We start from the raw sequence: 108,509 nt of genomic DNA, 5'->3' as shown, positions 1-108,509 counted from the left end.
ACCGACATGGACATCTACTTCTGCGACCCGCACGCGCCTTGGCAGCGGGCGACGAACGAGAACACCAACGGCTTGCTCCGCCAGTACTTCCCGAAGGGCACGGACCTTTCGGTGCACAGCCAAGAAGACCTGGACTGGGTCGCCGCCGAGCTCAACGACCGGCCACGGAAACGCTTAGGGTTCGCGAAGCCGATCGAGAAGATCGGACCGCTGCTGTTGCGATGACCGCCAGGATCCGCCGATCCTCATCCGGGCACGTCGCCTGGACAACACGGATCGGGGTGTCCACCGATCGTGCGGCGGTTCCCCATCGGCGATGTCGCGACCGGCGCTCAAGCCCTCCGTACATGATCTTCGCTAGGTTCGTCACCATGCGGACAGACGCGACGTTTCGATACGGCGGGGCGCTGCTCATCGCCCTGGTCTTCGGCCTCGTGCTCGGCTTCGCAGCGACCCCGACCGTCGGCGTGATCGTCGGGCTCGCCGCCGGCGTCGCCTGGCTCATCATCGGACTGATCAGTCAGCGAGGCACGAGGCGCACCTGACCACAGCGACCGTCCCTCAGTGGATCGCTGGCCGGACAGCGTCCCGCTGTCGATCGCTGGCCGGACAGCGTCCCGCTGTCGATCCCCTTCCGGGGGTCGTGAGTCGAGGCCCGGGTCGAGCATCGGCTCGTACGGCCGGTGCTCGTCGTCGGGTCAGGCGGTCAAGTGGGGTCCGTACAGCTCGCGGGGGTCGCGGGCGAGGGCGGCCTTGACGTAGCGGGCGGCGTCGTCGACGAGGACCTCGAGGTCGCGCGCCTCAAGCCCGGCGAGGGTGGCGGAGGCGACATCGGCGGGGTCGAGCTTGGGGACGTCGTAGTCGCGCATGAGGTCGGTGTCGGCGGCCCCCAGGTGTACTCCCAGGACGTGCGTGTGCTGGGCAGCGAGCTCCAGGCGCAGCCCATTGGTCAGCGCCCACTGCGCAGCCTTGGCCACGCTGTAGGACGTCACCCCGAGCGTGGAGGTCCACGACAGCACCGACAGGACGTTGACGAGGGCGCCACCACCGTTGCGGGCGAGGGCGGGGGCGGTGGCACGGGTGACCGCGAGAGTGCCCCACAGGTGGGTGTCCAGCTCAGCGCGCAGACCGTCGGGGTCGCCGTCGAGCAGGCCCTGGTAGCGGCTGACGCCGGCGTTGTTGACCACGAGCGTGACGTCGGCGGCGACCGCTGCGGCCGCGGCCACCGAGGCAGGGTCGGTGATGTCCAGGGCCAGGGCCTGGGCTCCCGGGAGGTCGACCTGGCGGGGGTCACGCGCTCCGGCGTAGACCTTGGCCGCGCCCTGCTCGAGCAGGGCGGCAGCGAGCGCGCGGCCGATCCCGCGGTTGGCGCCGGTAACCAGGGCAACGGATCCAGCGATCTTCACGTCATCTCCAGCGTGTCCGAGATGCCGCCGACGCCCGGGAGGGCGCCCCCGAGAGGTGTCGGAAGCGGCTGGCCTAGGTGGCCGCCGGTACGGTAAAAGCTCACGTCGACGTGAGAGGCAAATCGAGGTCGGCGCAGGAAGGTGGCAGCGGTGCGGATCGGTGATCTCTCGGCGCGGACCGGCATGAGCGTGCGCGCACTGCGCTACTACGAGGAGCAGGAGCTGCTGCCCAGCGACCGCAGCGCCTCAGGCCAGCGGCACTACGACGACACGGCCGTGGACCGCGTCCGTCTGCTGCAGATCTTCTACCGCGCCGGTCTGTCGAGCACGAGCATCCGACTGCTGCTGCCCAGCGTCGAAGCAGGGACGGCCGCCCCCGAGGCCATCGAGCACCTCCTCGACCAACGAGAGGCACTGGAGAGCAGGCTTCGGGAGCTCGAGGCCGCCGCCTCCCGCCTGGACGAGGTCATCACGGCCGCCACAGACCCGCTCCAACGATGCCGACACCCGCCCACCGCACCTCTCGAGCAGCACTCGACGGGATCCACGACGACGGCTCGAGATCGCAGGCCGTCGCCATAGGAACCCCGCAGACGGTGTGACCGCCGCGTCCGCACGCCGGCCCCTGGCGGCGCGGCCGGGACGCCACGAACAGGCGTCCACCCACTCTCCGAGGCTGTCCACTCACGATCGCCGGCCGGACAGCGTCCCGCTGTCGATCGTCGACCGGAGCACCGCGCCGAGACCTTCGGCTAGGAGTCGCGTCCTGCTCAAGAGCCCTGGCAGATGACTCCTACGGGTGAGGCCATCGCGTGGATGCACTTCCTGAGGCAGACGGTCGTCAGCATGGACGCATGCAGGTGGACCAGCGGGAGTCGCGGTACGCGGGCCAGCCACCCGCCCGGACACCGCGGTGGTGGTTGCTCCCCGTGGGCGCGTTGGTGACCGTCCTCGCCCTTGCCGTGCCCGCGGTTGCCGCACTGTGGTGGTGGGTCACCACACCTTCCGATGTCCCCGCCGCCGCGGCCGTCGATGAGCAGGCCATGGCCCTTGTCGAAGAGCGCCTCGCGCCGGTCCTTAAAGACTTCGATGCGGTCACGCTTCCGGCCAGTAGTGCCGCCGGCACCGAAGCCGCCACCGTCGAGGGCTGCTTCATCGACAGCGGGCAGACGCACGAGCCTTCCGCAGTACGGGTCTGGGACCTGCCCTCCACCGCCACCGGGGAGCAGGCGCTCGATGCGACCTCCGCGAGCAGGCAGGCGGCGCTGTCGATCGCCGAGCAGCTGCGCGACCTCGGCTGGGCCGGCGGCCAGAGGCTCACCCCTGCCGACTGGACCGAGCTGACGCTGACCCGCGACGGGTACGGCGTCACGGCCACGATCAACGCCTTCGGCGACGCCGTCTACCTCACCGCCGAGACCTCACCGAGCCAGGTCTGCTCGTAGCCGGTCCTCATCGCTGGCCGGACAGCGTCCCGCTGACGATCGACGTCCAGCAGGTGATGAGGCGCCGATTGGTCGAGGTGTCCCGGGCTGCGATGGGAGCGCCTCCGCCATTCGCGGGCGCTCCGGCCGCTAGCTCACGTCTTGGTGCCTCCGGGCGGCGTAGTCACTGCCTCGCCGGACGATCTCGTCCGCAGCCCAGGGGGCCGGCCAAAATTCGAACAGGTGATGTTCGACAAGCGGGTCGTCGTCGCTCACTACATCCGCCGCCGCGCCAGCGTCCATGCCCTTGACGGACATGCGGACTCGGTACTCGCCCCCAGCGCCCTCGAAGCCGTGCCCGGACTCGACAATGCCTTCGACGATGCCCCAGTGCTCACTGGAAGCCGTCAGGGACACCTCGACGACGTCCTCCCAAGAAGGATCGATTGGCGGAGCCGAGTCGCTGAGGGTGACGCGTACACCGACGAAACCTGAGTGGACGCCGCTGCTGACTGTGAGTTGTCCGAGCCTGGCTGCGCCCAGAATGCCGTTGGTCTGGCCCTCGAATGCCTCCTCCCAGACGTACTTGAGTTCGCCGCCAGTCCCCAGGTACATCTGGCGATAAGACACACGCGTCTTATCGTCGAGCAGAACTCGCATGACCACTCCAATCTCCGTGGGTGCCTGTCCCGCGGGGCCTTCACTCATCGTCGCCCACCAAGCCGAGTACGGAAGCAGAAGCGCACTGCTGCACTCGACCGGCCTACGGCACGAGCTGGTGCCCTCCCTGGGGCGTGTGGCCCGCGCAACGCGTCTCACTAGCCGACCCCCAACCGGTGACGCACCAGGTCAGAAGGCGGTCGAGCGTCCGCCTCGCATGCCGCGTCCCGGTTGACCCGTCCGGATGGCCAGTCCCGGACTGGGGCGTCGTACGGAGCACCGCCGCGGTCGACTCAGGGACGTCGCCAGCCCTGGGGTCGCCGTTGGGCGTACTGCTCGCGCAGGTCGGTCAGCGCCTGCTCGTCTCGCCAGGGCCAGTTCGCCTCGAGGTCGCGCCAGCTGAGGGCTCCGACGTCGGCGAGAGCTCGCGCGCTCACGTCGTCGGCGTCGGGCTTGCGGCGCGTGATGTCGGCATCACTGCGGCGCAGCCCGCAGCGCACCAGCACCTCGTGGAGCTCGGCGCGGGTGGTCGTCGCGACGACGCACTCGAGGTCGTGGCCGGTCCAGGGGTCGCGGGTCTCGATGGTCCAGACCTTGACCTCAGCCATGACCGGCCCCTCCCCTGGCACCGGCGCCCAACGCCGAGGCATCCTCGGCCGCGCCCTCGGCCAGGACCGTCCGGTAGAGGGTGGCCCGGCTGACGCCGAGGTCCTTGGCCACCGAGGTGACCGTGGCGCCAGGGCGGGCGAGCAGCGCCCGGGCGGCCTCGACCCGCGCGGGCGTCATCACAGTGGGTCGCCCGCCGACGCTACCGCGGACGCGGGCTGCCTCGAGGCCGGCGAGGGTGCGGTCGCGGATGAGCTGGCGCTCGAAGTCGGCCAGCGCGCCGAAGATCGAGAAGATCAAGCGTCCGCCGGCGGTGGTGGTGTCGATGGACTCGGTCAGGGAACGGAAGCCCACCCCCCTGCCCTCGAGCTCGGTGATCGTGGCGAGCAGGTGCGGCAGGGACCGCCCGAGGCGGTCCAGGCGCCAGACCACGAGGGTGTCCCCCGGCAGCAGGCGCTCGAGGAGCCGGGCGAGCTCGGGCCTGTCGTCACGGCCACCGGAGGCGACGTCGGTCCAGACCTGCGCGCAGCCGGCAGCGGTCAAGGCGTCGGTCTGCAGCGACGGGTCTTGGGCGGTGGTCGAGACGCGGGCGTAGCCGAGGGCGTGTCCCATGGCTCGGGAGCGTACGGAAACGGTCGGACACTGGTTCCGCGACACGGGGGTTTCGGACACGAGTTCCGGACGCCGATCCGCCAGCGTGTCGCCCGGCCGACGCAGCTGTCGCTCAAACGATCGGATTCGGTCGCGGACACCGCCGTTGTCGGGGAGCCACATCGCCGACTGGCGGATCGTGACGTGGTTGACCCTCGAGGGATTGGGCCTGAGGTTGACGTGACGTCGTGGGCTTGACGGGCTCAGCCGGCGGGGGGCTGCGCAGTTCGTAGTGCGTGGTTGAGGCTCTCGCGCGCAGCGCGGACGGCGGGGTGGGCCGCCGCTCCGACGCGGGTGCCGGTGTACAGGCGTCGGGTCGGGTGCCCGGGCAGCGGCAGCAGACGCACGCCGAGGTCTTGGCCGGTCGCGAGCAGGTCGGGCACCAGTGCGGCGGCGTGCCCGCTGCGGACGAGGTTGGCCTGCATCAGGGGGTCTGGCGTCTCGTAGCGCACGTCGGGTTCGAAGCCAGCGCTGCGGCAGAGTCCCCGCTGCCATCGGCCGGAGGCGCTGTCGGCGGGATCCATCGCCCACGGCGTGTCGGTCAAGGCGACCAGCGGGTCATGGCCTGGCGCAGAGCCGGCCGGAGCGGCCAGGCGAAGCTCGTCGTGGCCGAGCTGTTCCTCGTGCACGCCCGGTTGGCGCGCCAGGGGCAGTCCTGGGTACTCCTCGCCCAGGACGAGGTCGACGTCGTGGGCGAGCAGGGCGGCGGAGGACTCCTCGGGCTGCAGGTGCACGAAGGACAGCCGTAGGTGCGGGTGCTGGCTGGTTGAGGACGTCACGGCAGGGGGCACCAGGCGCAGCAGCGCCGAGCTGAAGGCGGCCACTCGCACCGTGCCGCGCACCTCGCTGACCGAGGCGGCCAGGTCTGCCTGCGCGACCTCCAGGCGCTGCAGGACCGCGTCGGCGTGCTCGACGAGCACGTGCCCCTGCGCGGTCAGCCGCACCCCGCGGCCCACCCGCTCCAGCAGCGGCACCCCGGCCTCGACCTCGAGCTGGGACAGCTGCTGGGAGACCGCCGACGGGCTGTAGGAGAGCGCCTTGGCGACCGCGGCCAGCGTGCCGCGCTGGGCCAGCTCGCTCAGCAGTCGCAGCCGGTGCACGTCCAGCACCACGCCACCCCTCTCCGCACCCAATCGTCAGCGAACGTGATGAGTGTTCATCACCAACGGTCGCTAGACCTGCAGTACTTAGCGGCCTCACGCTCGTTGCCATGCCCGCTATCAACCCCGTTGCCGCCTGTCCTGGTCGCCGGACGCCTCCCGGCACGTCCGGCAGTTCGCGCTCTGGAGGGCCGGGCGCGTGAGGACGCCGTTCGGGTCGACCCGTTCCGACGGTGGTCGCACTGCGCCGGTGGCGATGGTGCTGGGCTCGTGCATCTCGCTGCAGCTGGGCGCAGCGTGCGCCGCGCAGCTGTTCCCCCTCATCGGCCCGACGCCCTCCACGCTCCTGCGCATGGCCGTGGCCGCCGTGGTGCTGCTGGCCCTGACCCGTCCCCGCGCGCGTTCTCTGACCCGTCAGCAGTGGCGTGCGGTGGTGCTTCTGGGTCTGGCCCTGGCAGCCATGAACGGGTTCTTCTACGCCTCCATCGCCCGCATCCCCCTCGGCACAGCAGTCACCGTGGAGTTCCTGGGACCACTGGCGCTGGCGGCGCTGACCTCACGACGAGCCCGCGACTTCGCCTGGGTGGCCCTGGCCCTGGGAGGGGTGGTACTGCTCGGGCTCACCGGGCACGGCCCCGGGACCTCGAGCCTGGACCCGGTCGGGGTGATCTTCGCGCTAGTCGCCGGCGGGTTCTGGGCGGCCTACATCCTCGCCAATGCCCGCGTCGGAGCCCAGGCCCCGGGCCTGGGCGGACTGGCCCTGGCCACCGCCGTGGGCGCGTTACTCCTGCTGCCCCTGGGAGGTCTCGGAGCCGCACAAGCACTGGCACAGCCAGGCCTGCTCCTGCTCATCGCGGGCACCGGGGTCCTGGCCTCGGTGATCCCCTACTCCCTGGAGCTGTCCGCCCTGCGGCGCCTGGGCCCCGGCGCCTTCGGCGTCCTGCTCAGCCTGGAACCAGCGGTCGCGGCCCTCGCCGGCTGGCTGCTGCTCTCCCAAGGGATGCACCTGCTGGGAATCGTGGCGATCGCCCTGGTGGTCACCGCCAGCGCCGGGTCCACCCTCACCCGCGCCCCCCTGCGCACAACGGAACCCCCAGCTCTCGTGACGACGCCTCCCAACCACCACAAAGAGTGATCGCGCTGTTCACCGCCCTCGTGATCACAGCCTCCCTCGCCTGGGCCATCACTCTGGGACGCCAGGCTCTGCCCCGGCCACTGCGGACGCCGCTGTGGCGCTCGAGCGCCCAACAGCTGGGCTGGGACGCCACCCGGGGATGCCGCGAGCTCACCCGCCTGCACCACGAGCGCCGGCTCTCCGCTGGACCGACCCCACCAACCGCCCGACCAGCTAGCAACGCCCGCAGGCCAGGTCGCTGAGCGCGACGGCGTGGGTGAACGTTCCGACGCTGGGCCACCCGCGCCCCTGATCCCGAGCCGCGACACGCGGATGCATCGACAAGTGTCCGCAATGGGTGTCCGATGCTCCGGTGCCCGAGGCACCCACCGTTGTGCGACACCCTTCTGGACGCCCCCAAGGGACCCCGGCAGGCAAGTGTCCGGAAACGATCGGTTCGCTGGCGGGCAGTCAGGCTTCCGGTGTTCCATGCCTGGCGCCTGCTCGAGTCGGCTGGTCTCGAGAACCGGGTCTGGTCAAGTGAGAGGGTGCGCGCGTGGAGGCCTTGACGGTCAGGGTCGCCGTCGGGGGCGCTGCGGTCGTCGGCGTCGCCTTCGGGATGGCCCGCTACGTCTACGGCCTGACGCTGCCGGACCTGCGCGCGGAGTTCGGGATGAGCGAGCTGCTGCTCGGTCTGGTCGCCAGCGGCACCTTCGTCGGCTACCTCCTGGGCCTTCTCGGTGCCCCTCGCCTGTCGGCTCGGCGAGGACCGCGGGCACCGACGACCGTGGGAGGCGTGTGCGGGGTCGCAGGGTGCGCTGTGGTCGCGGTCGCTCCTTCACCCTCGGTCCTGGCAGTCGGCGCGGTCCTGGCGGGAAGCGCCGCCGGCTGGGTGTGGGCTCCGTACTCCGACATCGCTGCTGCGGCTGTGCCGCGTCGCGACCGCCCGGCTGTGCTGGCGGTGATCACCACGGGCACCAGTGCCGGTCTGGTCGCGCTGGCCGGGCTGAGCGTGCTCACCGGGGCCGCGTCGTGGCGGTGGACCTGGGCGGGCATCGCCGGCGCGGCCGCGGTCGCCGCTGTCGTGAACCTGCGTGCGGTGCCGCGGCTGCCTGCTCACCGCACCGACGCGGAAGGCCCTCGAGCGTCGCCGCTGCGCCGGGCCATGGCGCGCCCCCTGGTCTACGCCGTCCTCTACTTCGCCGCCACCACCGTCTACTTCACCTACGTCAGCGACGTCGCCCGCACCGGCGGGCGGGGTGCGGGGGTAGCGGCCCTGATCTTCGCCCTCGTCGGTGCCGGCGGACTCGTCGGGCTGCGCACGGGCCGAATCGCCCAGGCCGTCGGCGCACCCGTGGTCGCCGTCGTGAGCGTCGGCGTGGTCGGCGGCGCGCTCGTGCTGCTGGCCCTGGGGCGCGCGTCGCTGCTGCTGGTCCTGCTGTCCGCGGTGCTCTTCGGGGTGGGCTACATGGTCGGCTCGGCGGTCCTGGCCATCTGGACCGCGCAGGTGGTCGCGGACCGGCCCGGTGACGGCTTCACCGTGGCCCTGGTGGTCGGGGCCCTCACCTCGATCGCGGCGCCTGCGGTGATGGGCGCCCTGATCCCCCTCGTCGGGCTCCCGGTGATGCTCGCGGCCGTCGCCGTGGTCACCGTCAGCGGCGCCCTCGTCGTCGCGGCAGCGCCACGGCTGCGCGCGGGACTTGTTCTAGGGCGAGGGCATCGCTGACCCGTGCCCGTGCCCGCGTGGCGACGTCCAGCCGGAGGAAGACACCGGGGCTACCCCCTTGAGCGACTCCCTCGGACGGCAGACACCGCGTGGTCACTCCCGCTGCAGCGGTGAATCCTGCGGCGCGGCGGTGATCTGCTCGGGCGGTCGGGGTGGCAGGTGGCGGTACAGGCTGGTACGGGCGATGCCGGTCTTGGCGACGATGTCGGTGATGGTGTGCCCGCCCTCGCGCAGGAGCACCGCGTAGGCGAGCTCGTCCGGGTCGACGACGGCAGGCCGGCCGATGCGCCGACCCTTGGCCGCCGCCACCGAGCGGGCGTGCGCGGCGCGCTCGACGGTGCAGGTCCGCTCCATCTGCGCGAACAGCGCCAGCAGCACCACCGCCAGCTGGGCCATCGGGGTCCTCCGGGCGGGAGGAGTCGACCCGGATCGGGTCGGCGAGGGTGCGGACCCCGATGCCGGTCTCGGTGAGCTCGTGGATCAGGTTCAGGGTGTCCCGGACGGTGCGCCCGAGCCGGTCCAGGGTGTGCACCACGATCACGTTCCCGGGCCGGGCATGAGCCAGCGCGGCGCGGAGGCCGGGCCGGTCGGTGGTGGCGCCGGACCGTCCCACTTCCAAGCGAGTGGCACGGTCCCTCACGCCCGACGACCGCCGTCCCGAGCGCTGGGCCGTCCGGGTCGCAGCGCGCCCGAGGTGCTGCGCCGGTCGGGTCCCGGCGCCCGGGAGGTGCTACGCCGATCGGGCCGCATGACGCGTCGCCCCGGATGGGGGCGCGGGCGCCGGGGGAGTATCGGGCCGTGCCCACGCCTTCCGTCGCCCAGCTGCTGCCCCTCGGGCGCCAGCGGCCGCGGCCCGTGAGCGCGGACCGGGGTGCTCCGGAGGTGGCCGGCCCCGGCGGGGCGAGCGTCCTGCACCTGGAGCACCACCCGGTGCGCGCGCCGCGCGCCGCGCGTCTGCTCGTCGTCGCCGCCCTCGCGCTGGCTCTCGCCGTGGCGGCGGCGGTTGCGGCCCTCGCCGCGCCCGGCTCGTCGCCCGCCGGGGCGTGGGTCCTCGCCGGGGTCCACCTCGTCTCCCTCGGCGTCCTCGCCCGCCGCACCGCGCGGCCCGGCGAGCGGTGGATCTGGCGGCTGGCCCTCGTCGCCGCGGTGCTGCTCGGGGTCGCCCTCTGCGGCAGCGTCCTGGTGGCCCCCGCGGGGACGGGCGCCGCGACCCCGTGGTTCGCGCCGGTGCCCGTCCTCGCCCTGTCGCTGGGCGTCCTGGTCCTCCTCGTCAGCCAGATGCTCCTGCTGCGGGTCCGTCTGCGCCTCGCCGGGCCCTACGGCTGGTTCGACATCACCGCCGGCTTCCTCGCCAGCGCCGCCGTCGCCTGGGCCGTCTTCGTCGAGCCGCTGCGCGCGGCCACCGGCCTCAGCACGACCCAGGCCTGCCTGGCGCTCGTGCCCGCGACCGGGGCGCTCCTGTCCTTCGGCTTCATGATCACGAGCGCGACTGTCAGCGGCGGGTGGGTCGACGGCCGCGTGCGCGCCGTCGTCGCCGGCTCGGTCGTCCTCCTCGCGGGCACCTGGGGCGCGGTGGTCCTGCTCCTGGTCGACCTCCCGCTGACCGGCCGACCCCCGGGGCAGGACGCCGTGGGGGCGGGCCTCGCGGGCGCCCTGGTGCTCGCCGTCCTGCTGCTGGCCCTCGGCGCCGCGCTGCCGCCGCCGTGCGCGGTGGAGCTGCGCGACGAGGACCAGCGCACGGCCGGCATCGGCCCCGTCGTCCTGACGGTCGAGTCCCTCGTCGTCCTGCTCCTCGGGCAGGTGGTCGAGGTGCCCCTGGCCGCCGCCGTCGCCGCCGCGCTGGGCGTCGTCGCCAGCTCGGCCAAGGTGGTCCTGCTCCTCGGCACGCTGACGGCCTACCACCGCGCGCGGCAGGAGGCCGACACCGACGAGCTGACCGGGCTGGGCAACCGCCGGGTGCTCCGCGAGCACCTGGACCGCTCGGTGGGCGAGCCCACCGCTCTGGCCCTGCTGGACCTCGACGGCTTCAAGGCCGTCAACGACACCCTCGGCCACGCCGCCGGCGACGAGCTGCTGCGCCGGGTCGCCGACCGCCTGCGCGGCGCCGCCGGACCCCGCGTCCACCTCGTGCGCCTCGGCGGCGACGAGTTCGCCCTCGTCCTGCCCGGCGCCGGGGCCGACGCGGCCGCCGCGCGGGCGGCGGCCGCGCTGGCCGCGCTCGAGGCGCCCTTCGCCCTCGAGAGCGGGGACGTGGCGGTCGGCGCCAGCGCCGGCGTCAGCGCCGCGCCCGAGCACGGCCCCGGGGGCGGCGCGCTCCTGCGCCGCGCCGACGCCGCCATGTACCTCGCCAAGGAGGCGCGCGGGGGCGTCGTCGTCCACGCGGCGCACCCCGGCGCCGCCGTGCCGCAGCCCCGGTCCTGAGGGTCGGGAGCCGGGGACCGGGAGCCGGTGCCCCGCCCGGCGACGCGCTCGCGCCGCCGGGCGGGAGGGGTCAGCGCCCGGCCACCGTCGCCGGGAGCGCGGCGGCCACGACGTCGGCCCTGGCGTCCGGCGCGGCCGCGGCGAGCGTCATCGGGATCGGGTCGAAGGGCCGGCGGTCGGGCTGGCAGACCGTCCCCTCGGCGGGGAGCTCGACGTCGACGAGGTAGCGCGCCACGGCGGCGTCCACGCAGGCGCTCTCGCCGATGGCGGTGTGGCCCCAGCCGTCGAGCGTCAGCAGGCGGCTGCCGGGCAGCTGCTCGGAGACCGTGACCGCGTCCCAGTAGGGCGTCGCGGGGTCGTAGCGGGTGCCGACGACCAGCACGGGCGACGACGTGGTCGCGTCCCACGGCCCGGTGTACCGGCTCGTGCCCTCGGGGCGCACCGGCCAGGTGGCGCAGGGCAGCTCGCCCCACACCCACGCCGCGCCGAAGTACGGGCCCTCGCGGTCGGCCTGCGCCGCGGAGTCCCGCCACAGGCGCTGCCGCAGCGGGTTGTCGCTGTCGGTGCACAGGACGCCGTCGGTGCCCTCGCGCAGCTGCACCGGCTCGTCCTCGCGCTCGGGCAGCCTCGCCTCGAGGCGCGCCAGCGCGTCCCGGGCCGCCACGGCCGTGCTTGCGCGGGCCGGGCCCCGGGCGTCGACGGCGTCCAGCAGCGCGTCGACGTAGGAGGCGAGCGCGGGGTAGGCCGAGGGCGAGTACAGCCCGCCCAGCGAGGTGCTCACGAGGTCGGCGTACGTGGTGGTCAGCGTGCCGCCCTCCCCGTCGGGCAGCTGCAGCGGCCGCGCGAGCAGGGCGTCGGCCAGCCGGTCGTACTGCTCCGAGGGGCTCTCGGCCTCCCCGGCCAGGTCGCACCGCTCCGGTCCCGCCGCGGTGCACTCGTCGAAGAGCGCGAGCAGGGTGCCGTAGGCGCCCTCGCCGGTGCGCAGGCGCAGCGACGTCGTCTCGGTGCGCGCCTCGCGCGGGCTCGCCCCGGTCGTCCACGCCACCGGCTCGATGACGGCGTCGATCAGCACGGCGCGCACGCGGCCCGGGAAGAGGTTCGCGTAGACGTCGCCCAGGTGGGTCCCGTACGAGTACCCCGCGTAGGTCAGACCGTCGTCGCCGACGGCCTGCCGGAGCAGGTCCAGGTCGCGGGCGACGTCGGCCGTCGTCATGTGCTCGATGACGGGGTCGCTGCCCACCGAGGCCGCGCACGCGTCGGTGTACTCGCGGTGACCGGCGTCGAACCGCACGACCTCCCGGGTGGTGACGGGGAAGGCGGGCAGGTCGCCGAGGGCGTCCAGGCCCGCCTCCAGCGAGGGGAAGCAGGTCAGCGGCGTGCTGCGCGCGACGCCGCGCGGGTCCATGCCGACGACGTCGAAGCGCTCCAGCACCTCGGCGTCGAAGGCGCCCTGCGCGCTGTCGACGAACGTGACGCCGGAACCGCCGGGGCCACCGGGGTTGAGGAAGAGGGTGCCCAGGCGCCGCTCGGGGTCCCCGGCGGGCAGCTTCTTGAGCGCCAGGTCGATCGTCGGGCCGGTCGGGTCGTCGTGGTCCAGCGGCACGGCGGCCGTGGCGCACGTGAACGCGCCGGCGTCGACGCCGGCGCGGCTCCAGCTCTCCGGGCACGCCCCCCAGCCGAGCGCCGGCACCGCTGCTCCCGCCTCCGGTGCGGGCGGCGCGGCGCTCGCGGACGCCACCGGGAGCAGCAGCGCGGCGCCGACGGCGAGCGCGGTCCCGGCGGCGCGGCCCCGTCCGGCCCCTGCCCGCTGCCCGAGGTCGCTGACTCCTCGCGGACGTCCTGAGCGCCTGCTCGACCTGCTCGACCTGTGCGTCCTGGAGCGCATGCTCACCTCGGCGTGGCGGGCCGCCGCGCCGGGCACGGCGGCAGCGAAGGGGCGCACCGGACGATGCGCCTCAGACCGGGCGGACAGTACGGCCAGATCCGCGGTCGTGGGCGGGTACGGGCGGGAACGCGCGCGGTCGTCCGCGGTCGGGCGCGGGGACCAGCGCGCCTCCTTCCCTCCCGGTCCGATCGGCGCAGCCGGGTCCGGCCGGAGATCAGGTGGGCTCCACCTGGGCGAACCACTCGGCGTACGGCGTCGTGCGGGCCAGGTGCCGGGTGAGGTCGGGCGCGCCGTCGTCCCACCACACGGGGCCCCGCTCGCCCAGGGCGTGCTTGGCGGCGTCCACCCGCGCCCGCGCGGCCTCGCGGCCGGCGTCGTCCCCGGCGCGCATCGCCGCGCCCTTGGCCCGGCGGGCGGACATGAGCTCCGAGGTCAGCGCCGCGCGCTCCTCCGGGTCCAGCCGGGGGTCGGTGCAGCGCCACAGCCGGCCGCGGACCACGAGGTAGCGCCCGTCCGGGGTGATCAGCGGCACGGGCGCGAGGCTACGGCGCAGCCTGCGGCTGCTCCCGCGTGAGCAGCAGCAGCCAGTCGCGCGCCGTGCGCACCAGGGCGTAGCGGCGGGGCCCGCCGCGCCCGTGCAGGGTGAGCACCAGGCGGCGCTCGTCGCGGCTGTGCTCCTCCCACCAGCCCGTGTCCGCCACGGTCTTGGACTCGTCCTCGTAGCCCAGGTGGTCCAGGTCGTGGTCGGGCACCGCGACGGCGAGGCGGCGCTGGCCCCGCTCCTGCGGCAGGCCGCGCGGCAGCGCCCACGAGCGCAGGACGCCGCCCTCCTCCAGGCGCAGGTCCAGGTGCGGCGTCGGGCGCCGGTGGTCGTGCAGCACGAAGGCCGGGCACTCGTCCACGCCGTCGTCGTCCACACCCCATCGTCGTCCCGGTCGGCCCCGCGGCGCCTCCCCGGTCCGTCGCCCGCAGACGGGGAGGACGAAGACCGCGTCACGGAGCGTCGTCGCAGGTCAGGAACCTGCGACGCCACGGCGGCAGGACGTCGTCCTCCTCGTGCGCGGGCTGCGAGGCTCAGGCGGCCGGGGCCCGCCAGGCGCGGGAGGAGAGCAGCCGCAGGCCGTTGAGGGCGACGAGGACGGTGGAGCCCTCGTGGCCCGCGACGCCGAGCGGCAGGGGCAGGTGCCAGAAGAGGTCCCAGGTGACGAGGACGACGATGACGGTCCCGGCGATCACGAGGTTGGCGCGGACCACGCGCCGAGCCCGGGCGGCCAGGTGCAGCACGGCGGGGACGGTGCGCAGGTCGTCGCGGACGACGACGGCGTCGGCGGTCTGCAGCGCCAGGTCCGAGCCCCGGCGCCCCATCGCCAGGCCGGCGTGCGCGCTCGCCATCGCGGGGGCGTCGTTGATGCCGTCGCCGACCAGCGCGAGGCGCCGCCCCTGCGCCTGCAGGGCGTCGACGTGGTCGGCCTTGTCCTGCGGGAGCAGGCCGGTGCGGACGTCCTCGATGCCGGTGGCCCCGGCCACGCGCGCGGCAGCCCGGTGGTGGTCGCCGGTGAGCAGGGCCGGCGGGTGGGCGGTGGCGAGCGCCAGGGCGGCGACGGCGGGGGCCGCCTCGGGGCGGATCTCGTCGGCCAGGGCGAGGACGGCCACGGGCCGGCCCTCGAGCAGGACGACGGCGGTGCTCCAGCCGCGCGCCTCGGCGTCCGCGACGGCCTCGGCGAGGTCCTCGGGCGGCGGCCCGTCGGCGGCGAGGGCGGTGGGCGCGCAGACCTCGACGCGGCGGCCCCCGACGAGGGCCGAGACGCCGCGGCCGGGCGCGGCGTCGAAGTCGGTGACGTCCGCCTCGTCCCGCAGCCCCCGGGACCGGGCGGCGTCGACGACCGCCGCGGCCAGGGGGTGCTCGCTGAGGCGCTCGGCGGCGGCGGCCAGGCCCAGGGCGGCGTCCTCGTCGACCGGCGCGCCGGTCAGCACCTGGACGCGCGCGAGCTGCGGGGCGCCCAGCGTGAGGGTGCCGGTCTTGTCGAGCACCACCTGGTCGACCTCGGCGAGCCGCTCCATCGCCACGGCCGACTTCACCAGCACGCCGTGGCGACCGGCGTTCGCCATCGCGGCCAGCAGCGGGGGCATCGTGGCGAGGACCAGGGCGCACGGCGAGGCGACGATCATGAACGTCATCGCCCGCAGGAGCGCGTCCTCCAGCGGGGCGCCGAGGAGCAGCGGGACCGTGAACAGCGCGAGCGTGGCCACCACGACGCCCACGGAGTAGCGCTGCTCGACCTTCTCGATGAACAGCTGGCGGGTCGCCTTGGTCGAGGAGGCCCGCTCGACCATCGCGCCGATGCGGGCGACGAGGGAGTCCCCGGACGCGGCCTCCACCCGCACCCGCAGGGAGCCGGTGCCGTTGAGGGTGCCGGCGTAGACGGCGGCGCCGACCCCCTTGGCCGCGGGCACCGACTCACCGGTCACCGACGACTCGTCGACCTCGCTCGCCCCGGAGACCACGACGCCGTCGGCGCCGACCTGCTCGCCGGGGCGCACCAGCACCTCGTCCCCGACCCCGAGGTCGGCGACGTCGACGTCCTCCGGCGCGACCGGCACCGACCCGTCGGGGGCGCCCCGGGCGACGAGGTGGGCCCGCTCGGGGGCCAGCTCGAGCAGGGCGCGCACCGAGTCCTCCGTGCGCCGGGTCGTGAAGGCCTCCAGCGCACCGGACGTCGCGAAGATGACGATGAGCAGGGCCCCGTCGAAGACCTGGCCGATCGCCGCGGCGCCGACGGCCGCCACGACCATGAGCAGGTCGACGTCCAGGGCGCCCTCGCGCAGGGTCCGCAGACCCGCGAGCGCCGGCTCCCACCCCCCGGCCGCGTAGCAGGCGAGGTAGAGGGACCAGAAGACGCCCGGGGGCGCACCGGCGAGCTGAGCCAGCGCACCGACGGCGAAGAGCGCCAGCGCGACGGCCGCCCACCGCACCTCGGGCATCGCCACCAGCTCCCGCCCGCCGAGGCGGGGCGGCGCGGCGAGCGCGGCCGGCGCGTCGGGCGGGGCGGAGGTCGTCGCCGTCATGCCGCCGGACCCTACACATGCTCATGCGTTCATGTGACGGAGCCTAGAGTGCCTTCATGGGCCACGCGGGCGAGCAGGCGGTGACGCGCGCGCGCCTGGACCCGGCCACCGCCCAGGAGGTCGCCGAGACGCTGCAGGCGCTGGCCACCCCCAGCCGCCTGCTCATCCTGGGACGGCTGCGCGAGGGCCCCGCGACCGTCGGCGAGATCGTCGAGAGCGTGGCGATGGCCCAGTCGGCCGTCTCCCACCAGCTGCGGCTGCTGCGCCACCTCGGCCTGGTCACCGGCACCCGCGCGGGTCGCTCGGTGACCTACGCGCTGCACGACGACCACGTCGCCGCGCTCCTGGACCAGGCCGTCCACCACGCCGAGCACGTCCGGCTCGGGCTGCGCGAGCGCGCCTGAGCGCTCCCCCGGCGCGCACGGCGGCCGTCGCCCGAGGCCCGTCCTCCGTCGCCCGGGGAACTCGACTCCGCTCCCGCGCCGTTGTCGGGTCATGAGCCGCCGCACCGGCCTCGAGGGGATGGCCCGCCAGCTGGCCCGCCGCGACGGGCACGTCGTGGACCGACCGCTGGGCTCCGGCGCCTCCTTCCCGCTGACCTACGTGCGCGCCACGCCCGCGCAGGACCGACGGGGCCTGCCGGTGCTGCTCGTGCCCGGTGGGCCCGGCCTCGCCTCGGTCCTGCCGTACCGGGGCCTGCGCGCGCGGGCGGCCGCCCTCGGGCTGGACGCGCTGATGGTCGAGCACCGCGGCGTCGGGCTCTCCCGCACCGACGCCCGCGGCGCCGACCTGCCGCGCGAGGCGGTGACCGTCCGGCAGGCCGCCGACGACCTGGCCGCCGTCCTCGACTCCGCCGGGGTCGAGCGGGCCGTCGTCTACGGCTCCTCCTACGGCACCCACCTGGCCCAGGCCCTCGGCGCCCGCCACCCCGAGCGCGTGGCGGCGATGGTCCTGGACTCGCCGATGCTCTCCGTGGAGGACGACCTCGCCGCGAACCGCGCCCACCGCCGTCGCCTCCTCTGGGACGGCGAGGACCCGGAGCTGGCGCCGGTGGCGGCCGCCGTCCGGGCCCTCGCCGCCCGCGGCGGCCCGATGCGCGAGCTGTCGCACGTCGTCCAGGTCGTCTTCGAGTTCGCGGGGCCCGACGTGCTGCACCGGCTGCTGCTCGCCCGCGCGCGAGGACGCCTGCGGGGCACGTGGACCCGGATCGCCGGTCTCGGCGCCGGCGAGCTCGAGGGGGCCGGCCAGCGCTTCCTGATGGAGCCCGACCTCGTCGCGGGCATCGCCTACGGCGAGCTCGGCTTCGGCCTGCCGCCCGACGGCGGCCCGCTGGACCCCCAGCTCGACTTCGCCGAGGCCGCCGCGCGCCAGCCCCGCTTCACCGGCGAGGCCCTCGACCTGCCCGCGGCGCTGCGGCGCGCGCCCTGGCCGGTCGTCGTCGTCTCCGGGGAGCGCGACCTGCGCACCCCCCGACCCGTCGCCCGGCGCGCCGTCGACCTCGCCCCCGACGGCCTGCTCGTCCCGCTGGCGCGCACGGGCCACAGCGCCCTGGACACCCACCAGGAGGCGGCCCTGCACGTCGTCCGGGCCGCGGCCGACGGCGACACCGCCCGCCTGGACGACACCGCCGCGCTCGACGCGCTGCCCCGCCGCGGCGCCTCGCGGCTCGTCGGCACCGCCATCAGCGCCGTCGTCCGCGCCGCCACGCGCCCGGCCTGAGGGACCATCGCCCGGTGGTCAGCCCGGCAGGTCCCCGCGCGGGCCACGACGTCGTCACGCGCTCCGGGACGAGCGTCCACTCCTGGGTCACCGGCCCCGAGCGCGGGCCGCTGGTGGTGCTCAGCCACGGCGCGACGACGGACTCGCGCATGTTCGACGAGCAGGTCCCGGCGCTGACCGCGGCCGGGTACCGGGCGCTGGTCTGGGACTCCCGCGGTCACGGGGCCTCCCGCCCGCTCGGCCGCTCCCCGATCACCGTCGCGGACATGGCGGCCGACCTGCTCGCCGTGCTGGACTCCCTCGGCGAGCGGGGCCCCGTCCACCACGTCGGGCAGTCGCTGGGCACCTACGTGGCCCAGCGGATCGCGCTCGACTCCCCCGAGCGCGTCGCCTCGCTGGTCGTCATCGGCGGCAGCAGCCTCACCCTGCCGCTGCCCGCGTGGCAGCGCTGGGGGCTCGCGGCGTCGCGCACGGCGTTCCGATGGTGGCCCGAGCGGCACCTGCGCCAGCTGTCCGCCCGGTCCACCTCAGTCGTCCCCGCCGTGCAGCGGTACGCCCGGGAGGCCGGCGACCAGATGTCGCGCGCGGACCTCCTGGCGGTCTGGGACGCGGTGACGCGAGCGCTGGACCCGCGGCCCGAGCACCGCCTCGAGCACCCCCTCCTGCTGCTCGTCGGCGAGCACGACCGCACCGGCACCGTCGCGCGCGAGGCCCCGCGCTGGGCCGCCCTCGACCCCCGCTGCCGCTACGAGGTCGTCCCGGGTGCCGGCCACACCGCGAACCAGGACCAGCCCGAGGCCGTGAACCGGCTCCTGCTCGGCTTCCTGGCCGAGCACGAGCCCCGCCCGACGCCCGCGGAGGAGCCGTGAAGGTCGACCACAAGCGCACGATCCCCTCCTACCGCGCCACCCGCGGGAGGTTCGACGTCGTCGAGGTGCCCCCGCTCCAGTACCTGGCGGTGGACGGCTCGGGCGACCCGAACACCGCGGGCGACTACCGGGACGCCGTCACCTCCCTCTACCCGCTGGCCTACGGGCTCAAGTCGCTGAGCAGGGACGAGCTGGGCCGCGACCACGTCGTGATGCCGCTGGAGGCGCTCTGGTGGTCCGACGACATGGCGACCTTCACGACCGCCCGGGAGAAGTCCCGCTGGAGCTGGACCCTGATGATCATGGTCCCGGGCTGGCTCACCGGGGAGCACGTCGAGCGCGCACGGGCCGCCGTCGCGGACCGCGCCGCCCCGCCCGCGCTGGAGCGCGTCCGCCTCACGGGCCTCGCGGAGGGGCGGAGCGTGCAGACCCTGCACGTCGGCCCCTACGACGCCGAGGGTCCCGTCCTGGAGGAGATGCACTCCGTCGTCATCCCGTCCCTGGGTCTGGCGATGACGGGCCGGCACCACGAGATCTACCTCAGCGACCCGCGACGGGTCGGCGCGAGCCGCCTGAGGACCGTGCTGCGGCAGCCCGTCGGCTGACTCGCGCCCGTCGGACCGGCGCGCCGACGCAGGGCGTGGCCCCGCCGTCCTCCCGCGCGGCACCTGTGGTCGGATGGCCGGACCACGAGGGACGGGAGGCCGCCGATGGCCGCCAGCACACCGGCCGAGGGCTCGCGCCGCACGACCGCGCGCAGCGGCCCCGCGGACCTCGACCGCCGGACGGTCCTGGCCGGCGTCCTGTTCGGCGTCGGCGTCGCGGGCTCGATGGTCGACCTCTTCGTCTTCCACCTCGCCCTCCAGTGGCACCACTTCTACGACCGGTCCACGACCGCCGTCGCGATCACCGCGGACGGCTTCTTCCACGCCGTCACCTGGTCGATCACCGTGTGGGGGCTCTTCCTGCTCGCCGACGTGCGGCGCCGCGCGCCGGTGCGCTGGGGCCGGTGGACGGGCGCCGTCCTGGCCGGCGTCGGCGGCTTCCAGCTCTTCGACGGCGTCGTGGACCACAAGCTGCTGCGCATCCACCAGGTCCGCTACGGCGTCGAGCACCTCTGGGTCTACGACGCCGTCTGGATCGGCTCGGCCGTCCTCGTCCTGCTCGCCGGCCTGGTCCTGCTGCGCCGCGCGCGCCCCGACCGGTCCAGCGCTCGCCCGCGGGGCTGACGGCGCGTGGAGCACCAGCACGACGCCGCCGCGCACGGGGCCCTCGGCTGGGCCGTCCTCGAGGTGTCCGTCGTCGCGGGCGTCCTCGTGGTCGCCGGCGCGTACGCCGCGGGGCTGCGCGCGTCCCGGCACCGCAGCCCCTGGCCGGCGCACCGCACCGCGCTCTTCGCCAGCGGGCTGGTGTGCGTCGCCGCCGCGCTCGCAGGCCCTCTCGCCGACGCCGCGCGCACCAGCTTCACCGCCCACATGGCCGGGCACCTGCTGCTGGGGATGCTCGGACCCCTGCTGCTCGTGCTCGGCGCTCCGGTTACCCTCGCCCTGCGCGCGATGCCGGTGCGACGAGCCCGGGCGCTCACCCGGGTGCTGCGCAGCCCGCCCGTGCGCGTGCTCACCCACCCGGCCGTCGCCGCGGTCCTCGCCGGCGGCGGCCTGTGGGTGCTCTACGGCACCGACCTGTACCCGGCGATGCACGCCTCGCCGCTGGTGCACGCCGCGGTTCACGCGCACGTCCTGCTGGCCGGGTACCTCTTCACCGCGTCGGTGGTGGGCGTCGACCCCGACCCGCACCGCGCGTCCGTCGCCGTGCGCTCGGGCGTGCTCGTCGTCTACGTCGCCGCGCACTCGGTCCTCGCGAAGCGCCTCTACGCGCACCCGCCCGCCGGCGTCGACGCCCGCGACGCCGAGGTCGGCGCCCAGCTCATGTCCTACGGCGGCGACGTCGTGGACGTGGCGCTCGTCGTGCTCGTCGCCGCCGGCTGGTACGCCGCGACGCGGCCGCGGGAGGCGGCGGGCACCCGCGGCGAGGTGGTCGACGGCTCCCGACCCCGCGGCGCCCCGCACCCGGAGTAGTCGACAGCTCCCGACCCCACCCGACCGGCGCGTCCACCGCACGCTCGCCCGGGGAGCGGCCGCCAGGTGCTCCGCGCGCCGCGCCGCCCGCGGACGACGTCAGACGGGGTCGGGGCGGACGACCTCGACGGGGCAGGCGCAGGCGTGGACGGCGCCCTGGCTGACCGAGCCCAGGACGGCGCCGAGGACGCGCCCGTGGCCCTGGCTGCCGACGACCACCCGCCCGGCGCCCTGGGACGCCGCGCCCAGCGCCCGGACGGGCTGGTCCTGCACCACGCGCGCGTCGACGACGAGGTCGGGGTGGCGCTGCCGCGCGCGCTCCGTCGCCGCGGCGCTCGCGGCCCCCGCGAGCGCGTGCAGCTCGGGCGCGTAGAGCTCCGAGACCGCCCCGTAGGGACCCACCGGCGGCACGGTCCAGGCCGTGATCGGCTGGAGCACCGCCCCGGTGCGCGCGGCGAGGTCGGCGGCGACGTCCAGGGCGCGCTCGGCGCTGGGCGAGCCGTCGGCGCCGACGACCACGGGGTGGTCGGCGTCCGGGGTGCGGGCCGTCCCGCGGCGCAGCACCAGGACCGGGCTGCTCGCCCGGGCGCTGGTGCCGAAGGCGACCGACCCGAGCAGGGCGGCGCGCAGGGTCCCGCGCCCGCGGTTGCCGACCACCACGAGAGCGGCCCGGCGCGAGGCCTCGACCAGCGCGTCGACGGGGCTGACCAGGCGCGACACCGCCTGCACCGGCGTGGGCGCGCCGTCGCGGGCGATGCGTGCGCCCTCCTCCGCGATGCGCCGCGCCTGAGCGGCCACCTGCGCCTCCAGGTCGTGGATCGACAGGTCGCGGAGCAGCTCGGCGCTCGTGCCGTGGAAGTCCACGGCGTGCAGCACGGTCAGCGGCGCCCCCAGGGCGCGGGCCTCGGCCGCGGCCCACGTCACGGCCTCGACAGCGGCGCTCGAGCCGTCGTAGCCCACGACGACCCCGCCCCGGGGGAGGTCACCGCCGTCGTGGTCGCGGGGGACGCTCTCCTGCTGGACCTCGGCGGTCGCGGTGCTCGTCATCGTCTCGCTCCTCGTCTCGTGAGGGGCGGCCCCGGGTGGACCGCCTGACGACTCGATGCTGCGCCCGACGACGGGTGCGCTCCAGGGACCTTGGTCGCGACGACGCCGGACTCTCGTCGCCCGGTCCGCGGCCCTCGGCGGGGGCAGGACCCGGCGCCGGCGGTCGGGCGGCGGCTCCGCGGGGTCTCCGCCCGAGAGGGAGGCCCGGGTCGGCCCCGAGGCGGACCGCGACGGCGACCTCCGTCTCGAGGCCCCCTCCGGCGACGTCGAGGTCGTCGCCACCGTCGGCGCCCGACGTGGCGAGGACCTCGACGTCAGCCCCGGGACGCGCGCAGCACGTCGACGAGCGAGCGCGCGGGGTGACCGGTGAGCCGCTCGACGTCGTCGCTCACCACGTCCATCTCCCCGCGCGCGATCGAGGTGTAGGTGGTGACCCACCCGTCGACCTCGTACTGCTCCGCGCCGTAGGAGGCCCGGGAGGCGTAGGCCTCGTCGACCGTCTCGGGCTGGTAGCGCACTCGCCGGCCGAGCTCGGCCGACAGCAGCGACGACGCCTCGTCGAGCGACAGCGACGTCGGGCCCGTCAGGTCGTAGGTGCGCCCGGCGTGGGCGGCCGGGTCGAGCAGGACCGCGACCGCCGCCTCCGCGACGTCGTCCTGGGCGACCGGGGCGACCCGCCCGTCCTCCGCCGGGCCCCGGATGACGCCGTCCTCGCCCACGAGGAGGGGCAGGAAGTCGGCGTAGGTGCTGTCGCGCAGGACCGTCAGGCCCACGCCCGTCGACCGCAGGTGCTCCTCGGTGGCCCAGTGGTCGCGGGCGAAGGTGAAGGTCGCGTCCGGGGCCGCGCCGAGGAAGGACAGGTACACGACGTGCTCGACGCCCGCGGCGACGGCGGCGTCCACGAACGCGCGGTGCAGGTCGACCCGCCGGGGGTGCTCGGACGCCGAGACCATGAGGACCACGGGGACGCCGGCGAGCGCCGCGCGGACGGCGTCCGCGTCCTCGAAGGAGGCCTGCGCCACGATCGCGCCGGGCAGCTCCGGGGCGCGGGAGGGGTCCCGGACCACGAGCACCTGGTCGACCCCCGCCGCGGACAGCAGGCGGGCCACGCGGCCGCCGACGTTCCCGGTCGCCCCCGTCGTCGCGATGCGCGCTGCTGCAGCCATGTCCGACCTCCGAGCTCCTGGCGCCCTGCGACGCCGCTGCCGCCGGGCACCTCCCGGCGACGCCCAGCCCAACCAGCGCACCGGGGCGCCTCTTCCACGGCGCGGTCGGTGGGTGCGGTCCCGGGCGGCGGGGCCCCGAGCGCTCCGGCGCCCCTCAGGCCAGCGGGTAGGACTGCTCCCCGGCGTCCCGGCCGATCTCGTCGAGCGTGCGCTCCACCGAGGCGAAGGTGTCGGTGCCGTAGGCCATCACGGCGCCGTGGTCGTCGTAGTCGCGGAACTGCGGGCCGTCGAGCAGGAGCAGGAGGCCCAGCGGTCCGCCGTGCTCCTCCAGCGCCTCGTCGGGGTCGACGTCGGGGTCGACCTCGAGGGAGCGGGCGCGCGCCCGGGCGACGAGCGCGTCGGGGTCGGTGACGACGAAGTCGTAGCGCGCCTGCCAGCTGAAGCGGTCGCCCTCGAGCGGCTCGGTGTCCTCCTCGTCGTCGTCGATGAGGTCCTCGACGCCGTCGACCCCGTCACCGGTGAGCTCGTCGAAGGCGCCCCACTCGTCGAGGCCGGTGCCCCAGCCGCGGTCGTGCAGCGCCTCGCGCAGCGCGTCGGACGCGCGCCGCACCTCCCCCAGCGCCTCGGCGACCGTGGCCAGGTCGAGGCTGTCCAGGTCGCTCCCGCAGCGCGTGAGCACCGCCGCCAGGTCGGTCGCCGCGCTGGAGGGCATCGTCATCGGCTCGTCGTCCACACGGCGACGGTACGGCGGCGACCGGCAGACGTCCGCACGACGACCTCGCCGAGGCCCTGGTGCGCGCGCGCCGGCGCGAGCATGCTCGGCTCCGCAGGCCCGGAGGAGCGGAGGAGACGGCGATGAGCACTGCCCCCAGGACGGCTCCACCGGGGAGGGCGGGCGCCGCCCCGCACGTCGCCGACAGCCACGACCGCATCCGCGTGGTCGGGGCGCGCGAGAACAACCTGCGGGACGTCAGCGTCGACATCCCCAAGCGCCGGCTGACCGTGTTCACCGGCGTCTCCGGCTCGGGCAAGAGCTCCCTGGTCTTCGACACGATCGCCGCGGAGTCCCAGCGGATGATCAACGAGACCTACAGCGCCTTCCTGCAGGGCTTCATGCCGGACGTCGGGCGGCCGGACGTCGACCTGCTGGAGGGCCTGACGACGGCGATCGTCGTCGACCAGGAGCGCATGGGCGCCAACCCGCGGTCCACGGTCGGCACCGCCACCGACGTCAACGCGATGCTGCGCATCGTCTTCAGCCGCCTCGGCGAGCCGCACATCGGGTCCTCGCAGGCGTTCTCGTTCAACGTCGCGTCCGTCAGCGGCGCGGGCGCGGTGACGCTCGAGCGCGGTGGGACGACCGTGGAGGAGCGCCGCGAGTTCACGACCACCGGTGGCATGTGCCCGCGCTGCGAGGGGCTCGGCTCCGTCACGGACTTCGACCTGTCCCAGCTCTACGACGACAGCCTCTCGCTCCACGAGGGCGCGCTCACGATCCCCGGGTACGGCGTGGACGGCTGGTACGGCCGCATCTACAGCGGGTCGGGCTTCTTCGACCCGGACACGCCGATCAAGGACTACACGGAGCGCGAGCTGGCCGACCTGCTCCACAAGGAGCCGACCAAGATCAAGGTCGACGGGATCAACCTGACCTACGAGGGTCTGGTCCCCAAGCTCTCCAAGTCCTTGCTGGCCAAGGACCGCGAGGCGATGCAGCCGCACATCCGGGCCTTCGTGGACCGGGCGATCACCTTCACGACGTGCCCCGACTGCGGTGGCACCCGGCTCAACGAGGGAGCCAGGTCGTCGAAGGTCCGGGGCCTGTCCATCGCCGACGCGTGCGCGATGCAGATCAGCGACCTGGCCGAGTGGGTGCGCGACCTCTCCGAGCCGTCGGTGGCTCCGCTGCTGGCCGCCCTGCGGGAGACGCTCGAGTCCTTCGTCGAGATCGGGCTGGGCTACCTCAGCCTCGACCGCTCCACCGGGACCCTGTCGGGCGGTGAGTCGCAGCGCACCAAGATGATCCGCCACCTCGGCTCCTCGCTCACCGACGTCACCTACGTCTTCGACGAGCCGACCATCGGCCTGCACCCCCACGACGTCCAGCGCATGGACGACCTGCTGCTGCGCCTGCGCGACAAGGGCAGCACCGTGCTGGTCGTGGAGCACGAGCCCGAGGTGATCGCCGTCGCCGACCACGTCGTCGACCTCGGCCCGGGGGCGGGGACGGCCGGCGGCACGGTGTGCTTCGAAGGCACCGTCGAGGGGCTGCGCACCAGCGGGACGCTCACCGGCCGCCACCTCGACGACCGCGCGAGGGTCAAGGAGTCGGTGCGGACGCGCACCGGCGCGCTGGAGGTCCGCGGCGCCAGCCGGCACAACCTGCGGGACGTCGACGTCGACATCCCGCTCGGGGTGCTCTGCGTGCTCACCGGCGTCGCCGGCTCGGGCAAGAGCTCGCTCGTCTCCGGCTCGGTGTCCGGCCGGGACGGCGTGGTGACGATCGACCAGACGGCGATCAAGGGCTCCCGGCGCAGCAACCCGGCGACCTGCACCGGGCTGCTGGAGCCGGTCCGCAAGGCGTTCGCGAAGGCGAACGGCGTGAAGCCGGCGCTCTTCAGCGCCAACTCCGAGGGCGCGTGCCCGACGTGCAAGGGCGCCGGCGTCATCTACACCGACCTGGCGATGATGGCGGGGGTCACGACCCCCTGCGAGGTGTGCGGGGGCAAGCGCTTCCAGGCCGCGGTCCTCGAGCACCGACTCGGCGGCCGCGACATCAGCGAGGTGCTCGCGATGTCCGTCACCGAGGCCGAGGGCTTCTTCCGCACCGGGGAGGCGCGCACGCCCGCGGCGCACCGGGTGCTCGAGCGGCTCGCCGACGTCGGGCTGGGCTACCTCAGCCTCGGCCAGCCGCTCACGACGCTGTCCGGCGGCGAGCGCCAGCGCCTCAAGCTGGCCACCCGCACGGGCGAGGAGGGCGGGCTCCTCGTGCTGGACGAGCCGACCACCGGGCTCCACCTCGCCGACGTCGAGCAGCTCCTCGCCCTGCTCGACCGGCTCGTCGACGCGGGGAGGTCGGTCGTCGTCGTCGAGCACCACCAGGCGGTCATGGCGCACGCGGACTGGATCGTCGACCTCGGTCCGGGCGCCGGGCACGACGGCGGACGAGTCGTCTTCGAGGGCACCCCCGCCGATCTCGTGGCCTCCCGGTCCACGCTCACCGGCGAGCACCTCGCGGCGTACGTCGGCGCCTGAGGGGCCGGGACGCCCGCGCGGCGGGAGCGGCAGCCGCGCCGTCCTGCGACGTGGGCGCAGGGACACCCCGACATCCCCGAGATGCGGGCGGGTCCCGCCTGCGCCATCGTCATCCCGTCGAGGGATGTGCAGCAGAGCGCTCCCGTCCGCTCGGAGGTCCGGGGCACCACGCACCGGACCGGCCGTCCGCGACTGGGCGCGGATCCCTCCGCACGACGACCAGATCGCGGCCCACCGGGGGGACGGCCGCGCAACCCGGCCCCTCGGGGCCGACCACAGGATGGAGAGACCATGAGCCAGAGCACAGGAGGCTCGTCCGCGCACCGCGCCGACGACCCGTTCGACCGCACGAACGCCGAGCCGATCGCGACCACCTCGGCCGAGCAGTCCGGCGGTGGCCGCAAGGACGCCGCGAAGGACGCCGGCAAGCAGGTCGCCGGGAACGCGAAGGAGTCCGGCAAGCAGGTCGCGGGCTCTGCGCAGCACGCCGGCCAGCAGGTCGCCGGCTCGGCCAAGGACGCCGGCCAGCAGGTCGCCGGCTCGGCGAAGGACGCCGGCCAGCAGGTCGCCGGCACCGCCAAGGACAAGGCGACCGACGTCGGCCAGGAGGCCGAGCACCAGGCCAAGGACCTCCTGTCCGAGGGCCGCTCGCAGCTCAGCCAGCACGCCGGTGAGCAGCAGCGCCGCGCCGCCCAGGGCCTGTCGTCACTGACGGACGAGCTCCGCGGCCTGTCCAACGGCGAGCCCGGCTCCGGCCCCGTCACCGACCTGGTGCGCCAGGCCGGCGACCGCGTCGAGGAGGCCCAGCGCTGGCTCGGTGAGCGCGAGCCCGCCGACCTGCTCGACGACGTGCGCCGCTTCGCCGCGCGCCGTCCCGGCACCTTCCTCGCCCTCGCGGCGGGCGCCGGCCTCCTGGCCGGCCGCCTCGGCCGCGGGCTGAAGGACTCCGGCTCCGACTCGGGCGCCGGCTCCTCCTCCTCGGGTCAGGGGTCCACCGCCGGCACGTCGAACGTGACCTACGGCACCGCCTCGACGACCGGGACCTACGGCACCGCGTCGACGACGGGGACCTACGGCACCGCCACCGGCACCCGGCTCCCCGCGGAGGGCACCGGCACGGCCGGCCTCTCCCTCGAGGACCGCGCCGCCCCCGGCGGCCAGCGCGGAACGGCCCTGTGAGCGCCCCCGCAGGGGGCTCGCCCACCGCGGGCTCGTACGCCGAGGGCTCGCACCCCGTGGGCCCGCCCACGCCCGGTCCCGCCGGTGACGACCACCGTTCCCTCGGGGAGCTGCTGAGCGCGGTCACGACGGACATCTCCACGCTCATGCGCCAGGAGGTCGCCCTGGCCAAGGCCGAGGCGAAGGAGTCCGCGGCCCACGCGGGCAAGGGCGCCGGGATGCTCGCCGGTGCGGGTGTGGCGGGGCACTTCGTGCTCCTGTTCCTCTCGATCGCCCTGTGGTGGGGCCTCGGCAACGCCATCGGCTACGCCTGGTCCGGCCTCGTGGTGGCGATCCTCTGGGCCGTCATCGCCGGCGTCCTGGCCGCGGTCGGGCGCAAGGAGCTCAACAAGACCAAGGGCCTGCCCCAGACGCAGCAGTCCCTCCAGAAGATCCCGAACGCCGTCAAGGGGCACGAGGAGGCAAACCGATGAGCCAGAGCCCGGAAGAGATCCGCGCCGAGATCGAGCGCACGCGAGCATCGCTGAGCGCGGACGTGGACGAGCTCAGCTACGAGGCCAACCCCAAGGTCCAGGCGAACCGCCAGGTGGACAAGGTCAAGAGCGACGCCAAGGGCCGCGTCAACGACCTGAAGGAGCGCGTCATGGGCAAGGCCCACGACGTCAGCGACTCCGCCCACTCCGCGGGCGACAGCGCCAGCGGCACGGCGTCCGACCTGCGCGACAGCGCCGGCGACGCGGCCTCCAGCGCTCGCGACGCCGTGACGTCGGCGCCGCACGAGGCCGCCAGCCGCACCCGGGGCAACCCGTTCGCGGCCGGCCTGGTCGCCTTCGGCGCCGGCCTCCTCGCGGCGGGGCTCATCCCCACCAGCCGCAAGGAGCAGGAGCTCGCCGAGACCGCGAAGCAGAAGGCCCAGCCGCTCGTCCAGGACCTGAAGAGCCAGGGCCAGGAGATCGCGCAGGACCTCAAGCAGCCCGCTCAGGAGGCCGCGCAGTCCGTCAAGGACACGGCCCAGAGCGGCGCCCAGGAGGTCAAGGACGAGGCCCAGAGCCGCGCCCAGGACGTCAAGGGCGAGGCCCGGGACCGCGCCCAGGACGTCAAGGGCGAGGCCCAGAGCCGCGCGCAGGACGTCAAGGGCGAGGCCCAGGGCCAGGCCCAGGACGTCAAGGGCCAGGCGCAGGGCAAGGCGCAGGACGTGCGCCAGCAGCGCTGACCTGACGATCCCCGACGAGGGCCCGGTGCGATGCGCACCGGGCCTTCGTCGTGCCCGCTGAGCCGGTGGCGGGGCCCACCGCCGCTGCGATGCGCACCGGGCCTTCGTCGTGCCCGCTGAGCCGGTGGCGGGGCCCACCGCCGCGGGGGCGCCATACTCCCGGCGGTGCACCGGTCGGCGGCGGAGGAGGTCCCATGAGCGTCGAGGACGGACGGACGTCCGCGACGCTCGACGCGGTGGCCCTCGCCGCCGGCGTCTCCCGCGCGACCGCCAGCCGGGTCCTGACCGGCTCTCCCCGCGTCAGCGAGAGCGCCCGTGACCGCGTCCTGCGCGCCGCGGCCTCGCTGTCCTACGTGCCCAACGGCGCGGCCCGCATGCTCGTCACGCGGCGCAGCGACGCCGTCGCCTTCGTCGTCTGCGAGCAGGAGGAGCGGTTCTTCTCCGACCCGTTCTTCGCGACGGTGCTCAAGGGCGTCCACCGGGTCGTCGCGGCCAGCCGCCGCCAGCTGCTGTTCGCGGTCGTCGCCGGCGAGGCGGACCGCGAGCAGCTGGTGCGCTACGCCGCCGGCGGGCACCTGGACGCCGCGATGTTCCTCTCCGCGCACGGGGGCGAGACGGCACCGGCGCGGCTGCGCGAGCGCGGCGTCCCCGTGGTGCTGGCCGGTCGCCCGCCGTCGGGCGTGGGCGAGGACCTCCCCCACGTGGACACCGACAACGTCGACGGCGGGCGGCTCGCGACGCAGCACCTCCTGGACCGCGGCTGCCGCCGGCTCGGGCTCGTCACGGGGCCGCCGGACATGGCCAGCTCGCAGGACCGGCTCGCCGGCTGGCGCCGCGCTCTCGACGACGGCGCCGGTCGTGGCCAGGAGGACGCGCGGGGGACGCCCGCGGAGGTCACCGCGCTCGTCGCCGAGGGCGACTACACGACGGCGGGCGGGCACCGGGCGACGGCCGAGCTGCTGGCGCGGATGCCCGACCTGGACGGCGTCTTCGCCTCGAACGACCTCATGGCGGTCGGCGCCCTGACCCTGCTGCGCGAGCGCGGCCTCCGCGTCCCCGAGGACGTCGCCGTCGTCGGCTACGACGACATCCCGCTCGCCACCGCCGTCCAGCCCGCGCTCACGACGGTCCGCCAGCCCCTCGAGGAGCTGGGACGCGAGATGGCCACCATGGTCGTCACCGCCCTGGACGGCGGGGTCCCGGCCTCCCGGGGCCGCGCGCTGCTCCCCGCCCGGCTCGTCGTCCGCGACTCGGCCTGAGCTGCCCCGCTCGCGCGGACCCCGCACCGACCGCCCGCCCGCCCCCCTGCACCGCCCCCTGCACCGCCCGCAGGGGCCGCGGGACGCCTCTTGACAGCCGTGCAGGACCTGGCACACAGTCTCCCCATCGCGTGGAAGCGCTTCCACGCGATCGACCGCTCTGATCGACGACGATCTCGGCCGGAGGAGGCTCCCGGACGCCGGTCCGACCGCACCAGGCATCGGTGCTGACGACCTCGGGCGCCCCCTCACGGGCGACGGCTGGTGCGGCCAGTCGAGACGTGCTTCTCCCAGCTCCACGCAGGTCCTCGGTCGGTCCGCGGCCGAGGAGACCTGGCGGCCCCGGAGTCCGATCCGGCCCCGGGCGGCCAGGGCCCCACGGCGAGCGCGCTGCGCCGAGGCTCTGCAGTACTCGATCAACGACGATCGACCTCCCGACGGGAGGTCCGTGAGGAGTCCCACGTGTTCTCAGCTCGTTCCCGGAAGGCCGTGCTCGCCGTCGCGGCGGTCAGCGTGGCGTCGCTCGGCCTCGGCGCCTGCGGGGGCTCCGAGGCCAGCTCGGGCCCCGTGGGGACCGCCGACCCCGACGAGGAGGTCACCATCACGGTCGACTCCTTCGGCGGGATCTTCGCCAACTACGACAAGGCCGGGCTGCTCGACCAGTACCGGGAGGAGCACCCGAACGTCACCATCGAGTTCTCCGAGGTGCAGCAGGAGCCCGACTACTGGACGGCGCTCGCCACGAAGATCAACTCCGGCTCCGGGCTCGCCGACATCCAGCCGCTCGAGATCAGCCGCGCCGCCCTCGTGACGAGCCAGCAGCAGGACGTGTGGCTCGACGTCAACGACACCGAGTTCGCCGACCAGCTCAGCGAGGAGACCGAGGCCGCCGTCGGGGCGATCACCACGGAGGACGGCGCCGTCCTCGGCATGCCGACGGACTCCGGACCCATGGCCATCTGCTTCCGCAGCGACAAGCTCGAGGAGGCCGGCCTGCCCTCCACCTCGGAGGAGCTCGCGGCCCAGGTCACCGACTGGGACGCCTACGAGTCGCTGGGCCAGCAGTACCAGGAGGCCACCGGCGGCGACGCCTGGACGGACTCCGCCAGCGGGTACTACCGGCTGCTCACCTCGGTGGAGCCGGTGCGCAACTACGACGAGGAGGGCAACCCGACCTGGGACACCAACGAGACCGTCAAGCCCGCCTTCGACCGGGCGGCGGCCGTCGCCGCGCAGGGCCTGACGGCGGGGCTCGACCAGTTCTCCCCGGAGTGGAACACGGCCATGAGCACCGGGGACTTCGCGACGATCGCCTGCCCGGCCTGGATGCTCGGCTACATCAAGCAGCAGGCCGGTGAGGAGAACGCCGGCAACTGGTCGGCCATCCCCCTGCCCGAGGGCCTGGGCGGCAACTGGGGCGGCTCCTTCCTGGCGATCCCGCGGGACAGCGAGAACGCCGCCGCCGCCGCGGACCTGGCCGCCTTCCTGACCAGCGCCGAGGCTGAGAAGACCGAGTTCGAGGCCGGCCTCGCCTTCCCCTCGAACACCGTCGCGCAGGAGCAGATCCAGGACGTCACGGACGAGTACTTCAGCGGCGCGCCCATCGGCCAGATCTTCTCCGCCTCCGCGCAGGCCGCTCCCGCCCAGCCGCTGGGCGTCGACGACGGGGCGATCGACATCGCGCTGACCGAGGCGCTGGTCACGGTCGAGGCCAACGGCGTCTCGCCCGCCGACGCCTGGGAGAGCGCCTCGAGCACCATCGAGGACCAGGTCGGCTGACGACCGCACCGACGGGTGGCCCCCCGACCCCGGGGGGCCACCCGTCGCGCCGTCCCCACGACCGCGTGAGGGGCACCGCCGCGTCCAACCCCCACCCCGCCCAGGCGACCGAGCGACGAAGAGAGCGAACATGGCGGTCCACGCACCGACGACGACCGAGGTGACCCGCGCCGGGGCGGGAGGCGACAGCCCGCCGTCCTCGGCACGCAGCTCGCGGCGATCCGGCCGGGCCTACCGGAACGCGCCCTACGCCTACATCGCGCCGTTCTTCCTGCTCTTCGGCGCCTTCGGGCTCTTCCCGCTCCTGCACACGGTCTGGATCAGCTTCCACGAGTACCGCCTGGGCGGCTCGTCGCCCACCTTCGCCGGCTGGGACAACTACGCCTGGCTGTTCCAGAGCGAGGCCTTCTACAACTCGCTGTGGAAGACGCTCACCATCGGGATCATCTCGACGGTTCCGCAGCTGCTCTTCGCCCTGGGGCTGGCCCACCTGCTCAACTTCAACATGAAGGTGCGGGCCTTCTTCCGCATCTCGATGATCGTCCCCTACGCCACCTCCCTCGTCGCCGCGACGCTCGTCTTCGGCTCCATCTTCGCCAACACGGCGGGCGGCCTGGTGAACGTGGTCCTGGGCGTCCTCGGCCTGGACCCGATCTCCTGGACGACCGGCAACTGGACCGCCCAGATCGCGATCGCGGTGATCGTCACCTGGCACTGGACCGGGTACAACGCGCTCATCTACCTGGCGGGGATGCAGTCCATCCCCAAGGACCTCTACGAGGCCGCGGCCATCGACGGCGCGAGCCGCTTCCGCCAGTTCCTCCACGTGACCATCCCCGGGCTGCGGCCGACGATCCTGTTCACGATCGTCCTGTCCACCATCGGGGCGACCCAGCTGTTCACCGAGCCCTTCCTCTTCGGCAACGGGGCGGGCGGTGGCGCGCTGGGCCAGTACCAGGTCCTGACGCTGTTCATGTACGAGACCGGCTTCGAGGTGGGACGCCTCGGGCGGGCCGCCGCCATCGCCTGCGTCACGCTGATCATCGTCATCCTCCTGGTCCTGCTCAACGCCGGCCTCGCCCAGCTGCGCACCCGCGACAAGGGGCAGCCGCTCCTGGGCCGGCGCAGCACCGCCTCGACCCGGAAGGCCGCCCGATGAGCACCGGCTCCGTCGACGACGTCCGCACGGCCGCGCCCGCCCTGACGGGCGCCCCCGAGCCGCGCACCCGCAAGCGCCGCTCCGAGGACGCGGCGGGCCCCCTCACCTACGTCGTGCTGGGGCTGACGGCCGCCGTCTTCCTCTTCCCCTTCTACTACTCCCTGGTGGCGGGCTCGCACTCCCCGTCCGACCTCTACGACGGCACGCCGCCCCTGCTGCCCGGGCCGCAGCTCTTCGAGAACATGCGGCTGGCGCTGGAGCAGGCGGACCTGTTCGCCGCCCTGGGACGGTCGCTGGTCGTCTCGCTGGCCGTCACCGCGACCACCATCTTCTTCTGCACGCTCGCGGGCTTCGCCTTCGCCAAGTGCAGCTTCCGCGGGCGGAACGCGCTCTTCGGCATCACGGTGGCGACGCTGACGATCCCGCCGACCCTCAGCATCATCCCGCTGTACGTCGTCATGAGCCGCCTGGGCCTCGTCAACAACCTGCTCTCGGTCATCCTCCCGGGGGCGGTCACCGCCTTCGGGGTCTTCTTCATGCGCCAGTACATCTCCCAGGCGCTGCCGGACGAGCTCATCGAGGCCGCGCGGGTCGACGGCGCGTCGATGAACCGCACGGTCTTCTCCATCGTCTTCCCGCTGGCCCGCCCCGGCATGGCCGTCCTCGGGATCCTCGCCTTCATGGCGTCGTGGAACGACTTCCTGTGGCCCTTCATCGTCGTCCGGCAGAGCCCGACCATCCAGGTCGCCGTCGCCGGCATCGGGGCGGGGTACACGCCGGACATCTCGGTCATCCTCGCCGGTACCGTCATCGCCACGGTCCCGCTGCTCCTCGTCACCGCCGTCTTCGGCAAGCAGATCGTCGGCGGCATCACCGCCGGCGCCGTCAAGGGCTGACGCCTCCCCGCTCCGGCGCCGCGACCCCGCGCCACCAGCCCCGCCCCGCACCCACCCGAGAGGTCTCGATGACGCGCCTCACCCGGCACCCCGCACCCGCCCGCTCCAGCGCCACCCGGTCCACCGCCACCCGGTCCACCGCCGCCCTGGCCGTCGCGGCGCTCGCGGCGACCGGCCTCGCCGTCGGCGCCGCGCCGGCCGGAGCCGCCGACGGCGCCGAGCAGGTGCGCAACGGCTCCTTCGACGACGGCCTGGCGGGCTGGAACGCCTACCCCGCGGCGTCGGTCGTGGACGGCCGCGGCTGCGTCGACGTGCCGGCCGGCAGCGGGCCCTACAGCGCCGCCATCACCCAGCAGGTGCCGCTGGAGGCCGGGGAGACGTACCGGCTCTCGATGGAGGCGCTCACCGAGCCGGCGACGGCGGCGAACGTGCGCGTCGTCGTCCAGGCCGGGGCGGACCTGAACTACCTGCAGTTCCTCCCGGCGCAGAAGCTGGCCCTCACCCCGGAGCCGTCGACCTCCTCGGCCACCTTCACGCCCGAGCAGGACTACGCCACCGCCGAGCTGGCCGTCCAGCAGGACATCACGAACCCGGCCGCCTACCGCCTGTGCGTCGACGACGTCAGCCTCACCGGCGGCGCGGAGCCCGACGTCTACGCGCCCGACACCGGCTCCCGCCTCAAGGTCAACCAGCTCGGGTACCTGCCGCGCGGCCCGAAGGAGGCCACCCTCGTCACCGAGTCGACCGAGCCGGTGCGCTGGGAGCTGCGCCGCGCCGACGGGAGGCGCCTGTCGCGGGGCACCACCACCCCGCGGGGCGTCGACCCGACCGCCGGCGTGAACGTGCACACCCTCGACCTCAGCCGCGTCCCGGTCTCCGGCGAGGGCTTCACGCTCGTCGCCGACGGGGCGACGAGCGAGCCCTTCACCATCGCGGCGGACCTCTACGAGCCGCTGCGCACCGACGCGAAGACGTTCTTCTACACCAACCGCAGCGGCATCGAGATCTCCGACGAGCTGGCCCCCGGCTACGGCCGGGAGGCCGGGCACGTCGGCGTCGCGCCGAACCAGGGCGACGCCGCGGTGCCGTGCCTGCCGCTCGACGACGACGCGCAGCAGCTCTACGTCGCCCAGGGCGGGGAGCCGTGGACGTGCGAGGGCACCCGCGACGTGACGGGCGGCTGGTACGACGCCGGCGACCACGGCAAGTACGTCGTCAACGGCGGCATCGCGGTGGCCCAGCTGATGCAGGAGCAGGAGCGACGCCTCACCGCGCCGTCCGCCGACCGCGGCGCCCTGGCCGACGGCGCGCTGCGCATCCCGGAGGCCGGCAACGGCGTCCCGGACCTGCTCGACGAGGCGCGCTGGCAGCTCGAGTGGATGCTCAAGATGCAGGTCCCCGCGGGCCAGCAGCACGCGGGGCTCGCTTACCACAAGGTCGCGGACGCCGACTGGACCGGTCTGCCGATGCTGCCCGCCGAGGACCCGCAGGCCCGCCGGCTCTACCGCCCGTCCACCGCGGCGGGGCTGAACCTGGCCGCAGCAGCCGCCCAGGGCGCGCGGCTGTGGCGGCCCTACGACGCCGCCTTCGCCGACCGGCTGCTCGAGGCCTCGCGGACCGCGTACGCCGCGGCGCAGGCGGAGCCGGACCTCTACGCCCCGGCCCCGGACGCCTCGGTCGACCCGAACCCGGGCAGCGGCCCCTACGACGACGACGACGTCACCGACGAGCTCTACTGGGCGGCCGCCGAGCTGTTCCTGACGACCGGCGAGGACGCCTACGCCGAGGACGTCCTGGCCTCGCCGCACCACACCGGCGACGTCTTCGGCGCCGACGGCTTCGCGTGGGGCGACGTCGCCGCGCTGGCGCGCCTCGACCTCGCGACGGTGCCGAGCGCGCTCCCGGACCGCGAGCGCGTGCGGGCCAGCGTGGTCGAGGGCGCGGACGGGTACGTCGCCGCCCAGCGGGACGAGCCGTTCGGCCAGCCCTACGCCCCCGAGGGCGACCGCTACGCCTGGGGCTCGAACAGCGCGATCACCAACAACCTCCAGGTGGTCGCGACGGCGTACGACCTCACCGGGGACGCGGTCTACGCCGACGCCGTGCTGCGCGGCATGGACTACCTCTTCGGGCGCAACGCCCTGGCGCAGAGCTACGTCACGGGCTACGGCGAGCGCGACAGCCGCAACCAGCACAGCCGGTGGTACGCCCACCAGCTGGACCCCTCGCTGCCGCACCCGCCCGCAGGGACCCTCTCCGGCGGGCCGAACTCGAGCGCCGCGACCTCCGGCGACCCGGTGGCGGCACCGATCCTCGGCGGGTGCGCGGCGCAGCTCTGCTACGTCGACGACATCGGGTCCTGGTCGACCAACGAGATCACGGTCAACTGGAACGCCCCGATGTCCTGGCTGGCCTCCTTCGCGGCGGACCTCGACCGCGGCGTCCAGGAGCGCGGCGCCCAGGAGCGGGGGCGCCCCGCGCGGTAGCCCGCTCCGGCCGGCGCCCCCCGCGCCCTCCGCGCAGGAGGAGGCGGGAGGCGCCGGCCGGCGTGCGCTACCCCCGGGATGCGCGCCCCAGCAGCGGCGCCCCCGGCTCCCGCTGCTCCGACCGCCGCTGCTCCGGCCGCCACTGCTCCGGCCGCCGGGGCGCCGGCAACCGCCCCGAGCCGTGCAGGCGCACCTGACCGCGGCCCGAGCGCTTCGCCGCGTACATGGCCGCGTCGGCGCGGCGGAGGACGGCGTCGGCGTCGGCGTCCGGGCCCGTCGCCGTGCACGCCCCGACGCTGGCGCTGATGGACTGGGACCCGCCCGCGAGCGCCACCGGCTCCTCCAGGAGCTGGACCACCCGGGAGCCGACGGCCACGAGCGCCCGCGCCGAGCCGACGTCCCGGCACAGCACGGCGAACTCGTCGCCCCCGAAGCGCGCGACGAGGTCGCCCGGGCGCACGGCCGCCGTCAGCCGGGCCGCGACGACGCGCAGCAGCTCGTCGCCCGCGGCGTGCCCCGCCGAGTCGTTGACCGCCTTGAAGCCGTCCAGGTCCACGAACAGCACACCGACCGCCGCGCCCCGGTCCACCGCCTCCCGCAGCCGGGCCGTCAGGACCTCGCGACCCGGCAGCCCCGTGAGCTCGTCGTGCTCGGCCTGGTGGCGCAGCGCCAGCTCCAGGTGCCGCTGGGCGGTGATGTCCTCGACGCTGACGAGCAGGTACGGCCGGCTGTGCCGCGGGGTGATGCGGGTGACGTCGAGCCGCCCCCGGCGGCCCCCCGCCGTGACGTGCTCGCACGTCGAGCGCTCGTCGCCGGCGCCCACGACCTCCAGCGCGCACGGGCCCTCGCCCTGGTGCGCAGCCGGGAGCTCCCGGACGGGGGTGCCCGCGAGCGCGGCGGGAGCGACGTCGAGGAAGGCGCCGAAGGAGGCGTTGACGACGCGGACCCGCGCGCAGCCGCCCGAGGACGGCGGCGCGCCCCCGGCAGCAGCGCCCCCGGGGGGACCTCCCAGGACGCTCGTCGGGCACCGGGCGAGGTCGACGAGGGCCATGCCCGCCGGGGCGTCGTCGAAGCCGCGGCGCAGCAGGTCCGCCCGGTCGTCGGCCGCCGCCTGCGCCCGGGTGAGCCCCGCCAGCAGCTCGTCGCGCTGGCGGCGGTACAGCGCCAGCGCCATCGCGGCGCCGGCCGCCACCGCCACGAAGCCCTGCGCCACCACGACGCGCGCCCCGGGGTCGAGCATCGAGAAGGGCCCGCTCCCCGCGTGCGTCCCGGCCACGACGACGACGCCCGCGACGACGGAGTGGACCGCCGCGTGGGCGGGGGTGGTGCGCAGGGCCAGCAGCAGGGACAGCGGGAGGGTGACGAAGGAGACGGGCACGTCCCTCCAGACCACGTAGACCAGCGCGTAGACCAGCCACGCGCCGAGGTGCAGCCCTCCCAGCCCGAGGTGGCGCCCGCGCGGCAGCCGGCGCAGCGACCGGGCCGCCGGGGGCCGGCCCGCGGACCGGCGGGCGGCGCGGTCGCCCAGCGCGAGGACGGCGCCCGCCAGCACGACCGTGCTCGCGACGTTGCGCAGCGTCCACTCGCCCGCCGTCTGCAGCAGCGGGTCCCCGTCCGCCACGGCCAGGGCGGCCGGGCCGACGAGCGCGCTGGCCAGCGACCCCGCCAGGGCGCTGGCGATGAGGGCGGTGAGGTCGGCCGGCTCGCGGAACCGGGGGCGCGCTGCCGGGCGCAGGGGCCTGCGCCCCCGGCGGGCGAGCCGCACGTGCGCCTCCGCGGCGACGAGGCCGTGCACCGCGTGGGCGGCGCCGAAGGCCGCGGCCACCCCGGGCTCGGCGCCGAGGACGAGGTTGGTCGTCGCCGACACGGCGCCGCCCAGGCCGACGACGGCCAGCACCGCGGGCCAGCCGCGGCGGCGCGCCGCCAGCGACCCGAGGTAGGTCACGGCGGCGACGGGGCCCACGAGGCTCATCTCGGTGCCCTCCGCGCGCGTCGAGCGCCCGAGCGCGACCGCCAGGGCCACGAGGACGCACCAGCCGACGAGGAGCGCGGGGTCGTGGGCGGTGCGCGCTGCCGTGCTGGACGTCCGGCTCGCCCCCGTGCGCGCGGCACGGGGCCCGGCGTCCTCGACGCCCGGCCCGAGGTGCTCCACCGGGGCCCCTCAGGCCCGCGGCGCGAGCGCCGCGCCCGGGGTCGAGGCGCGCTGGGCGGGTGGCGCCGGGGTCGGCGCCCCGCCGGGGACCGCCGCACCGCTCTCCCGCTCCGGCGCCCCGGCCACGGCGACGCCGTCCCGACCGGTGCGCTTGGCCCGGTAGAGCGCTGCGTCCGCCGCACGGTAGAGCCCCGGCAGGTCGGCGGCGTGGGACGGCGCGTGGGCGACCCCGACGCTGACGGTGGTGGGCAGCGGCGCCCCGCCGCGCCCGTCGAGGAGGAGCGGCCGTGCGCGCACCACCTCGACGACCGCCGCGCCGCGCCGCGCGGCGCCGGCGAGGGACTCCCCGGGCAGGAGCACCGCCAGCTCGTCCCCGCCCAGGCGGCTCACCACCGCGGACGGGCCGCTCACCTCGCGCAGCAGCCCGCCGAGGTGGACCAGCAGCGCGTCGCCGACCGGGTGCCCGTGGGTGTCGTTGACCCCCTTGAAGTGGTCGACGTCCACGACGACGAGCGCCGTGCCGTCCGCGGCGTCCGCGGACGTCAGGGCGCAGGCGGCCGCGTCGTCCAGGACCCGCCGCGTGACCAGCCCGGTCAGCGGGTCCACGGCGGCCTGGCGGCGGAGCTCGGCGAGCAGCCGGTCGCGCTGCCCGTTCACGCGGACCAGCAGGAGCGTGGTCGTGACGGCCACGACGCTGACGAACGCCCAGTCCGTGAGGGCCTGCGGGAGCGGCAGCAGCAGGAGGGTCGTGACGGCCTCGCCCGTGACGGAGATCGCCGTCACGAGCCAGGCGCCCGTGGGGCGCAGGTGCGTGGCGGCGAAGAGGACGGGCAGCAGGAAGAAGACCTGGGCGGCGGTGGTGGCGTCGCGCGTCAGCGCGTCGAGGACCGCCACCGCCGCGACGCCGAGCACGGGCAGCAGGCCGAAGGCCCACCCGGGGCAGCGCACGCGCACGAGCAGTCCCGCGACGACGACCATGGACAGCACCACGGCGACCACGACCGCTCCGCCCGCCGCGGGCGGGTGCACGGCCGCGCCGCCCCCGAGCACGGCCGCCGCCAGCAGCAGCACCACCTGGAGGGCGCGGGCGGCCGCCCTGGCGTCGCGGGGCGCGAAGAGGTCCACACCCCGGCCATCGGCGCGGGCGCCGCCCGCGGGAGCCCGCGCGCTGCGGCAGCACCCGTCCAGGTCAGCGGCCGCCCAGCTCGCGGCGCGCGGGCGCTCAAGTCCGCCGGCGCCGGTGCCGATGGGGAGCGCAGGTGGCGCAGCGCGTCCAGCACGAGGCGCGCTCGCCCACCCACCTCGAGGAGACGACCGCGACAGCCCCAGGAGACGACCATGCCCGCTCCGAGCGCCGCCGCGGTCACGCGACGCCACCACGTCACCCAGCTGGGCCGGTCGGGGGCGACCCCGGTCGTCTTCGCGCACGGGTTCGGCTCCGACCAGGACATGTGGCGCGACGTCGCCCTGCGCTTCACCGAGGACCACCGGGTCGTCCTCTACGACCAGGTGGGAGCCGGGCGCTCGGACCGCGAGGCGTACGACCCCCGGCGCTACGCGACGGTCGACGGCTACGCCGAGGACCTGCTGGAGATCTGCGAGGCCCTCGACCTGCGGGAGGCCGTCGTGGTCGGCCACTCCATCAGCGCGATGGTCGCGGTCGCCGCCGCCGCGCGGGACGCGAGCCGGATCGCCCAGCTCGTGCTCGTGGCCCCCTCGCCGCGCTACGTCGACGACCCGGAGACCGGCTACGTCGGCGGCTTCTCGACCGAGGACGTCGAGGAGCTGCTGGAGTCCCTCGACAGCAACTACTTCGCCTGGGCGGAGACGATGGCCCCCGTCGTCATGGGCAACCCGGACGCGCCCCACCTGGGGGAGGCGCTCGAGGCGGGCTTCTGCCGGCTCGACCCCGACGTCGCGCGCGACGTCGCCCGGCTCACCTTCCTGTCCGACAGCCGGGACCTGCTCCCGCGGGTGCCCGTCCACGCCGTCGTCCTGCAGTGCCGGCAGGACGCGCTCGCCCCCCCGGAGGTCGGTGCCCACGTGCACCGCGCCCTGCCGCACAGCACGCTCGTCCACCTGCGCGCGACGGGCCACTGCCCGCACGTCAGCGCGCCCGCGGAGACCGCCGCGGCGATCCGCGCCCACCTGCGCGTGCGGTCGTGACCGAGCCCCGCGACCGCGGCGTCGAGGCGCCGGCTGCCGGCGCCCCGCCGCGCTCGTCCGCCCCGCCCCGGCCGCGGGCGGACCGCGAGGGGGGCGAGCAGCCGGCCGTGCCGCCGCTCGTCCCCGCACGCCCCGACGTCGAGGCCCTGTGGCACGCGGCGCCCTGCGCCCACCTGCTCGTGTCCGCGGAGGGCCTGGTCACCGACGTCAACGAGACGTTCCTGCGATGGACCGGCCACGGGCGCGAGGACGTCGTCGGCTCCGCCTTCACGCGGCTGCTGCCCGTGGGCGACCGCATCCTCTACAGCACGAACGGGCTCCCCCAGCTCACCCTCACCGGTCGCCTGGACGAGGTCGCCCTGCAGATCCGCGGCGCCGACGGGACCCGGCAGGCCGCGCTGCTGAGCGCCGTCCGCCTGGACGGCGACGGGTCGGTGCTCGTGGCCCTCTTCAGCGCCGCCGGGCGGCGGCGCTACGAGCTGGGCCTGCTGACGGCGCGACGTCGGGCGGAGGCGTCCGAGGCCCGCACCGCCGAGGCCGAGGCGCAGGCGCAGCACCTGGTGCGCCACGACCCGCTGACGGGGCTGCTCAACCGCACCGGGCTGCTGGAGGTCCTCGACCGCGCGCTGCGGGCAGCCGACCGCGAGGCGCCGGCGGCGGTCCTCTACATCGACCTCGACGGCTTCAAGACGGTCAACGACAGCCTCGGCCACGCCTCCGGCGACGAGCTCCTCGTCGCGGCCGCGTCCCGGCTGCGCACCGCGCTGCCGGAGGACGCCGTGCTGGCGCGCCTGGCGGGCGACGAGTTCGCCGTCCTGCACGGCGTGCCGGTCGACGACGTGCCGCCCCTCGCGGAGGGGCTCCTCGCCGCCCTCGGGGCGCCCGTCCTGCTGTCCGGCGTCGAGGTCGTCGTGTCGGCGAGCATCGGGGTGGCGGTCGCCGACGACGCCGCGGGCGCGCGCGTCGCCACCCGGGAGGGCGGCCCCGGCGACGGCGCGGACGAGGCCGGCGAGCGCCTGCTGCAGCGCGCCGACGCCGCGATGTACCGCGCCAAGGCCGCGGGCCGCGCCTGCTGGCGGCGGCACGAGACGGGCTGCGCGGACCCGACCGCCGACCGCCTCCTCCTGCTCGAGCAGCTGCGGCACGCCATCACCGACGGCCAGCTGCGCCTGCACTACCAGCCGCGCGTGGAGGTCGGCAGCGGCGCCGTCGTGGGCGTCGAGGCGCTCGTGCGCTGGCAGCACCCCACCCGCGGCCTGCTGCCTCCCTCGGAGTTCGTCGACGTCGCCGAGGAGTCCGGCCTGGTCCGCGAGCTCGGCGCCTGGGTCCTCGAGGAGGCGGTCGCCCAGGCCGTGCGCTGGGAGCGGCACCCCGACGGCGCGGCGGTGCAGATGGCCGTCAACGTGTCGGCGCGCCAGCTGGTCGACCCCGAGCTGGTCCCCGCCATCACCGAGCTGCTCGAGCGGCACGGCCTCCCCGCGCCCCGCCTGGTGCTGGAGATCACCGAGACCGCGCTGATGCGCGAGCCCGAGGTGGCGCTCGCCGCGCTGAGCAGCCTCCGGGCGCTCGGCCTGCACCTGGCGGTCGACGACTTCGGCACCGGCTACTCGAGCTTCACCTACCTCAAGCGGTTCCCCGTGGACGAGCTGAAGATCGACCGCTCCTTCGTCGCGGGGATGACCACCGACCCGCGCGACCACGCCATCGTGGCGAGCTGCGTGGGCCTCGGCCACGCCCTGGGCGTGGTCGTCGTCGGCGAGGGCGTGGAGACGCCCCAGCAGCGCGCGGCGCTCGAGGCCCTCGGCTGCGACCTGGCGCAGGGCTACTCCTTCAGCCGACCGGTCCCCCCGGGGCCGGTGCCGCCGACCGCGTCCTGAGCCCGGTGCTCGGCCCGCCCGCCGGGCGCCCCGCAGGAGCTCCCTCGCCCCCGCGGGACGCGCGTGACCGGCCCCGCCGGTGCGGGGTGCCGGGAGGCCCTCGGAATGCCGCGGCGGCCGCCGCGCTTGCCGCTCGTGGTCGGGCACGCGCGCGGCCGTCCTCGCACGACCCGAGAGTTCGGAGCAGCCCGTGACCGCCACTGCGCCCCGCACCAGCGGCGCCGACGACCCGGTCGGCGGTCGGCCGTCGGGCGGCCGCGCGCGCCGACGGCGCGACGTGCCGCACTGGATGGTCCTGGTCGTCGCGGCGACGGCGCAGTTCATGGTCATCCTCGACGTGAGCATCGTGAACGTCGCGCTGCCGTCGATGCGCACGGACCTGGGCCTGTCGACCGCCGGCCTGCAGTGGGTGGTCAACGCCTACGCCCTGGCCTTCGCGGGGCTGCTGCTGCTCGGCGGGCGCGCGGGCGACCTCTTCGGGCGCAAGCGCGTGTTCCTGTGGGGGGTGGCGCTCTTCTCGCTGGCCAGCCTGGTCGGCGGGTTCGCGCAGACCGAGACCTGGCTCGTGGCGGCGCGCGCGGCGCAGGGCGTCGGCGGTGCCGTCCTCGCGCCGGCCACGCTCAGCCTCCTGACGACGACCTACACCGAGCCGGCCGAGCGCGCCCGGGCCCTCGGCGTGTGGGGCGCGGTCGGCGGCGCCGGCGGCGCGATGGGCGGGCTCGTCGGCGGTGTGCTGACCGAGCTGCTCAGCTGGCGGTGGGTGCTCTTCGTCAACGTGCCGCTCGGCGTCCTGCTCATCGCGGGGGCGGCGTGGGCGCTGGTCGGCTCCGCGCCCGTCGTCCGCCGCCTGCGCGACCTCGACGTGCCCGGCAGCCTGACCGTGACCCTCGGCCTGACGTCCGTCGTCTACGGCGTCGTGAGCGCGGAGACGAGCTCGTGGACGTCCGCGGTCGTGCTCGCCCCGATCGCCGTCGGCCTCGCGCTGCTGGCGCTGTTCGTGCTCATCGAGCGCCACGCGCCCCGCCCGCTCGTCCCGCTGGACATCTTCCGGCGCCGCGCCCTGTCCGCCGCGAACGGCGTCGCCCTCACCGTCGGCATGGGCATGTTCTCGTTCTGGTTCTTCATGTCGCTGCAGCTGCAGCGCGTCTACGGCTTCGACGCCCTCGACGCCGGCCTGGCGTTCCTGCCCGCGAGCCTGGCCCTCGTGGCCGGGACGGTGGTCTCCGGGCGCATCGCCCAGCGCACCGGTCCCCGGCCGCTGCTCGTCGTCGGGCCCCTCGTCTCCGCGGCCGGCCTCCTGTGGCTGTCGGCGTCCTCGCCGAGCGGCAGCTACGTCGGCGAGCTGCTCGGGCCGACGATGCTGGCCGGCCTGGGCATCGGCCTGACCATGGTCCAGCTGGCCGCCGCGGCCACGGCCGGCGTCCCCGGCGAGCAGGCCGGCCTGGCGTCGGGGCTCATCAACACCTCGCGGCAGATGGGCGGCGCCATCGGCCTGGCCGTCCTGTCCACGATCGCCGCCGCCCACACCGCCTCGGTGCTGGGCACCGAGGACGCCGACGCCGCGGCGTCCGCCGGGGCCGCGGGCGTCGAGGCCCTGGCCGCCGGCTACGACCGCGGCCTGCTCGTCGGCGCGGTGATCGTCGCCTCCGGTGCGCTCGTCGGGCTGCTCGTGCCGCGCGAGCCCCGGGCGCGCGACCGCGAGCCCGTCGCGTCGGCCGACTGACCGGCCCGAGGGGCGGGCGGGTCAGACGCCCGACTCGCCCTCGGGTCCCCACAGGCTCTGCCGGACGCCGAGGAGCCGGTTGAGGCCCACGCCGACGACGGTCAGCAGCAGGACCCCTCCGGCCACGGTGGCCACGTCGGACCAGCTCGTCAGGACGCCGAGGCTGAACAGCAGCGCCGTCGCCCCGGCCGGCGGGTGCGGGGCCTCCAGCCGCGACAGGAGGAACGCCGTCACCCCGACCGCCACCGCGGCCACGACGACGCGCAGGAGCGTCAGCCCCTCCTCCGTCACCGGCGGGTGGTCGGCCAGCCCGGACAGGTGGAGGCTGCTGGAGCCCGCCACGAGCGCGATGCCGTGCCCGACGACGACGCTGCGGGGCGCCGACGTCTGCTGGTGCGGGCTCTCGACGAAGAGCATCACCGTGGGCGCGAGGCTGGGGAAGACCAGCGGCTGCCCCACGAGCAGCCCGACGAGCCCGCAGACGGACAGGACGACCAGCGCCACGACCCCCGCGTACAGCGCCGGGCCGGTCTTGGGCGCGCGCTCGCGCGCCGCCGCCTGCAGGTCGATCCGTCGGTCAGCCATGGCGGCATCCTCACAGCCGCCGGACCGACGTCCGGGTCATGATCGCGAGCGGGGACCGGTGGTGCGTAGCATCGCCGCGCGTGGCCAGTCCCTCGACGTCCGACCCCGGGGGCGACCCCTCGGCGCCCTCCGCGGACTACCGGCTGGCCGACGCCGCGCCGCCCTCGGCGACGCCGCGGGTCACGCCGAGCTCCGTGGGGTCCGGGAGCGACCTCCCCGCCGAGCCGGTGGGGAGCGGACCCCTCGACGGCCGCTGGGAGGCGCTGCTCGACGCGGTCGTGGCGATCGGCGGGGACCTGGACCTGCACGCCGTCCTGGAGCGCATCGTCAGTGCCGCGCGCCTGCTGTCCGGGGCCCGCTACGCCGCCCTGGGCGTCATCGGGCCCGACGGGCTCCTGACCGACTTCGTCACCTCCGGCCTGGACGCGGAGACCATCGCCCGCATCGGGGACCTCCCCCGCGGCCGCGGCGTGCTCGGCGAGCTCATCCGCCACCCCGAGCCCCTGCGCCTGGACGACATCGCCCAGCACCCGCGCTCGGTCGGCTTCCCGGCCGACCACCCCCGCATGCGCGGCTTCCTCGGGGTGCCCGTCCGCACCGGTGACCGCGTGTTCGGCAACCTGTACCTGACGGACAAGCAGGGCGGCGGGGACGACGAGGGCGGCGGCTTCACGGCCGACGACGAGGCCGTCGTCAGCGCGCTGGCGTCCGCGGCCGGCGCGGCGGTCGACAACGCGCGCCTCTTCGAGCAGGGGCTGCGCCGCCAGCGCTGGCTGGCCGCAGCCGCCACGGCCGCCCGCTCCCTCGTGGGCAACGGCCGCGCGGCGGGCACCCAGGAGATCACGGGGCAGGCCCGTGCGGCCGCCGGCGCCGGCGGGGCCGCCCTCCTCCTGGCCGCGGGCGGGGGGCCGCTGGTCGTCGAGGCCGTCGACGGCGAGGTCGGCCTCGCCGTCGGCGACCACCTGCCGGAGGACGTCGCCGTGACGGCGGACGCGGCCTGCCGCGACGGCGAAGGGCTGGAGTGCGACGAGCTGCACTGGGCCCCGGGGCCGCTGGCGCGCGCCCTGGACCTGCCGGAGCGGGGCGCTGCGCTCGTGCGGCCCCTGGGACGGCGGCGCGACGACCTGCCCGCCGGCGCCGACGACGTCACGGGGCTGCTCGTGCTCGCCTGGCCGCGGGGAGCCGGCCGCGAGGCGGCCCAGCACGTCCTGGACCAGGACGCCGCCGAGGTCTCGGCCTTCGCCGAGCAGGTCGCGCTCGCCCTCGAGGTGGCCCGGGCGCAGGCCGACCGGGCGCGGCTCGCGGTCTACGGCGACCGGGACCGCATCGCCCGCGACCTCCACGACCTCGTCATCCAGCGGATCTTCGCCGTCGGGCTGTCGCTGCAGGCGGTGGGCCAGGGCGCCGTCCCGGCCCCGCTGGCGCAGCGGCTGGACCGGGCGGTCGACGACCTCGACGAGACGATCAAGGACGTGCGGCGCACGATCTTCGCCCTCCACAGCCGCCCCGGCGAGGGCGACCTGCGCGCCGACGTCGACCACGAGCTCGCCCTCGCCGCCGACCGGCTCGGCTTCGCGCCGTCGCTGGTCGTGGGCGGCCCGCTCGGCTCGGTCCCGGCGCCGCTGCGGGCGGACCTGCTGGCGGTGCTGCGCGAGGCGCTGTCCAACGCCGCCCGGCACGCGGGGGCGAGCGCGGTCGACGTGCGGGTGGAGGTCGGTGAGGAGGCGCTCGTCAGCGTCGTCGACGACGGCCGCGGCGTGCCGTCGGGGCCGGGGCGGCGCAGCGGCCTCGCCAACCTCGAGCAGCGGGCGCGGGCCCGCGGCGGCGTCCTGGAGATCGGCCCCGGCGCGGCGGGCGGGGCGTCGGTGCGCTGGCGCGTGCCCCTGTAGGGACGCACCGCCGCCGGGCGGCGCCGCGGGTCAGCGCTCCTCGTGCAGGCGCGCGACGAACACCGCGGCCTGGGTCCGGCGCTCCATCCCCAGCTTCGCGAGCAGCCCCGTCACGTGGTTCTTCACCGTCTTCTCGGCGAGGAAGAGCTCGGAGCCGATCTGCCGGTTGGTCTTCCCCTCGGCGATGCGGTCGAGCACCGAGCGCTCGGTCGGCGTCAGCGAGGCCAGCCGCGGGTCCTCGGCGGGGCCGCTGCGCAGCCGCTCCAGCACGCGCGCGGTCACCGCCGGGTCGAGCAGCGACTGGCCGGCGCCCACCCGGCGCACGGCGTCGACGAGGTCGGCCGAGCGCACCTGCTTGAGCACGTACCCCGCGGCCCCGGCCATGATCGCGGCGAAGAGCGCGTCGTCGTCGTCGAAGGACGTGAGGACCAGCGCCCGGATGCTCGGGTCGGCGGAGCGGACCTCGCGGCACACGTCGATGCCGGAGCCGTCCGGCAGGCGCGCGTCGAGGACGGCGACGTCCGGGCGCGTCGCCGGGATGCGGCGCAGCGCCTCGGCGGCGGTCGACGCCTCGCCGACCACCTCGAGGTCGCCGGCCTGCTCCAGCAGGTCGCGCAGGCCGCGGCGGACGATCTCGTGGTCGTCGAGGAGGAAGACGCGCAGGGGCACCCGAGCACCGTAGAGGGGGCCTGGGGCCCGTCGCGGGGGACCTTCGTCCCGGGGTGAGCCGCCCCGCGGGTGCCGATCCTGGCTCGGTGAGCCCCCTCCCCCCGACCGCCCCCGTCGGTGCAGCCCCGCGCCGCGGCCCGGGCCCCGACCTGGGCCCCGACCTGGACCCCGGCGACGGCACCGGCGACGGCACCGAGGTCGACCTCGCCACGTGCTGGCGGCTGCTCAGCGGCGTCCGGCGGGTGCGGGTGGCCTACACCAGCGGGGCGCTGCCGGCGCTCGACGCCGTCCCGGTGGTCCTGGACGGCTCGACGCTCGTGCTGCTGGCCCGCGCGGGGTCGACCCTGGCCCGCGCGGCGCACGGCGGCGTCGTCGCCGTGCAGGCCGACGGCGGCCCGGTGCCGGTCCTCGGCGGGCCCTCGACCGCGCCGGCTCCGGCTGAGTGGTCGGTCACCGTCACCGGCCGGGCGGAGGTCGTCGACGTCGACGGCGGCCTGGCCGCCGCGATGGCGCGCACCGGTGTGCCCCGCCGCCCCGGCGAGGTCCTGGTGCGGGTGCACGCCGACATCGTCGAGGGCCGGCGCCGCTGACCCGCGCGCCGTCGACGACGGTGGCCTCGACGGGGCGCGCGGACGCGTCGCCCTGCGCCGCAGTCCGTCCCGCCCACGGCGCGGACCGGTCGGCCCGTGCCCGCCCGCTGGGCGGGCGAGCGGACGGGCGGGCGGGCGGGCGGGCGGGCGGAGAAGTCGGGGCGCGGCGAGGCGCGCTCCCGGAGGTGCCCGGCGGGCGAGGAGCGGCGGGCGACCGGAGGGGGTCGCCCGCGCGGCTCCCGTCGGCGCGGGCGCCCCTGCTGACGAGGCGGCCGAGGGCCGCAGCACCGGTGCTGGTCAGACCTGGGCCTGGGGGCGCGCGGAGTCGTGGTCGTGCGGGTGGTCGTGGCCGTGGGCGTGCTGGTGGTCCTGGTCGTGCGGGTGCGCGTGCTGGGGGGTGCCGGTGACGGCGGGGTCCTCGTGCAGGCGCTCCCACTGGTCGCCGTCGAGGGAGGTGAGCGCCGCCGGGAAGAGGCCGTTCTCCTCCTTCTCGATGTGCTCGCGCAGGGCGAAGAGGAGGGCTTCGAGGCCCGACCAGTCCCCGCCGCGGCACACGGCGAGCCGCTCGTCGAGGTCTCGGTGCTCGCCGCAGAGCCGGTCGACGTGCTCGGTGAAGACCTCGTCCTGGCGCAGCTCGGCGAAGAGGCCGCGCTCCTCGAGGGCGGTGTGGGGGTGCAGGAGGGACTCCAGCTCCTCCAGGAGCCGGACCGCCCGGTGTGTCTCGCCCGCGGCGACCGCCCGCTGGAGCAGGCCGCCGGCGTTGACGACGGCCTCGTGCTCCGCGGTGAGCTGGCCGATCAGGACGACGTCCCGGCACCCGCAGTAGCTGCACATCGAGAGACCTCCTCCGGCGGGACCATCTGCCCCGCAGGCAGTCTCCGCTCCCCTCCGCGGCCGACCGCTCGCCGGAGGTCCCTGGTCGCGGGACGTAGGTCCTAGGGGGCGGACCGCCCAGGTCCCCCAGGGTCGGGGCATGGACAGGACCTCCTTGACCGCCCTCGCCCGAGACGAGCTCGACCGCGCCCGGACGGCGCCGGCGCAGCGGTCGGCGCGGACGGTCTCCGGCGGCTCCGGGCACCTGCTGCGGCAGACGGCGATCGCGCTGCTGTCGGGCGCCTCCCTCTCCGAGCACCGCAACCCGGGCGAGGCCACGGTCCAGGTGCTCCTCGGCCGGGTGCGGATGACCGCCGGCGACGACGCGGGCGAGGCCGCCGAGGGCGAGCTCCTCGCCGTCCCCGACGCCGTCCACGCCCTGGAGGCGCTGGAGGACTCGGTGGTCCTGCTCACCGTCGCCGAGCACGAGCAGGTGCTCGCCGAGGGCTGACCACGTCGCAGCGCGCACCCGGCGGGGCAGGAGGACGCCCCCCGCCGGACCGAGAGCAGCAGCGCCACGGGCGGACGGCCACGGGCACGAGGAGGACACGGTTGTGACCAGCACCAGCGAGGGCAGGACCAGCACGAGCCTGGGGGAGGGCGGCTTCGACGGGCAGGTCTACGAGGCCCTCGTCCGCACGTCGCGCTTCTTCCGCAAGGGCGAGGTGAGCGCCGACCTGCGCTCCCTGCACCAGGCCGGCGGCCGCGACGCCGACAGCTTCTACCGGGACCGCTGGTCCCACGACAAGGTCGTCCGCTCGACGCACGGCGTGAACTGCACGGGCTCGTGCTCGTGGAAGGTGTACGTCAAGGACGGCATCATCACGTGGGAGGCGCAGCAGACGGACTACCCGTCGACCGGGCCGGACCGCCCCGAGTACGAGCCCCGGGGCTGCCCCCGCGGCGCCGCCTTCTCCTGGTACACCTACTCCCCCACCAGGGTCCGCTACCCCTACGTGCGCGGGTCCCTGCTGGAGATGTACCGCGAGGCGAAGCAGCGCCTCGGCGACCCGGTGCTGGCGTGGGAGGACGTCGTCAGCGACCCCGAGCGGGCTCGCCGGTACAAGTCCGAGCGCGGCAAGGGCGGCCTCGTCCGCGCCAGCTGGGACGAGGCGACGGAGATGATCGCCGCCGCCCACGTGCACACCATCGGGACCTACGGCCCGGACCGCGTCGCCGGCTTCTCCCCGATCCCCGCGATGTCGATGGTCTCCCACGCGGCCGGCTCGCGGTTCATGTCGCTCATCGGCGCCCCGATGCTGTCCTTCTACGACTGGTACGCCGACCTGCCGGTCGCCTCCCCGCAGGTCTTCGGCGACCAGACCGACGTGCCGGAGTCCGGCGACTGGTAGGACGCGTCCTACCTCGTGCTGTGGGGCTCCAACGTCCCCGTCACCCGCACGCCCGACGCCCACTGGATGACCGAGGCGCGCTACCGCGGGCAGAAGGTCGTCGTGATGTCGCCCGACTACTCGGACGCGACCAAGTTCGCCGACGACTGGCTGGCCCCGCACCCGGGCACCGACGGCGCGCTGGCGATGGCGATGGGCCACGTCGTCCTCCAGGAGTTCTTCGTCGACCGGCAGGTGCCGCGCTTCGTCGACTACGTCAAGCGCTACACCGACCTGCCGTTCCTGCTCACCCTCGAGCAGCGCGGCGACGCCTACGTCCCGGGCAAGTTCCTCACCGCCGCCGACCTCGGCGCCACGGGCGAGGGCGCGGAGTTCAAGACCGTGCTGATCGACTCCGCCGACGGGCAGGCGCACGCCCCGAACGGCTCGCTCGGCTTCCGCTTCGGCGAGGAGGGCAAGGGCCGCTGGAACCTCGACCTGGGCGAGGTCGACCCCGCGCTGTCCCTGCTCGACCTGCCCGGCTCCGGGAGCGGCGCCGACGGCGCCGTGCAGGACGCGGTCGAGGTGGACCTCGCGCGCTTCGACACCCCCCGCGGCGAGGGCGCCGTCCTGCGCCGCGGCGTCCCGGCGCGCCGCGTCGGCGGCCACCTGGTGACCACGGTCTACGACCTGCTGCTCGCGCAGTACGGCGTCGGCCGCCCCGGGCTGCCCGGGCAGTGGCCGAGCGGGCTCGACGACGCGAGCGAGCCGTGCACGCCCGCCTGGCAGGAGGAGCTGACCGGCGTCCCCGCCGCCGCCGCCGCGAAGATCGGGCGCGAGTTCGCCCAGAACGCGGAGGACTCCGGCGGCCGCTCCATGATCATCATGGGCGCCGGCACCAACCACTGGTACCACTCCGACACCATCTACCGCGCCTTCCTCACCCTGACGACGCTCACGGGCTGCCAGGGCGTCAACGGCGGCGGCTGGGCCCACTACGTCGGGCAGGAGAAGTGCCGACCCGTCACCGGGTGGATGACGCTGGCCGGCGCGCTGGACTGGGCGCGTCCGCCGCGCCAGATGATCCAGACCGCGTACTGGTACCTGCACACCGACCAGTGGCGCTACGACCAGACGACGATGGAGGGCGTCTCCTCCCCGCTCGGCACGGGGCGGTTCGAGGGCAGGGCCCCCGCCGACGTCCTGGCGGAGTCGGCGCGGATGGGCTGGATGCCCTCCTACCCGACCTTCGACCGCAACCCGCTGGACCTGGCGGACGAGGCCGAGGCCGCGGGCAAGGAGCCGGGGCAGCACGTGGTCGACGAGCTCACGGAGGGCCGGCTGCGCTTCGCGGGCGAGGACCCCGACGCACCGGAGAACTTCCCCCGGATCCTGTCCATCTGGCGCGCGAACCTGCTGGGCTCCTCCGCCAAGGGCAACGAGTACTTCCTCAAGCACCTGCTCGGCGCCGACTCCTCCGTCCGCGCGTCCGAGACGCCGCCCGAGGCGCGGCCGAAGGACCTGCGCTGGAGGGAGGAGGCGCCCACCGGCAAGCTCGACCTGCTGCTGACGCTGGACTTCCGGATGACCAGCACCACGGTCTTCTCCGACATCGTGCTGCCGGCGGCCACCTGGTACGAGAAGCACGACCTCAGCACCACGGACATGCACCCCTACGTGCACTCCTTCAACCCGGCGATCTCGCCGCCGTGGGAGACGCGCACGGACTTCGACGCGTGGGGAGCCATCGCCCGCTCCTTCAGCCGCCTCGCCACCGAGCACCTGGGCGTGCGGCGCGACCTGGTGGCCCTGCCGCTGCTGCACGACACCCCGGACGAGATGGCCAACCCCCGCGGGGTCGTGCAGGACTGGGCGAAGGGCGAGTGCGAGCCGGTCCCGGGCCGGACGATGCCCAAGATCCAGGTGATCGAGCGGGACTACGGGGCCGTGGCCAGCAAGTGGGCCTCGCTCGGGCCGCTCGTGGAGGAGAAGGGGCTGCAGGTCAAGGGCGTCCTGACCACGCCGGACCGGGAGGTCGACCACCTGCGCCGCAAGAACGGCGCCTTCCGCGGGAGCGGGGTGGCCGACGGGCGCCCGAACCTGACCCGCGACGTGCACTGGTGCGAGACCATCCTCGCCCTGTCGGGCACGACGAACGGGCGCCTGGCCGTCCAGGGGTTCGAGCACGTCGAGGAGCGCACGGGCCGGCGCCTGGCCGACCTCGCCGCCGAGCGCGAGGGCGACCTGATCACCTTCGTCGACACGCAGCAGCGGCCGACGCCGGTCATCACCTCCCCGGAGTGGTCGGGCAGCGAGACCGGCGGGCGCCGGTACTCGCCCTTCACGGTGAACGTCGAGCGGCTCAAGCCGTGGCACACCCTCACGGGGCGCATGCACTTCTTCCTCGACCACGACTGGATGACCGAGGCGGGCGAGAACCTGCCGGTCTTCCGGCCGCCGCTCGACATGCACGCGCTCTTCGGCGAGCCGCACGTCGGCGAGAAGGGCGAGCTCGGGATCACCGTGCGGTACCTGACGCCGCACAACAAGTGGTCGATCCACTCCGAGTACCAGGACAACCTCTTCATGCTCTCCCTCTCCCGGGGCGGCCCGACGATCTGGATGAGCACGCAGGACGCCGCCGCGATCGGCGTGAAGGACAACGAGTGGATCGAGGCGGTCAACCGCAACGGCGTCGTCGTCGCCCGGGCGATCGTGTCCGAGCGCATGCCCGAGGGCACCGTCTACATGCACCACGCGCAGGACCGGCTCATCGACGTCCCGCTCGCGGAGACGTCCGGCAAGCGCGGCGGCATCCACAACTCCCTCACGCGCCTGTTCCTCAAGCCGACGCACCTGATCGGCGGGTACGCCCAGCTCTCCTTCGCCTTCAACTACCTCGGCCCGACCGGCAACCAGCGCGACGAGGTCACCGTGATCCGCCGCCGCGACCAGGAGGTCCAGTACTGATGCCCAGGAGCGCAGCGACCACGAGCGGAGCGGCTCGATGAGGCTGATGGCCCAGATGGGCATGGTCATGAACCTCGACAAGTGCATCGGATGCCACACCTGCTCGGTCACCTGCAAGCAGGCGTGGACCAACCGCTCGGGCGTCGAGTACGTGTGGTTCAACAACGTCGAGACCCGCCCCGGCCAGGGCTACCCGCGGACCTACGAGGACCAGGAGCGCTGGAAGGGCGGCTGGGTGGTCGGCCGCGGGGGCCGGCTGCAGCTGCGCACCGGCAGCCGGCTCCGGCGGCTGATGACGATCTTCTCCAACCCGGTGCAGCCGTCGATGGGCGACTACTACGAGCCGTGGACGTACGACTACGACACCCTGCTGAACGCCCCGGTGCAGGAGCACACGCCGGTCGCGCGGCCGGAGTCGATGATCACGGGCAAGCCCATGAAGGTGGAGTGGAGCGCCAACTGGGACGACGACCTCGGCGGCGCACCGGAGCTGACGCAGGCCGACCCGGTGCTCCGCAAGATCTCGGCCGAGGTCAAGGAGAAGTTCGAGCAGACCTACATGTTCTACCTGCCGCGGATCTGCGAGCACTGCATCAACCCCTCGTGCGCGGCCTCCTGCCCCTCCGGCGCCATCTACAAGCGCGAGGAGGACGGGATCGTCCTGGTCGACCAGGACCGCTGCCGCGGGTGGCGCATGTGCGTCACCGGGTGCCCCTACAAGAAGATCTACTTCAACCACCGCACCGGCAAGGCCGAGAAGTGCACGTTCTGCTTCCCGCGCGTGGAGGTCGGCATCCCGACGGTCTGCTCCGAGACGTGCGTGGGGCGCCTGCGCTGCATGGGCATCGTCCTCTACGACGCCGACCGCGTCCTCGAGGCCGGCTCGACGCCCGACCCGCAGGACCTCCAGGACGCCCAGCGGTCGCTGATCCTCGACCCCGAGGACCCGGAGGTCATCCGCGCCGCCCGCCGGGCCGGCATCGCCGAGGACTGGATCGACGCGGCCCAGCGCTCCCCGATCTACGCGCTGATCAACCGGTACCAGGTGGCCCTGCCCCTGCACCCGGAGTACCGCACGATGCCGATGGTCTGGTACATCCCGCCGCTGTCGCCCGTCGTCGACGCCCTCACCGAGACGGGCCACGACGGCGAGGAGGCCGGCAACCTCTTCGGCGCCATCGAGTCGCTGCGGATCCCCGTGGAGTACCTGGCCGAGCTCTTCACCGCCGGGGACACCGACCGGGTGACCCGGGTGCTGCGCAAGCTCGGCGCCATGCGCTCGTACATGCGCGACCTGAACCTGGGCCGCCCGGCGCAGGAGTCGATCGCCGAGGCGGTCGGCATGACCGGGCGCGACGTCGAGGACATGCACCGCCTGCTCGCCATCGCCAAGTACGAGGACCGGTACGTCATCCCCACCGCGCACAGCGAGCACGGCCCGGGCGGTGAGGAGTACGCCTCGGGCTGCTCTCTCGACTACGACGGCGGCCCGGGGATGGGCGGGCCGGACGGGGGCTGGGGGCCGTTCGGCGAGACGTCGGGGGGCACCACCCCCATCGCGGTGGAGAACTTCCACATGCTCGCCCAGCGGCAGACCACGGACACGATCGCCGCCCCGCGGGACAAGTCGCAGCGCGTCAACCTCCTGAACTGGGACGGCAAGGGCGCGCCCGAGAGGCTGTTCCCGCGCCGCGACGGCGAGGCGCGGCCGACGGACGAGCCCACCGGCGGGGGCACCCAGCCCGGTGAGCCGGGCAGCCTCGACCACGACCCGACGAGCGGTGACCCGGAGCCGAGGCCGTGAGGCGGGGCACCCGCGGCTCCGCGGGGAGCGCCGGCGACGCCCAGCGGGCCACGGCCCGCCAGGTCGCCTCGCTCCTGCTCGACTACCCCGGCGAGGAGCTGCAGTCCCGGCTGCCGCTGCTGCGCGCCGCCGTAGCGCCGCTGCCGGTCGACCTCGCCGGTCCGCTCGGCCGCGCGCTCGACCACGTGGAGACGACGCCCCTGGCCCAGCAGCAGGCCGACTACGTCGCGACCTTCGACCTGCGCCGGCGGTGCTCGCTGTACCTGACCTACTACACCTACGGCGACACCCGGAAGCGCGGGATGGCGCTGCTGCAGTTCAAGCACCTGTACTCCCGCGCCGGGCTGGCCCTCGGCGACGCCGAGCTCCCCGACCACCTCGCGGTCGTCCTGGAGTTCGCCGCCACGGGCGACGCCCGGCGCGGGGAGCGGCTGCTGACCTCGTACCGCACGGGGGTCGAGCTCATCCGGCTGGCCCTGGAGGAGCGCGGCTCGCCCTACGTCGACGTGCTGCGGGCCGTGTGCGCCACTCTGCCGGCCCTGCCCGCGCAGGACCGCGAGTCCGTGCTGGCGCTGGCCCGCCAGGGCCCGCCGACCGAGGACGTGGGCCTGGACCCGTACGGCACGACGCCGTTCTCCCCGCCCGACGTCATGCCCGGGCCACCTACCGGGACCCCTCCCGGGCGGAGCACGACCGCCCTGCCGACTCCCACCCTCCGGCGCCCCTCGGACCTCGAGAGCGCCTCCTCGACAGGAGCCTCCGCGTGAACCCCCTCGACGTCGTGCTCTGGGTGGTCGTCCCCTACGTGGCCATGGCGGTGTTCGTCGTCGGGCACTACTGGCGCTACCGGTACGACAAGTTCGGGTGGACGACGCGCTCGTCCCAGCTCTACGAGAGCCGGCTGCTGCGCTGGGGCAGCCCGCTGTTCCACTTCGGCATCCTCGCCGCCCTCGGCGGGCACGTCGTCGGCCTCGGGATCCCCACGTCCTGGACGGAGGCGGCGGGCATCCCCGAGCACGCCTACCACGTCGTCGCCGTGGGCCTGGGCGCCGTCGCCGGCATCGGCACGATCGCCGGCCTCGCCATCCTCATCTACCGGCGGCGCACCGTGGGGCCGGTCTTCTCGGCCACCACGCGCAACGACAAGCTCATGTACGTCCTGCTGACGACCACGATCCTGCTCGGGCTCAGCAACACCGTGCTCGGCAACTTCGTCGGCGAGGGCGTGGACTACCGGCACACGGTCTCCCCGTGGTTCCGCGGGCTCTTCTACTTCTCGCCGAAGCCCGAGCTGATGGCCGAGGCCGGCCTGGGCTACCAGCTGCACGCGCTGTCGGCCTGCGCGCTGTTCGCGGCGTGGCCCTTCACGCGGCTCGTCCACGTGTTCAGCGCGCCCCTCGGGTACTTCACGCGCCCGTACATCGTCTACCGCAGCCGGACCCCGCAGCTGGGCAGCCGCGCCACCGCTCGCGGGTGGGACCGCGTCGGGTCCTCCCGCCGCTGAGCCGCCCCGCCGCACCACCTCGGCCGCACCACCTCGGCCGCACCGCCGCCGCCGCACCACTGCAGCCGCACCCCCGGGGGCGCCCCGCCCCTTCCCGCTCATCCCTGCGCACCCCTGAGGAGCAGCGCGATGCCGTCCGCGCGCACCACCCGCCACACCGCTGGCAGCACCCCCGGCACGACTCCCGGCACGACCACCGGCGGGGCCGCCGCGTCCCGTCCCGCGGCGACGCCCGTCCCGCCGGGCGCCTGGGCCATGCTCGCGGTCGCGACCGTCGGCTTCGCCGTGAACTTCTGGGCGTGGGCCCTCATCGCCCCGCTCGGCTCCTTCTTCGCCGACTCCCTGCAGCTGTCCGCGATGCAGAAGTCCCTGCTGGTCGCCGTGCCCGTCGTCGTCGGGTCCCTCGGGCGCATCCCCGTCGGCGCGCTGACCGACCGCTTCGGCGCCCGCGTGATGTTCCCCGTGGTGACGGCGCTGACGATCGTCCCCGTCCTGTTCGTGGGGCTCGTGGCGCCGGACTCGTACACGCTGCTCGTGCTGGGCGGCGTCGTCCTCGGGCTCGGCGGCACGACGTTCGCCATCGGGGTGCCCTTCGTCAACGCCTGGTTCCCGCCGGAGCGGCGCGGGACGGCCATCGGCATCTTCGGCATCGGCATGGGCGGCACGGCCATCGCCTCCTTCACCACCGTGGCGCTGAAGGACGCGCTGGCGCTGAGCTTCCCGTTCGTCCTCGTCGCCGTGGCGCTCGCCGCGTTCGCGGTCGTCTCCGCGATCGTGCTCCGCGACCCGCCCGGTCGCCAGCCCGCCTCGGGCAGCGCGCTGCGCCGCGCCTGGGACACCGCCCGGATGCCGGTGACGCTGCAGCTGTCCTTCCTCTACGCCGTCGGCTTCGGCGGGTTCGTCGCCTTCAGCGTCTACCTGCCCACCTACCTGCGGGACGCCTTCGGCCTCACCCCGGGCGACGCCGCCGTCCGCACCGCCGGCTTCGTCGTCCTCGCCGTCGCGATGCGCCCCATCGGCGGGTGGCTCTCGGACCGGGTGCACCCCGTGCCCGTGCTCGTCACCTGCTTCTCGGTGGTGGCGGTCTTCGCCGCCGTCTCCGCGTTCGAGCGGCCGCTCGCTCCCGTGGGCACCATCGCCTTCCTGGCCATGGCGGCGGCGCTCGGCACCGCCTCCGGCGCCGTGTTCGCGCTCGTCGCCCTCGTCGCACCGGCCGGGACGGTCGGCTCGGTGACCGGCGTCGTCGGCGCGGCCGGCGGGCTCGGCGGCTTCGCCCCGCCCCTGCTGATGGGCGCCATCTACGGCTGGCAGGGCAACTACCGGCCCGGGCTGGCCCTGCTCGCAGCGGTCGCCCTGGTCGCCGCGCTCTACACGTGGTTCGCCATGCGCTCCCTCGCAGGCCGTCCCGCGCAGCCCTGACCCGGAGCCCTGACCCGCAGTCGTGACCCGCAGTCGTGACCCGCTGCGCGGCACCACGTCTCACGACCCGACGACCCGGAAGAGGTCCCATGTCGATCCTGTCCCCCAGCTCCGCCGAGGTCGTGCGCGCGACGCTGCCCGCCGTCCAGGCCCACGGCGTCCAGATCACGACGACCTTCTACGCCGCGATGCTCTCGGCGCACCCCGAGCTGCTGCGCACCTTCAACGCCGCCAACCAGGCCAGCGGCGAGCAGCAGCAGGCTCTGGCGATGTCCGTCGTCGCCTACGCAGAGCACCTGCTCGCCCAGGACGGCGACGACGCCGGCCCGGGCGGTGACGTCGACTTCGACCGCGTGATGGCCCGCATCGCGCACAAGCACGCGGCGCTCGACATCCGCCCCGAGCAGTACCTGGTCGTCGGCCGGCACCTGACGGAGGCGGTCGGCGAGGTCCTCGGCGACGCCGTGACGGCGGAGGTCGCCCGGGCGTGGGACGAGGTGTACTGGCTGTTCGCCGTGCAGCTCGTCGCCGCCGAGGCCCGCCTGTACCAGGGGGCCGGCGTCGACCCCGAGGACCCGTGGCGGGAGTGGGTGGTGCGCGCCAAGGAGGCGAGCACCGAGGAGGTCACGTCCTTCGTCCTCACCCCGGCGGACGGCGACGCCGTGCCCGACTTCTCGCCGGGCCAGTACGTCTCCGTGGTCGTCGACCTGCCGGACGGGCGCCGCCAGCCCCGCCAGTACACGCTCTCCCGCGGCCCCGGCCGGGACTCCCTGCGCATCAGCGTGCGCCGGGTCGCGGCGCACGACGGCGCCCCGGAGGGCGCCGTGTCGACGTACCTGCACGACGACGTCCGCGAGGGCGACGCGCTGCTGCTCAGCGAGCCCTTCGGCGAGGTCGTGCTGGACACCTCGACGGCGCCGCTGGTGCTCGCGAGCGCCGGCGTCGGCATCACGCCGATGGCGGCGATGCTCGACACCGTGGCGCGGCGGACGCCGGACCGGCAGGTCGTGCTGGTGCACGCCGACCGCTCGCGGGACGTCCACCCGCTGCGCGAGGAGGTCGACGCCCTGAGCGCGCAGCTGCCGCGGGCCGAGCAGCACGTCTGGTACGAGCGCCCCGGCGCCGACCCGGTCACCGGCGGCGGCGCGGTGCCGCGGGAGGGCTTCGTCGACATGGCCGACGTCGCCGTCCCCGACGGCGCGGTGGCGTACGTGTGCGGGCCGCTGCCGTTCATGCGCGAGGTGCGCGCCGGGCTGCTGCGCCAGGGCGTGCCGGCCGAGCGCATCCACTACGAGGTCTTCGGCCCCGACCTGTGGGCCGCCACGGGGTCGGCGGGCTGAGCCCCGCGGGGCCCTGCGTCGTCCCCCGGTGCGCCGGTGCGTCGTCCACCGATCCGCCGAAGCGCCGGACACGAGCCGTCGCGGCGAGGACGATCAGGCGTGCGCGGCGACGACCACGTCGTCACGCTCGGTGCGAGGACGTGGGGGCGGCCATGCGACGAGGGACGACGACGACACACCTGGTGAGGACGGCGACGGCAGCTGCGGCAGCAGCTCTGGTCGTCCTCGGCACGGGCGCGGGGGCGGGGGCGACGACCCCGCGGGTCGGGTCGGCGCCACCTGCCCTCACCGCCTCGGCTGCCGGCTCGACCGCAGCGGCGCCGGTCCTGCGCCGCGGCGACCGCAGCGCCGCGGTCCTGGCGGCGCAGAAGCGGCTCAGCGCGCTGGGGTACTGGCTCGGCACGCCGGACGGCGCGTTCGGCCCGCTCACGGAGCAGGCGGTCTTCGCCCTGCAGGGGGCGGCCGGGCTGTCGCGCGACGGCGTCCTGGGGCCGAGGACCCGCCGGGCGCTGGACTCCGGCGTCGTCCCGCGGGCCAGCACGCGCAGCGGGCGCGCCGTGGAGGTCGTGCGCGACGCCGGGCTCGTCCTGTTCGTCGACGGCGGGCGCGTCCGGACGGTCCTGCACACGTCCACCGGGACGTTCGAGTACTACCGGAACAGCAAGGGCGGGCGGAGCCTCGCGGACACCCCCGCGGGGACCTTCCGCGTCAGCTGGGCCCAGGACGGCTGGCGGGACGCGGCGCTCGGCCGGCTGTACCGGCCGCGGTACTTCCACCCGGACGGCATCGCCGTCCACGGCTCCACGAGCATCCCGGCCTACCCGGCGTCCCACGGGTGCGCCCGGGTGAGCACCGCGGCGATGGACATGATCTGGAGCAAGGGCCTGATGCCGATCGGGAGCACCGTGGTCGTGCGCTGAGACGTCGCCCCGACCAGGGGGCGCGGCACGACAGCACGTGGGCGACCAGGCGACGACTCGCCCCACGAGGGCGACCCCCGGGGCGAGCAGGCGACGACTCGCCCCGGGGGGACGTGTGGACGAGCCTGGCTGATCCGGACATCCGGGACGGATGCGCGCACGTGAGGGACCTTGGTCCCGAGGAGGGGCGACTCTCGGCGAGCCTCCCGGGCGGGCGCCGTCCTTAGCGTCGCTCGCGTGGACACCCTGGACCTCGCGCGGTGGCAGTTCGGCATCATCACGATCTACCACTTCATGTTCGTGCCGCTCACGATCGGCCTGGCACCGCTCGTCGCCGTCATGCAGACCGCCTGGCACCGCACGGGCCAGGAGCGCTGGCTGCGGCTGACGAAGTTCTTCGGCGAGCTCCTGCTCATCAACTTCGCCACCGGCGTCGTCACCGGCATCGTGCAGGAGTTCCAGTTCGGGATGAACTGGAGCGAGTACTCGCGCTTCGTCGGGGACGTGTTCGGCGCGCCGCTCGCGATCGAGGGCCTCGCGGCGTTCTTCGTCGAGTCCACGTTCCTCGGCCTGTGGATCTTCGGCTGGGACCGCCTGCCCCGCCTCGTCCACCTGGCCTGCATCTGGCTCGTGGCGCTGTCGGTGAACGCCTCGGCGTACTTCATCCTCGCCGCGAACTCGTGGATGCAGCACCCGGTCGGGACCCACTACAACCCCGAGACCGGCCGCGCCGAGATGGACAGCATCCTCGCCGTCCTCACGAACTCGACGCTGCTGGCGGCGTTCCCGCACACGGTGACGGGTTCCCTCGTCGTCGCCGGGACGTTCGTCGCCGGCATCGCGGGCTGGTGGTGCGTGCGGCACATGAGGGCCGGCCGCACGGACGAGGCCGCGGTCTACCGCCCCGCGCTCATGGTCGGGCTCGTCGCGCTGCTCGTCGGCGGCGTGGGGGTCTTCGTCTCCGGTGACGCGCAGGCCAAGCTCATGTTCGAGCAGCAGCCCATGAAGATGGCCGCCGCCGAAGCGCTGTGCGACACCGAGACCGGCGCGGGCTTCAGCATCTTCGCCGTCGGCGACCTCGAGAACCGCTGCGACGTGCGCCAGCTCACCGTCCCGGGCGTGACGGCCTACCTCGCCACGGGCGACGTCGACGCCACGGTCCCCGGCGTCCGCGAGGTGCAGGCCAGCTACGAGCAGCTCTACGGCCCCGGCAGCTACACGCCGCTGCTGCCCGTCACCTACTGGTCCTTCCGCCTGATGATGGGCTTCGGCGTCTTCTCCGCGGCGCTCGCACTGGCCGGCCTGTGGCTCACGCGCCGCGGCCGCATCCCGTCGCAGCGCTGGTTCGGCCGGCTCGCGCTGGTCGCCCTGCCCATGCCCTTCCTCGCCAACGCGACGGGCTGGATCTTCACGGAGATGGGGCGCCAGCCCTGGGTCGTCGCGCCGAACCCGACGGGCGAGACGGAGGTCCGGCTGCTGACCGCGGTGGGGGTGTCGCCGATCTCGGAGTGGGCCGTGCTCACCTCGCTGGTCGTCTACACGCTCGTGTACGGCGTTCTCGCCGTCGTGTGGTTCGGCCTGCTGCGCCGCTACGTCCAGCACGGCGCGCAGCCGGCCGAGGCGCCCCCGGGCGACGACCAGCGCCAGCCCGACGCCCCTCTGCACTTCGCGTACTGACGCGCCTCCACCTCCCGAGAAGCCCCCTCCCCGAGAAGCGAGACCTCCCCGTGGACCTCCAGCTGGTCTGGTTCCTGCTCATCGCCGTCCTGTGGACCGGCTACCTCGTGCTCGAGGGCTTCGACTTCGGCGTCGGCATGCTGATGCCGTTCGTCACGCGGTCGGACGCCGAGCGCCGCCTCGTCATCAACACCATCGCCCCCGTCTGGGACGGCAACGAGGTCTGGCTGATCGTCGCCGGCGGCGCCACGTTCGCGGCGTTCCCCGAGTGGTACGCCACGCTCTTCAGCGGCTTCTACATGCCGCTGCTGGCCATCCTGTTCGCGCTGATCATCCGCGGCGTCGCCTTCGAGTACCGCGGCAAGCTCGACGAGCAGCGCTGGCGCACCCGGTGGGACGTCGCGATCTTCGTGGGCTCGGTCCTCCCGGCGCTGCTGTGGGGCGTCGCGTTCTCCAACATCGTGCGCGGCGTGCCGATCGACGCGGACTTCACCTCCACCGGCTCGGTGCTCGACCTGCTGGGCCCCTACGCGCTGCTCGGCGGCGTCACCACGCTGATGCTCTTCCTGCTGCACGGCGCGCTGTTCCTGGGCCTGCGCACCCTCGGCGACGTCCGCGAGCGCGCGCACCGCACCGCCGTCCGGCTGTCGGTGCCGACGCTCCTCGTCGCCGGGACCTGGGCGGTCTGGACCCAGCTGGCGCACGGCAAGGGCTGGACCTGGGGCGTGGTGGCCGTCGCCGCCGCGGGCCTGCTGGCCGTCGTCGTCCTGGCGCCGCGGCGCCGCGAGGGGCTGGCGTTCGCCGGGACGTGCCTGGTCGTCGTCGCGGCGGTGGTGCTCATCTTCGGGTCGCTCTTCCCGGCCGTGATGCCCTCGAGCACCGACCCGGCGGGCACCCTCACCATCGCGAACGCCTCGTCCACGCAGTACACGCTCACCGTGATGACGTGGGTAGCCGGCTTCCTCACCCCCCTCGTCCTGCTCTACCAGGGGTGGACGCTGTGGGTGTTCCGCCGCCGGCTGTCGGTGGACCACATCCCCGCGGGCATCGGCCTGGAGGTCGTCCCGCGCCAGCGCGGCGGCGGGGGCAGCAGCCCCGCGACGGTCGTGCGCGAGGCCGACACCGACACCAGCAGCAGCGCTCCCGGTCAGGCCTGAGCCGTGCGCCCGCTCGACCCCCGCCTGCTGCGCACCTCGCGCGCGGCCCGCCGCTACGTCGTGCTGACGGCGCTGCTGGGCGGCGCCACGGCGGTGCTCGTCGTCGTGCAGTCGCTGCTGCTGGCCCGCGCCGTCGCCGGCGTGACGATGCGGGGCGACGCGTGGTCCGACGTCGCGACGAGCGCGGGATGGCTCGCCGTCGTCCTCGCGCTGCGCGTCGGGGTCGTCTGGGTGCAGGAGCGCTTCGCCCACCGCGCGGCGACTCAGACGATCGGGCAGCTGCGGGCGGCCGTCGTCGCGCACGCCGCACGGCTGGGACGGCGGGGCCTCGGGGACCGCTCCGTCGCCGTCACCGAGCTGTCCACCCGCGGGCTGGACGGGCTCGAGGGCTACCTCGTCACCTACCTGCCGCAGCTGCTGCTCGCCGCGCTCCTGCCGCCGGCGCTGCTGCTCGTGATGCTGCGCGCGGACCTGCTGGCGGTGGCCACGATCGCGCTCACGCTCCCGCTGGTCCCGCTGTTCATGGCCCTCGTCGGGTGGGCGACGCGCGACGCCGCCCTGCGCCGCCAGGACAGCCTGCAGGCCCTCGGCGCGCAGGTGCTCGACCTCGTCGCCGGCCTGCCGACGCTGCGGGCGCTCGGCCGCGCGACCGGCCAGGCCTCGCGGGTGCGCGCCGCGGGCGACGCCGCGCGGGCCGCGACGGGCGCGACGCTGCGGATGGCCTTCCTGTCCTCCCTCGTGCTCGAGGTGCTGACGACGCTGTCGGTGGCCCTCGTCGCGGTGGGCGTCGGGCTGCGGCTCGTGTCGGGGTCGCTGGACCTGGAGACGGCGCTCGTCGTCCTGCTGCTCGCGCCCGAGGTGTACCTGCCGCTGCGCGCGGTCGGCGCCTCCTTCCACGCCAGCGCGGACGGCGTCGCCGCGGCCGAGCAGGCCTTCGCGGTGCTCGAGACGCCGCTCCCCGCGGCTCCTGCCCGCGAGCCGGGCCGTGCCGACGGCGCCCCCGTGCGGCTGGTGGACGTCAGCGTCGAGCAGCCCGGGCGCGGCGTGCTCGCGCCGGCGGGGCTGTCGATGTCGCTCGCGCCCGGCCGCATCGTCGCGCTGGCCGGGCCGAACGGGTGCGGGAAGTCGACGGCCGCCGCCGTCCTGCTCGGCCTGGCGGCGCCGACCTCCGGCACCGCGGTGCCCGTGGCGCACCGCCGGGTCGCGTGGGTCCCGCAGCGCCCGCTCGTCGTCCCCGGGACGCTCGCGGACAACGTGCGCCTCGCCACCCCCGACGCCGACGACGCCGCGCTCGAACGCGCCGCCGAGCGCGTCGGGCTCGCGCCCGTCGTCGCCGAGCGCGGGTGGGACGCCCCGCTCGGGCAGGGCGGGGTCGGCGTCTCCGCCGGCCAGCGGCAGCGGGTGGCGCTGGCCCGCGTGCTGCTGCGCGTGGAGGCGGGCGCGGACGTCGTCGTGCTCGACGAGCCGACGGCCCACCTCGACGCGGGCACCGAGGCCGTGGTGCTGGCGACGATCCGCGAGCTCGCCGCGGCCGGGTGCGCGGTGCTCGTCGTCGCGCACCGGCCCGAGCTGCTGGCCGTCGCCGACGAGGTGGTGGCCGTCCGCTCGGCGGCCGTCGACGCGGCCGCTCCCGCCGTCCCGGCGCCGACCCGCCCCGGTGACGACCTCTCCCCCACCACGTCTGACGACACGAAGGACGGCGCGCTGTGCGTCTCGTGAGCCTCCCCCGCCGGGTGCGCTCGGCCGTGCTGGCCGACCCGGCCGTCCGCGCGCTGGCGATGCTCGACCTCCCCCGCTGGCGCCTCGCCGGTGCCGTGGGCGCGGGGTCGCTGGCGCTGGGGTGCGCGGTCGGGCTGGCGGCGACGTCGGCGTGGCTGATCGCGCGGGCGGCCGAGCAGCCGCCGGTGCTGGCGCTGTCGGTCGCGGTGGTGTGCGTGCGGGCGCTGGGCCTCGGGCGCGGGGTCTTCCGGTACGTCGAGCGCCTGGTGTCGCACGACGTCGCGCTGCGCGGCGTCGTCGACCTGCGCGAGGGCGTCTACCGGCGGCTGGCTGCGGCGGACACCTCCGCCGTCGCGCGGCTGCGGCGCGGCGACCTCCTCGCCCGGCTCGGCGCGGACGTCGACGCCCTCGCCGACCTGGTGGTGCGCGTCCTGCTGCCGGCGCTCGTCGCGCTGGTGACCGGCCTCGCGACCGTGGTGCTGGCCACCGCGCTGCTGCCCGCGGCCGGCGCGGTGCTCGCCGCCGCGCTGCTGGTGGCGGGCGTCGGCGCCCCCCTGCTCGCGGGCCGCGCCGCCCGGGCGGCGGAGGTCGAGGCCGCCGACGCCCGCGGCGCCGTGGCCGCGGAGTCCCTGGCCGTCCTCGACGGCGCGGACGAGCTCGCGGTGGCCGGTCAGCTCACCGCGCGGCAGGACGCGCTGGCGAGCGCCCAGGCCCGGCTCGACGAGGCCGCCGAGCGCGCGGCGCGACCGGCGGCCGCGGCGAAGGCGCTGGTGCAGCTGGCCCTCGGCGCGGCGGTCGTCGGCTCGCTGGTCGTGGGCGTGCCCGCGGCGTCCGACGGCGCGCTGTCGGCGGTGCACTTCGTCGTGGTGGCGCTGCTGCCGCTCGCCGCGTTCGAGGGGGTGGCCGCGCTGCCCGCCGCCGCGACGTCGCTCGTGCGCTGCCGCGCCGCGGCGGCGCGGGTGCTGGCGCTCGTGGACGGCGCCCCGACGGCTGCGCCGGTCGTGGAGCAGACCCCGGACGGGACGACGATCCGCGCCCGCGGCCTGTCGGTCGGCTGGCCCGGCGCCGCGCCGGTGCTGACCGGCCTCGACCTGGACCTCGAGCCCGGCGCCACCCTGGCGATCACCGGCCCCAGCGGCTGCGGCAAGACGACGCTGCTCCTGACGCTGGCGGGGCTGATCCCGCCGGTCGCCGGCACCGTCACGGTCGGTGGCGTCCCGGTGCACGAGCTCTCCGACGACCAGCGCCGCGGGCTCGTGGCGCTGGCCGCCGAGGACGGGCACCTGTTCGCCACCACGCTGCGCGAGAACCTCCGCCTCGCCAGCGGTGCCGTGGACGACGCGGTGCTGCTCGCGGCGCTGGGCCAGGTCGGTCTCGCCGCGTGGGCCACGGCCCTGCCCGAGGGCCTCGGCACCGTCCTCGGCTCCGCCGGCACCGACGTCTCCGGCGGTGAGCGCCGCCGGCTGCTCGTGGCCCGCGCCCTGCTCACCGGCGCGCCCGTCGTCCTGCTCGACGAGCCCGCCGAGCACCTGGACGCCGGCGCCGCGACGGCGGTGCTCGACGAGCTGCTGACCGGCGTGGAGGGACGGACGGTCGCCGTGGCGACGCACCGCTCGGACCGAGCGCTCGCCGACGCAGTCGTCGAGATGGCGCCTGCAGGGCGGTGCCGCTGAAGAGCTCGTGCGTCTGACCGAGCAGTTCCGGCGGTCATGCACACGTGGCCCCGGCCGTCTCCGCAGACGCCTCCGGCCGACATCGGCCGGTGCCCCCACCCGCGACAGGTGCCGGGTCGGGCCCTGCGTCACCGGGCCGAGCTCGAGCGCACCAGCACCTGCCTCGCCGAGAACGAGCACTCCTCGGCTGGCCGTTCGCCTCCCCCCGGTCTGCGTGAGGGTCCATCCTCTGGCCCTGAGTGGACGCTGGTCGGTGCGTCACCCGTCCCTGCTGGCCCACGTCGTCGTGGTGGCGGTCCCGACGGTGCTGTCGGTCGCGGCCTGGGTCGCCGGGCACCCCGACGAGGACGCGAACATCGGCGCGGGCTTGGCCGGCTCGCCGTTGATCCCCCTGGGCCTGCCGTGGTCGCTGGCCGCCTTCGTGCCCGCCCTCTCGCCGGGTGCCGACGACGGCGCCTGGCCCCCTCCCGTGCGGGTCTTCGTGATCTTCTACGCGATGCTCTACGTCCCGGCGTGGATCAACGTGGTCCTCCACGCCTGGGTGCTGCAGTGGCGGGACCGACGTCGAGCTGCGTCTGCCCAGCGCACCATCGGGGCCGAGCGGCCGGGTGCCCGCGCGTGACGACCCAGGAGGTGGGTGCGGCGGCGCAGGACGACGCGTGGATCGCGTGGAGCTCAGCGGGGCGCTGACCTGCGTCTGCGGCGTCCCGGCGCTGCTCGCCCTGACCGGGCAGTACTCCCCCGACGAGCCCGCCGGCCCGGCAGGTCTGCTTCTGGTGGCAGGGCTGGCCCTCGCCTGCGGGCTCCTCATCGCCCGGACGTGGGCAGCGGTGGCGGCGGGGGCCGCCGCGGCGGTGACGTCCTACCTGCCGTGGACGTTCGCCGCCGAGGAGGCCAGTGGCCTGGAGCTGCTCGGGTCCGTGTCCGGGACCTTCCCCGTGGTGACCGCTGGGCTCGTCGCCGGTCATGGCATCCACCTGCTCCACCAGGCCCGACGCCGCCGGCGCCGGGCGGGCCGCACGGCGCTCTGGGTCCGGCGCGGAACCGGCCCGGCCCACGCGCGCGTCCCATGGCCATGGCCACGACGACCTCAGCCCGCGGCGCACGGACAGCCCTCGCCCTGCTGACCACCGTCGCCTCCGTGCTGGTGGGCGGATGCTCGTCGGCCCGCGCCGGTGAGGAGTCCTCGACCCCGCCCTGCCCGCCCCCGGCCCGAGGCGATGCGCTGATCGACTGGGTCCCCTTCGTCGTCGTCGACGGGCAGATGTACGCGACCAGCTACGACAGCCTCGAGGAGGTGCTCGAGGAGGACCAGGTCAGCGACGTCATCACCACCGTCACCTGCCGCATCGCCGACGTCGGCGATCCCGACTTCGAGCCCCGCGACGGCGACGCCGCCTACCTCGCCGTGGGCACCCAGGTCCACCAGGTCCGAGGACGCGCCCCGGCGGAAGCGCTCACCGCCTACGAAGAGGGCGCTTGGCGCCTCTTCGAGCCCGTCGACGACTGAGCCGGCGCGACCGAGCACCAGCAGCAGTGGGGACGGAAGTCACGGAGATGTGTCCGCCGCGATCGCGACGAGGACGGACGCGCTGGTCCGCCCACGACGAGCCGCCCTCGACGTGGTGATGCCGGTCGCGGCGCTCTCGACGACTCCCCGGGCGGCGCACCGGTTCCCCCGCGAAGGACCGCCGTCGCCTGCTGGGCCGACGTGGGACGGCGGAGCCCACGTCGACCGGAGCGCGGCCAGCCAGCGAGGCGCGGACCGGGCAGCTCGACTCCTGGGCGCGCAGAGCACTGCCACGATCCAGCACATGCGCTCACCCACGCCACGCCTGACACCTCTCCTCCTTCTCCTCGTCCTCACGGGGTGCGGCAGCGCCGGCGTCCCGACCCTCGCTGCCGGCAACGCCCCTGAGGCGGTCGTCGCCACCTACCTCGCCGCAGCACAGGTCGGCGACGACGACACCGCCGGTTCGCTGTCCACGACGGAGCACGCCGAGGCCGGCACCGGCCTCGCCGCCGGGGCCGCCCCCACCATCACCGAGCTCGCGCTGGAGCCCGCTGAGGAGCGCCCCACCGACGACGACGTCGAGACCGGCGCCAGCCTCGCCGACGGCCACGACGAGGCGACCAGCGTGCGCACCACCTTCGAGCTCAGCGGCGGAGACGACTCGGTGCCCGACGGCCCCACGACCTGGTCCTTCCTGCTCGTCCGCGACGGCGACGGTCCCTGGCTCATCGCCGACGAGGGCAGCGGCTGACCGGCGCGTCGTCGACGAGGGCGAGGCCGTCCCAGCGCCGATCGGCTCCAGGACGGGACGGAGGGACGCACTGGGGCAGCGCGCCAGGTGCGGTCCGCGGTCGAAGCAGGTCTCCGGGAACCACGGCGGTGGTGGACGTCGTGGTGAGACCCTCCGCCATGACCGTGGAAGAGATCGACGCACCGCCTCGCCCGCCTCGGGTCTCCTGGGCTCCCGTCGCCATGGTCGGTGCGCTCTCGACGATCCTCGGCGTGCTGGCCCTGACGACCGCCCCGGGAGCCACCACGGTCGACGGGACGAGCTACGACACGACCTTCGTCACGGAGTGGTTGTGGTGGCTCGCCTACGCGCTGGTGCCCGTGGCTGCCGTCCTCCTCTGGCGAGCTGCGGCGGGCTTCACGACCTACGTCGCCGTCGGCGCTGCACTCGTCGTGCCGCACGTCGTCGTCGCTGCGGTGGTCTTCGCGCGGTACCAGTGGAGCGGGTGGGGCTCCGGCCTCGAGATCTTCGCCTTCCTCCACCCTGCGGGCCTGTTCGCCCTCACCCTGCTGGCGCTCACCGCGGTCGGGGCTGTCGACGCAGCGCGCCGCCGGCGCGCTGCCGCCCGCTGAGGCGCCCCGTGGGCGCCCACCGCCACCCGCTCCTGCGCAGCAGCCCCCGGTCGACGTGGTGCGCCTCGGCCGGCGACGACCGGGCGACCCGAGGTGGGGTGACGCGGTGAGCATGGCCGGGCCAGGAGCCGTCCGCGGCGCAGCGACGGCGGCAGCGCTCGTCCTCGCGGTGGTCACGCTGCCCGTGCTGTTGAGCGGAGGCGCGGACCTCGCGCCCTTGACGCTCCCCTTCGTCGTCCTCGCCGGCCTCCTGGGCGCAGGGTGCGGCACCCTCGCCGGCCGGCTCCTGGACAGCGGGCACACCTGGCGGGTCGCCGCCGCGGTGTCCGCCACGGCCGCGGTCGTGGCCGTCGTCGGCGTCCTCGGGGTCCTCAGCGGAGCCCGGCTCACCGGGATGTCGGTGCTGGGTCCGGTCCTCGGGGGCGGCGCCGCGCTCCTGGCCGTCTGGCAGTCGTGGGCGATGGCCCGCCGGCAGGACGCCGCACACCCCGGCGAAGCACCCACTGCGACCTGACAGCTCCCTGCCGGCCGAGCGAGGAGACGGCTGCTCTGGCTGCTCAGGAGGCGACCCACCACCGGCGCTCCACCCCCTGACGGCCCCGTGGCCGTCCGGGCGGCACCCCGGCAGGCGACCGTCTGCCGCGGCGGTCCAGCTCAGGCACCTGGCGAGGCGTCGCCCACCGCAGACGTCGGCAGTCGGGGACTCAGCCCACCGGGAACGAGTCGGTGCCCAGGACGGCGAGCAGCGCCAGCTTCTCGGCGTCCTCGGTGCCGGGGGTCGCGGTGAAGACCAGCAGGGACTGGCTCTGGTCGGGGTCGAGCAGCGTCTGGCAGTGCAGCTGCAACCGGCCCAGCTGGGGGTGGAGGAAGCGCTTGGCGTCGCTCCATCGCAGCCCGACCTCGTGCCGGTCCCAGTAGCCGGCGAACTCGGGGCTGCGCTGCCGCAGCTCGGCGACCACGTGCGCCGCGCGCGAGCGGGCGCCGACCAGGGCTGCCGCCCGCAGCTGGGACACCTGCACCCGGCCGTTGTGCTCGTGGTCGTCGGGCAGGTAGCGGGCGCGCTCGGCCGGGTCGGTGAACCACCGGTACGGCGCGCTGCGAGCCAGGCCGTCGTACTGCGTCTGCTCGCCGAGCAGGGCGACGGCAGCGGGTGTCTGCAGCAGCGTCTCCCCGGCCGCACCGATCACCTGGGCGGGGGTGTCTCCCAGCCGGTCCAGCACCCGCAGCAAGCCGGGGCCCACGTGCTCGCCGCGCAGCTCCCGTGCCGCCGGCCGGTGCCCGCAGAGCAGGAACAGGTGGTCGCGCTCCTCCAGGGTCAGCCGCAGGCCGCGGGCCAGAGCCGCCGCCATCTGCGGCGAGGGCCGAGGGCCGTCGCCGCGCTCCAGGCGCGCGACGTAGTCCACGGACATGGCGCACAGCTCGGCGACGTCCTCGCGTCGCAGCCCCGGTGTCCGTCGGCGCGGGCGCGCGACGAGCCCGACGTCCTCCGGGCTCAGCGCCTCGCGCCGTGCCCGCAGGAAGTCACCCAGCGCTGATCGATCGACGTGCATCCCCATCGGCTGCTCCTCCCGTCGTCGTCCAGGGTCACTGGTCGCCCGTCCCGCAGCCACTGACCGCCGGTCAGCGGCTGCACGTGTCCTTCCTGCCGACGGCTGCGGCGGCGTGCACTCGACGACGGCGGGCGCACCGGGCGGCCGCCGGAGGAGGCGACGAGATGGCGACCTGGACAGCGGCGGACCTGGCGGACCAGACCGACAGGACGATCGTGGTGACCGGCGGTGCGCGGGGCCTCGGGCTGGTCACCGCGCGAGAGCTGGCCCGGGCCGGTGCCCGGGTCGTGGTGGGGGTGCGGGACCCGGAGCGGGCCCGGCAGGCGGTCGACGGCCTTCCCGGGGAGCTCGAGCTGCGCCGGCTGGACGTCTCGGACCTGAGCTCGGTGCGCGCGTTCGCCGGCTCCTGGGTCGGACCGCTGGACGTGCTGGTCAACAACGCCGGGATCATGGACGTCCCGGCCGCGCGGACGGCGGACGGGATGGACCTGCAGACGGCGACGAACTACACCGGCCCCTTCGTGCTCACGAACCTGCTGCTCCCGCGGATCACCGACCGGGTGGTGAGCGTGACCAGCCAGCTGCACCGGCTGGGGAGGCTGGACGTGCCCGACCTCGACTGGCGGGCCAGGCCCTACCGGCCGCTGCAGGCCTACCGCGACTCCAAGCTCGCCCAGGTGCTGTTCTCCCTCGAGCTGCAGCGCCGGCTCACCGCGTCGGGGAGCGCGGTGCGGTCGGTGCTGGCGCACCCGGGCATCGCCCGCACCGGCCTGGTCGACCACTCGTCGCAGAAGGCGGTCCTGCGCCTGGGTGGGCGGCTGCTCAACGACGCCGAGCACGGCGCGCTGCCGACGCTGTTCGCCGCGACGCGGGACGTGCCCGGCAACGCCTACGTCGGCCCGGACGGACTCGGCAGCGTCAAGGGCCACCCGGTGGTGCGCCGACCCGGCCGTCGGGGGCTGGACGCCGCGAGAGCGGCCGAGCTGTGGCGGGCGACGGTCGAGCTGACCGGCCTCAGCTGACCAGGTGTCGTGGTGTCGCCCAGCGCGTGCGGCGCAGCGCAGGCGGAGGCGAGCGCCGTCGTCCCAGCTGGCCCGTCGGACACGGATCTCCGCGCACGCGCGCTGGACGGGACACCCCGCGGGCGCTCCGGGCCCTCCTCAGGTGGGAGGGCGCGCTCCTCGTCCGCCTGGGCCCGCGCGCCACGGCGGCGGCGAGCTGCTCCGGGGCGAGGTGCACGGCCCCCTCCAGCCCCGATCAGGCGGGGCGACGCCGGCCCGGGACGTGCCCCCGGGCCGGCGTCGTCGTGGTCGAGGTCGTCCACCGCGTCGTCGGCGGTCGATCCAGCGGCTGCGGTCCAGCGGCTCAGGGCAGGGTGATGACGACCTTGCCGCTGCTGCCCTGGGCGAGGGTGTGGGCCTCGGCGACGGAGCCCAGCGGCAGGACGTGCTCGACGCGGGGGGTGTAGAGCCCTCGACGGCCGAGGTCGGCGGCGTGGCGCAGCAGGGCGGAGTCGTTGCGGGCGTTGACCTGGCGCAGTCCCAGCCGCGCCGCGCCCTCGCCGTCGACGACCGTGACGACGCGGGCGGGGTCGCCGACGATCGCGAGCAGGTCCGGCAGGGAGGCCGACGGCGCGGCGTGCACGGCCGCGTCGACACCGGCCGGGGCCAGGGCCGCGACCCGCTCGTCCAGCCCCGGGCCGTACGTGGTCGCCGTGATCCCCAGGTCCGCGAGGTGCACCTGGTTGGCCGGCCGGGCGGTGCCGATCACCCGCGCCCCCGCGGCCAGCGCGAAGGCGGCGACGGCGCTGCCGACCGCGCCGGAGGCCCCCTCGACCAGCAGGGTGGCTCCGTCCAGGTCACCGAGGGCCTCGAGGGCGGCAGCGGCGGTGGCCGAGGCGAGCCCGGCCGCGGCCGCCTGCTCGGTCGACCAGCCGGCGGGGACGGCGCTCCACGCCGTCAGGACCGCCAGCTCGGCGGTGGTGTCGCTGAGGCCGCCGAGGCCGAAGACCAGGTCACCCACCTGCGCGCCCTCGACGTCCGGACCCACCTCGTCCACGACCCCGACCGCGTCCCGGCCGGGCACCGCGGGCAGCTCCAGGGGGAGCACGGCCTGCAGGTGACCCGCGCGCAGCAGGACGTCGATGGGGTTGACGCTGACGGCCCGGACCCGGATGCGGACCGCGCCGGCGCCGGCGCGGGGCTCGGGGGCGTCCTCCACGACCAGGACGTCGGGGTCGCCGTAGCGGTGGTAGCGGGCAGCCTTCATGGCATCTCTCCGGAGGTCGACGGGCGCAGCAGATGCTTGCTGCGGAAAGCGACCGTACGCACAGACGCTTGCCGTGGCAAGCAACGCTACGGTGGGGCGATGGACGAGCCGACGCACCTCTCGCCGCAGCAGGACCGCACCTGGTCCCTGCTCGTCGGGGTGATGACGTGGCTCCCGGCCGAGCTGGACGCCCACCTCGAGCGCGCAGCCGGGGTCAGCCACGCGGAGTACCAGGCCCTGCGCTGGCTGTCGGCCAGCGAGGACCGCGAGGTCCACATGAGCGGGCTCGCCACCACGGCCAACGTCACCCCCTCGCACCTGTCGCGCATCGTCGCCAGGCTGGAGAAGCGGCACTGGATCACCCGCAGCAGCGACCCCGACGACGCCCGCCGCACGCTGGCGCGCCTGACCGAGGCGGGCGCGCAGCTGGTGGACCGCGTCGAGCCGGGGTACGCCCGGGAGGTGCGCCGACTCGTCTTCGACCGCCTCGACGCCGACCGGGCCGAGCAGCTCGAGGGGCTCACCGAGGCGGTGCTGACCCCGCTGCGCCCGGACTGCGTGCGGGCGCTGCCGCCGCGGACCTCGGGCTGACGCCCCACCGGCCCTACGCCACCGAGGCACCCTAGGACGATCCCGCCGGGGAGGCGCGAGCGGTGCGCTCGTCGGGACCCCCGTCGGACGGCCCGCGCGTGGTGCGGGCGAGCCACTCGTCGAGCAGCGAGCGCTCGGCCTCGGTGAGCGCCGTGAGGGCGCCCAGGTCGGCGCGCAGGGCGTTCGCGGCGGCGACGGGCCCACCTCCCGCAGCGGCGGGGCCGTCGGTGGTGGTGGCGGCGATGACGGCGTCGAAGGCGGCCCCCGAGAGCGCCGGATCGCGCCGCTCCGGGGACGAGGCGAGCAGCGTCAGCACGACGCCGCAGGCGGCCGCGTGCATCAGCCGGGCCGCGTGGCCGGTGTCGACGCGCAGGCGTCCGGCGGCGGCGACGGCGTCCACCTTGGCCCGCAGGACCTCCAGCCCCCGGACGGCGGCCTCGCAGGGCTCGCCGGGCCGGGGGTCGCCGTACATGAGGGAGAACAGCGCCGGGTTGGCCAGGCCGAACTCGACGTGCAGGTCCCAGCCCGCCCGGAGCTCGCCCACCGGGTCGACCCCCGTGCGCGCGGGCGGCTTCGCGGCGAGGTAGGTCGCGTACCCGTGCTCGGCGACGGCGCCGAGCAGGCCGGCCTTGTCCCCGAAGAGGCGGTAGATGGTCGGCGGCTGCGTCCCCGCCGCGGCCGCCACGGAGCGCGTCGACACCGCGTCGCGCCCGCCGTCGGCCAGCAGGGCCGCCGCCGCACGGACCACGTGCTCGCGCGTGCGCGCCCGTCCCGTCGCCGGCGACGCGTCGTCCTGCTCGCTCATGCTGCCGATGGTACCGAGGGCTTGCTACCGACGGAACCATGGGACTAGCATCGGTGTTACCACTGGAACCACGTTGAGGAGAACACTGTGATCGTCATGACCGGAGCCACCGGCCGACTGGGCCGCGCCGCCGTCGAGCACCTGCTGCAGCGGGTGCCGGCCTCCGAGGTGGCCGTCAGCGTCCGCGACCCCGAGAGCGCCCAGGACCTGGCCGAGCGCGGGGTGCGGGTGCGTCGGGGCGACTTCACCGAGCCGGCCACCCTGGCCGGTTCCTTCGAGGGGGCGACGCAGGTCCTGCTCGTCTCGGGCCCCAGCGACGCCCGGGCCCACCGGGCGGCGGTCGAGGCAGCGGTCGCCGCCGGCGCCGAGCGGATCGTCTACACCTCGCACATGGCCGCGGCGGCGAGCCCCGCACCGCTGTTCGCGCCGGCCGTCGAGCACGCCGAGACCGAGCGTGACCTGCGCGCTTCCGGCGTGGCCTCCACCGCCCTGCGGAACGGGTTCCACACCGCCAGCGCGCTGCAGATGATCGGCGCCGGCCTGCAGACCGGCGACCTGCGCCTGCCCGCCGACGGCCCCGTCTGCTGGACCACCCAGGAGGACCTGGCGGCGGCGGCCGTCCTCGCCCTCACCGACCCCGACCGCTTCGGGACGACCACGCCACCGCTCACGGGCACCGAGCTGCTCGACATGGACGACGTCGCCCGCCTGCTGTCCGACCTCACCGGGCGGCAGATCACCCGCTCGACCGTCTCCGACGAGGAGTACGCGGCCGGCCTCGTCGCGAGCGGCACCCCCGAGGCCTACGTGCCGCTGATCATGAGCTTCTTCACGGCCGGCCGCCGCGGCGACTTCGCCACCACGGACCCGGCCCTGGCCGACCTGCTGGGCCGCACCCCCACCACCGCCCGCGACGCCCTGGCCGCCCAGCTCGGCGTCGACGCCGCGGGCAGCGCCTCCGCCTGAGGCGGCGTCGGGGCCGGCCCGAGCCACGGGCCGAGGCGGGCGGGGCGCAGCCCCCGCCGGATCAGCTGCTCGGGCGCGCCAGCGCGGTGTCGTCGAGGTTCTGGCGGAGCTCCACGAGGGAGTCGAAGACCCGCACCGCGCCGGCGTCCTCGAGCTCGCCGATGGAGAACCCGCCGGTGCGCACGGCGATCGTCGGGACGTCGACCTTCCCGGCGGCGATGGCGTCGAAGACCGAGTCCCCGACCATCACGCCCGAGGCGCCCCCGACCTTGGCGAGGGCCACCTGGACCAGGTCGGGCGCGGGCTTGCTCGTCTCCGCGTCCTCCGAGGTCGTCCAGGCCTCGGCGATCGACTTGCCGTCGATCAGGTCGAGGAAGGCCTCGACGTGCTCGCTCTTGCCCGAGCTGGCGAGGACGACCTTGAAGCCGCGGTCCTTGACGTCCTGCAGCAGCTCGTGGGCGCCCTCGACCGCCTGGATCTCCCCGATCATCTGGTCGAACTCCTCGGTCCACGCCTGGCGCAGGTCGTCGCCGTGCGCCTCCTCGACGTCCTGGCCCGCGAGCTCGGGGACGTAGACGTCGCCGCCCATGCCGACGCCGCGGTGCAGGCGCCAGATCGGCAGGGTGATGTCGTAGCGCCGGAAGGCCCGGAACCAGGCCAGCGCGTGCTGGTAGTTGGTGTCGACGAGGGTGCCGTCGACGTCGAAGATCGCGGTGTCGGCCATGGGAGGTCCTCTGCTCGGGTGCTCGCAGGCACCAGGGGCCCCGCGCTGCTCGTGCGTCGCTGCTCCGCACGGGGCCCGCGCTCGGGCGACCCCCGTCCAACGTAGGGAGCCCCAGGGCGGCCCGCGACCGCGGCGGCGCGCTCCGGTCAGGTGCCGCCCTCGGCGGCGACGGCCGCTGCGGCGGCCCGCGCGCCCTCCCCGTCGAGGTAGGTGCCGCCGCGGGGGTGCAGCGCGCCGTCGTCGCCGCGCCGGTAGACGAGCGGCTGCCCCGTCGGCAGGTTCAGCGCCTCGACCTCCTCGGGGGCGAGGTCGTCGAGCACCGCGCACAGCGCGCGCAGCGAGTTGCCGTGCGCGACGACGAGGACGGTGCGGCCCTCCCGCAGCAGCGGCCACGCGACCTCGCGCCACCACGGCCCCACCCGCTCGACGACGTCGGCGAGCGCCTCCGTCCCGCGCGCCGCCGCCGCGGGCAGGTGCGCCAGGGCGGGACCGAGGTCGGCGAGGCGCTCGTGGTCTGGCGCCGTCGGCGGCGGGGCGCCGTCGTAGCAGCGCCGCTCCACGTGGAACGCGTCGGCGCCGACCTCCGCGCGCAGCGGCTCCTTGAGCCGGCCCGTCCAGGCGCCGTAGTGGCGCTCGGCGAGCGCCCACGCGTGCTCCGGGTCGGGGACCTCGCGGCCGCGCCCGCGCAGCTCCTCGACGACGAGGTCGGCCGTGCGCCGCGCCCGGCGCAGCGGCGAGGCGAGCACGACGTCCGGGACCAGCGCAGCGGCGTCCAGCTCGGCGGCGCTGCGCCGCGCCTCGGCGACGCCGCGCTCGGTCAGGTCGGGGTCGAGCAGCCCGGTGAAGCGCCGCTCGGCGTTGTACGCGCTCTGGCCGTGGCGCAGCAGCACGAGCGCGCCCGTCGTCCGGTCTCCCACGAGGCCTCCTGCGTCGACGTCGAGGCCGCATCGTGCCGCTCCGGCGCGGCGGCCCGCCGACGGGTCCGGCCGGTGGGTCCGGCCGGTGGGTCCGGCCGGGGGCGCCTCAGCCGGGCGCGACGACCTCGCGCAGCAGGGCCCAGGTCTGCACGTGCAGCGCTACGAGGTCGGGCCGCTCGCCGGCCTCGGCGCGGCGGGCCCACTCGTCGCAGGTGAGCCGCACGGCGGTGCCGGCGAGCTCGACCACCACGCGCGTGCGCACGTCGTGCGCGCTCGTGCCCGCCTGCTCGGCCACCAGCTCGGTCACGCGGTCGGCCTGCTGGGACTGCAGGCCCAGGGCCGCGGCGGTCAGCGCCGGGTCGGCGAGGACGACGCGGCGCACGCGCAGCATCCGGGGGACGACGTCGTCGTCGGGCTCGGCCGCCAGCCGCGCGACGAGCTCGCCGAACGCCGCCTCCACGCGCTCGAGCAGCGAGCAGCCGGGCCGCGGCCGGGCCAGCCCGTCGGCCAGCGCCGCCTCCGCCTCCTCGTCGGGGGCGAGGACGGCGGCCTCCTTGCTGGGGAAGTAGCGGAAGAACGTGCGCGGGGAGACGCCGGCCGCGCGGGCGATGTCCTCGACCGTCGTCGCCGCGTACCCGCGCGCCTCGACCAGGCCCAGCGCGACGGCGCTGATCTCGGCGCGCGTCTCGCGGCGTCGGCGCTCGCGCAGGTCGGGGCGCAGCGGCGGCGCCGCGGGGGCGGCGTCGGCGGTCTCAGCGGTCACGGGCGCTCCACGGGTCGGGTGGCGCCGAGGTTAACAGGATGTGCCGACGTGGCAGCCTGTGCCATGCTGCGCGTCGATGCCGTGGACACCGCCGTCCGTCGCGTCGCAAGCAGGACGACACGGACGGTGAGAGGCCAGGCATGAGCACCAGGACAGAGAAGAGCGCGGGCGGCGACCCCAGCGCGGGAACGGGCGTCACCGGCACGGCCGAGAAGATGGCGCCGGGCAGCGGGCTCGTCATCGGGCTGCTGCTCGTGTCGGCCTTCGTCGTCATCCTCAACGAGACGATCATGAGCGTGGCCCTGCCGCGGCTCATGGAGGACCTCGCCGTCACGACGGCGACGGCGCAGTGGCTCACCACCGGCTTCCTGCTGACGATGGCCGTCGTCATCCCCGTGACCGGGTTCCTCCTGCAGCGCTTCCACATCCGGCCGCTCTTCCTCACGGCGATGTCGCTGTTCAGCGCCGGCACGCTGATCGCGGCGCTGGCCCCGGGCTTCGGCGTGCTGCTGCTCGGCCGCGTGGTGCAGGCCAGCGGCACCGCGATCATGCTGCCGCTGCTCTTCACGACCGTCCTCACCCTGGCCCCGGCCTCCTCGCGCGGCCGGATGATGGGGCGCATCTCGATCGTCATCGCCGTGGCCCCGGCCATCGGCCCGACGCTCTCGGGCCTGGTGCTCTCCGTCCTCGACTGGCGCTGGATGTTCTGGCTGGTCCTGCCGATCGCGCTCGCGTCGCTGGCCCTGGGCGCGCTGCGCATCCGCAACGCCACGACGCCGCGCCCGAGCCACCTCGACGTCCCCTCCGTGGTGCTCTCGGCGCTGGCCTTCGGCGGCCTGCTCTACGGCCTCGCGAGCATCGGCGAGGGCGGCGGCGAGCACGTCGTCCCGGTGTGGCTGCCGCTCGTCGTGGGCGTCGTCGCGCTGGTCGTCTTCGTCCGCCGCCAGCTGCGGCTGGCCCGGCAGGACGCGGCCCTGCTCGACCTGCGCGTCTTCGCCACCCGCTCCTTCGCGGTGGCGGTGGGCCTCGTCGTCATCAGCATGATGGCGCTGTTCGGCTCGCTCATCGTGCTGCCGCTCTACCTCCAGAACGTCCTCGGCCTGTCCACGCTGAGCACCGGCCTGCTGCTGCTGCCCGGCGGCCTCGTCATGGCCGTGCTCTCGCCGGTCGTCGGCGGGCTGTTCGACAAGGTCGGCCCGCGGCCGCTCGTGACGCCGGGCGTCGTCGTCGTGAGCGCGGCGCTGTGGACCATGACGACGCTCGGCGTCGGCTCCTCGACGCTGCACGTCGTCGCCGCGCACGTCCTGCTCAGCGCCGGGCTGGCCTTCGTCTTCACCCCGCTGCTCACCTCGGCGCTCGGCTCCCTGCCGCCGCACCTGTACTCCCACGGCAGCGCCGTGGTCAGCACGGTGCAGCAGCTCGCCGGCGGTGCCGGGACGGCGCTGTTCGTCACCCTGCTCAGCACGACGGCGGCCTCGCGGCTCGCCGAGGGCGCCGACCAGGTCGCCGCGACGGCGGACGGCGTGCGCGCCGCCTTCCTCGTCGGCGCGTGCCTCTCGGTCGTCGCCGTGGCCATCTCGCTGCTCGTGCGGCGCCCGGCGCAGCTGCCCTCGCCCGAGGTCGCGCCCCACTGAGCCGGTGGTGGCTGCACGAGGACGACCTCTACGCCGTCCTGGTGCAGCCACCCGGCCCGAGATGCCGGCGCAGCAGCGCCACCACCCGCGCCGGCTCGACCCGCAGGGCCCGGGCCGGCAGCCGCAGCACCACCTCCCCCGGCTGCGCCACCTCTGCGGCGCGCAGCAGGTCGTCGTACCAGCGGGCCTCCTCGACGTGCCTGACGCCGTCGACCTCGAGCAGGACGCGGCGCCCGTCGTCGAGCACCCACAGCGCGTCGAGGTAGCGACGCCGCCCGGCGCCGTCGAGCCGGACCACCTGCTGCGCCGGCGCCGGGAGCCGCGCCGTCCGGCACAGCCGCACGAGCCGCACCTCCGACAGCGCCTGCGCCCCGCCCTCGACGTCGTCGAGCACGGCCAGCAGCTCCCGCCGGTGGCGCACCGGCCCCGCGGCGAGGACGGCGTCCCGCAGCCGCGCCGGCGTCGTCAGGCGCTGCTGGACGACCGCCGCGAGCAGGCCGCCCGCCGTCGCCGGAGACCGAGCCGCCCCCGCGGCCCCGACCGCGGCGTCCTCGACGGCGAGCAGCGGCAGGCCCCCGCGCCGCACCACCCGGGCGGGCCGGCGGCTCGACGTCGCGACGACGCCGACCAGCGCGGGCAGCCGGTGCCCACGAGCCACCCGGACGGCGACGGACGGCCGCTCCCACCCGCGCAGCCCGTGGACCTCCAGCGCCGTCAGCCCCGACAGGGCGGCCCCCTCTCCTGCGGACAGGACCGCCGCCCAGCGCCGCGCCGCCGCGTCGAGCGCCCCGGTGCAGGTGCGCACGACGAGCGGGCCGACGACGCACCACCGCCCGGCGCGCACCTCGGCGGCCACCCGGTCGGCGTCGACGGCGTGATCGCGCAGCTGCGCCCGCGAGAGACACCCGCCCTGGTGCGCCGCCAGCGCGCGCAGGTCGGCGGGCAGCGCGGTGGTCCTCGGCACGGGACCAGGGTGGCCGGGACGAGCCGGTCGCGCCGGGGCCCTGTGGACACCCGAGGTGGCTGCACGAGGACGGCGTAGAGACCGTCCTCGTGCAGCCACCTCAGGACCAAGGTCCCGCGTCGGCGCGACCCGGGGCTGGTGTGCTGGAGGCGAGGCAGGTCGACGCACGAGCGGGAGGGCACCATGACGACGCAGGAGCAGCGCCTCGAGGAGCTGACGAGCGAGCAGTGCCACGAGCTGCTGGCCTCGCAGGTGCTGGGGCGGCTGGCGGTGGTCGAGGGCGAGCACCCCCTCGTCGTCCCGGTGAACTACGCGATGAGCGGCGGCGTCGTCGTCCTGCGGACGGGCGAGCCGATGCGCCGGCGGGTGGACCACCGCAACGTCGCCTTCCAGGTGGACCAGGTCGACCCGTCCACGCGCAGCGGGTGGAGCGTGCTCGTGCAGGGCCTGGCCGAGGAGGTCGGGGGCGAGCACTCCGCCGAGATCGTCGAGCGGACCCGCCGCTCCGGCGCGGACCCGTGGGCCCCCGGCGAGCGCGAGCACTGGGTCCGCCTGATCCCGCACCGCGTCACCGGTCGTCGCCTCACCACGGGCGGCGACCGCTGGTTCGCCGACGGCAGCCTGTACCTCTAGCCGCGGCACCTCCAGCCGCGACGGCCGACCTCACGCCCCCAGCTGCTGCGTCGTGGAGCCGTCGAGCTGCTCGCGCAGGAGGTCGGCGTGGCCGCAGTGCCGCGCGCTCTCCTCCAGCAGGTGGAGCAGCACCCACCGCACCGTCCACTGCTCGGCGCCGGGCATCGGGCACGGGGCGCCGAGGTCCTCCACGCCCCGGACGACCTCCTCCGTCTGCGCGCCGGCGGCGTCCAGCTCGGCGCACAGGTGCTCGACGGTGTCCTCCGGCTGGAGCGTCCACTCCGCCCTCGGGTCCGGGACCGGCCACAGCCCCTCGGGACGGCCCGCGACCGCGGCGCCGACCCACCGCCGCTCGACGGCCGCGGCGTGCTTGACGAGCGCCGCGAGCGACAGGGCGCTCGCGGTCGGGGTCGCCCGGGCGCGGTCGTCGGGGAGCCCGGCCAGGAGTGCGCGCAGGCTGGCGCGCTGGCCGGCGAGGAAGGCGAGCAGCTGACCGCGCTCGTCGGGCGCGGTGTCGGCGAAGATCGGCATGGCGCCAGCCTGGCGCCGCCCGCCCCCGAGGGGAAGGGCGCACGACGGGGAGCGGCTCGAGGAGGAGCAGTGGCGGACGCGCTGGAGGACCTGCTGGTGGCCGGGGTGGCGCCCGAGCGGCTGGGCGGCGGCATGACCTGGGCCGAGGGCCCCCTGTGGGTGCCGGCCCGGCGGGCCGTGCGCTGCAGCGACATCCCGGGGAACCGGGTGATGGAGTGGCACGCGCCGAGCGGCTCCTGGGGCGTCCTCGCCGAGGACGTGGAGTTCACCAACGGCCGCACCCTCGGCCTGGACGGCGAGGTCGTGCAGTGCTCGCACGGCCGCCGTCGCGTGGAGGTCGAGCGCGACGGCGTCGTCACGGGTCTCGTCGACTCCTGGCGGGGCCACCGCCTGAACTCGCCCAACGACGTCGTCGTGCGCTCCGACGGCACCGTCTGGTTCACTGACCCCTCGTACGGCATCCACAAGGCCGCCGAGGGGCACCCGGGCGAGGAGGAGTACGGCGGGCACCACGTCTTCCGGCACGACCCGGCCACCGGCGAGCTCGACGCCGTCGTCACGGACGTCGCGATGCCCAACGGCCTGGCCTTCTCCCCCGACGAGCGCGTGCTCTACGTCGCGGACTCCTCCCGCTCGCCCACGCGCGACGACGCACCTCCCGGGCCCGGGCACGCCGTCCACGCCTACGACGTCGTGGACGGGCGCCGGTGCGAGGGCGGCCGCGTGCTCGCCGAGGTCGACCCCGGGGTCCCCGACGGCATCCGCGTGGACGAGCGCGGTCACCTGTGGACGACGAGCGACACCGACGTGCTGGTCCTGCACCCCGACGGCCGCGAGGTCGGGCGCGTGCCGGTCGGCGAGCTCGTGAGCAACTTGTGCTTCGGCGGGGACGACGGGACCGACGTCTTCGTCACCGCCTCGACGAGCCTCTACCGGCTGCGCACGCGGGTCCGCGACGCGGCGCACGTGCTGCGCCGCGGGGCTGGGCCCGGCAGGGGCTGAGCGCGGCAGCGGCGCCCGGGGGCGGCGGCCCCGCCTACGGTTCTGCCATGACGACGCAGCCGGCGAAGACCCGGACGCCGGTGAGCCACCTGCCCCTGCACGTGGGGCGGGGTCTCCTGATGGGCGCCGCCGAGGTGGTGCCCGGCGTCAGCGGCGGCACCATCGCGCTCATCACCGGGGTCTACGACCGGCTGATCGACACGGCCGGGCACACGGTGTCGGCCGCCCAGCGCCTCCTGCGGGGCGACGTCCGCGGCGCCCGCGCGGAGATCGCGCGGGGGCACTGGCTCGTCGTGGCCCCGCTGCTGGCGGGCATGGTCGTGGCCGTCGTCCTCGGCGCCCGGCTCATCGAGCCGCTCATCGAGGAGCACCCCGTCGGCTCGCGCGCGGTGTTCGCCGGGCTCGTCCTCGCCTCCCTCGCCGTGCCCGCGATGATGGTGGGCCGCTGGACGGGCCGGCTGGTGCTGCTGATGGCCGTCTCGGCGGTGCTCGCCTTCCTCCTGACGGGCCTGCCCCCGGGCACGGCGGCCGACCCGCCGCTGCCCGTGGTCTCGCTGGCGGCCGCGGTGGCCATCTGCGCCCTCGTGCTGCCGGGGGTCTCCGGCTCGTTCCTGCTCGCGACGGTCGGCCTGTACGAGCCGACGCTCGCCGCGGTCAACGCCCGCGACCTCGCCTACCTCGGGGCCTTCGCGCTGGGCGCCGGCCTCGGGCTGGCGGTCTTCGTGCGGCTGCTGCAGCACCTGCTCTCCACCCACCGCGCCGTCACGCTCGCCGTCATGACGGGGCTGATGGCGGGGTCGCTGCGCGCCCTGTGGCCGTGGCAGACCGAGGACCGCGGGGTCCTCGCCCCCACCGGCGACGTCCTTCCCGTCGTGGGTCTCGCCCTGGCGGGCGCAGCCTTCGTCGTGGTGCTGCTCGTCGTCGAGCGGCTGGCCGGCGGGCCCGACGCCACCGCGAGCGGCGGCGACCGCCCCGCCACCTGAGCCCCTCGCCTCCTGGAGCCCCTCCTCCTGGGACCGCCGCCTCCTGAGGACCGCCGAGCCCGGCCGCGCGGACGTCCGTAGCGTGGCCACCGCCCGAGGACGGGCGCGCAGGACGCCGGCGGAGGGGGACCCGTGGAGCTGCTGACCGGGGCGGGGCTCGCGAGCGCCGCCGGGCTCAACGCCTGGCTGCCGCTGCTGGTCCTGGGGCTGGTGGCCCGGACCACCGACCTCCTGGCGCTGCCCGACGGCTGGGCGTGGCTCGCCGAGTCCGCCGTGCTCGTGGGCCTGGGCGCGCTGCTGCTCGTCGAGACCCTCGCCGACAAGGTGCCCGGGGTCGACTCCGTCAACGACGTCCTGCAGACGGCGGTGCGCCCGCTCGCCGGCGGCGTCGCCGCCGGCGCCGGCACGGGCGTCGCCGGAGGGGCCCCGGTCACGGACCTGCCCTCGTGGCTCGCCTCGGTCGACTGGGGGACCGTCGTGGCCGGCGCCGCCCTGGCGCTCGCCGTCCACCTGCTCAAGGCGGCGGGGCGGGCGGGCGTCGACGCCGCGACGCTGGGGATCGGCGCCCCGGTGGCCTCGGTCGCCGAGGACGCCCTCTCCCTCGGGCTCGTGGCCTCGGCGCTGCTGGCCCCGCTGCTCGTCCTCGTGGCCCTGGCGCTGCTCGTCGTCGCCGCCGTCGTCGTGGTGCGGCTGCGCGGCCGCCGCGGGCGCGCCGCGCACCCCGTCTGAGCGCTCCCGCCGCCTGGTCGCGGACGAGGACGCGTGGTCGGGACGTCACCTCTGGCCCACGACTGGGCCGCACCCCGCGGCCCCGCCCCCGGCGTCGCGCCGCCGGCGGGCTCAGCCCCTGGCGACCCGCAGCCGGCGCCGCGCGCCCACGAGCAGGGCGAGGCCGGCCAGCAGGACGAGGCCCCCCAGCGCCCCTCCGAGCGCCAGCTCCCCGCCCGTGCGCGGCAGGGCCGTGAGCACGGGCGCGGTCGTCGGGGGCGCGGTCGTGACGGGCGGGACGGTCGCCGCGGACCCGACGTCGGTGGTGGCGGACGTGCTGAACGTGTCGAGGACCACCAGGCCGGGGGCCACCTGGTCGCCCGCCGGCGGCGCTCCCGCGGTCGTCGTCGCGGCCGCGCTGGTGAGGACGGGGTCCGGGAGCGCGCCGGAGGCGGACACCTGCTGCCCCCCGGCCGCGTCGGCGGCCGCCTGGTCGGCTGCGGCCCGCTGGGCAGCGGCCTGGTCGGCGGCGGCCCGCTCGGCGGCCGCCTGGTCCTCCGCCTGCTGCCGCGCCGCGGCCTCGGCGACGACGTCGACGGGCTCCGGCGTCGACGCCGCCTGCGCCCGGGGCAGGACGGCGGCAGCGACGCGACCCGCGGGCGCCGCGGGCTCGGCCACCGGCTCGACGACGGGCTCCGGGGTCGCGGGCTCCGGCGCGTCCCCCACCGGCGCCTCCACCACGGGCGCCTCCACCACGGGCGCCTCCACCACGGGCGCGCTGACCCGGACGACGACGGGCACGGGCTCCCCGCGCAGCCCGTCCGCGTCGACGACGGCGACCGCGCCGCGCAGGTCCTCCCGCGCGTCGCCGGGCACCCGGGCCACGAGCCCGTCGCCGACCACGGCCAGCGCGCCGGCGGCGTCGTCGACGAGGACGGGAGCGGCGTCGGTCCCCAGCAGCTCCAGCGGCACGGGCACCTCCTCGCCCGGGGCCCCGGAGACCTCCTCGGCGACGACGACGGGGGCCACGTCCACCGCCACGGGGGCGGGGTCGCCCGCGACCCCGCCGGCCGAGGGCACGAGCGCGAGGTGCAGCAGGCCGCTCGCGCCGCCCGGCTCGAGGACGAGGGCACCGCCGCGGACGTCCGCGGCGGGGCCGTCCTCCCCGGTCTGCACGGACAGGTCGCCCGCGGACCCGCCGACGACGTCCGGCAGCGGCACCCCGACGGGGGCGTCCGCGCGGCCCTCGCCGCGCAGCGCGGGCAGCGAGGGCGCGACGTCCACGGGCACCTCGAGCGGCTCGCCCGCGGGGGCGCCGTCGGCGTCCACGGAGACCACCGTCACGCGGCTCGCCCCGGCGACGCCCGGCTCGGACTCCACGCGCAGCACCCCGGTCTCGGGGTCCACGTCCGCGACCAGGCCCGGGCCCGCCTCGACCGCCCGGGCGGCGCCGTCGGGAGCCGGGGGCAGCAGGACCTCGACGACGGCCGTGCCGTCGGCGGACAGGGGCGCGCGCAGGCGCTCGCCCGGCGCGAGCGGCTCGTCGTCCGCCACCTCGACCACGACGCGCTCCGGCTCGTCGGCGGTGCCCGTCCCGCGGTCGACGGCGCGCCGCGCCAGCACCAGGCGCCCGCGGTACCCGTCGGCCACCTCGACGGCGAGCTCCCCGGTCGCCGCGTCCACGACCGCCGAGCGCACCAGCGAGGCGTCGGGCTCGCCCACCAGCTGCCACTCGACGCCCTCGCGGGGCGGCGCCGCAGCGGGGAGGACGGCGCTGCCGCCGGGGGCGACGCGCAGGTCGGGCTCCGCCGCCAGCGCGCTCGCCGGCGAGGCACCCAGCGCGAGGGCCAGCAGGCCCGCCACGAGGGCGAGCAGGGCCAGCACCGGTCCGCGCGCGGGGGCACCGGGTCGCCGCAGCGCGGCGCGGGCGGCGCCGGACGTCTCGGCGGGGCGGCTCATCGGGGCTCCTCGGGCGCAGGGGACGGCGGGGGACGTCCCCGCCCCGTCTCCATCGGCAGGCCGAGCCGTCGATGAAGCCCTCGCCTCACCGCGCCACCGGGAGGGACGTCCACGGGCGGTGCCGCAGCGGCGGGAGCGCAGCGCGGGCCCGGCTCCGGACCGGTCCCCCGCCCGTCCGAGGCGGGGGCGATCGGGGGCGGTCGGCGCGCCGTCCTGGGCGCCGTCCTGGGCGCCGTCCTGGGCGCTCCCCGGGCGCCGCCGGAGCACGGCGGGTCGGGCGGAGAGGGCGCACCGGGCACCCTGGGGGTCGACGGGCGCCGCGGCTTCCCTAGGCTGTGCTGCGCCCAGGCACCTGTCCGCGCGCTCGAGGAGTCCTCTTGACCACCACCGCCACCACTGGTCGACCCCAGGGCCGCTCCGCCGGCCGACCCAAGGTCGTCGTGCTCGGCGCCGGCTTCGCCGGGCTGTCGGCCGTCCGCGAGCTGGGCGACGTCGACGCCGACGCCGACGTCCTGCTCGTCGACCGGAACGCCTACAACACCTTCCAGCCCTTCCTCTTCCAGGTGGCCACCGGCGGGCTCAACCCCGGCGACGTCACCTACTCGCTGCGGACCTTCACCGGCGGGCGCCGCCGGGTGGGCTTCCGCCAGGGCACCGTGACCGGCCTCGACGCCGAGGCGAAGGTCCTGCGCATGGCGGAGGGCGAGGACGTCTCCTACGACTACCTCATCGTCTCCACCGGCATCGCGGCGAACTACTTCGGCATCCCCGGGGCCGAGGAGCACACGCTGACGATGTACACGCGCAACGGCGCGATCGCCGTCCGCGACCGGCTGCTCACGGCCTTCGAGCAGGCCGCCGAGCACGGCGGCGAGGAGCCGCCGTGCATCGTCGTCGTCGGGGGCGGCGCGACCGGCTCCGAGATGGCCGGCTCCATCGCCGAGCTGCGCAACACCTACGTCGCCGAGAACTACCCCGAGCTCGACCCCTCCCGGGTGCGCGTCGTCTGCATCGAGATGCTCGAGTTCGTGCTCGCGCCCTTCGACGACTCGCTGCGCCAGTACGCCAGGGGCGCGCTCGAGCAGCGCGGCGTCGAGCTGCGCCTCGGCTCGGCCGTGGCCGAGGTGCGCGAGGACGTCGTCGTGCTCAAGGGCGGCGAGGAGATCCCCTCGGCCCTGACCGTGTGGACCAGCGGCGTGTCCGCGCCGAAGTCGCTGTCGGAGTGGGGCTTCCCGCAGGGCCGGGGTGGCCGCCTCCAGACCGAGGCCGACCTGCGCATCCAGGGCAGCGACTCCGTCTTCGCCGTCGGCGACGTCGGCGTCGTCGACGGGTCCCCGCTGCCGCAGCTCGCCCAGCCCGCCATCCAGACCGGCAAGCACGCCGCGCTGAACGTCAAGCACCTGCTCGCCGGCGAGCCGGCGGTGCCCTTCCAGTACAAGGACAAGGGCACGATGGCGATCATCGGCCGCGGCGCGGCGGTCGCCGACATCAAGTGGCCGTTCAAGGGGAAGTTCACGGCCGCCGTCGCCTGGCTCATGTGGATGGGGCTGCACATCGCGCTGCTGCACTCCTACCGCAACCGCCTCGCGGTGCTGACGAACATCGCCACGCACCTGACCCGCACCGGCATGCAGAACCTCATCCCGGGGGAGACCCAGCGCGTGCCCCAGGCGGGCCGCCAGCTCTCCGACGAGCCGAAGGCCGAGGTCGACCCCCAGCTCGAGAGGCAGGGCGGCAACGCCTGACCCGCTCCTGCGCACCGCACAGGACCGCCCACGACGCTCGTCGTGGGCGGTCCTGCTGCGTGGGGGCTCCCCGTCCCACCGCTGCCCTGCCGCACCCCGGCGCGGGAACCCGGTCGGGAACCGGCGGCTAACCTCTGCAGGAGACGGACGAACGGGGCAGCAGCCCAGCGGACCTCGTGCTCGAGGGCTCGGAGGAGGACGGAGGTGGACGTGGAGGCTGGCGCGCAGGCACCCGCCTCGCTGCTGCGCGCGCTCGACAGCGCCCGCGACGGCCTCGTGGTCGTCGACGCCTGCGACGTCGTCCTCTACGCCAACCGGGGTGCCGCGGAGGTGCTGGGCGTCGTGGCCGGTGGGGTGCTCGGCCAGCACCTGGACGCGCTGCCCTTGGCGCGCGACGGCCTCCTGCGCACGGCGGTGGCCACGGCCCGCGCGCTCGACGAGCCGGCGCCCTTCGACGGGTACGACACCGGCCTGGACATGTGGGTCCAGGGCGAGGCCACGGCCGGGGAGGACGGCGAGGTCGTCGTCGCCGCCCGCACCACCGACGCCCGGCGCGCGCGCGACCGCCAGGCCGCCCGCCTCACCGACGACCTGGAGCGGGCCCTCGACCGCGCCCACCTGCTGCTGCGCCTGTCCGAGGCGGTCGCCCGGCCGCGCACGGTCGCCGAGGTGGCCGACGTCGTCGCCCGGGTGGCCCTGACCGGGTTCACCGCGAGCTTCGCCGGCATCGCGCTCCTCAGCGCCGACCAGCGGACCATGCGGTACGTCAGCCTGGCCCCCCTGCCCGAGGCGACCGCGGACGCGTGGGCGGTCTTCCCCTTCGACGTGGAGAGCCCGCCCGCGACGACGGCCCGCACCGGGCGCGCCCACCTGCACGAGAGCCGGGCCGAGGCCCTGGCGGAGTTCCCCGACGTCGGCCCCGACCTGGAGACCGCCGGCGTGCACGCGCTGGCGCACCTGCCGCTCATCGCGGGGGACGTGGCGCTCGGCACCCTCGCCGTCACGTGGGCCGAGGAGCACGTCATGAGCCGCGAGGAGCGCGGGCTCCTGTCGGTCTTCGCCGGCTACACGGCCCAGGCCATCCAGCGGGCCACCCTGCTGGAGCAGCGCCAGCACGTGGCCGAGACGCTGCAGCGGGCGATGCTGACCGACCTGCCGCCGCGCGACTCCCTCGAGCTGGCGGCGCTGTACCGGACGGCGGCGCGCACGGCCCGCGTCGGCGGCGACTGGTACGACGCCGTGGACGCGCCCGACGGCGGCACCACGCTGGTCATCGGCGACGTCGCCGGCCACGACGTCGGCGCCGCCGCCACCATGGGGCAGCTGCGCTCGATGCTGCGCGGGTTCGTCTCCGACCGCGACGAGCCCCCGTCGGCGCTGCTCGCACGGCTGGACCGCGCCATGGACCGGCTGCTGCCCGGCCGCACGGGCACTGCCGTCGTCATGCACGTGGCGCAGCCCCCGGAGGGGCCCGACACCTCGCGGCGGCTGACGTGGAGCCGCGCGGGCCACCCGGCCCCGCTGCTGCGCCGGGCCGACGGCCAGGTCACGGACCTGCGCGGCGCCGGCGACCTGATGCTCGGCGTCCTGCCGGAGATGCCGCGCGAGGACAGGACCGTCGACCTCGAGGCCGGGGCGACCGTGCTGCTCTACACCGACGGGCTCGTCGAGCGGCGCGACCTCGGGGTCAGCGAGGGCACGGCGGCCCTGGAGGCCGCCTTCGCGGAGCTGGGCGGCCTGCCCCTGGCCGACCTGCTCGACCAGCTCGTCCTGCGGCTGGCCCTGGACGCCGAGGACGACGTCGCGCTCCTGGCGCTGCGGCTGCACCCGGACGACCCGGCCGCCTGAGGCCGCGGACCCCGGTCCGACGACCGCGCCCGCCGACCGAGCCCGCCTGCCCCCGCGCGGTCCCGCCGTCGAGGCGGGGCCGCGCGGGGACGCGCATCACTTCTTCCGGCGTCCCCGGGCCGTCACGGCGCTGCTGGCCTTGTCGAGGGCGCTGGTGAGCCCGTTCTCCCCGCGGCTGGCCTTGACCTTGCGGGAGACGACGCCCAGGAGCTTGCCCGCGAGGGGGATGACGACGGCGGCGAGGGCCCAGCGGCGGACCATGTTGATGATGAAGGGCACGGAGATCTCCAGGTGCGTCAGGAGTGCGTCGGGGGTGTGGCCTGAGGGACGTGTCTACCGACCCCAGGGGCTCACCGCGCGGTCAACTGCGTCGACCCGCCCCCCGCGACGCTGGGAGCATGTCCCGCGTGAGCGCCACCCTGGTGGCCCGCGGCCTCGCCGCCGGCCACGCCGACCGCACCCTCTTCTCCGGCCTGGACCTCGTCGTCGCCCCCGGCGACGTCGTCGGCCTCGTCGGCGCCAACGGCGCCGGCAAGTCCACCCTGCTGCGGATGCTCGCCGGCGTCGAGGAGCCGCAGGAGGGGACGGTCGCCACGACCCCGCCCGGCGCCGTCCGCGGGTGGCTGCCCCAGGAGGTCGAGCGCCGCGCCGGCGAGGACGTGCTGGCGCACCTGGCCCGGCGCACCGGCGTCGCCGACGCCCAGGCCGCGATGGACGCCGGCGCGCAGGCTCTCGCCGACGGCGCCCCCGGGGCGGACGACGCCTACGCCGAGGCCCTGGAGCGCTGGTTGGCCCTCGGGGGCGCCGACCTCGAGGAGCGCACCGGCGCCGTCCTCGCCGACCTGGGCCTGGCGCTGGACACCTCGGCGGCCATGACGTCGCTGTCCGGCGGCCAGGCGGCCCGGGTCGGCCTGGCGGCGCTGCTGCTCTCCCGCTTCGACGTCGTGCTGCTCGACGAGCCGACGAACGACCTCGACCTGGACGGGCTCGCGCGCCTCGAGCGCTTCCTGCGCGAGCAGCGCGCGGGCGTCGTGCTCGTCAGCCACGACCGCGAGCTGCTCTCGCGCGTCGTCACCCGCGTCGTCGAGCTGGACCTCGCGCAGCAGCAGGTCAGCGTCTTCGGCGGCGGGTACGACGCCTACCTCGAGGAGCGCGAGACCGCCCGGCGCCACGCGCGCGAGGCCTACGAGGAGTACGACGACCGCCGGTCGGCGCTCACCGAGCGCGGGCAGGTGCAGCGCAGCTGGCTGGCCAAGGGCGTGCGCGACGCCGTCAAGAAGAAGAGCGACGGCGACAAGCACATCACCCACAAGGCGCGGGAGGGCTCCGAGAAGCAGGCGGCCAAGGCCCGCCAGACCCAGCGGATGATCGAGCGGCTCGAGGTCGTGGAGGAGCCGCGCAAGGAGTGGGAGCTGCGGTACGAGATCGCCGCGGCGCCGCGCTCGGGCTCGGTCGTCGCGACGCTGCGGGCCGCGGTCGTGCAGCGGGGGTCGTTCCGGCTGGGCCCGCTGGACCTGCAGGTCGACGCCGGCGACCGCATCGGCGTCACGGGCCGCAACGGCTCGGGCAAGACGACGCTGCTGGGCGCGCTGCTCGGGCGGACGCCGCTGGACGAGGGCGACGGCGGGCTCGGCTCCGGCGTCGCCGTCGGGGAGGTCGACCAGGCGCGGCGGTCGCTGGGCGAGGCGGCTCTGGCGCCTGCAGGCGCGCCGGGCGGCGCACCGGCAGCCCCGCCGTCCGTGCTCGACGCGATGGCGGCGCACGTCCCGGACCTGCCCCCGGCCGAGCTGCGCACGCTGCTGGCCAAGTTCGGCCTGCGCGCCGACCACGTGCTGCGCCCCGTGGCGAGCCTCTCGCCCGGCGAGCGCACCCGCGCGGCGATGGCCCTCCTGCAGGCCCGCGGGGTCAACCTGCTGGTGCTGGACGAGCCCACCAACCACCTCGACCTGCCGGCGATCGAGCAGCTCGAGAGCGCGCTGGACGCCTACCCCGGGACGCTGCTGCTCGTCACGCACGACCGGCGGATGCTCGACGCCGTCTCCCTCACCCGCCGCTGGGACGTCGAGGCGGGCGTCGTCACCGAGCGCTGACGCCCTGCACCTCGTCGGCACCCTGCCGCCGTCAGCGACCCTCCCCCGCGTCGTGCCGACGAAGTGCCGCCAGGGGACGCTCCCTCACGGCGAAGTGCCGACAGAGTGCCGCCAAGAGACGCCCCCCATGGCGAAGTGCCGACAAGGTGCCCGGTAGAGGCCCCGCAGACGGCGACGTGCCGACAGAGTGCCGCCACGGGAGGGCCCACGCGGCGATGTGCCGACGAGGTGCCCGGGGAGGGGGCCGGTGGCGTCAGACGTGCGGCCAGCCGGCGAGCAGACGGCGGGGCACGTGGCAGGTGACGACCCAGTTGGGGGCGTCGACGACCTCGGAGACGCGCAGGTCCGCAGCGAGGGACAGCAGCAGGTAGGCGTCCTCGCGACTGGTGCCGCGCTCCTCGACCAGCAGGTCGATCGCCTGGCGGACGGCGTCGCGCGCGCCCTCGAGCAGGTCGGGCCCGATGCCCGTCGTCGCGACGCTCGTCTCCAGCCGCAGGCTGCGCTGGTCGGTGATGAGCACCGGCGAGCGCGGCGCTCGGCCGGGCGCCACGGTGAGCCGCACGCGGACGACGGCCGAGGTCTCCACGCCCGTGCCGCACACCTCGCCGTCGCCCATGACGGCGTGCACGTCGCCGAGGGAGAGCAGGGCGCCCTCGACGCCGACGGGCAGGACGACGCGGGAGCCGGCCCCGACGTCGCGGATGTCCATGTTGCCGCCCCACCGGCTCGGCGGGAGGACGCTGTGCGGGCCCGGCTCGGGCGGCGCGACGCCGAGCGTGCCGACCATCGGCGAGAGCGGCAGGACGACGTCGGGGAGCAGCTGCACCCCGCCGCCGCCCGGCGTGGAGTCGACCGCCGAGGTGCGCAGGTAGGGGTCGGGGAAGTCGTCGGCGAGCAGCCCGAAGCCGGGGATGAGCGCCGTCCAGCCCCACGTGTCGAGGCTGATGGACAGGACGTCGACGACGAGCGCGTCGCCCGGGCGCGCGCCCTCGACGGCGAAGGGCCCGACCACCGGGTTCAGGGCGTCCATCCGCAGGCTCGCGAGGTCCGCGGCGGTGCTGTCGGGGCGCAGGCCGCCGCCCGAGGCCTCCTGGGTGACCACCTCGACCTCGTCCCCGGAGGCCACGACCGCGAGCGGCTCCAGGGAGGCGTCCCATACGGTGTGCGAGGAGCGGTGGTGCGGGCCGCGCGGGACCGGGAGGGGACTCACAGCGCCTGCTCTCCGGGGCCGAGGCCCCTTCTCGAGGATGCTCCGGTGGTCGGTCTCTGAGGTCTGGTCGCCGGCGTCAGTCGAACTGGACGGCGAGGACCGGGCAGGGCGCGTCGAGCAGGACCCGCTGCGAGGTGCTGCCCATGATCATCTTGCCGACGGGCGAGCGGCGCCGCAGGCCGATGACGACGAGCTCGGCACCCACCTCCTCGACGAGGTCCAGGAGGGTGTCGGCGGGGATGTCCTGCCCCGAGCCGCGCCGGACCTCGTGCTCGACGCCGGCGGCCGCCAGCGCCTCGTCGAGGTGCTGGAGGTCCTGCGCGTCCGCGACGAAGTCCTGCGCGAACTCGGCGGCCCTCGGCACGTTCAGCGCCACCAGGCGCGTGCCGCGCGAGCGCGCCTCCTCGATGGCGCGCTCGAGCACGACCGCGCCCTCACGGCTGGGGACGTAGCCGACCACGACGCTCACGGGGCCTCCTCGCGGACTCAGGTTCCGCTGACCCTAGGACATCCCGCGCAGACGCCGCAGGACCGCCCGCCGACCGGCGCCTCCCCCCGGCGGGGGCGCTCGGGACCGCGGTGGCAGGCTCGTGGTTGCGCCCCCCTCGCGGGCCGGCGCCCCCGGCGCGCCGCGCGGGGCGTGCGTCGCCCCGCCGCGCCCCGCGCGGCCCCGGGTCAGGCGCGCCGGTCGCTCGCGGCGCGCGGACGGGTGGTCCTCGCCCGGGCCCCTCCCCCTGCTGCGACCATCGGCGCCGTGACCACGACGTCCGGCTCGACCGGTCCCCGCGCGGTCGGCGAGAACGCCGTCGGCCCGGTCCCCGACGGCGCCGCCCCCGGGAGCCCCCTCCTCGGCGGCACCGGGGGCGACGTCGCCGACGTCGCACCGGGCTCGTCCGAGCCGGCGGAGCGCTCCCTCAGCGCGGAAGAGCACGACGGACCCGTCCTGCTGGGCCCCCTCCTGCGGCACGTCGACAGCAGCAGCGCCACCGTGTGGGTCGAGACGGCCCGGCGCGGCGAGGTCGTCGTGCGCGCCGGTGGCGTCGTGGGTCGCGACCGCACGGTGACCGTCGGCGGCCACCACTACGCCCTCGTGGTGGTCGAGGGGCTCGCGCCCGGCGTCCGGGTCCCCTACGTCGTCGAGCTGGACGGCGAGCGCGCCTGGCCGCTGCCGGACGACCCCCGGCCGGCCCCGACCGTGCGCCCGCTGCCCGCTGCCGACGGGGCGACGCCGAGGACCGGGGGCGCGCCGCCGCTGCGCATCGCCCTCGGCTCGTGCCGGGTCGACCGGCCCATGACGCCGCCGTTCACGCGCACGGTCGAGGAGGACCCGGAGGGCGTCGGCGTGGACGCGCTCGTCGCGCTGTCCACCGCCTGCCAGGCCGGCCGCGAGCTGCCCGACCTGCTGCTCCTGCTCGGCGACCAGGTCTACGCCGACGAGGGGCTGTCGCCGCACCTGCGCGAGCGCATCGCCGGCAAGCGGGGCGACGCCGAGCCGCGCGGCGAGGTCGCCGACTTCGAGGAGTACACCTGGCTCTACCGCGAGAGCTGGTCCGACCCCGAGGTGCGCTGGCTGCTCGCGACGACGCCGACCGCGATGATCTTCGACGACCACGACGTCCGGGACGACTGGAACACCTCCCGGGCCTGGCGCGAGGGCGTCCAGCGGCTGCCCTGGTGGCGCGACCGCATCTGCGGCGCCTACGCCTCGTACTGGCTGCACCAGCACCTCGGGAACCTCATGCCCGCCCGACTGGCGGAGGACGACCTGTGGGCCCGCGTGCGCGAGGTCGGCACCGAGGGCGACGCCGGCGACGTGCTGCGCGAGTTCGCCCTCGCGGCCGACGAGCAGATCGACGGCGGCGGCACCTCGGAGTGGTCCTACGTGCGCGACCTGGGGCGCACCCGGCTCGTCGTCGTCGACACCCGCTCGGGCCGGGTGCTCTCCGAGGAGCGCCGCTCCATGCTCGACGAGCAGGAGTGGGCCGACGTCGAGCAGCACCTCACCGGCGACGTCGACCACCTGCTCGTCGCGGCGTCCCTGCCCGTGCTGCTGGAGCCGGCGCTCCACGACCTCGAGCTGTGGAACGCCGAGACGGCGTCCGCCGGGGCGTGGGGGGAGCGCTTCCGCCCGCACGCGGAGGCCTTCCGCCAGGCGGTGGACCTCGAGCACTGGGGGGCCTTCGAGTCCTCCTTCCACCGCCTCGTGGACCGCCTCGGAGAGGTCGCCGCCGGCCGGCTGGGCCGGGCGCCCAGCTCGGTGCTGCTGCTGTCCGGCGACGTCCACCACGGGTACGTGGCGCCGCTGCGCTACCCGCCCGAGCGCGGCGTGCGCTCCCCCGTCGTGCAGCTCGTCAGCTCGCCCCTGCGCAACGCCCTGCCCGCCGGGCTGCCGACGACCTTCCGCTTCCTGCACACCGCGCCGGCGCGCCTGGTCGGGCGGCTGCTGCGCCGCTCCGTCGGCGTGCCGCCGCTCGCGGTGTCCTGGCGCTCGACGACCGGCCCGATGTTCGGCAACGGGTTCGCGACGCTCGAGCTCTCGGGCCCGTCCGCGCGCGTCGTGTTCGAGAAGGCCGAGCCCGGCCGCGGCCCGGGGACGGACTGCCGCCGCCCCGACGACGTGCGCCTGCGCCGCGACGTCGTGATGCCCCTCGCCTGAGGGCGGCCGGCGCGGTCGCCGGGCCTCAGCCGCCGACGGTCGCCGACTGGACCGTCCAGGCGCGCAGCTGGTCGGTCGGGGTCACGCCGAGCCCGGGACGGCCGGACAGGTGCATGCGCCCGGCGGACGTCTCGAGCTGCTCGTGGAACAGCGGCGCCAGCCAGTCGAAGTGCTCCACCCAGGGCTCGAGCGGGTAGGCAGCGGCCAGGTGGACGTGGATCTCCATGGCGAAGTGCGGGGCGAGCGTCAGGGAGTGCTGCTCGGCCATGGCCATGAGCCGGAGGAACTGCGTGATGCCGCCGATGCGCGGGGCGTCGGGCTGGATGACGTCGACGGCGCGGTGGCGCACCAGCTCCGCGTGCTCGGCGACGCTCGTGAGCATCTCCCCGGAGGCGATCGGCGTGTCGAGGGCCCGCGCGAGGTCGGCGTGGCCCTCGGCGTCGTAGGCGTCGAGCGGCTCCTCGATCCAGACCAGGTCGAAGGGCTCGAGGGCCCGGCACGCCCGGATGGCCGCGGGCCGGTCCCACTGCTGGTTCGCGTCGACCATGATCGGGACGTCGCCGCCCACGTGCTCGCGCAGGGCGGAGACCCGGCGGACGTCCTCCGAGGTGTCGGGCAGGCCCACCTTGATCTTCAGGGCGCCGATGCCCGCCTCGAGGGTCCGCGTCGCGTTCTCGCAGACCTGCTCGATGCTCTCGTGGAGGAACCCGCCCGAGGTGTTGTAGCAGCGGACCGAGTCGCGGTGGGCCCCCAGGAGCTTGGCCAGCGGCAGGCCGGCGCGCTTGGCCTTGAGGTCCCACAGGGCGATGTCGAGCGCGGCGAGCGCCTGCGTCGACGCCCCGCTGCGCCCGACCGAGGCGCCCGCCCAGACCATCGCCGTCCACAGCCGCGCGATGTCGTTGGGGTCCTCGCCGAGCAGCCTGGGGGCGACCTCGACGGCGTGGGCGAACTGGGCGGGGCCGCCGGCGCGCTTGGAGTAGCCGAAGCCGAACCCCTCCAGGCCGGACTCGGTGCGCACCTCCGCCACCAGCACCATCACCTCGGTCATCGGCTTCTGCCGGCCGGTGAAGACCTTCGCGTCGCTGATGGGCGTCGCGAGCGGGAGGCGGACCGAGGAGAGGGTGACCCCGGTGATGCGGTCGAGGACCGGGGCGGAGGTCCAGCCGGGCGATGCCGTCGTGGTGTCGGTGCTCATGGGTGCCTCCTGGGTGGGGCGCCGGCTCAGCGGATGAGCGCGGGGCGCTTGGGGTCGAAGGTCCAGCCGGGGACGAGGTGCTGCATCGCGGCCGCGTCGTCGCGCCCGCCGAGGCCGTGCTCGAGGTGGAGCTCGTGCGCCGCCGCCAGCGCGTCGCGGTCCAGCTCGACGCCCAGGCCGGGCGCGTCCGTCACCGTCAGGTGCCCGTCGGTGATCGGCATCGGTGCGCGCGTGAGGCCCTGGCCGTCCTGCCAGATCCAGTGCGTGTCCAGGGCGGTGATGTCGCCCGGGGCGGCGGCGCCGACGTGCGCGAACATCGCCAGCGAGATGTCGAAGTGGTTGTTCGAGTGCGATCCCCAGGTCAGCCCGAAGTCCTGGCAGAGCTGGGCCACCCGCACGGAACCGCGCATCGTCCAGAAGTGCGGGTCGGCGAGGGGGATGTCGACCGCAGCCGAGCGCACCGCGTGCGCCATCTGCCGCCAGTCGGTGGCGACCATGTTCGTCGCCGTGGGCAGGCCCGTGCGCCGGCGGAACTCGGCCATGACCTCCCGGCCCGAGTAGCCGCCCTCGGCGCCCACCGGGTCCTCGGCGTAGGCGAGCACGCCGCGCAGGTCCCGGCAGAGGGCGACGGCCTCCTCGAGGAGCCAGGCGCCGTTCGGGTCGAGCGTCACCCGCGCCGCGGGGAACGCCCCCGCCAGCGCCCGGACGGCCTCGACCTCCTGCTCGCCGGGCAGGACGCCGCCCTTGAGCTTGAAGTCCGCGAAGCCGTACCGCTCCTGCGCCGCCCGGGCCAGCTCCACCACGGCCTCGGGCGTCATCGCGGGCTGCCGCCGCAGGCGCTCCCAGTCGTCGGCCGGCTCGGGCTCGACGACGTAGGGCAGGTCGGTGGCCCCGTGGTCGCCGACGTAGAAGAGGTAGCCCAGGACGGGCACCCGGGTCCGCTGCTGGCCCTCGCCGAGCAGCTCGGCCACCGGGACCCCGAGGTGCTGGCCGAGGAGGTCCAGCACGGCCGACTCCAGACCGGTGACCGCGTGCACGGTGGTGCGCAGGTCGAAGGTCTGCTGGCCCCGACCGCCCACGTCCCGGCCGGCGAACGCGCCGGCCACCTGCCGCAGCAGCGTCCCGGCGCGGGCGAGGGACTGGCCGACGACCAGGTCGGCGGCGTCCTCCACCGTGCGGGCGATGGCCTCGCCGCCGGGGACCTCGCCGACGCCCGTCGCCCCGGTGCTGTCCGTCAGCACCACGACGGTGCGGGTGAAGAACGGCCCGTGCGCCCCGGAGAGGTTGAGCAGCATGCTGTCGTGCCCGGCGACGGGGACGACCTCGACGCGGGTGACGGTGGGCGTGCTCACGAGCGCACCTCGGGCAGGCGCAGCACGCCGTCGACCCGGCGCACGAGGCCCCACGGGTTGTCGTCGTGCAGCGACGGCGGCAGCACCGACTGCGGGGCGGACTGGTAGCAGACCGGGCGCAGGAAGCGGTCGATCGCGAGGGTGCCGACCGATGTGGTCCGCCCGTCCGACGTCGCGGGCCAGGGGCCGCCGTGCACCATCGCCGGGGAGACCTCCACACCGGTGGGCCACCCGTCGAAGAGCACGCGCCCGGCGCGCTCCTGCAGCAGCGGGACGACTCGCGCCACCAGGGCCGCCCCGTCCTCGCCCTGGGCGTCCGCGGCACCGGCGTGCAGGGTCGCCGTCAGCTGCCCCTGGAGGGCGGTGACCGCCTCGACGAGCTCGGCAGCGCCTCGGTAGCGCACCAGGAGCGACACGGCGCCGAAGACCTCCTCCTGCAGCTCGGGGCGGGTCGTGAAGGCGGTGGCCGTCGTCGTGAGCAGCTGCGGGCCCGGGGCGTTCGGGCCCTCGCCCGCGCTGCCACCGGCCACCTCCTCCACGTCGGCCAGGCCGACCAGCGCCTCCGCGCCGCGCTCGCGAGCCTCGCGGATGCCGCGGGTGAGCATCGGCTGCCCGACGGCCTCGCGGACGGCGGCGGCCGCGGCGGCCGCGAACGCGTCGCCGGCGGGCCCAGCGGGCAGCAGGAGCACACCCGGGCTGGTGCAGAACTGACCGGCCCCGAGCGTGAGCGAGGCGACGTAGTCCCGGGCCAGCGCGCCCGGGTCCCCGAGCGCGGGCTCCAGGACGACGACGGGGTTCACCGCGGACATCTCGGCGTGGACGGGGATCGGCACGGGCCGCGCCGCGGCGGCCGCCATGAGAGCCCGACCGCCTGATCGCGACCCGGTGAAGCCCACGGACGTGATGCGCGGGTCGGCGACCAGCGCCTGGCCGACCTCCGTGCCCGGGCCGAACAGGAGCGAGAAGACGCCCCCGGGCAGGCCCTCGGCGGCGACCGCCCGCGCCACCGCCCGGCCGACGAGCTCCGACGTCGCGGGGTGGGCGCCGTGGGCCTTGACGACCACGGGGCAGCCCGCCGCGAGCGCGGCGGCGGTGTCACCGCCGGCCACGGAGAAGGCCAGCGGGAAGTTGCTCGCCCCGAAGACCGCGACCGGCCCGACCGGGACGTGGACGAGGCGCAGGTCCGGCCTGGGCAGGGGCGTGCGGTCCGGCTGCGCCGTGTCGAGGCGCGCCCGCAGGTGGTCGCCCTGCTCGACGACGTCGGCGAACAGGCGCAGCTGGCCGACCGTGCGCCCCAGCTCGCCAGCCAGGCGGCCGGCGGGCAGCCCCGTCTCGAGGCCGGCGAGGCGCACCACCTCGTCGCCGACGGCCTCGACCTCGTCCGCGGCGCGGCGCAGGAAGGCGGCCCGGGCCGCGGGCTCGAGGTCGCGGTAGACCGGGAAGGCGTCCGCGGCAGCGCGCGTCGCACGCTCCACGACGTCGGTCCCGACGAGGGCGAAGACGGGGCCGACCGGCTCGCCGGTCGACGGGTCGACCGCGCGCAGCTCGCCCGCGTCACCCCGCACCTCCTCCCCGGCGACGAGCGAGGAGCCCGTCGCCGTCAGGCGCTCCTCGGGGGCGTCGGTGCTCTCGTGCGTCGTCGTCACGTCGTCTCCTCGGTGCCCGTTCGTGCGGAAGCGGTGTGGTGCCGTGCGGTGCGGGGCCCGCGCGTGGCGCGGGGCGGGGCGTCAGTCCACGACCCTGCCCACCAGGACGGCGAGCTCGGCCCGCTCGGTCTCGGTGAGGTCGGTCAGGGGCGGGCGCACGCGCCCGCCGTCACGGCCCGCGGCCGTCAGCCCCGCCTTGATGATGGACACCGCGTAGCCGCGCTGGCGGTCGCGGATGTCGAGGTAGGGGAGGACGAAGTCGTTCAGGCGCGCGTACACGCCCTCGCGGTCGCGGCGACGGACGGCGTCGAAGAAGTCGAGGGCCCAGGCCGGCGCGAAGTTGAAGATCGCCGACGAGTAGGTGCTGACCCCGAGCTCGAGCAGCGGGAGGGCGAAGGTCTCGGCCGTGGGCAGGCCGCCCACGTAGACGAGCCGGTCGCCGAGGCGGGCGTACGTGCGCGTCATGCGCTCGACGTCGCCGACACCGTCCTTCAGGCCGACGAGCGTGGGGTTGTGGTCCGCGATGCGGTCCACCGTCTCGGCCTCGACCACGGCGTTGGCGCGGCTGTAGAGGACGACGCCCAGGTCGCTGGCCGCGCACACGGCGCTGACGTGGTCGGCGAGACCCTGCTGGCTGGCCTCGGTGAGGTAGGGCGGCATGAGGAGGAGGCCGCTGGCGCCGGCTTCCTGCGCCGCCCGGGCCATCTCGACGGCGTTGACGGTGCTGCCCGTGGCGGGCGCCAGGACCGGCACCCGACCGGCGACCTCGCCCACGGCGGCGCGGACGACCCGGTCGACCTCCGAGCTCGACATGGAGAAGCCCTCCCCCGTCCCCCCCGCCGCGAACAGGCCCGCGACCGGGTACCCGGACAGCCACGCCAGGTGCTCGCGGTAGCGAGGCTCGTCCACCTGCAGCTGGTCGTCGAAGAGCGTGACGGGGAAGGAGAGCAGCCCCGTCGGCAGCTGCGCCTTCAGGTCCTGGGGCGAGAGCGCCGGTCGGCGTGTCAGGGCGGGCTGGGGCACGGAGGATGCCTCCTCGCATCGGGGTCCTCGCCGCCCGGGACCGGGCGCCCCGCGAACGCTAGGCAGGCCGGTGATGCCTGTCCAAGAGTCGTTGGGCATGAACCGATGCACGGCGGGCATCGCCTGCGAGCTGGAGCGGGCGCTGCGGGACGCCCGTCCTCAGCCGCCGGTGGTCGGCACGGCCGCCAGCGCGGCGAGCGCTCGCGGCAGGACCGGGTTCGCCGCCTCGCGCGCCCACAGCAGGTGCACCTCCACGGGCTCGGGGCGGCGGGTCCGGAGGCGCCGGTAAGCCACGCCCTCGAGGCCGAGCGCGAGGGCCGACTCGGGCACCACGGCGACCCCGCGACCCGCCTGCACCAGCAGGAGCACGGAGAGGACCTGGCTCACCGTGTGGACGACGCGGTCGTGCCGGACGGGCACCGAGGCGAGGACGAGGTCGTGGAAGTACCGGGCGCGCACCGGCGAGTACTGCACGAGCGGCTCGTCGACCAGCTCCTCGGGGTCCAGCGGCTCCGCCGCCCCCTCCGCCCCCGGTCGCTCCGCGTCACCGCCCGCGGCGAGCGGGTGCCCCAGCGGGAGCGCCACCAGCAGGGGCTCGCGCCGCAGCAGCCGCGAGGCGAAGGCAGAGCGGTCGAAGGGCGGGCGCGCGAGCCCGAGGTCCAGGTCGCCGCCCAGCAGGCCGGCGACCTGCTCGCCCGTGACCATCTCGGACAGCTCGAGGTGCACCTCGGGCAGCGAGGCCGTCAACCGCTCCACGACGTCACCGAGCACGCGGTACGCCGAGGCCGCCGTGAAGCCGACGCGCAGCGCCCCGCGGGCGCCCTCGGCCACGCGCCGCGCGAGCACCGGAGCCGTACCGGCGAGGTCGAGCAGGCGCCGGGCGTCGACGAGGAAGACCTCGCCCGCCGGCGTCAGGCGCACCTGGCGGCTGTCCCGCTCGAGCAGCTGCGCGCCCACGACGCGCTCGAGCTTCTGCACCGCGCGGCTCAGCGGGGGCTGGGTCATGTGGAGCGCCGCCGCCGCGCGGCCGAAGTGCAGCTCGTCGGCGACGGCGACGAAGCACCGGACCTGGTCGAGGGAGAGCATGATGCCGCGAAGGTATCGCACCATGCCCCATCGCTCATGGACGAGCATCGGTCCCGCTGCCTAGCCTCGCGCTCGGCACCCCGGCCGCCGGTCGCGGAGGGGCGGCCAGGACGCTCTCGACGAGGAGGACGACATGACCTGGACCACCGCTCGGCGCGCAGCCGCTGCCCTGACCACCGCGGCGCTCGGCGTCGCGCTCACCGGATGCGGCGGCAACGTCGGCGGGGGCGGCGGTGGCGGGGGTGACGCCACCGCCGGCGAGGGCGGCGCGGCCTTCCCGGACGGCCCGGTGACGATGCTCGTCGGGCAGGACCCGGGCGGCAGCACCGACCTCATCGGCCGCGCCCTCGCCGACATCGCCTCCGACGAGCTCGGCGTCCCCGTGAGCGTGGAGAACGTGCCCGGCGCCAACGGGGCCATCGCCGCGGAGCAGCTGGCGCAGGCCGAGCCGGACGGCCAGACGATCATGGTCTTCGTCGGGAGCCTGGCCTACATCACGCCCCTCGCCGTCGGCGAGGAGGAGGCCGTCGACATCACCGACTACACCGTCGTCACCGGCATCTCGCAGGACGACTACGTCCTCGTGACCTCCGCGGACTCGGGCATCACCTCCGTCGACGACCTCGCGGGGCGCGACTCCCTGTCCTACGGCACCACGGGCGTCGGCACCGGGAGCCAGCTCAGCACCGCGCTGCTGCTCGGGGAGGCCGGCGTGGAGGGCACCGCGGTGCCCTTCGACGGCGGGTCGCCCACGCTGACCGCCGTGCTCGGTGGCCAGGTGGACATCGCCTCCGTCCAGCTGGGCGAGGCCGCCGAGCAGATCGAGGCGGGCGAGCTCACACCCCTGGTGACCTTCGCCGACGAGCGCAACGAAGGCTTCCCGGACGTGCCGACCGCCGAGGAGGCCGGCTACCCGAGCGCCGTCGTCCAGCAGTCCCGCGCGGTCGTCGCCCCCGGTGGGACGCCCGAAGAGGCCGTCTCCACCCTCCGGGACGCCTTCGACGCCGCCTTCGCCGACCCGAGCTACCAGGAGTTCAACTCCTCCCGCCTGCTCGTGCCGAACGAGGTCGCGGGCGAGGAGGTCACCACCGCCTGGACGGAGAACCTCTCCTCCTACGGCGCGCTGGCCGACGAGTACGGGATCGAGCTCGGCGAGCAGTGAGCCGTCGCACGACCGGGCGTGCCGGGAGCACGCCCGCGGGACGCCCGTCCCCGGCCGAGGACCAGCGCGCGGAAGCGGCGGCCGTGGGGACGGAGCGGGACGCCGGGGACCACCCGTCGGACGTCCCCGAGACGCCGACGGTGCAGGAGGCCCTCGACGCCGCCGACGCCCCGCTGGACGAGGAGCCGCCACCGCCGGCCGGCACGGTCGCCAACCTCGTCGTGGCCGTGCTCGTCACGGGCCTCGGCGTCGCGACGGTCGTCAGCTCCCTGGCCCTCGGCATCGGCTCCGCGCGCGAGCCAGGCGCCGGCACGTGGCCCTTCGCGCTGGGCCTGGTCGTGGTCGTCTTCGGCCTGGCGCTGGTCGCCGGAGCCCGCCGCACCGCCGACGCCGAGCGCTTCCCCCGCGAGGCGCTGGGGGTCGTGGCCGGCATCGGCACGATGGTGGCCTTCACCGCGCTCATCGGTCGGATCGGCTTCGAGATCCCGGGCGCGCTGCTGTGCTTCGTGTGGCTGCGCTGGCTGGGCGGCGAGGGCTGGCGCACCTCGGTGCTCGTGAGCCTGGGCATCGTCGCGGCCTTCTACGCCGTCTTCGTCGGTGCGCTCGGCGTCGGCGTCCCCCACCTGTTCTGACGCACCACGAGCACCGACCCCGCGGTGACGTCCGTCGCCGCCCGGCACACACCCCCGGCCCGCCGTCCCGCGACGGGCTGACGCGGAGGAGGTCCAGTGGACCAGCTCACCCCGGTCCTGCAGGGCTTCGCCGTCGTGCTGGAGCCGCAGAACCTGCTCTACTGCCTGGTCGGCGTCGTCGTCGGCATGCTCATCGGGGTCCTGCCCGGCCTGGGTCCGGCGGCGACGATCGCCGTCCTGCTGCCGCTGACCATCGGGCTCGAGCCCGTGACGTCGGTGATCATGCTGGCCGGCATCTTCTACGGGGCCCAGTACGGCGGCACCATCACGTCGGTCCTGCTGCGCCTGCCCGGCGAGGCGTCGTCCGTGGTGACGGTCTTCGACGGCTACGCGATGGCCTGCCAGGGCCGCGCCGGCAAGGCCCTCGGCATCGCCGCCATCGGCAGCTTCGTCGGCGGGACCGTCTCCATCGTCGCGCTGTCCTTCGTCGCCCCGGTCGTGGCCTCCTTCGCCCTCGACTTCGGTCCGCCGGAGTACACCGCCCTGGCGCTCCTGGGCATCCTGCTGGTGGCCACGGTCAGCGGAGGGGGCCGCGTGAAGGCCCTGGCGGCGGCCTGCGTCGGCCTCCTGCTCGCCACCGTGGGCCGCGACGGCTTCACCGGGGCTCAGCGCTTCACCTTCGGCGACCTCAACCTCGCCGACGGCATCGACTTCGTGCCCATCGCCATGGGGCTCTTCGGCCTGGGGGAGATCCTCCACGCGCTCGAGGAGCGCCACCGCCGCGTGCAGGCGCCCCCGACGCTGACGCGCGTCTGGCCCGACCGTGCGGACATGCGCCAGGCGAGCGGGGCCATCGGCCGGGGGTCGGTCATCGGCTTCGTCCTCGGCATCCTCCCCGGCGGCGGTGCGGTCCTGTCGTCGCTGGCGGCCTACGCGCTCGAGAAGAGGCGGTCGAAGACGCCAGAGCGCTTCGGCAAGGGCGCGATCGAGGGGGTCGCCGCGCCGGAGACGGCCAACAACGCCGCCGCCACGTCGTCGTTCATCCCGCTGCTGACCCTCGGCATCCCCGCCAACGCCACGATGGCCGTCATCTTCGGCGCCCTGCTCGTCCAGGGGGTGACGCCGGGCCCCCGCCTGGTGGACGAGGACCCCGAGCTCTTCTGGGGCGTCATCAACTCGATGTACGTGGGCAACATCCTGCTGCTCATCATGAGCATCCCCATGGTCGGGATCTTCGTCCGCGTGCTGCAGGTGCGGGGGGCGATCCTGGCCCCGATCACCGTGATGGTGACCCTGGTCGGCGTCTACACCGTCCGCAGCAGCGTCTTCGACATCGGGCTCGTCGTCGCCTTCGGCGTCCTGGGCTACCTGATGAAGAAGGCGGGATTCGACCCCGGCCCGCTCGTGCTCGCCTTCGTGCTGGGCTCGCTGCTGGAGAGCAACCTGCGGCGCTCGCTGCTCCTCTTCGACGGCGACCCGACCGGATTCCTCACCCGACCGATCTCGGGCGTGCTCTTCGCCGCCTTCGCCGTCGTCGTCCTGCTGCCCCTCACCACGCGCCTGCTGCGGGGCCGCCGCGGCGGCCCGCGCGACGACGACCGCAGCGGCGGTCGCCCCGACACCAAGGAGCTCGTGTGACCGTCCTCGTCGGATACCTGCCCACAGCCCGGGGAGAGGCCGCCTTCGCCGCCGCCCTCGAGGAGGCGCGCCGGCGCGGCGAGGACCTCGTGGTCCTCAACACGCCGCGCTCCGGCGCCAGCGTCAGCACCGACGCCGTGGGCGACGAGGCCGTCTCCGGCCTGCGGTCCCGCGCCGCGGAGGCGGGGATCCCCCTCCACGTCCGCCGGCAGGCGCACGAGGGAGACGCCGCCGACGAGCTGCTCCGCGTCGCCGACGAGGTGGACGCCTCCGTCGTGGTCATCGCCCTGCGCCGGCGCTCGTCGGTCGGCAAGCTGCTCATGGGCAGCACGGCCCAGCGGGTGCTGCTCGCCGCGACCCGCCCCGTGCTCGCCGTGCGCGCACCTGCCGCGCACTGACCCCGCCGGCACGCCGGAGCAGGTGCCAGGTCACCAGCCCCAGGTACCGGGGCCGCCCTTGAAGGGGCCCACGACGTCGTCGGTGACCCAGCCGCCGTAGAAGCCGCCCTCCTGGGGGCGGACCCGCTCGCCGTCGACCGTCGCGACGACCTGGGACGGCGAGAACGCCACGGCTCCGGCGAGCTCGCGGAAGCGCGGCGTCGGCTCCTCGTAGGTCCACGCGCCGGCCCGCCGGGGCGCGGGAGCACCGGTGCTGCTGGAGGGCTCGGCGACGTCCCAGTAGGTGGCCCGGCCCTTCCACTCGCACCCGGTCGACGGGGCGTCCGAGAGCGCCAGCACGCCGTCGAGGACGTCCTCGCGGGGCACGTACCAGGTCGGCGGGTGGCTCGTCTCGAGCACCCGCCACGCGCGTCGCGTCGTCGCCAGCAGCGGGCCGCCCTCGCGCAGGCGCACCTCGACGAGGCGGTCGCTGCGGACGAGGGCCGGCGGTCGCGGGTAGTCCCACACCGACTCCTGCCCGGGGCCGACGGGCAGGGGCTGACGGCTCGCAGCACGGGTCACCGACCCAGTGTGCGCGCGAGCGCGAGCGGCCACCGGACCGCGGCGCCGTCGAGGCCCCGCAGCTCGGGCACCGGGACCCGGCTGCCTCAGAAGGGCGGCGGGTCGTCCTCACGCCTCGCCCGGGTGCGAGCTCGCCCGGCGGCCTCCGCCGCTCGCCGGACGGCTCCTGCCTCCTCCGCCTCCCGCTGCGCCACCTGCCGGGCGTGCTCGGCGCGCGTGCGGCGCGCGTCCTCGGTCGCGGTGTCGGCGCGGTAGGGGTGCCCGACGGCGAGCGACCGGCTGAGCTCCACCGACCCGCCGAGGTCGGCGACGTCCGTGCCGCGGCACGGGCGGACGCGCGCGACCGGAGCCCCGGCGCAGCCGCCCGCACCGGTGCGCGTCGTGCGGACGAGCCGGTACCCGCCGAGCGCCGCGGCACCCAGCGCTGCCCCGCGCCGGTCATGCGACGCCCCCGGTGCGTCGCCCGGGGCGCCGACGTCCGTGGCACCAGCGTTCGTGGCCTCGGCGTCCGACGCACCAGCGTCTGGAGCACCGACGTCCGTGGCCTCGGCGCCCGTCGCGCTGCCGCCCTGCGGGTCGGCGCCCCGGGCGTCGACGGCTCCCCGGCGCACCCCTCCCTCGGGCGGGAGGGGCAGCAGCGGTTCACCGGGTGACTCGAGGACCTGGCCGAGGGGCGAGGTCCATCGCGTGCCGGTGTCGCGGGGGTCGTCCACCAGGCGCTCGTCGCTCCAGCCGTACCGGTGCTTGGCGAGGTGGTGGCGACGGCACTTGGGCTCGAGGTTGCACTCGCACGTGGGCCCGCCGTCGGCGTAGGGGATGCGGTGGTCGAGGTCGCACCGGGTGGCGGGCGTGCGGCAGCCGGGGAACGTGCAGCGCTGGACGCGGAGCCGCACGAACCGGGCCAGCGGGAGCGAGGGCGCGTACGGGCCACCGCCGCGGGCGGCGACCGGGCAGCCCGACGTGGCCGGCCGAGCAGCAGGCGCAGCCGCGAAGGCGGAGGGGACGGGGCGGACGCCGGCCGAGGGCTCGGCCGGCTCCGGTGGTGGTGCGGGGTCCCCGACCGGCGCCGTCGCCCGGCGCGGCGCCGCCGACCCGCGCGGCAGCTCGCTCGGCAGCGGTGGAGCCTCGTCCTGCCCGGGCTCCCCGCGTCGGGGACGCGGCGTCCGCGGTGGGTCGGCGGGTGGGACGGCCGGATGGCTGAGGTGGCCGTCGAGGCCGAGCAGCTGACCGGTCCAGGGGTCGACGAGGGCCCGGCGGTAGGGGTGGCCGGCGGCGAGGAGCTCGCGCACCTGCTCGACCGGGACCGCGCCGTGGCCCGCGAGCTGAGCGGGCTCGTCGTCCAGACCCGCCAGCGTGGTCAGCGCGACGACGACCTGGGGGCCGTGACAGGCACCCGCGCCACCGCGCGCGCCGCGGTGCACGCCGGCGGGCGCCTCCGCGCCGGCGAGTGCTGCGCCGCCCTCCAGCACGCCGGGGTCGGCGTCGGCGGCCGCGTCGCGGTGGGCTGGCGGACACGACGACCGTCCGGGGGCAGCAGGAGCGAGCACCAGGTCGACGAGGGCGTCGAAACGACGGGCGTCCATCCGACGCCGGTCGGGCAGCGCACCGCCGTCGACGGCCGAGCCGGCGCCGGCGAGGAGGTCCGGCCCCGCCAGACCGGCGGACGTGGCGGCGTGGGGGTCGGTGCGCCCGTGCGGGCCCAGGCGCTGCTGCGCCGCGGCGGTGAGCCGCTCCGCGACGGCGACCAGGTCGAGGGCGGGACCCGTGGCGGTCAGCTGGGCCATGCCGTCCTCGAGCGGGAACAGGCGCACCCCGCGCTCGCACGTCGCCCTCCTGCTGCGACGACGAGCCGCGTCGGGCACCAGCCGGGCCACCAGGTAGCGGATCCTCGCGGCCAGCTGCGCCGTGGTCAGCGGCCCCAGCGACGGCGCCAGCTGGGCGTCGACGACGCGGGCGTCGGCGGGCGCCAGCGCGGCGGTGCCGTCGACCACCACCCGCGCACGGGCCTGGTCGAGGCGCCCGGCCTCGAGGGCGCTCAACGTGGTGGGCAGCGCCTCCGTCAGCGCCACGGCCTGCTCGACGACCCTGCTCGCCGCGCTCAGCGTCATCCGCAGCGCCCCGGCCAGCTCCGCGGCGGCGGCCTCGCGGGGGTCGCCGACCGGGTCGACGCCCTCGGGCGCCCCTCCGCCGGG

95 protein-coding genes and 3 pseudogenes (1 of these 98 cut by a window edge) are annotated in these 108,509 nt (G+C 75.9%); 61 read left to right on the top strand and 37 right to left on the bottom strand.

Annotation, left to right across the window (positions count from 1 at the left end):
* The coding region (locus Q0848_RS12560) for an IS30 family transposase (protein ID WP_299038044.1) at positions 1-225 on the top strand (225 nt) is incomplete at its 5' end.
* A 146-nt stretch (positions 226-371) separates the two neighbouring features.
* The gene (locus tag Q0848_RS12555) at positions 372-545 is read left to right on the top strand and encodes a hypothetical protein (protein WP_299038042.1); all 174 of its coding nucleotides are present in this window, start codon (positions 372-374) and stop codon (positions 543-545) included.
* 153 nt (positions 546-698) lie between these two features.
* On the opposite strand, the gene Q0848_RS12550 is transcribed toward Q0848_RS12555, so the two are convergent.
* Positions 699-1,406: an SDR family oxidoreductase gene (locus Q0848_RS12550; protein ID WP_299038041.1), complete on the bottom strand. Its 708-nt coding sequence runs from the start codon at positions 1,404-1,406 to the stop codon at positions 699-701.
* A 141-nt stretch (positions 1,407-1,547) separates the two neighbouring features.
* On the opposite strand from Q0848_RS12550, the gene Q0848_RS12545 reads away from it, so the two are divergent.
* On the top strand, positions 1,548-1,988 hold the full coding sequence (locus Q0848_RS12545) for a MerR family transcriptional regulator (RefSeq protein ID WP_366146575.1): 441 nt from the start codon (positions 1,548-1,550) through the stop codon (positions 1,986-1,988).
* 347 nt (positions 1,989-2,335) lie between these two features.
* On the top strand, positions 2,336-2,851 hold the full coding sequence (locus Q0848_RS12540) for a hypothetical protein (protein WP_299038038.1): 516 nt from the start codon (positions 2,336-2,338) through the stop codon (positions 2,849-2,851).
* Positions 2,852-2,980: 129 nt separating this feature from the next.
* On the opposite strand, the gene Q0848_RS12535 is transcribed toward Q0848_RS12540, so the two are convergent.
* From Q0848_RS12535 to Q0848_RS12520, 4 genes are all read right to left on the bottom strand, one after another.
* Entirely contained in the window at positions 2,981-3,490 is a 510-nt protein-coding gene (locus Q0848_RS12535) for a hypothetical protein (RefSeq protein ID WP_299038036.1), read from the bottom strand.
* A 293-nt stretch (positions 3,491-3,783) separates the two neighbouring features.
* Positions 3,784-4,098 (bottom strand): hypothetical protein, encoded by a 315-nt coding sequence (locus tag Q0848_RS12530; RefSeq protein WP_299038034.1) that lies wholly within the window; start codon positions 4,096-4,098, stop codon positions 3,784-3,786.
* A complete protein-coding gene (locus Q0848_RS12525) occupies positions 4,091-4,708 on the bottom strand; it encodes a recombinase family protein (protein ID WP_299038033.1) in 618 nt (205 codons plus the stop codon). The genes Q0848_RS12530 and Q0848_RS12525 overlap by 8 nt, the downstream gene beginning before the upstream one ends.
* A gap of 242 nt (positions 4,709-4,950) precedes the next feature.
* The gene (locus tag Q0848_RS12520; RefSeq protein ID WP_299038031.1) at positions 4,951-5,859 is read right to left on the bottom strand and encodes a LysR family transcriptional regulator; all 909 of its coding nucleotides are present in this window, start codon (positions 5,857-5,859) and stop codon (positions 4,951-4,953) included.
* 244 nt (positions 5,860-6,103) lie between these two features.
* Between Q0848_RS12520 and Q0848_RS12515 the strand changes: the two genes are divergently transcribed.
* Both Q0848_RS12515 and Q0848_RS12510 read left to right on the top strand, forming a co-directional pair.
* Positions 6,104-6,982: a DMT family transporter gene (locus Q0848_RS12515; protein ID WP_299038050.1), complete on the top strand. Its 879-nt coding sequence runs from the start codon at positions 6,104-6,106 to the stop codon at positions 6,980-6,982.
* Positions 6,983-7,517: 535 nt separating this feature from the next.
* Positions 7,518-8,687 carry an MFS transporter gene (locus Q0848_RS12510; RefSeq protein WP_299038029.1) on the top strand — a complete coding sequence of 390 codons (1,170 nt, stop codon included), beginning with the start codon at positions 7,518-7,520 and terminating at the stop codon, positions 8,685-8,687.
* A gap of 93 nt (positions 8,688-8,780) precedes the next feature.
* Here Q0848_RS12510 and Q0848_RS19060 read toward each other — a convergent pair.
* Positions 8,781-9,327: pseudogene (locus Q0848_RS19060) on the bottom strand (recombinase family protein).
* A gap of 158 nt (positions 9,328-9,485) precedes the next feature.
* Between Q0848_RS19060 and Q0848_RS12500 the strand changes: the two are divergent.
* Entirely contained in the window at positions 9,486-11,108 is a 1,623-nt protein-coding gene (locus tag Q0848_RS12500) for a diguanylate cyclase (RefSeq protein WP_299038026.1), read from the top strand.
* 70 nt (positions 11,109-11,178) lie between these two features.
* Here the strand turns inward: Q0848_RS12500 and Q0848_RS12495 are convergent, their stop codons facing one another.
* The 4 genes from Q0848_RS12495 to Q0848_RS12480 form a co-directional block, all read right to left on the bottom strand.
* Positions 11,179-12,846, bottom strand: coding sequence for an alpha/beta hydrolase (locus tag Q0848_RS12495; RefSeq protein WP_299038023.1), 1,668 nt, complete (start codon positions 12,844-12,846; stop codon positions 11,179-11,181).
* A 361-nt stretch (positions 12,847-13,207) separates the two neighbouring features.
* Positions 13,208-13,516, bottom strand: a complete 309-nt coding sequence (locus Q0848_RS12490) for a hypothetical protein (protein ID WP_366146586.1) — start codon at positions 13,514-13,516, stop codon at positions 13,208-13,210.
* 19 nt (positions 13,517-13,535) lie between these two features.
* Entirely contained in the window at positions 13,536-13,910 is a 375-nt protein-coding gene (locus Q0848_RS12485; protein WP_299038020.1) for a DNA polymerase ligase N-terminal domain-containing protein, read from the bottom strand.
* A gap of 157 nt (positions 13,911-14,067) precedes the next feature.
* Entirely contained in the window at positions 14,068-16,059 is a 1,992-nt protein-coding gene (locus Q0848_RS12480) for a heavy metal translocating P-type ATPase (protein ID WP_299038018.1), read from the bottom strand.
* A 56-nt stretch (positions 16,060-16,115) separates the two neighbouring features.
* On the opposite strand from Q0848_RS12480, the gene Q0848_RS12475 reads away from it, so the two are divergent.
* The 6 genes from Q0848_RS12475 to Q0848_RS12450 all read left to right on the top strand — a co-directional run bounded on the left by Q0848_RS12475 (position 16,116) and on the right by Q0848_RS12450 (position 20,725).
* Positions 16,116-16,463 carry a helix-turn-helix transcriptional regulator gene (locus Q0848_RS12475; RefSeq protein ID WP_299038015.1) on the top strand — a complete coding sequence of 116 codons (348 nt, stop codon included), beginning with the start codon at positions 16,116-16,118 and terminating at the stop codon, positions 16,461-16,463.
* Between the two features lie 91 nt (positions 16,464-16,554).
* On the top strand, positions 16,555-17,778 hold the full coding sequence (locus Q0848_RS12470) for an alpha/beta fold hydrolase (protein ID WP_299038013.1): 1,224 nt from the start codon (positions 16,555-16,557) through the stop codon (positions 17,776-17,778).
* 14 nt (positions 17,779-17,792) lie between these two features.
* Positions 17,793-18,647, top strand: coding sequence for an alpha/beta fold hydrolase (locus Q0848_RS12465; protein ID WP_299038011.1), 855 nt, complete (start codon positions 17,793-17,795; stop codon positions 18,645-18,647).
* Positions 18,644-19,252: a GyrI-like domain-containing protein gene (locus tag Q0848_RS12460; RefSeq protein ID WP_299038009.1), complete on the top strand. Its 609-nt coding sequence runs from the start codon at positions 18,644-18,646 to the stop codon at positions 19,250-19,252. Before Q0848_RS12465 ends, Q0848_RS12460 begins: the two co-directional genes overlap by 4 nt.
* 105 nt (positions 19,253-19,357) lie before the next feature.
* A complete protein-coding gene (locus tag Q0848_RS12455; protein WP_299038007.1) occupies positions 19,358-19,876 on the top strand; it encodes a DUF2243 domain-containing protein in 519 nt (172 codons plus the stop codon).
* A 6-nt stretch (positions 19,877-19,882) separates the two neighbouring features.
* A complete protein-coding gene (locus Q0848_RS12450; RefSeq protein ID WP_299038005.1) occupies positions 19,883-20,725 on the top strand; it encodes a cytochrome c oxidase assembly protein in 843 nt (280 codons plus the stop codon).
* Positions 20,726-20,824: 99 nt separating this feature from the next.
* Here Q0848_RS12450 and Q0848_RS12445 read toward each other — a convergent pair whose 3' ends face one another.
* From Q0848_RS12445 to Q0848_RS12435, 3 genes are all read right to left on the bottom strand, one after another.
* Entirely contained in the window at positions 20,825-21,772 is a 948-nt protein-coding gene (locus Q0848_RS12445) for a universal stress protein (RefSeq protein ID WP_299038003.1), read from the bottom strand.
* A 314-nt stretch (positions 21,773-22,086) separates the two neighbouring features.
* A complete protein-coding gene (locus Q0848_RS12440; RefSeq protein ID WP_299038001.1) occupies positions 22,087-22,938 on the bottom strand; it encodes an SDR family oxidoreductase in 852 nt (283 codons plus the stop codon).
* A gap of 154 nt (positions 22,939-23,092) precedes the next feature.
* Positions 23,093-23,671: a hypothetical protein gene (locus Q0848_RS12435; protein ID WP_299037999.1), complete on the bottom strand. Its 579-nt coding sequence runs from the start codon at positions 23,669-23,671 to the stop codon at positions 23,093-23,095.
* Positions 23,672-23,793: 122 nt separating this feature from the next.
* Here Q0848_RS12435 and Q0848_RS12430 point away from each other — a divergent pair, with 122 nt between their 5' ends.
* The 9 genes from Q0848_RS12430 to Q0848_RS12390 all read left to right on the top strand — a co-directional run bounded on the left by Q0848_RS12430 (position 23,794) and on the right by Q0848_RS12390 (position 36,164).
* Positions 23,794-26,193, top strand: coding sequence for an excinuclease ABC subunit UvrA (locus Q0848_RS12430; protein ID WP_299037997.1), 2,400 nt, complete (start codon positions 23,794-23,796; stop codon positions 26,191-26,193).
* A gap of 291 nt (positions 26,194-26,484) precedes the next feature.
* Positions 26,485-27,372: a hypothetical protein gene (locus Q0848_RS12425; protein ID WP_299037995.1), complete on the top strand. Its 888-nt coding sequence runs from the start codon at positions 26,485-26,487 to the stop codon at positions 27,370-27,372.
* A gap of 56 nt (positions 27,373-27,428) precedes the next feature.
* Complete coding sequence (locus Q0848_RS12420; RefSeq protein WP_366146585.1) at positions 27,429-27,845, top strand: phage holin family protein; 417 nt, start codon at positions 27,429-27,431, stop codon at positions 27,843-27,845.
* On the top strand, positions 27,842-28,585 hold the full coding sequence (locus tag Q0848_RS12415) for a DUF3618 domain-containing protein (RefSeq protein ID WP_299037991.1): 744 nt from the start codon (positions 27,842-27,844) through the stop codon (positions 28,583-28,585). Before Q0848_RS12420 ends, Q0848_RS12415 begins: the two co-directional genes overlap by 4 nt.
* 194 nt (positions 28,586-28,779) lie before the next feature.
* On the top strand, positions 28,780-29,844 hold the full coding sequence (locus Q0848_RS12410) for a LacI family DNA-binding transcriptional regulator (RefSeq protein ID WP_299037989.1): 1,065 nt from the start codon (positions 28,780-28,782) through the stop codon (positions 29,842-29,844).
* A gap of 462 nt (positions 29,845-30,306) precedes the next feature.
* Positions 30,307-31,623, top strand: a complete 1,317-nt coding sequence (locus Q0848_RS12405) for an ABC transporter substrate-binding protein (protein WP_299037987.1) — start codon at positions 30,307-30,309, stop codon at positions 31,621-31,623.
* Between the two features lie 130 nt (positions 31,624-31,753).
* On the top strand, positions 31,754-32,782 hold the full coding sequence (locus tag Q0848_RS12400; protein WP_299037986.1) for a carbohydrate ABC transporter permease: 1,029 nt from the start codon (positions 31,754-31,756) through the stop codon (positions 32,780-32,782).
* Positions 32,779-33,678 carry a carbohydrate ABC transporter permease gene (locus Q0848_RS12395; protein ID WP_299037983.1) on the top strand — a complete coding sequence of 300 codons (900 nt, stop codon included), beginning with the start codon at positions 32,779-32,781 and terminating at the stop codon, positions 33,676-33,678. Before Q0848_RS12400 ends, Q0848_RS12395 begins: the two co-directional genes overlap by 4 nt.
* A gap of 68 nt (positions 33,679-33,746) precedes the next feature.
* Positions 33,747-36,164, top strand: a complete 2,418-nt coding sequence (locus Q0848_RS12390; protein WP_299037981.1) for a glycoside hydrolase family 9 protein — start codon at positions 33,747-33,749, stop codon at positions 36,162-36,164.
* A gap of 67 nt (positions 36,165-36,231) precedes the next feature.
* Here Q0848_RS12390 and Q0848_RS12385 read toward each other — a convergent pair whose 3' ends face one another.
* Positions 36,232-38,316: a GGDEF domain-containing protein gene (locus Q0848_RS12385; protein ID WP_299037979.1), complete on the bottom strand. Its 2,085-nt coding sequence runs from the start codon at positions 38,314-38,316 to the stop codon at positions 36,232-36,234.
* 9 nt (positions 38,317-38,325) lie between these two features.
* Positions 38,326-39,441, bottom strand: coding sequence for a GGDEF domain-containing protein (locus tag Q0848_RS12380; RefSeq protein WP_299037977.1), 1,116 nt, complete (start codon positions 39,439-39,441; stop codon positions 38,326-38,328).
* Positions 39,442-39,654: 213 nt separating this feature from the next.
* Between Q0848_RS12380 and Q0848_RS12375 the strand changes: the two genes are divergently transcribed.
* The 3 genes from Q0848_RS12375 to Q0848_RS12365 all read left to right on the top strand — a co-directional run bounded on the left by Q0848_RS12375 (position 39,655) and on the right by Q0848_RS12365 (position 44,082).
* Complete coding sequence (locus Q0848_RS12375) at positions 39,655-40,482, top strand: alpha/beta fold hydrolase (RefSeq protein WP_299037974.1); 828 nt, start codon at positions 39,655-39,657, stop codon at positions 40,480-40,482.
* Positions 40,479-42,359 carry a bifunctional diguanylate cyclase/phosphodiesterase gene (locus Q0848_RS12370; protein WP_299037972.1) on the top strand — a complete coding sequence of 627 codons (1,881 nt, stop codon included), beginning with the start codon at positions 40,479-40,481 and terminating at the stop codon, positions 42,357-42,359. The genes Q0848_RS12375 and Q0848_RS12370 overlap by 4 nt, the downstream gene beginning before the upstream one ends.
* Positions 42,360-42,549: 190 nt before the next feature.
* Positions 42,550-44,082: a DHA2 family efflux MFS transporter permease subunit gene (locus Q0848_RS12365; protein WP_299037970.1), complete on the top strand. Its 1,533-nt coding sequence runs from the start codon at positions 42,550-42,552 to the stop codon at positions 44,080-44,082.
* A gap of 21 nt (positions 44,083-44,103) precedes the next feature.
* Here Q0848_RS12365 and Q0848_RS12360 read toward each other — a convergent pair whose 3' ends face one another.
* The gene (locus tag Q0848_RS12360) at positions 44,104-44,667 is read right to left on the bottom strand and encodes an HPP family protein (RefSeq protein WP_299037968.1); all 564 of its coding nucleotides are present in this window, start codon (positions 44,665-44,667) and stop codon (positions 44,104-44,106) included.
* Positions 44,668-44,747: 80 nt separating this feature from the next.
* Between Q0848_RS12360 and Q0848_RS12355 the strand changes: the two genes are divergently transcribed.
* Positions 44,748-46,556 (top strand): GAF domain-containing protein, encoded by a 1,809-nt coding sequence (locus Q0848_RS12355; protein ID WP_299037966.1) that lies wholly within the window; start codon positions 44,748-44,750, stop codon positions 46,554-46,556.
* Positions 46,557-46,586: 30 nt separating this feature from the next.
* Here the strand turns inward: Q0848_RS12355 and Q0848_RS12350 are convergent, their stop codons facing one another.
* Positions 46,587-47,225 (bottom strand): response regulator transcription factor, encoded by a 639-nt coding sequence (locus Q0848_RS12350; protein WP_299037964.1) that lies wholly within the window; start codon positions 47,223-47,225, stop codon positions 46,587-46,589.
* Positions 47,226-47,311: 86 nt separating this feature from the next.
* Between Q0848_RS12350 and Q0848_RS12345 the strand changes: the two genes are divergently transcribed.
* Positions 47,312-47,815 carry a pyridoxamine 5'-phosphate oxidase family protein gene (locus tag Q0848_RS12345; RefSeq protein WP_299037963.1) on the top strand — a complete coding sequence of 168 codons (504 nt, stop codon included), beginning with the start codon at positions 47,312-47,314 and terminating at the stop codon, positions 47,813-47,815.
* Positions 47,816-48,238: 423 nt separating this feature from the next.
* Here the strand turns inward: Q0848_RS12345 and Q0848_RS12340 are convergent.
* Positions 48,239-48,649, bottom strand: a pseudogene (locus Q0848_RS12340) (hemerythrin domain-containing protein); the annotation flags it as partial.
* 139 nt (positions 48,650-48,788) lie between these two features.
* Between Q0848_RS12340 and Q0848_RS12335 the strand changes: the two are divergent.
* The 18 genes and pseudogenes from Q0848_RS12335 (at position 48,789) to Q0848_RS12250 (ending at position 69,591) form a co-directional block, all read left to right on the top strand.
* Positions 48,789-49,139, top strand: a complete 351-nt coding sequence (locus Q0848_RS12335) for a cupin domain-containing protein (protein ID WP_299037959.1) — start codon at positions 48,789-48,791, stop codon at positions 49,137-49,139.
* Between the two features lie 103 nt (positions 49,140-49,242).
* Positions 49,243-52,989, top strand: a pseudogene (locus Q0848_RS12330) (nitrate reductase subunit alpha).
* Positions 52,990-53,026: 37 nt separating this feature from the next.
* On the top strand, positions 53,027-54,793 hold the full coding sequence (narH, locus tag Q0848_RS12325) for a nitrate reductase subunit beta (RefSeq protein WP_299037957.1): 1,767 nt from the start codon (positions 53,027-53,029) through the stop codon (positions 54,791-54,793).
* Positions 54,790-55,560, top strand: coding sequence for a nitrate reductase molybdenum cofactor assembly chaperone (gene narJ / locus Q0848_RS12320; RefSeq protein WP_299037955.1), 771 nt, complete (start codon positions 54,790-54,792; stop codon positions 55,558-55,560). The genes narH and narJ overlap by 4 nt, the downstream gene beginning before the upstream one ends.
* Entirely contained in the window at positions 55,557-56,297 is a 741-nt protein-coding gene (narI, locus tag Q0848_RS12315) for a respiratory nitrate reductase subunit gamma (protein WP_299037952.1), read from the top strand. The genes narJ and narI overlap by 4 nt, the downstream gene beginning before the upstream one ends.
* Before the next feature lie 255 nt (positions 56,298-56,552).
* Positions 56,553-57,716, top strand: coding sequence for an MFS transporter (locus Q0848_RS12310; protein ID WP_366146584.1), 1,164 nt, complete (start codon positions 56,553-56,555; stop codon positions 57,714-57,716).
* Positions 57,717-57,805: 89 nt separating this feature from the next.
* Positions 57,806-59,056 carry a globin domain-containing protein gene (locus tag Q0848_RS12305; RefSeq protein ID WP_299037949.1) on the top strand — a complete coding sequence of 417 codons (1,251 nt, stop codon included), beginning with the start codon at positions 57,806-57,808 and terminating at the stop codon, positions 59,054-59,056.
* Between the two features lie 182 nt (positions 59,057-59,238).
* Complete coding sequence (locus tag Q0848_RS12300; RefSeq protein ID WP_299037947.1) at positions 59,239-59,976, top strand: L,D-transpeptidase family protein; 738 nt, start codon at positions 59,239-59,241, stop codon at positions 59,974-59,976.
* 237 nt (positions 59,977-60,213) lie between these two features.
* Complete coding sequence (locus Q0848_RS12295) at positions 60,214-61,653, top strand: cytochrome ubiquinol oxidase subunit I (RefSeq protein ID WP_299037946.1); 1,440 nt, start codon at positions 60,214-60,216, stop codon at positions 61,651-61,653.
* Positions 61,654-61,703: 50 nt separating this feature from the next.
* Positions 61,704-62,810, top strand: a complete 1,107-nt coding sequence (gene cydB / locus Q0848_RS12290) for a cytochrome d ubiquinol oxidase subunit II (RefSeq protein WP_299037944.1) — start codon at positions 61,704-61,706, stop codon at positions 62,808-62,810.
* A 3-nt stretch (positions 62,811-62,813) separates the two neighbouring features.
* Positions 62,814-64,529 carry a thiol reductant ABC exporter subunit CydD gene (gene cydD / locus Q0848_RS12285; RefSeq protein ID WP_299037942.1) on the top strand — a complete coding sequence of 572 codons (1,716 nt, stop codon included), beginning with the start codon at positions 62,814-62,816 and terminating at the stop codon, positions 64,527-64,529.
* On the top strand, positions 64,526-66,202 hold the full coding sequence (gene cydC, locus Q0848_RS12280; RefSeq protein ID WP_299037940.1) for a thiol reductant ABC exporter subunit CydC: 1,677 nt from the start codon (positions 64,526-64,528) through the stop codon (positions 66,200-66,202). The genes cydD and cydC overlap by 4 nt, the downstream gene beginning before the upstream one ends.
* Before the next feature lie 253 nt (positions 66,203-66,455).
* Positions 66,456-66,824 (top strand): hypothetical protein, encoded by a 369-nt coding sequence (locus Q0848_RS12275; RefSeq protein ID WP_299037938.1) that lies wholly within the window; start codon positions 66,456-66,458, stop codon positions 66,822-66,824.
* A 37-nt stretch (positions 66,825-66,861) separates the two neighbouring features.
* On the top strand, positions 66,862-67,329 hold the full coding sequence (locus Q0848_RS12270) for a hypothetical protein (RefSeq protein ID WP_299037935.1): 468 nt from the start codon (positions 66,862-66,864) through the stop codon (positions 67,327-67,329).
* Positions 67,278-67,712: a hypothetical protein gene (locus Q0848_RS12265; RefSeq protein ID WP_299037933.1), complete on the top strand. Its 435-nt coding sequence runs from the start codon at positions 67,278-67,280 to the stop codon at positions 67,710-67,712. Before Q0848_RS12270 ends, Q0848_RS12265 begins: the two co-directional genes overlap by 52 nt.
* Positions 67,713-68,016: 304 nt before the next feature.
* A complete protein-coding gene (locus Q0848_RS12260) occupies positions 68,017-68,466 on the top strand; it encodes a hypothetical protein (protein WP_299037931.1) in 450 nt (149 codons plus the stop codon).
* 221 nt (positions 68,467-68,687) lie between these two features.
* A complete protein-coding gene (locus tag Q0848_RS12255; RefSeq protein WP_299037930.1) occupies positions 68,688-69,077 on the top strand; it encodes a hypothetical protein in 390 nt (129 codons plus the stop codon).
* A 106-nt stretch (positions 69,078-69,183) separates the two neighbouring features.
* On the top strand, positions 69,184-69,591 hold the full coding sequence (locus Q0848_RS12250; protein WP_299037928.1) for a hypothetical protein: 408 nt from the start codon (positions 69,184-69,186) through the stop codon (positions 69,589-69,591).
* Positions 69,592-69,781: 190 nt separating this feature from the next.
* Here the strand turns inward: Q0848_RS12250 and Q0848_RS12245 are convergent, their stop codons facing one another.
* Positions 69,782-70,627: a helix-turn-helix transcriptional regulator gene (locus tag Q0848_RS12245; RefSeq protein WP_366146583.1), complete on the bottom strand. Its 846-nt coding sequence runs from the start codon at positions 70,625-70,627 to the stop codon at positions 69,782-69,784.
* Positions 70,628-70,791: 164 nt separating this feature from the next.
* On the opposite strand from Q0848_RS12245, the gene Q0848_RS12240 reads away from it, so the two are divergent.
* Positions 70,792-71,649: an SDR family NAD(P)-dependent oxidoreductase gene (locus Q0848_RS12240; protein WP_299037923.1), complete on the top strand. Its 858-nt coding sequence runs from the start codon at positions 70,792-70,794 to the stop codon at positions 71,647-71,649.
* 343 nt (positions 71,650-71,992) lie between these two features.
* On the opposite strand, the gene Q0848_RS12235 is transcribed toward Q0848_RS12240, so the two are convergent.
* On the bottom strand, positions 71,993-72,895 hold the full coding sequence (locus Q0848_RS12235) for an NADP-dependent oxidoreductase (RefSeq protein WP_299037922.1): 903 nt from the start codon (positions 72,893-72,895) through the stop codon (positions 71,993-71,995).
* Positions 72,896-72,994: 99 nt separating this feature from the next.
* Between Q0848_RS12235 and Q0848_RS12230 the strand changes: the two genes are divergently transcribed.
* A complete protein-coding gene (locus tag Q0848_RS12230) occupies positions 72,995-73,486 on the top strand; it encodes a MarR family winged helix-turn-helix transcriptional regulator (RefSeq protein ID WP_299037920.1) in 492 nt (163 codons plus the stop codon).
* A gap of 31 nt (positions 73,487-73,517) precedes the next feature.
* On the opposite strand, the gene Q0848_RS12225 is transcribed toward Q0848_RS12230, so the two are convergent.
* Entirely contained in the window at positions 73,518-74,291 is a 774-nt protein-coding gene (locus Q0848_RS12225; RefSeq protein ID WP_299037918.1) for a TetR/AcrR family transcriptional regulator, read from the bottom strand.
* A gap of 96 nt (positions 74,292-74,387) precedes the next feature.
* Between Q0848_RS12225 and Q0848_RS12220 the strand changes: the two genes are divergently transcribed.
* Complete coding sequence (locus tag Q0848_RS12220; RefSeq protein ID WP_299037916.1) at positions 74,388-75,257, top strand: NAD(P)H-binding protein; 870 nt, start codon at positions 74,388-74,390, stop codon at positions 75,255-75,257.
* 61 nt (positions 75,258-75,318) lie between these two features.
* Here the strand turns inward: Q0848_RS12220 and Q0848_RS12215 are convergent, their stop codons facing one another.
* The 3 genes from Q0848_RS12215 to Q0848_RS12205 all read right to left on the bottom strand — a co-directional run bounded on the left by Q0848_RS12215 (position 75,319) and on the right by Q0848_RS12205 (position 77,661).
* Positions 75,319-75,981, bottom strand: a complete 663-nt coding sequence (locus tag Q0848_RS12215) for an HAD family hydrolase (RefSeq protein WP_299037914.1) — start codon at positions 75,979-75,981, stop codon at positions 75,319-75,321.
* A 146-nt stretch (positions 75,982-76,127) separates the two neighbouring features.
* The gene (locus Q0848_RS12210) at positions 76,128-76,898 is read right to left on the bottom strand and encodes a 2,3-diphosphoglycerate-dependent phosphoglycerate mutase (protein WP_299037913.1); all 771 of its coding nucleotides are present in this window, start codon (positions 76,896-76,898) and stop codon (positions 76,128-76,130) included.
* Positions 76,899-77,004: 106 nt separating this feature from the next.
* Positions 77,005-77,661 (bottom strand): TetR family transcriptional regulator, encoded by a 657-nt coding sequence (locus Q0848_RS12205; RefSeq protein WP_299037911.1) that lies wholly within the window; start codon positions 77,659-77,661, stop codon positions 77,005-77,007.
* 215 nt (positions 77,662-77,876) lie between these two features.
* Between Q0848_RS12205 and Q0848_RS12200 the strand changes: the two genes are divergently transcribed.
* The gene (locus Q0848_RS12200) at positions 77,877-79,295 is read left to right on the top strand and encodes an MDR family MFS transporter (protein WP_366146582.1); all 1,419 of its coding nucleotides are present in this window, start codon (positions 77,877-77,879) and stop codon (positions 79,293-79,295) included.
* A 28-nt stretch (positions 79,296-79,323) separates the two neighbouring features.
* Here the strand turns inward: Q0848_RS12200 and Q0848_RS12195 are convergent, their stop codons facing one another.
* Complete coding sequence (locus Q0848_RS12195) at positions 79,324-80,259, bottom strand: hypothetical protein (protein WP_299037908.1); 936 nt, start codon at positions 80,257-80,259, stop codon at positions 79,324-79,326.
* Positions 80,260-80,442: 183 nt separating this feature from the next.
* Between Q0848_RS12195 and Q0848_RS12190 the strand changes: the two genes are divergently transcribed.
* Positions 80,443-80,892: a pyridoxamine 5'-phosphate oxidase family protein gene (locus Q0848_RS12190; RefSeq protein ID WP_299037906.1), complete on the top strand. Its 450-nt coding sequence runs from the start codon at positions 80,443-80,445 to the stop codon at positions 80,890-80,892.
* A 30-nt stretch (positions 80,893-80,922) separates the two neighbouring features.
* Here Q0848_RS12190 and Q0848_RS12185 read toward each other — a convergent pair whose 3' ends face one another.
* Positions 80,923-81,423: a DinB family protein gene (locus Q0848_RS12185; protein ID WP_299037904.1), complete on the bottom strand. Its 501-nt coding sequence runs from the start codon at positions 81,421-81,423 to the stop codon at positions 80,923-80,925.
* A 132-nt stretch (positions 81,424-81,555) separates the two neighbouring features.
* Here Q0848_RS12185 and Q0848_RS12180 point away from each other — a divergent pair, with 132 nt between their 5' ends.
* The 3 genes from Q0848_RS12180 to Q0848_RS12170 all read left to right on the top strand — a co-directional run bounded on the left by Q0848_RS12180 (position 81,556) and on the right by Q0848_RS12170 (position 84,137).
* Positions 81,556-82,425, top strand: a complete 870-nt coding sequence (locus Q0848_RS12180) for an SMP-30/gluconolactonase/LRE family protein (RefSeq protein WP_366146581.1) — start codon at positions 81,556-81,558, stop codon at positions 82,423-82,425.
* A gap of 47 nt (positions 82,426-82,472) precedes the next feature.
* Positions 82,473-83,408 carry a DUF368 domain-containing protein gene (locus Q0848_RS12175; protein WP_299037900.1) on the top strand — a complete coding sequence of 312 codons (936 nt, stop codon included), beginning with the start codon at positions 82,473-82,475 and terminating at the stop codon, positions 83,406-83,408.
* A 132-nt stretch (positions 83,409-83,540) separates the two neighbouring features.
* Positions 83,541-84,137: a DUF4126 domain-containing protein gene (locus Q0848_RS12170; RefSeq protein WP_299037898.1), complete on the top strand. Its 597-nt coding sequence runs from the start codon at positions 83,541-83,543 to the stop codon at positions 84,135-84,137.
* Between the two features lie 111 nt (positions 84,138-84,248).
* Here Q0848_RS12170 and Q0848_RS12165 read toward each other — a convergent pair whose 3' ends face one another.
* The gene (locus Q0848_RS12165) at positions 84,249-86,075 is read right to left on the bottom strand and encodes an LPXTG cell wall anchor domain-containing protein (protein WP_299037897.1); all 1,827 of its coding nucleotides are present in this window, start codon (positions 86,073-86,075) and stop codon (positions 84,249-84,251) included.
* A gap of 377 nt (positions 86,076-86,452) precedes the next feature.
* On the opposite strand from Q0848_RS12165, the gene Q0848_RS12160 reads away from it, so the two are divergent.
* Entirely contained in the window at positions 86,453-87,820 is a 1,368-nt protein-coding gene (locus Q0848_RS12160; RefSeq protein WP_299037894.1) for an NAD(P)/FAD-dependent oxidoreductase, read from the top strand.
* Positions 87,821-88,024: 204 nt separating this feature from the next.
* Positions 88,025-89,668: a SpoIIE family protein phosphatase gene (locus Q0848_RS12155; protein WP_299037893.1), complete on the top strand. Its 1,644-nt coding sequence runs from the start codon at positions 88,025-88,027 to the stop codon at positions 89,666-89,668.
* Positions 89,669-89,764: 96 nt separating this feature from the next.
* Here Q0848_RS12155 and Q0848_RS12150 read toward each other — a convergent pair whose 3' ends face one another.
* Positions 89,765-89,947: a hypothetical protein gene (locus tag Q0848_RS12150; RefSeq protein WP_299037891.1), complete on the bottom strand. Its 183-nt coding sequence runs from the start codon at positions 89,945-89,947 to the stop codon at positions 89,765-89,767.
* A 128-nt stretch (positions 89,948-90,075) separates the two neighbouring features.
* Between Q0848_RS12150 and Q0848_RS12145 the strand changes: the two genes are divergently transcribed.
* The gene (locus Q0848_RS12145) at positions 90,076-91,758 is read left to right on the top strand and encodes an ABC-F family ATP-binding cassette domain-containing protein (protein ID WP_299037889.1); all 1,683 of its coding nucleotides are present in this window, start codon (positions 90,076-90,078) and stop codon (positions 91,756-91,758) included.
* Between the two features lie 253 nt (positions 91,759-92,011).
* Here the strand turns inward: Q0848_RS12145 and Q0848_RS12140 are convergent, their stop codons facing one another.
* Positions 92,012-92,968, bottom strand: coding sequence for an acetamidase/formamidase family protein (locus tag Q0848_RS12140; RefSeq protein ID WP_299037888.1), 957 nt, complete (start codon positions 92,966-92,968; stop codon positions 92,012-92,014).
* 76 nt (positions 92,969-93,044) lie between these two features.
* The gene (locus Q0848_RS12135; RefSeq protein ID WP_299037886.1) at positions 93,045-93,437 is read right to left on the bottom strand and encodes a universal stress protein; all 393 of its coding nucleotides are present in this window, start codon (positions 93,435-93,437) and stop codon (positions 93,045-93,047) included.
* Positions 93,438-93,722: 285 nt separating this feature from the next.
* Here Q0848_RS12135 and Q0848_RS12130 point away from each other — a divergent pair, with 285 nt between their 5' ends.
* The gene (locus tag Q0848_RS12130) at positions 93,723-95,624 is read left to right on the top strand and encodes an alkaline phosphatase D family protein (protein ID WP_299037885.1); all 1,902 of its coding nucleotides are present in this window, start codon (positions 93,723-93,725) and stop codon (positions 95,622-95,624) included.
* A gap of 25 nt (positions 95,625-95,649) precedes the next feature.
* On the opposite strand, the gene Q0848_RS12125 is transcribed toward Q0848_RS12130, so the two are convergent.
* The 5 genes from Q0848_RS12125 to Q0848_RS12105 form a co-directional block, all read right to left on the bottom strand.
* Positions 95,650-96,819: an L-talarate/galactarate dehydratase gene (locus tag Q0848_RS12125; RefSeq protein ID WP_299037882.1), complete on the bottom strand. Its 1,170-nt coding sequence runs from the start codon at positions 96,817-96,819 to the stop codon at positions 95,650-95,652.
* 26 nt (positions 96,820-96,845) lie between these two features.
* Positions 96,846-98,114, bottom strand: a complete 1,269-nt coding sequence (locus Q0848_RS12120) for an enolase C-terminal domain-like protein (protein WP_366146580.1) — start codon at positions 98,112-98,114, stop codon at positions 96,846-96,848.
* Positions 98,115-98,167: 53 nt separating this feature from the next.
* The gene (locus Q0848_RS12115) at positions 98,168-99,817 is read right to left on the bottom strand and encodes an aldehyde dehydrogenase (NADP(+)) (RefSeq protein WP_299037877.1); all 1,650 of its coding nucleotides are present in this window, start codon (positions 99,815-99,817) and stop codon (positions 98,168-98,170) included.
* An 81-nt stretch (positions 99,818-99,898) separates the two neighbouring features.
* Positions 99,899-100,840 (bottom strand): 5-dehydro-4-deoxyglucarate dehydratase, encoded by a 942-nt coding sequence (gene kdgD / locus Q0848_RS12110; RefSeq protein ID WP_299037874.1) that lies wholly within the window; start codon positions 100,838-100,840, stop codon positions 99,899-99,901.
* A gap of 159 nt (positions 100,841-100,999) precedes the next feature.
* A complete protein-coding gene (locus tag Q0848_RS12105) occupies positions 101,000-101,926 on the bottom strand; it encodes a LysR substrate-binding domain-containing protein (protein WP_366146579.1) in 927 nt (308 codons plus the stop codon).
* Between the two features lie 133 nt (positions 101,927-102,059).
* On the opposite strand from Q0848_RS12105, the gene Q0848_RS12100 reads away from it, so the two are divergent.
* The 4 genes from Q0848_RS12100 to Q0848_RS12085 all read left to right on the top strand — a co-directional run bounded on the left by Q0848_RS12100 (position 102,060) and on the right by Q0848_RS12085 (position 105,756).
* On the top strand, positions 102,060-103,088 hold the full coding sequence (locus tag Q0848_RS12100) for a tripartite tricarboxylate transporter substrate binding protein (RefSeq protein WP_299037871.1): 1,029 nt from the start codon (positions 102,060-102,062) through the stop codon (positions 103,086-103,088).
* Positions 103,089-103,171: 83 nt separating this feature from the next.
* Entirely contained in the window at positions 103,172-103,720 is a 549-nt protein-coding gene (locus Q0848_RS12095; RefSeq protein ID WP_299037870.1) for a tripartite tricarboxylate transporter TctB family protein, read from the top strand.
* A gap of 96 nt (positions 103,721-103,816) precedes the next feature.
* Positions 103,817-105,358: a tripartite tricarboxylate transporter permease gene (locus Q0848_RS12090; RefSeq protein ID WP_299037868.1), complete on the top strand. Its 1,542-nt coding sequence runs from the start codon at positions 103,817-103,819 to the stop codon at positions 105,356-105,358.
* Positions 105,355-105,756 carry a universal stress protein gene (locus tag Q0848_RS12085; protein ID WP_299037867.1) on the top strand — a complete coding sequence of 134 codons (402 nt, stop codon included), beginning with the start codon at positions 105,355-105,357 and terminating at the stop codon, positions 105,754-105,756. The genes Q0848_RS12090 and Q0848_RS12085 overlap by 4 nt, the downstream gene beginning before the upstream one ends.
* Before the next feature lie 30 nt (positions 105,757-105,786).
* On the opposite strand, the gene Q0848_RS12080 is transcribed toward Q0848_RS12085, so the two are convergent.
* Complete coding sequence (locus Q0848_RS12080; RefSeq protein WP_299037865.1) at positions 105,787-106,317, bottom strand: DUF427 domain-containing protein; 531 nt, start codon at positions 106,315-106,317, stop codon at positions 105,787-105,789.
* Positions 106,318-106,403: 86 nt separating this feature from the next.
* Positions 106,404-108,509: the 3' portion of an HNH endonuclease signature motif containing protein gene (locus tag Q0848_RS12075; RefSeq protein WP_299037863.1), read on the bottom strand. It continues 45 nt past the right edge of the window; 2,106 of the gene's 2,151 nt are visible here — the last part of the coding sequence; its start codon lies off the right edge, out of view; the stop codon is at positions 106,404-106,406.

Source organism: uncultured Pseudokineococcus sp. (genome assembly GCF_947495735.1).
GTDB lineage: Bacteria > Actinomycetota > Actinomycetes > Actinomycetales > Quadrisphaeraceae > Pseudokineococcus.
Note: the sequence above shows the minus strand (reverse complement) of the source record. Positions and strands in the feature narration are given on the sequence as shown.

Bases quoted from the DNA above. Each gene is read 5' to 3' on its own strand.
- Q0848_RS12310 (WP_366146584.1), top strand. From the start codon at position 56,553: ATGCTCGCGGTCGCGACCGTCGGCTTCGCCGTGAACTTCTGGGCGTGG.
- Q0848_RS12225 (WP_299037918.1), bottom strand. From the start codon at position 74,291: ATGAGCGAGCAGGACGACGCGTCGCCGGCGACGGGACGGGCGCGCACG.
- Q0848_RS12240 (WP_299037923.1), top strand. From the start codon at position 70,792: ATGGCGACCTGGACAGCGGCGGACCTGGCGGACCAGACCGACAGGACG.
- Q0848_RS12230 (WP_299037920.1), top strand. From the start codon at position 72,995: ATGGACGAGCCGACGCACCTCTCGCCGCAGCAGGACCGCACCTGGTCC.
- Q0848_RS12245 (WP_366146583.1), bottom strand. From the start codon at position 70,627: ATGCACGTCGATCGATCAGCGCTGGGTGACTTCCTGCGGGCACGGCGC.
- Q0848_RS12175 (WP_299037900.1), top strand. From the start codon at position 82,473: ATGACGACGCAGCCGGCGAAGACCCGGACGCCGGTGAGCCACCTGCCC.
- Q0848_RS12480 (WP_299038018.1), bottom strand. From the start codon at position 16,059: ATGACGGCGACGACCTCCGCCCCGCCCGACGCGCCGGCCGCGCTCGCC.
- Q0848_RS12410 (WP_299037989.1), top strand. From the start codon at position 28,780: ATGAGCGTCGAGGACGGACGGACGTCCGCGACGCTCGACGCGGTGGCC.
- Q0848_RS12105 (WP_366146579.1), bottom strand. From the start codon at position 101,926: ATGCTCTCCCTCGACCAGGTCCGGTGCTTCGTCGCCGTCGCCGACGAG.
- Q0848_RS12440 (WP_299038001.1), bottom strand. From the start codon at position 22,938: ATGGCTGCAGCAGCGCGCATCGCGACGACGGGGGCGACCGGGAACGTC.
- Q0848_RS12425 (WP_299037995.1), top strand. From the start codon at position 26,485: ATGAGCCAGAGCACAGGAGGCTCGTCCGCGCACCGCGCCGACGACCCG.
- narH (WP_299037957.1), top strand. From the start codon at position 53,027: ATGAGGCTGATGGCCCAGATGGGCATGGTCATGAACCTCGACAAGTGC.
- Q0848_RS12360 (WP_299037968.1), bottom strand. From the start codon at position 44,667: ATGGCTGACCGACGGATCGACCTGCAGGCGGCGGCGCGCGAGCGCGCG.
- Q0848_RS12390 (WP_299037981.1), top strand. From the start codon at position 33,747: ATGACGCGCCTCACCCGGCACCCCGCACCCGCCCGCTCCAGCGCCACC.
- Q0848_RS12120 (WP_366146580.1), bottom strand. From the start codon at position 98,114: ATGCTGCTCAACCTCTCCGGGGCGCACGGGCCGTTCTTCACCCGCACC.
- Q0848_RS12220 (WP_299037916.1), top strand. From the start codon at position 74,388: ATGACCGGAGCCACCGGCCGACTGGGCCGCGCCGCCGTCGAGCACCTG.
- Q0848_RS12255 (WP_299037930.1), top strand. From the start codon at position 68,688: ATGGTCGGTGCGCTCTCGACGATCCTCGGCGTGCTGGCCCTGACGACC.
- Q0848_RS12185 (WP_299037904.1), bottom strand. From the start codon at position 81,423: ATGCCGATCTTCGCCGACACCGCGCCCGACGAGCGCGGTCAGCTGCTC.
- Q0848_RS12200 (WP_366146582.1), top strand. From the start codon at position 77,877: ATGGCGCCGGGCAGCGGGCTCGTCATCGGGCTGCTGCTCGTGTCGGCC.
- Q0848_RS12430 (WP_299037997.1), top strand. From the start codon at position 23,794: ATGAGCACTGCCCCCAGGACGGCTCCACCGGGGAGGGCGGGCGCCGCC.
- Q0848_RS12445 (WP_299038003.1), bottom strand. From the start codon at position 21,772: ATGACGAGCACCGCGACCGCCGAGGTCCAGCAGGAGAGCGTCCCCCGC.
- Q0848_RS12265 (WP_299037933.1), top strand. From the start codon at position 67,278: ATGGCCACGACGACCTCAGCCCGCGGCGCACGGACAGCCCTCGCCCTG.
- Q0848_RS12180 (WP_366146581.1), top strand. From the start codon at position 81,556: ATGACCTGGGCCGAGGGCCCCCTGTGGGTGCCGGCCCGGCGGGCCGTG.
- Q0848_RS12305 (WP_299037949.1), top strand. From the start codon at position 57,806: ATGTCGATCCTGTCCCCCAGCTCCGCCGAGGTCGTGCGCGCGACGCTG.
- Q0848_RS12470 (WP_299038013.1), top strand. From the start codon at position 16,555: ATGAGCCGCCGCACCGGCCTCGAGGGGATGGCCCGCCAGCTGGCCCGC.
- Q0848_RS12235 (WP_299037922.1), bottom strand. From the start codon at position 72,895: ATGAAGGCTGCCCGCTACCACCGCTACGGCGACCCCGACGTCCTGGTC.
- Q0848_RS12100 (WP_299037871.1), top strand. From the start codon at position 102,060: ATGACCTGGACCACCGCTCGGCGCGCAGCCGCTGCCCTGACCACCGCG.
- Q0848_RS12125 (WP_299037882.1), bottom strand. From the start codon at position 96,819: ATGAGCACCGACACCACGACGGCATCGCCCGGCTGGACCTCCGCCCCG.
- Q0848_RS12260 (WP_299037931.1), top strand. From the start codon at position 68,017: ATGCGCTCACCCACGCCACGCCTGACACCTCTCCTCCTTCTCCTCGTC.
- Q0848_RS12215 (WP_299037914.1), bottom strand. From the start codon at position 75,981: ATGGCCGACACCGCGATCTTCGACGTCGACGGCACCCTCGTCGACACC.
- Q0848_RS12375 (WP_299037974.1), top strand. From the start codon at position 39,655: ATGCCCGCTCCGAGCGCCGCCGCGGTCACGCGACGCCACCACGTCACC.
- Q0848_RS12530 (WP_299038034.1), bottom strand. From the start codon at position 4,098: ATGGCTGAGGTCAAGGTCTGGACCATCGAGACCCGCGACCCCTGGACC.
- Q0848_RS12555 (WP_299038042.1), top strand. From the start codon at position 372: ATGCGGACAGACGCGACGTTTCGATACGGCGGGGCGCTGCTCATCGCC.
- Q0848_RS12535 (WP_299038036.1), bottom strand. From the start codon at position 3,490: ATGCGAGTTCTGCTCGACGATAAGACGCGTGTGTCTTATCGCCAGATG.
- Q0848_RS12515 (WP_299038050.1), top strand. From the start codon at position 6,104: ATGGTGCTGGGCTCGTGCATCTCGCTGCAGCTGGGCGCAGCGTGCGCC.
- Q0848_RS12525 (WP_299038033.1), bottom strand. From the start codon at position 4,708: ATGGGACACGCCCTCGGCTACGCCCGCGTCTCGACCACCGCCCAAGAC.
- Q0848_RS12335 (WP_299037959.1), top strand. From the start codon at position 48,789: ATGGACAGGACCTCCTTGACCGCCCTCGCCCGAGACGAGCTCGACCGC.
- Q0848_RS12165 (WP_299037897.1), bottom strand. From the start codon at position 86,075: ATGAGCCGCCCCGCCGAGACGTCCGGCGCCGCCCGCGCCGCGCTGCGG.
- Q0848_RS12400 (WP_299037986.1), top strand. From the start codon at position 31,754: ATGGCGGTCCACGCACCGACGACGACCGAGGTGACCCGCGCCGGGGCG.
- Q0848_RS12475 (WP_299038015.1), top strand. From the start codon at position 16,116: ATGGGCCACGCGGGCGAGCAGGCGGTGACGCGCGCGCGCCTGGACCCG.
- Q0848_RS12395 (WP_299037983.1), top strand. From the start codon at position 32,779: ATGAGCACCGGCTCCGTCGACGACGTCCGCACGGCCGCGCCCGCCCTG.
- Q0848_RS12190 (WP_299037906.1), top strand. From the start codon at position 80,443: ATGACGACGCAGGAGCAGCGCCTCGAGGAGCTGACGAGCGAGCAGTGC.
- Q0848_RS12455 (WP_299038007.1), top strand. From the start codon at position 19,358: ATGGCCGCCAGCACACCGGCCGAGGGCTCGCGCCGCACGACCGCGCGC.
- Q0848_RS12415 (WP_299037991.1), top strand. From the start codon at position 27,842: ATGAGCCAGAGCCCGGAAGAGATCCGCGCCGAGATCGAGCGCACGCGA.